74 protein-coding genes, 2 tRNA genes and 1 other RNA gene are annotated in these 87861 nt (G+C 61.7%); 49 read left to right on the top strand and 28 right to left on the bottom strand.

Features of this window, described 5'->3' with window-relative positions:
- The first annotated feature begins 524 nt into the window (after window positions 1-524).
- Genes ACNFCH_RS18775 through ACNFCH_RS18760 form a run of 4 tightly spaced genes read left to right on the top strand, consistent with a single transcriptional unit; the run spans window position 525 to window position 8010 of the window.
- Window positions 525-2501 carry a type I restriction-modification system subunit M gene (locus ACNFCH_RS18775; protein WP_416743287.1) on the top strand — a complete coding sequence of 659 codons (1977 nt, stop codon included), beginning with the start codon at window positions 525-527 and terminating at the stop codon, window positions 2499-2501.
- A complete protein-coding gene (locus ACNFCH_RS18770) occupies window positions 2498-3874 on the top strand; it encodes a restriction endonuclease subunit S (protein ID WP_416743286.1) in 1377 nt (458 codons plus the stop codon). Before ACNFCH_RS18775 ends, ACNFCH_RS18770 begins: the two co-directional genes overlap by 4 nt.
- Window positions 3875-7075: a type I restriction endonuclease subunit R gene (locus ACNFCH_RS18765; protein ID WP_416743285.1), complete on the top strand. Its 3201-nt coding sequence runs from the start codon at window positions 3875-3877 to the stop codon at window positions 7073-7075.
- A 23-nt stretch (window positions 7076-7098) separates the two neighbouring features.
- Window positions 7099-8010 carry a restriction endonuclease gene (locus ACNFCH_RS18760; RefSeq protein ID WP_416743284.1) on the top strand — a complete coding sequence of 304 codons (912 nt, stop codon included), beginning with the start codon at window positions 7099-7101 and terminating at the stop codon, window positions 8008-8010.
- 169 nt (window positions 8011-8179) lie between these two features.
- Here ACNFCH_RS18760 and ACNFCH_RS18755 read toward each other — a convergent pair whose 3' ends face one another.
- From ACNFCH_RS18755 to ACNFCH_RS18725, 7 genes are all read right to left on the bottom strand, one after another.
- Window positions 8180-9568: a YfjI family protein gene (locus tag ACNFCH_RS18755; protein WP_416743283.1), complete on the bottom strand. Its 1389-nt coding sequence runs from the start codon at window positions 9566-9568 to the stop codon at window positions 8180-8182.
- Between the two features lie 103 nt (window positions 9569-9671).
- Window positions 9672-9917, bottom strand: a complete 246-nt coding sequence (locus ACNFCH_RS18750) for a helix-turn-helix transcriptional regulator (protein ID WP_416743282.1) — start codon at window positions 9915-9917, stop codon at window positions 9672-9674.
- Window positions 9918-10161: 244 nt separating this feature from the next.
- Window positions 10162-10553: a transfer-messenger RNA gene (gene ssrA / locus ACNFCH_RS18745) on the bottom strand.
- A gap of 89 nt (window positions 10554-10642) precedes the next feature.
- Window positions 10643-10936: a hypothetical protein gene (locus tag ACNFCH_RS18740; protein WP_043210142.1), complete on the bottom strand. Its 294-nt coding sequence runs from the start codon at window positions 10934-10936 to the stop codon at window positions 10643-10645.
- A gap of 211 nt (window positions 10937-11147) precedes the next feature.
- Window positions 11148-13958: an FAD-binding and (Fe-S)-binding domain-containing protein gene (locus ACNFCH_RS18735; protein ID WP_416743281.1), complete on the bottom strand. Its 2811-nt coding sequence runs from the start codon at window positions 13956-13958 to the stop codon at window positions 11148-11150.
- A 74-nt stretch (window positions 13959-14032) separates the two neighbouring features.
- Window positions 14033-15178, bottom strand: coding sequence for an FMN-dependent L-lactate dehydrogenase LldD (gene lldD, locus ACNFCH_RS18730; protein ID WP_196164584.1), 1146 nt, complete (start codon window positions 15176-15178; stop codon window positions 14033-14035).
- 62 nt (window positions 15179-15240) lie between these two features.
- A complete protein-coding gene (locus ACNFCH_RS18725; protein ID WP_416743280.1) occupies window positions 15241-16911 on the bottom strand; it encodes a lactate permease LctP family transporter in 1671 nt (556 codons plus the stop codon).
- A 254-nt stretch (window positions 16912-17165) separates the two neighbouring features.
- Here ACNFCH_RS18725 and ACNFCH_RS18720 point away from each other — a divergent pair, with 254 nt between their 5' ends.
- Window positions 17166-17933: an FCD domain-containing protein gene (locus ACNFCH_RS18720; protein ID WP_337159796.1), complete on the top strand. Its 768-nt coding sequence runs from the start codon at window positions 17166-17168 to the stop codon at window positions 17931-17933.
- A 131-nt stretch (window positions 17934-18064) separates the two neighbouring features.
- Here ACNFCH_RS18720 and smpB read toward each other — a convergent pair whose 3' ends face one another.
- Entirely contained in the window at window positions 18065-18547 is a 483-nt protein-coding gene (gene smpB / locus ACNFCH_RS18715; protein ID WP_070092229.1) for an SsrA-binding protein SmpB, read from the bottom strand.
- A 163-nt stretch (window positions 18548-18710) separates the two neighbouring features.
- Here smpB and ACNFCH_RS18710 point away from each other — a divergent pair, with 163 nt between their 5' ends.
- Together ACNFCH_RS18710 and ACNFCH_RS18705 are read left to right on the top strand one after the other, a co-directional pair.
- Entirely contained in the window at window positions 18711-19145 is a 435-nt protein-coding gene (locus ACNFCH_RS18710; RefSeq protein WP_070092230.1) for a type II toxin-antitoxin system RatA family toxin, read from the top strand.
- A complete protein-coding gene (locus ACNFCH_RS18705) occupies window positions 19138-19446 on the top strand; it encodes an RnfH family protein (protein WP_416743279.1) in 309 nt (102 codons plus the stop codon). The genes ACNFCH_RS18710 and ACNFCH_RS18705 overlap by 8 nt, the downstream gene beginning before the upstream one ends.
- A gap of 93 nt (window positions 19447-19539) precedes the next feature.
- Here the strand turns inward: ACNFCH_RS18705 and ACNFCH_RS18700 are convergent, their stop codons facing one another.
- Window positions 19540-20070 carry an outer membrane protein assembly factor BamE gene (locus tag ACNFCH_RS18700; protein WP_070092232.1) on the bottom strand — a complete coding sequence of 177 codons (531 nt, stop codon included), beginning with the start codon at window positions 20068-20070 and terminating at the stop codon, window positions 19540-19542.
- A 97-nt stretch (window positions 20071-20167) separates the two neighbouring features.
- Between ACNFCH_RS18700 and fur the strand changes: the two genes are divergently transcribed.
- Window positions 20168-20572: a ferric iron uptake transcriptional regulator gene (fur, locus tag ACNFCH_RS18695; protein WP_043210124.1), complete on the top strand. Its 405-nt coding sequence runs from the start codon at window positions 20168-20170 to the stop codon at window positions 20570-20572.
- A gap of 173 nt (window positions 20573-20745) precedes the next feature.
- Here the strand turns inward: fur and recN are convergent, their stop codons facing one another.
- Window positions 20746-22419, bottom strand: coding sequence for a DNA repair protein RecN (gene recN, locus ACNFCH_RS18690; RefSeq protein ID WP_416743278.1), 1674 nt, complete (start codon window positions 22417-22419; stop codon window positions 20746-20748).
- A gap of 194 nt (window positions 22420-22613) precedes the next feature.
- Here recN and grpE point away from each other — a divergent pair, with 194 nt between their 5' ends.
- The 8 genes from grpE to ACNFCH_RS18650 all read left to right on the top strand — a co-directional run bounded on the left by grpE (window position 22614) and on the right by ACNFCH_RS18650 (window position 33041).
- On the top strand, window positions 22614-23168 hold the full coding sequence (grpE, locus tag ACNFCH_RS18685; protein WP_070092234.1) for a nucleotide exchange factor GrpE: 555 nt from the start codon (window positions 22614-22616) through the stop codon (window positions 23166-23168).
- A gap of 101 nt (window positions 23169-23269) precedes the next feature.
- Complete coding sequence (gene dnaK, locus ACNFCH_RS18680; RefSeq protein WP_070092235.1) at window positions 23270-25195, top strand: molecular chaperone DnaK; 1926 nt, start codon at window positions 23270-23272, stop codon at window positions 25193-25195.
- 207 nt (window positions 25196-25402) lie between these two features.
- A complete protein-coding gene (gene dnaJ / locus ACNFCH_RS18675; protein WP_337159787.1) occupies window positions 25403-26527 on the top strand; it encodes a molecular chaperone DnaJ in 1125 nt (374 codons plus the stop codon).
- A 13-nt stretch (window positions 26528-26540) separates the two neighbouring features.
- Window positions 26541-27347 (top strand): 4-hydroxy-tetrahydrodipicolinate reductase, encoded by an 807-nt coding sequence (dapB, locus tag ACNFCH_RS18670; protein WP_416743277.1) that lies wholly within the window; start codon window positions 26541-26543, stop codon window positions 27345-27347.
- Window positions 27348-27670: 323 nt separating this feature from the next.
- On the top strand, window positions 27671-28807 hold the full coding sequence (gene carA, locus ACNFCH_RS18665; RefSeq protein ID WP_025340706.1) for a glutamine-hydrolyzing carbamoyl-phosphate synthase small subunit: 1137 nt from the start codon (window positions 27671-27673) through the stop codon (window positions 28805-28807).
- A 106-nt stretch (window positions 28808-28913) separates the two neighbouring features.
- Window positions 28914-32135, top strand: a complete 3222-nt coding sequence (gene carB / locus ACNFCH_RS18660; RefSeq protein ID WP_337159781.1) for a carbamoyl-phosphate synthase large subunit — start codon at window positions 28914-28916, stop codon at window positions 32133-32135.
- Entirely contained in the window at window positions 32132-32614 is a 483-nt protein-coding gene (greA, locus tag ACNFCH_RS18655) for a transcription elongation factor GreA (protein WP_196164577.1), read from the top strand. The genes carB and greA overlap by 4 nt, the downstream gene beginning before the upstream one ends.
- Window positions 32592-33041, top strand: coding sequence for an MFS transporter (locus tag ACNFCH_RS18650; RefSeq protein ID WP_337159778.1), 450 nt, complete (start codon window positions 32592-32594; stop codon window positions 33039-33041). Before greA ends, ACNFCH_RS18650 begins: the two co-directional genes overlap by 23 nt.
- A 12-nt stretch (window positions 33042-33053) precedes the next feature.
- Here ACNFCH_RS18650 and yhbY read toward each other — a convergent pair whose 3' ends face one another.
- On the bottom strand, window positions 33054-33362 hold the full coding sequence (gene yhbY / locus ACNFCH_RS18645; protein WP_023378620.1) for a ribosome assembly RNA-binding protein YhbY: 309 nt from the start codon (window positions 33360-33362) through the stop codon (window positions 33054-33056).
- A gap of 102 nt (window positions 33363-33464) precedes the next feature.
- Here yhbY and rlmE point away from each other — a divergent pair, with 102 nt between their 5' ends.
- The 16 genes from rlmE to ACNFCH_RS18565 all read left to right on the top strand — a co-directional run bounded on the left by rlmE (window position 33465) and on the right by ACNFCH_RS18565 (window position 49430).
- On the top strand, window positions 33465-34091 hold the full coding sequence (rlmE, locus tag ACNFCH_RS18640; protein ID WP_070092239.1) for a 23S rRNA (uridine(2552)-2'-O)-methyltransferase RlmE: 627 nt from the start codon (window positions 33465-33467) through the stop codon (window positions 34089-34091).
- Window positions 34092-34294: 203 nt separating this feature from the next.
- Window positions 34295-36202, top strand: a complete 1908-nt coding sequence (gene ftsH / locus ACNFCH_RS18635; protein ID WP_070092240.1) for an ATP-dependent zinc metalloprotease FtsH — start codon at window positions 34295-34297, stop codon at window positions 36200-36202.
- Window positions 36203-36210: 8 nt separating this feature from the next.
- Window positions 36211-37062 carry a dihydropteroate synthase gene (folP, locus tag ACNFCH_RS18630; protein ID WP_416743276.1) on the top strand — a complete coding sequence of 284 codons (852 nt, stop codon included), beginning with the start codon at window positions 36211-36213 and terminating at the stop codon, window positions 37060-37062.
- A gap of 16 nt (window positions 37063-37078) precedes the next feature.
- The gene (glmM, locus tag ACNFCH_RS18625) at window positions 37079-38419 is read left to right on the top strand and encodes a phosphoglucosamine mutase (RefSeq protein WP_416743275.1); all 1341 of its coding nucleotides are present in this window, start codon (window positions 37079-37081) and stop codon (window positions 38417-38419) included.
- Between the two features lie 66 nt (window positions 38420-38485).
- Window positions 38486-39241 (top strand): triose-phosphate isomerase, encoded by a 756-nt coding sequence (tpiA, locus tag ACNFCH_RS18620; protein ID WP_337159771.1) that lies wholly within the window; start codon window positions 38486-38488, stop codon window positions 39239-39241.
- A 4-nt stretch (window positions 39242-39245) separates the two neighbouring features.
- Complete coding sequence (gene secG, locus ACNFCH_RS18615; protein WP_070576486.1) at window positions 39246-39638, top strand: preprotein translocase subunit SecG; 393 nt, start codon at window positions 39246-39248, stop codon at window positions 39636-39638.
- Window positions 39639-39659: 21 nt separating this feature from the next.
- Window positions 39660-39745 (top strand) — tRNA-Leu (locus ACNFCH_RS18610).
- 98 nt (window positions 39746-39843) lie between these two features.
- A tRNA-Met gene (locus tag ACNFCH_RS18605) sits at window positions 39844-39920 on the top strand.
- 129 nt (window positions 39921-40049) lie between these two features.
- Complete coding sequence (gene rimP / locus ACNFCH_RS18600) at window positions 40050-40508, top strand: ribosome maturation factor RimP (protein WP_043210161.1); 459 nt, start codon at window positions 40050-40052, stop codon at window positions 40506-40508.
- 59 nt (window positions 40509-40567) lie between these two features.
- Window positions 40568-42049, top strand: coding sequence for a transcription termination factor NusA (gene nusA / locus ACNFCH_RS18595; RefSeq protein WP_337159766.1), 1482 nt, complete (start codon window positions 40568-40570; stop codon window positions 42047-42049).
- A 27-nt stretch (window positions 42050-42076) separates the two neighbouring features.
- Window positions 42077-44611 carry a translation initiation factor IF-2 gene (gene infB / locus ACNFCH_RS18590; RefSeq protein ID WP_337159764.1) on the top strand — a complete coding sequence of 845 codons (2535 nt, stop codon included), beginning with the start codon at window positions 42077-42079 and terminating at the stop codon, window positions 44609-44611.
- A 115-nt stretch (window positions 44612-44726) separates the two neighbouring features.
- Window positions 44727-45125 (top strand): 30S ribosome-binding factor RbfA, encoded by a 399-nt coding sequence (gene rbfA / locus ACNFCH_RS18585; protein ID WP_196164572.1) that lies wholly within the window; start codon window positions 44727-44729, stop codon window positions 45123-45125.
- Window positions 45126-45128: 3 nt separating this feature from the next.
- Window positions 45129-46046, top strand: coding sequence for a tRNA pseudouridine(55) synthase TruB (gene truB, locus ACNFCH_RS18580; protein WP_416743274.1), 918 nt, complete (start codon window positions 45129-45131; stop codon window positions 46044-46046).
- 149 nt (window positions 46047-46195) lie between these two features.
- Window positions 46196-46465, top strand: a complete 270-nt coding sequence (gene rpsO / locus ACNFCH_RS18575; protein ID WP_011532144.1) for a 30S ribosomal protein S15 — start codon at window positions 46196-46198, stop codon at window positions 46463-46465.
- A gap of 250 nt (window positions 46466-46715) precedes the next feature.
- Window positions 46716-48821 carry a polyribonucleotide nucleotidyltransferase gene (gene pnp / locus ACNFCH_RS18570; RefSeq protein ID WP_416743273.1) on the top strand — a complete coding sequence of 702 codons (2106 nt, stop codon included), beginning with the start codon at window positions 46716-46718 and terminating at the stop codon, window positions 48819-48821.
- Between the two features lie 255 nt (window positions 48822-49076).
- A complete protein-coding gene (locus ACNFCH_RS18565) occupies window positions 49077-49430 on the top strand; it encodes a BON domain-containing protein (protein ID WP_043210081.1) in 354 nt (117 codons plus the stop codon).
- Window positions 49431-49558: 128 nt separating this feature from the next.
- Here ACNFCH_RS18565 and ACNFCH_RS18560 read toward each other — a convergent pair whose 3' ends face one another.
- Window positions 49559-49873 (bottom strand): putative quinol monooxygenase, encoded by a 315-nt coding sequence (locus ACNFCH_RS18560; RefSeq protein WP_416743272.1) that lies wholly within the window; start codon window positions 49871-49873, stop codon window positions 49559-49561.
- 60 nt (window positions 49874-49933) lie between these two features.
- Between ACNFCH_RS18560 and ACNFCH_RS18555 the strand changes: the two genes are divergently transcribed.
- Window positions 49934-50347, top strand: a complete 414-nt coding sequence (locus tag ACNFCH_RS18555; RefSeq protein WP_043210077.1) for a VOC family protein — start codon at window positions 49934-49936, stop codon at window positions 50345-50347.
- Between the two features lie 118 nt (window positions 50348-50465).
- On the opposite strand, the gene ACNFCH_RS18550 is transcribed toward ACNFCH_RS18555, so the two are convergent.
- From ACNFCH_RS18550 to dksA, 13 genes are all read right to left on the bottom strand, one after another.
- A complete protein-coding gene (locus tag ACNFCH_RS18550; RefSeq protein ID WP_416743271.1) occupies window positions 50466-53402 on the bottom strand; it encodes a DUF748 domain-containing protein in 2937 nt (978 codons plus the stop codon).
- 78 nt (window positions 53403-53480) lie between these two features.
- On the bottom strand, window positions 53481-54350 hold the full coding sequence (locus ACNFCH_RS18545) for an oxygenase MpaB family protein (protein ID WP_416743270.1): 870 nt from the start codon (window positions 54348-54350) through the stop codon (window positions 53481-53483).
- A gap of 31 nt (window positions 54351-54381) precedes the next feature.
- Entirely contained in the window at window positions 54382-56316 is a 1935-nt protein-coding gene (gene acs, locus ACNFCH_RS18540) for an acetate--CoA ligase (protein ID WP_416743269.1), read from the bottom strand.
- 180 nt (window positions 56317-56496) lie between these two features.
- The gene (gene pgi, locus ACNFCH_RS18535; protein WP_196165622.1) at window positions 56497-58161 is read right to left on the bottom strand and encodes a glucose-6-phosphate isomerase; all 1665 of its coding nucleotides are present in this window, start codon (window positions 58159-58161) and stop codon (window positions 56497-56499) included.
- A 189-nt stretch (window positions 58162-58350) separates the two neighbouring features.
- Entirely contained in the window at window positions 58351-59214 is an 864-nt protein-coding gene (gene panC, locus ACNFCH_RS18530; RefSeq protein ID WP_337159749.1) for a pantoate--beta-alanine ligase, read from the bottom strand.
- Window positions 59211-60011 (bottom strand): 3-methyl-2-oxobutanoate hydroxymethyltransferase, encoded by an 801-nt coding sequence (gene panB / locus ACNFCH_RS18525; protein ID WP_099593954.1) that lies wholly within the window; start codon window positions 60009-60011, stop codon window positions 59211-59213. Before panB ends, panC begins: the two co-directional genes overlap by 4 nt.
- Window positions 60012-60261: 250 nt before the next feature.
- On the bottom strand, window positions 60262-60741 hold the full coding sequence (gene folK, locus ACNFCH_RS18520) for a 2-amino-4-hydroxy-6-hydroxymethyldihydropteridine diphosphokinase (RefSeq protein WP_337159745.1): 480 nt from the start codon (window positions 60739-60741) through the stop codon (window positions 60262-60264).
- 2 nt (window positions 60742-60743) lie between these two features.
- On the bottom strand, window positions 60744-62132 hold the full coding sequence (locus ACNFCH_RS18515) for a polynucleotide adenylyltransferase PcnB (protein ID WP_337159743.1): 1389 nt from the start codon (window positions 62130-62132) through the stop codon (window positions 60744-60746).
- Between the two features lie 850 nt (window positions 62133-62982).
- A complete protein-coding gene (locus ACNFCH_RS18510; RefSeq protein ID WP_337159741.1) occupies window positions 62983-64437 on the bottom strand; it encodes a sigma-54 dependent transcriptional regulator in 1455 nt (484 codons plus the stop codon).
- Between the two features lie 4 nt (window positions 64438-64441).
- Window positions 64442-67417 (bottom strand): sensor histidine kinase, encoded by a 2976-nt coding sequence (locus ACNFCH_RS18505; protein ID WP_170831763.1) that lies wholly within the window; start codon window positions 67415-67417, stop codon window positions 64442-64444.
- Window positions 67401-67577, bottom strand: a complete 177-nt coding sequence (locus ACNFCH_RS18500; protein WP_003250005.1) for a hypothetical protein — start codon at window positions 67575-67577, stop codon at window positions 67401-67403. Before ACNFCH_RS18500 ends, ACNFCH_RS18505 begins: the two co-directional genes overlap by 17 nt.
- Before the next feature lie 283 nt (window positions 67578-67860).
- Window positions 67861-68748, bottom strand: a complete 888-nt coding sequence (gene gluQRS, locus ACNFCH_RS18495; RefSeq protein ID WP_337159738.1) for a tRNA glutamyl-Q(34) synthetase GluQRS — start codon at window positions 68746-68748, stop codon at window positions 67861-67863.
- Between the two features lie 63 nt (window positions 68749-68811).
- Window positions 68812-69258 carry an RNA polymerase-binding protein DksA gene (gene dksA, locus ACNFCH_RS18490; protein ID WP_070092263.1) on the bottom strand — a complete coding sequence of 149 codons (447 nt, stop codon included), beginning with the start codon at window positions 69256-69258 and terminating at the stop codon, window positions 68812-68814.
- Between the two features lie 211 nt (window positions 69259-69469).
- Between dksA and ACNFCH_RS18485 the strand changes: the two genes are divergently transcribed.
- On the top strand, window positions 69470-70642 hold the full coding sequence (locus ACNFCH_RS18485; RefSeq protein WP_337159735.1) for a pyridoxal phosphate-dependent aminotransferase: 1173 nt from the start codon (window positions 69470-69472) through the stop codon (window positions 70640-70642).
- A complete protein-coding gene (sfsA, locus tag ACNFCH_RS18480; RefSeq protein WP_367851753.1) occupies window positions 70642-71355 on the top strand; it encodes a DNA/RNA nuclease SfsA in 714 nt (237 codons plus the stop codon). The genes ACNFCH_RS18485 and sfsA overlap by 1 nt, the downstream gene beginning before the upstream one ends.
- Here the strand turns inward: sfsA and ACNFCH_RS18475 are convergent.
- Window positions 71345-71662 (bottom strand): Rieske (2Fe-2S) protein, encoded by a 318-nt coding sequence (locus tag ACNFCH_RS18475; RefSeq protein WP_337159731.1) that lies wholly within the window; start codon window positions 71660-71662, stop codon window positions 71345-71347. The two genes, sfsA and ACNFCH_RS18475, sit on opposite strands and share 11 nt — an antisense overlap.
- A 152-nt stretch (window positions 71663-71814) precedes the next feature.
- Between ACNFCH_RS18475 and ACNFCH_RS18470 the strand changes: the two genes are divergently transcribed.
- Genes ACNFCH_RS18470 through ACNFCH_RS18455 form a run of 4 tightly spaced genes read left to right on the top strand, consistent with a single transcriptional unit; the run spans window position 71815 to window position 75391 of the window.
- Complete coding sequence (locus ACNFCH_RS18470; RefSeq protein ID WP_337159728.1) at window positions 71815-72690, top strand: heme/hemin ABC transporter substrate-binding protein; 876 nt, start codon at window positions 71815-71817, stop codon at window positions 72688-72690.
- A 50-nt stretch (window positions 72691-72740) separates the two neighbouring features.
- Window positions 72741-73724 (top strand): FecCD family ABC transporter permease, encoded by a 984-nt coding sequence (locus ACNFCH_RS18465; protein WP_416743288.1) that lies wholly within the window; start codon window positions 72741-72743, stop codon window positions 73722-73724.
- Entirely contained in the window at window positions 73724-74491 is a 768-nt protein-coding gene (locus tag ACNFCH_RS18460; RefSeq protein WP_416743268.1) for a heme ABC transporter ATP-binding protein, read from the top strand. Before ACNFCH_RS18465 ends, ACNFCH_RS18460 begins: the two co-directional genes overlap by 1 nt.
- Before the next feature lie 12 nt (window positions 74492-74503).
- Complete coding sequence (locus tag ACNFCH_RS18455; RefSeq protein WP_337159724.1) at window positions 74504-75391, top strand: ChaN family lipoprotein; 888 nt, start codon at window positions 74504-74506, stop codon at window positions 75389-75391.
- Window positions 75392-75574: 183 nt separating this feature from the next.
- On the opposite strand, the gene ACNFCH_RS18450 is transcribed toward ACNFCH_RS18455, so the two are convergent.
- Both ACNFCH_RS18450 and ACNFCH_RS18445 read right to left on the bottom strand, forming a co-directional pair.
- Complete coding sequence (locus tag ACNFCH_RS18450; RefSeq protein ID WP_070092271.1) at window positions 75575-75853, bottom strand: TfoX/Sxy family protein; 279 nt, start codon at window positions 75851-75853, stop codon at window positions 75575-75577.
- 331 nt (window positions 75854-76184) lie between these two features.
- The gene (locus tag ACNFCH_RS18445) at window positions 76185-77747 is read right to left on the bottom strand and encodes an AAA family ATPase (protein ID WP_337159721.1); all 1563 of its coding nucleotides are present in this window, start codon (window positions 77745-77747) and stop codon (window positions 76185-76187) included.
- A gap of 154 nt (window positions 77748-77901) precedes the next feature.
- On the opposite strand from ACNFCH_RS18445, the gene mrcB reads away from it, so the two are divergent.
- From mrcB to msrQ, 10 genes are all read left to right on the top strand, one after another.
- Complete coding sequence (gene mrcB, locus ACNFCH_RS18440; RefSeq protein ID WP_196165609.1) at window positions 77902-80223, top strand: penicillin-binding protein 1B; 2322 nt, start codon at window positions 77902-77904, stop codon at window positions 80221-80223.
- Window positions 80224-80248: 25 nt separating this feature from the next.
- Window positions 80249-81025 (top strand): tetratricopeptide repeat protein, encoded by a 777-nt coding sequence (locus ACNFCH_RS18435; protein WP_337159717.1) that lies wholly within the window; start codon window positions 80249-80251, stop codon window positions 81023-81025.
- The gene (locus ACNFCH_RS18430) at window positions 81022-81354 is read left to right on the top strand and encodes a YqcC family protein (protein ID WP_337159716.1); all 333 of its coding nucleotides are present in this window, start codon (window positions 81022-81024) and stop codon (window positions 81352-81354) included. The genes ACNFCH_RS18435 and ACNFCH_RS18430 overlap by 4 nt, the downstream gene beginning before the upstream one ends.
- Before the next feature lie 46 nt (window positions 81355-81400).
- Complete coding sequence (locus tag ACNFCH_RS18425) at window positions 81401-81568, top strand: hypothetical protein (RefSeq protein WP_416743267.1); 168 nt, start codon at window positions 81401-81403, stop codon at window positions 81566-81568.
- 194 nt (window positions 81569-81762) lie between these two features.
- A complete protein-coding gene (locus tag ACNFCH_RS18420; protein ID WP_070092287.1) occupies window positions 81763-83487 on the top strand; it encodes an acetolactate synthase 3 large subunit in 1725 nt (574 codons plus the stop codon).
- 1 nt (window position 83488) lies between these two features.
- Complete coding sequence (ilvN, locus tag ACNFCH_RS18415) at window positions 83489-83980, top strand: acetolactate synthase small subunit (protein WP_003250040.1); 492 nt, start codon at window positions 83489-83491, stop codon at window positions 83978-83980.
- Window positions 83981-84038: 58 nt separating this feature from the next.
- The gene (gene ilvC, locus ACNFCH_RS18410) at window positions 84039-85055 is read left to right on the top strand and encodes a ketol-acid reductoisomerase (RefSeq protein WP_043215774.1); all 1017 of its coding nucleotides are present in this window, start codon (window positions 84039-84041) and stop codon (window positions 85053-85055) included.
- Window positions 85056-85208: 153 nt separating this feature from the next.
- Window positions 85209-86060, top strand: a complete 852-nt coding sequence (pssA, locus tag ACNFCH_RS18405) for a CDP-diacylglycerol--serine O-phosphatidyltransferase (RefSeq protein ID WP_337159711.1) — start codon at window positions 85209-85211, stop codon at window positions 86058-86060.
- Between the two features lie 77 nt (window positions 86061-86137).
- Window positions 86138-87151: a protein-methionine-sulfoxide reductase catalytic subunit MsrP gene (gene msrP / locus ACNFCH_RS18400; RefSeq protein ID WP_337159709.1), complete on the top strand. Its 1014-nt coding sequence runs from the start codon at window positions 86138-86140 to the stop codon at window positions 87149-87151.
- Complete coding sequence (msrQ, locus tag ACNFCH_RS18395; RefSeq protein ID WP_337159707.1) at window positions 87151-87759, top strand: protein-methionine-sulfoxide reductase heme-binding subunit MsrQ; 609 nt, start codon at window positions 87151-87153, stop codon at window positions 87757-87759. The genes msrP and msrQ overlap by 1 nt, the downstream gene beginning before the upstream one ends.
- The last annotated feature ends 102 nt before the right edge of the window (window positions 87760-87861 follow it).

Raw genomic sequence — 87861 nt, 5'->3', positions numbered from 1 at the left:
CTGCAGGCCGCATGAATACTGGGTTTCAGCGTTTTCACGGGCTTTTTTCAGGTGGTTGGCGTTGTGAAGGGGTGTCGTTAAGAGGTGTCGTGAAGGGGTGTTGTGGCTGCAAGCCGCATGAATACTGGGCTTCAGCGTTTTCACGGGCTTTTTTCAGGTGGTTGGCGTTGCGAAGGGGTGACGTCCAGTATGACGCCACGCCTGAGGGAGTGACCTATTTGCGGGTTGACTCAGTGGTAGCGGCAAAATCAGCGTCAGATGACGATCTGGCATCAAGGGCGTAAGTGCAAGGCTCCGGCTGCGACGAGAAACAGTCGGCAGATGACGGTGCGTTTTTCTTAGTGCAGAGGCAGAGCGGTCAATGGGCAACGGATGACGACGAAGCGATTCCAGCGCGACATGGAACGGCCGGCAGATCCAATTCCCACAGTCTATACGCTGCACAAGTCGCTTATGGCTCGGTACAGCCAGCCCCTCAACAGGTTAAGCTTGCGGTTTTTGCCTGTACGCCAAGGAACAGTAGCGTGAACACGGAAAACCATTCCCAGACGGCCGCCTTTCTCTGGTCGATTGCCGACCTGCTGCGCGGTGACTTCAAGCAGTCGCAGTACGGCCGCATCATCCTGCCATTCACCCTGCTGCGGCGCATGGAGTGCGTGCTGGAACCGACCAAGGAAGCGGTGATCAGTGAGTCCTGTGCGCAGGAAGGCCGGCCTGATCTGGTACGCGAGCGTCTGTTGCTGCGCGCGGCCGGGCAGCAGTTCTTCAATGCCTCCAAGCTGACCCTCGGCACCCTGTCCGACACCCAGACCGCCGCCGACCTGATGAGCTATGTGCAGTCCTTCAGCAAGGACGCCCGCGAGATCTTCGAGCACTTCCACTTCGAGGACTTCGTGCAGCAGCTCGCCGCCGCCAACCTGCTGTATCAGGTGGTGCAGCGCTTTGCCGCCACCGACCTGAGCCCCGAGCGCATCAGCAACTTCGGCATGGGCATCATCTTCGAAGAGCTGATCCGCAAGTTCGCGGAAAGCTCCAACGAAACCGCCGGGGAGCACTTCACCCCGCGCGATATCGTGCACCTGACCACCTCGCTGGTGATCACCGGGCAGGACGACAAGCTCAAGCCCAACAGCATCGTCACCATCTACGATCCTACTGCCGGCACCGGCGGCTTCCTCTCCGAGGGCGACGAGTACATCCAGTCCATCAGCCAGCAGGTCACCGTGTCGCTGCACGGCCAGGAGCTCAACCCCGAGTCCTACGCCATCTGCAAGGCGGATATGCTGATCAAGGGCCAGGACGTCACCAGCATCAAGCTGGGCAACACCCTGTCCGACGACCAACAGGCCGACAGCCGCTTCGACTTCATGCTCAGCAACCCGCCGTTCGGCGTGGAGTGGAAGAAGGTGCAGAAGCAGATCACCGACGAGCACAGCGAGAAGGGCTTCAACGGTCGCTTCGGCCCTGGCCTGCCGCGTGTGTCAGATGGCTCGCTGCTGTTCCTCCTACATCTGGTCAGCAAGATGCGTGACCCGCGTGAGGGCGGCTCGCGTATCGGCATCATCCTCAACGGCTCGCCGCTGTTTACCGGCGGCGCCGGCTCGGGCGAGTCGGAGATTCGCCGCTACCTGCTGCAGAACGATCTGGTCGAGGCCATCATCGCCCTGCCCACCGATATGTTCTACAACACCGGCATCGCCACCTATGTGTGGGTGCTGAGCAACCACAAGGCCGCTGTGCGCCAGGGCAAGGTGCAGCTGATCGACGGCAGCCAGCACTACGCCAAGATGCGCAAATCACTGGGCAGCAAGCGCCAGTACCTCACCGAGGAGCAGATCGACGAGCTGGTGCGCCTGTATGGCCGCTTCGAGCAAACCGCGCAGAGCAAGATCTTCCCTATCGAAGCATTCGGCTACCGGCGCATCACCGTCGAACGCCCACTGCGCCTGAACTTCCAGACCAGCCCAGAGCGCATCGAGAAGGTGCTGGAAGAAAAAGCCATCGAAAAGCTGGAAGTCCCGGCCCGTCAGCGCCTGATCGAAGCCCTGCAAGCCATGGACGCCAGTGTGCTGCATCGCAACCGCGAGCAGTTCAGCAAGCTGCTGAAGAAGGCGCTCAACGCCCACGATGTATCCCCCAGCTCGCCCGAGCTGAAGGCCATCCTCAACGCCCTGAGCGAGCGCGACCCCGAGGCGGATATCTGCACTACCAGGGGGCAGCCGGAGCCGGATACCGGCCTGCGCGACAACGAAAACGTGCCGCTGGGCGAGTCGGTGTACGACTACTTCGAGCGTGAAGTGAAGCCTCACGTGCCGGATGCCTGGATCGACATCAGCAAGACCGACGAGCAGGACGGCGAAGTCGGCATCGTTGGCTTCGAGATTCCGTTCAACCGTCACTTCTACGTGTTCCAGCCGCCGCGTCCGCTGGCCGATATCGACCGCGACCTGAGGGCCTGCACCGATCGCATCAAGCAGATGATTGAGGGGCTGTCGGCATGACGTTTCCAGCCTATCCGGCATACAAGGATTCAGGGGTTGAATGGTTAGGTGATGTCCCTGAGAGTTGGGCTGTTACATTGCTGAAGCGTGGCTATGAGGTTGTATTAGGAAAGATGCTGCAGCCCGAAGCTAAGCGTGATGACGACGAGTTTCTACCATACCTCCGAGCTGCAAACATTCAGGTGTCGGGTGTTGACACTGCCGACGTGAAAAAGATGTGGTTTAGCGTGGATGAGAAGAAGTCACTTTTATTGCGTCGGGGGGATTTATTAGTCAGTGAAGGTGGAGATGTTGGTAGGTCTGCGATATGGGATTTTGATGAGGAGTTTTACTTCCAAAACTCAATCAATCGAATCAGATCAATTGCTGGCAATGACACGCGATTTCTCTATTTCTGGATGATCACCATCAAGAATAATGGGTATGTCGATGTGCTTTGCAATAAATCGACTATTGCGCACTTCACGGCTGAAAAGGTTGCGGCTGTTCCCTTACCCATCCCATCTAAGCATGAACAGACCCAAATCGCCCGCTTCCTCGACCACGAAACCGCCCGCATCGACGCGCTGATCGAAGAGCAGCAGCGCCTGATCGAACTGCTCAAGGAAAAGCGCCAGGCCGTGATCTCCCACGCTGTCACCAAAGGCCTCGACCCGACAGTGCCGATGAAGGACTCCGGCGTTGAGTGGCTGGGCGAAGTGCCGGCGCATTGGGGGACAAATGCGCTGAACAAACTCACAGTAAAAATTACCAATGGTTATGTTGGCCCGACGCGAGATATTTTGGTTGAGAGTGGTGTTCCTTACGTTCAAGCCACTCACATAAAAAGGGGTGTTGTTAACTTTGATGATGCTTATTTCGTGACTCCTGAGTGGAGTATGAGAATGAGCAAATCCATCTTGCAGGAAGGCGATGTTCTGATTGTCCAGACTGGTGCCGGCACAGGGGATGTTGGTATCGTGTCTTCAAGAGAAGTCGGCTACAACTGCCATGCGCTGATAATTTTGCAGGCTGAAAAAAGTATTCTTTCTGGGGTATTTCTTGGTCAGGTACTGCAGTCGCATTTTGGGCAGTCAGTGCTGTATTCGATCAGAACTGGTGGCATGCATCCGCACTTGAACTGTGGTGAGGTCAAATTTGTAAAAATTCCTGTTCCGCCATTAACAGAGCAGGAAGAAATATCGAATTTTGTTAAAGCGTTTTCTGAGAAAGCGGAAAACCTAATTATCGAGGCCGGCGCAACAATGGATCTCCTTCAAGAACGCCGCTCCGCCCTAATCTCCGCCGCCGTCACCGGCAAAATCGATGTACGCTGCTGGCAGCCACCGGCCAGCACCCAAGCCCCCGAATTAGCACTAGCAGAGGCCGTATAAATGGCGGACAGCAAGGAAGCCCAGTTCCAGCAGGACATCATCACCGCCATGACCGCCCAGGGCTGGCTCACCGGCCCGGCCAGCGGCTATGACCGGCGCACCGCGCTCTATACCGAGGATTTTCTCGGTTACTTCAAGGAGGCCTGGCCCGAGCGTTGGGACAAGTTCGCCAAGGCCAACCCGAACAACCCGGACGCCGTGCTGGTGCAGAAGCTGGTGCGTGAGCTGGAGCAGGACGGCACCCTGGATGTGCTACGCCATGGCTTCAAGCTGCCGGGGGTGAAGATCGAGGTATGCAGCTTCAAGCCCGACCACGGCATGAACCCGGACACCCTCAGGCGCTACCAGTGCAACCGCCTGCGCGTGGTGCCGGAAGTGTCCTACTCGCCTCACTATCGAGAAAGTGAGTACAACCCTCGTCTGGATCTGGTGCTGTTCGTCAACGGCCTCCCAGTCGCCACGCTGGAGCTGAAAAGCGAGTTCAAGCAGAGCGTCGAGAACGCCAAGCGCCAGTACCGCCACGACCGCCCGGTGAAAGACCCGCTGACGCGCAAACCCGAGCCGTTGCTGACCTTTAAACGCGGCGCGCTGGTGCACTTTGCCGTGAGCCAGGATGAGGTGGCGATGACCACCAAGCTGGCCGGCAAGGAGACCTTCTTTCTGCCGTTCAACCTCGGCAGTCTCGACGGCGGCGCTGGCAACCCGCCAGCGCCGGATGACAGCCAATACGCCACCGGCTACCTGTGGCAGCGCCTGTTCCAGCCCGATGCCTGGCTGAAGGTGCTGGGCCGCTTCCTGCACCTGCAGAAGAGCGTGAAGGAAGATGCCGAGGGCAAGCGCGTCACCGAAGAAACCCTGATCTTCCCGCGCTACCACCAGTGGGAAGTGGTCAATACACTGATCGAGACCACCCGTGGCGAAGGGCCGGGCAAGCGTTACCTGATCCAGCACAGCGCAGGCTCGGGTAAGTCCAACTCGATTGCCTGGACGGCGCATCAACTGGCCTCGCTCTACGATGCCGAGGGCCAGCGCCTGTTCAATTCGGTGATCGTGATTACCGACCGCACCGTGCTGGACAAGCAACTGCAGGACACGATCTACCAGTTCGAGCACGCCCAGGGCGTGGTCAAGTGCATCACCCGCGATATCGGCAACCAGAGCAAGTCCGAGCAACTGGCCGAGGCCTTGGCCGAGCAGACGCGCATCATCATCGTCACCATCCAGACCTTCCCGGCGCTGTTCGATGCCCTGGACAAGTACCCCAAGCTGGCCAGCGGCCGCTATGCGGTGATCGCCGACGAGGCGCATTCCTCGCAGACCGGCTCATCGGCCAGCAAGCTCAAGCAGATTCTCGGCAGCGATGCTGTTTTTGGAAAAGAAGGGGACGCTGAAGAAATCAGCGCCGAAGAGTTGCTGGACGCCGCCGTGGCGGCTCGCGCGCCCAACGAGCGCATCAGCTACTACGCCTTCACCGCCACCCCCAAGGCCAAGACCCTGGAGCTGTTCGGTCGCCCGGCCGACCCGGCACTGCCGGCAAGCGCCGACAACAAGCCCGAGGCGTTCCACCTGTACTCCATGCGCCAGGCCATCGAGGAAGGCTTCATCCTCGATGTGCTGCAGAACTACACCACCTACAGCACCGCCTGGAAGATCGCCCATCCGGACGGCAACGACGAGGAAGTGGACTCGAAGAAAGCGCGCATAAAGCTGGCGCGCTGGGTGCGCCTTCATCCGTACAACATCAGCCAGAAAGTGGAGGTGATCGTCGAGCACTTCCGCGCCAATATCCGCCACCTGCTGGGTGGCCAGGCCAAGGCCATGGTGGTCACCAGCAGCCGGCAGGAGGCGGTGCGTTACCAGTTGGCGGTGCAGGCCTATGTGAAGCAGATGGGCTACAGCGATGTGCATCCGCTGGTGGCCTTCTCCGGCAGCGTATTGCCCGACGGGGTGATTTCCGAGGAGGTGACGGAAAGCAGCAGCCTGCTCAACCCCGGCCTGAATGGGCGCGACCTGGCGGAAGCCTTCGACACCCAGGACTTCAACGTGATGATCGCGGCCAACAAGTACCAAACCGGCTTCGATCAGCCCAAGCTGTGCGCCATGTACGTGGATAAGAAGCTGCAGGGCGTGGACTGCGTGCAAACCCTGTCGCGCCTGAACCGCACCTTTGGCGACAGCAAGCCGACCTTCATCCTCGACTTCTTCAACGACGCCCAGGACATTCTCGACGCCTTCCTGCCGTACTACACCAACGCTGAGCTGACCGACGTGACCGACCCGCAGCTCATCTATGACCTGCAGAAGAAACTGGACGCCGAGGGCATTTACCATTGGGAGGAAGTAACGGCGTTCGCGCTGGCCTTCTTCGATCCCAAGTCGGCTGCTAGCAAGCTCAGCTACTACTGCGCGCCGGCCAAGGAGCGCTTTGCCAAGCGCTACAAGCTGGCCCAGGAGTCACGCCAGCACGCGCTGGACTTCAAGCGTAGCGCCGAGCAGAACGGCGACAGCGCAGGCGTGAAGAAGGCCGAAGCAGCAGTGAAGGAAGCCGGCGAGCAGGTCGATCAGCTCGACCTGTTCAAGAAGAACTTGCAGAGCTTTGTGCGTCTGTATGAGTTCCTCGCGCAGATCATCCCCTACGAAGACCGCGAACTGGAGCAGCTATGCGTGTTCGCCAAGCACCTGCATCCGCTGCTGCGCGTGGATCGCCTGGATCAGGAAGATGTGGACGTGGGCGAACTGCAACTGACCCACTACCGCCTGACCAAGCGCGCCGAGCATCAGCTGCGCCTGAGCGAGGAGCAAGGCGACTATGGCCTCGAACCGGCCACCGGACTGGGCAGCGGCAAACCCCATGACCCGGAGAAGAAGCGGCTTTCGGAAATCATCGAGGCGCTGAACGATATCTTCGGTGCCGAGGTGAGCGATGAAGACCAGCTGCAATTCCTCACCGGCATCGCCAATCGCATCAGTCGTCAGGAGGATGTAATGGCGCAGGTGAACAGCCACTCGGTAGAGCAGGTGATGCACGGCCTGTTTCCCAAGCGCGTGCTGGACACCGTGCTGGACGCCATGACCGACCACGAGAAGCTGTCGCTGGAAGTGCTGGATAACGAGACCAAGAGCCGAGCGTTTGCGCTGGTGATTTTGAAGATGCTGAAGTCGGCTGCCGGCTTCGATGAGAGCGGCCTGCGCGGTATCTGACTGCCTCGAACAGGGAAAAAGAGATGGCAATTCCGGATTTCCAAAGCGTGATGCGCCCGGTACTGGCGACTGTGCAGGATGGCGTGCCACTGGCACTGAACGAGCTGCGCGAGCGCGTTGCCGATCAGTTCCAACTGACCGAGGACGAGCGCAAAGAACGATTACCTTCGGGTAATCAAACGGTGATCAACAACCGTGTGGGCTGGGCGCGCACCTACCTGAATAAGGCTGGCCTGCTGTGCATTCCGGCCAAGGGCATGGTGCAGATCACCGCACGCGGTCGGGACGCGCTGATCAGCGGTCCGCAACGCATCACCGTGAGCTGGTTGAAGCAGTTCCCCGAATTTGCCGATTTCCACACCGCCAAGCCACCGGCTGCCGATACGCCTGCAATGGTAGCGCTCGATGCCGCCGAAACGACGCCGGATGAGCAACTTGCAGAGGCACATCAGGCACTGCTGCAATCGCTTGCCGATGAGCTGCTGGCTATGGTGCGAGCAGCTACGCCAAGTTTCTTCGAACAACTGGTGGTCGATCTGATGATTGCCATGGGCTATGGCGGTTCACGTAAGGAGGCCGGCAAGGCGACCCAGGCCACCAACGACGACGGTATCGACGGCATCATCAAGGAGGACAAGCTCGGCCTCGACGTGATCTACCTGCAGGCCAAGCGCTGGAGCAACACAGTACACCGCCCGGAGATCGACAAGTTCATCGGTGCCTTGACCCGCCAGCGGGCGCGCAAAGGCGTGTTTATCACCACCTCGGACTTCTCCGTCGGCGCTCGCGAAGCGGCGCTGGGGCTGGATATCAAAGTGGTGCTGATCGACGGCGTTGAGCTAGCGCGCCTGATGGTGGAGAACAACTTGGGGGTGAGCATCAAGCAGGTGTACGAGGTGAAGCAGCTCGATAGTGATTACTTCGCCGAGGTGTGAGGCGCAATGCTGGTCGCCGGTCTAGCGAAATTCGCCCGAATATCACTGTTGGCTTAGTAGATCTTATCCCCTACCAGGGGGCGGGCTGCCTACAAAACCTACAGAACAGGGTTTCGTAGGTTTTGTAGGTCGTTTTTTCGACTATCTGAGTAAGTCGATTGGAGCGAGGCTATGTTTTTCTCCAGACATAGCGCGTCGAAGGGCGGCCTCCTTTTTCTCCAGCCACCTCGTAGCCAATGATGAGGTCGTGCTCAACCAGAACTGTCAGCGCATTATTCACGGCATCTTGCGAGCCCAATCCCGTCCAGTCCTTCTGGCGCACCTCTCGTGCCGTAAATGGCTCGGGTAATTTCTGCTGACGCTCCAGGATGAGCCTGGCACCGAGTAATGGGGCGTTGATCGCTGTGCCGTACAGTCGCTGGGCATGGCTCATGAGGTAGGCCGCCCAGTTGATGGCGCGGGTAGTGGGCTCTGCGCCCACGGCCCTTTGTCCACCTTCGACCAGTTCGAACAGTAGGGCCAATCCCGCAATTGTTTGCGGCATTTTCAGATAATGGGATTGCAATGCCGGGTGGAGTTCGTCGCTCCGGCTTTGTTGCATGTGACGTGTATACCAGGCGTTAAATATTTCCTGAGCTTCTGGGCTGAACCTGAGTGCAGAACGAGACTGATCGGGTATTTGGTCGAGCTGCTCGACAACCCAACCCACGCGCTCAGTGGCGGCTTTGTTCGGCCAGCGGTCCACCAGACGCCATTCGCGGACATCGTCGGGATAAACGGCGAGTTGCAGGCGCTGAATCAGGCCGTCATCCAATTCACCGCTGATCGCGGCGCGCACCAGCGATGCGATTCGTGACGGTTGAATGCCGCCGATCAAGGATAAACAGCATGACTCGATGAAAATGGTGCCGCGCCCAATGCGGTCGTAGGTGAATGAGCCGTTGCCATCGAAACATTCCAGGTAGAACGCTCGCGCAACAGAACCGTCCTCGCTCTGTATCGTCGCCAGCCAGCCTCCCAGCTCGTCACGCACAAGCAGTAGGCCGTTGGGGTTTTCGTTGAGCAGCTCGCCGAGTTTCTCGACAGTGGAGTCGTTGACGATGTACCGGCGCAGGACTGGAGCTTGCATGTCGCTAGAAAGTCTGTTCAGTTCCGCCAAAGCAGCGTTCTTGTCGCCGCTACTGAGAAGTTTTTTTGCCTTGACCTTGGCTGCGTTGCGCTCCATTTCGAGCAGCTCGCTGCTTGCCTTGTGTTCGGCTTCCGCCTGACCGTGCTGTTTTCGTTCCCTGGACTCCAGGGCATGCAATGGACGTAGTGCGTGTTTGAGTGCAGGCGATTTCATGGCGGATGGACGACCGATGACGACGCCCCACTGGTTGGGAACGACCATCCAGTCATCGTGTTGTTTTGGGTGGATAGTGAATTTGCGCCCGACTACGGCGCTGACAGCCACTACAAGCGCGACGCCAACAAAATCAGGCGGGCACTGGGTGCGCTCAGCGACATCCCGCACGTACTCCTGAAGAGCGGCAGGCAGTAGTTCGTCACGCCAGGGCATGACCCTGGCCAACCCGATCGGGAGCGGTTTTGGCACAATTCCTGGGTTCAGGTATGAGGCAAATGCCGGCTCGGGCATCTCTGCCAAGAATGACGGTATTTGCTCATGTGAGGTCATTGGGCTTCTCGCTCGGGACTCCATCACGTTCGCTGATCTTGATCTCCAGCCAGGCCTCTACCTCAGCGACGACGAAGTAAACGCCAGCCTGTTTGTTCGAGCCAAATTTGATGGGGCGAGGGAAGCTGGGATCGGTTTCGCGCAGCTTTTCGAGGCCGGAGCGGCTCTTGTCAAAGCAGTGCTGTAGCGAGGCGTGACTGATCAGGTACTTCTTGGGGGCATGTGTCGGCATGTGTGGGTCTCTGTGTATAAGCCGACACAGATTTAATACCCCTGGCAGCCCCCTGTGGCGCGATTTCAAACCAAAAAATCGTCGGAAAACGGAACGATGGTTGATGCGGCGGGGGCATAGCTGCAGATGTGGAATAGGCTAGAAAGGCTGTCATAAAGCTGGCATTACCGAGCCAAAACAACCCATTTAGGCACAAAAAAGGCACTTGCGAAATTCGCTAAGTGCCTGATTTGTAAGGATTGTTTGGTGGAGCCGGGGGGATTTGAACCCCCGTCCGCCAGTCCTCCGCTGTCGGTACTACATGCTTAGCCGTGTCTATTGAGTTAATCCGCAGCCGCCCGACGGGCAGGGTGCTTTGGACGAGTTGTGTAAGTTTTAGCCACTTCGTCCACAACGTACTACGCGGCGATCCTGTTCTGTATGACAATCACTTCGGGTTTACAGGCATCCCCTGGTGATTGCTGGAGCCGAAGCTACCAGGAGAGCGGGCTCAGCTGCTTACGCAGCGAGAGCGTAGCCCTCGTAGTTTTCGTCATTGGCAACTATAGAAAGTTGCAACAGTGGATTTACGAGTTCTGTTACCAACTCGGCATGCACCTAGAGTTTCGATACCGGCGTCGAATCCTAATCGGCCCCACACTCAGCTCTAGCTGACGTGCCTTTCGACACGTGAGCGCAGTATACGCCTTTGCGTGCCATGCGTCGACAGCTGCGCCGATTGTGCGTCAGGAGCCGCTGCCGCTGCTGGAGCCACTGCCTTTCTCGGTTTTTTCCATACGCTCGAGCACCTGGCTGGTGATGGCGATGCATTCCTTGGTGTCGCCGGAGGCCTGAGCAGCCTTGGCCTTGTCGACGCGCTCGGTGATGGCTTTGTCCAAGCCTTCGGAGGTCGTGCCGAGGGTGGCCATGTTGTCGTCGATTTTTTGCAGGTTGATGGCGCAGAGGTCTTCGTCGGCGAACACCGGCGAGGCCAGCAGGGTTGCGGCCGCGAACAGGGCGGAAAGCGCAGTACCTTTCATGGGGTGTCTCCTCGTGACGGCCGCTGGTAGGTGGGCCTGTAACGGTGGACTGCGCGGGCTTTGCGAGGGTTCCATTGGGTGGCGCTACTGTCTTGAAGCGTGGTGTCTGCTTCGCGGGTAAACCCGCTCCACAGGGGGAGGCGGGTAAACCCGCTCCACAGGGGGAGGCGGGTTCATCCGAAAAAGAGGCCACTAGGTGGCCTCGGCGACATCAGAGGCTGCGTGGGCGTGTGACGCGGTCCACTAGGTAGACCAGCCCGTGATAGTCAATGCCGCTGTGGCTGGACAGCCCGATTTCGCAGGTGCGGCTGGTGGAGATTCCTTCGCTGCAGTACTGCACGGCGTCCTTGAGGCTGCGCAGCGAGTGGGCATTGAGCTCCGGCGTGGTGAAACCTTTGTCGCCGGCGAAACCGCAGCAATGGATGCCCTCGGGGATCACCACCTGCTTGCTGCAGCGTCGCGCCAGGTCGATCAGCGCCTGGCTCTCGCCCAGGTGCTGGGTGCTGCAGGTCACATGCACGGCCACCGGTTCGTCCTGAGGGGTGAACTCCAGGCGCTCGACCAGGTGAGTGCGGATGAAGCGCACCGGGTCATACAGATCCAGGCGGGTGTCGACCAAGTCCTGGACCAGGCGCAGGGTGCAGGGGCTGGTGTCGCAATAGATCGGGTCGAGGCCGCCACGGCTGGCGTGCAATAGCGCGTTGATCAACTCCTGGCGCTTGTGCTCGGCCTGTTCGGCATAGCCTTTCGAGGCGAACGGCTGGCCGCAGCACAGGCTGTCGGCGTTCTCGGGGAACACCACCTGGTAGCCGGCTTTTTCCAGCAGGGCGCGCGTCTTGTCCAGCAGCGAGCTTTGTTCCCGATCCCCAACTGCCGGGCCCATCACCCGCGAGACGCAAGCGGCCAGGTACACCACCCGTGGCCGTGCGTCGTTGCTCGCCGGAGCGATGTCGATGGCACGCACTGGCTGGGGCATGGCGGGGGTCCACTGGGGCAGGCGACCCTGGCTGGCCTTGCGCAGGGAGGCGCTCAGACGGCCCAGACGCGGGGCACCCAGCAGCTTGCGGGCACTGTTGGCGGCGGCCAGGGTGAGGCGGGTGCCGCGCAGGGCGGTGGCGAAATGCTCGGCGAGCCAGTCGGCCGCCTTGCCGTGATTGGCGGCCTGGCCGCGCAGCTTCTTCACCAGCTCGCCGGTGTTGATGCCCACCGGACAGCGCTGGGCACACAGACCCGTGGCGGCGCAGGTGTCGATGCCCTGGTACTGGTAGGTTTTCAACAATGCGCGCGTATCGATACCGGCGCGGGTCTTGGCCTGGATATCACGCCACATGACGATGCGCTGGCGTGGGCTCAGGGTCAGTCCCTTGGACGGGCACACGGGTTCGCAGAAGCCGCACTCGATGCACTTGTCCACGATCTCGTCGGCTGCCGGCAGAGGCTTTAGGTGCTTGAGGTGGATGTCCGGATCCTCACTGAGCACCACGTCAGGGTTGAGGATGCCGCTGGGGTCGAGCAGGCGTTTGAGTGTCCACATCAGCTGGTAGGCGTCCTGACCCCACTCCAGTTCGACGAAGGGCGCCATGTTGCGTCCGGTGCCGTGCTCGGCCTTGAGCGAACCCCCGAATTCCACGGCTACCAGCTGTGCCACGTCATCCATGAAGGCCTGGTAGCGCGCCACTTCCTCGGGGCTGTTGAAGCCCTGGGTGAAGACGAAGTGCAGGTTGCCCTCCAAGGCATGGCCAAAGATGATCGCCTCGTCGTAGCGGTGCTTGTCGAACAGCTGGATCAGGCGATTGACGCCCTCGGCCAGTTGTTCGATGGGGAAGGTCACGTCCTCGATGATCACCGTGGTGCCGGTCTGGCGCACCGCGCCAACGGCGGGGAAGGTGTCCTTGCGGATCTTCCACAGCTGGTTGTACACCGCCGGGTCTTCGCTGAAGTCCACGCGTTGCTCCAGGGGGAACTCGGCGATGGAGGCCATGACCTGGCCAAGCTGTTCATGCAGCAGGCTCTGGCTGGCGGCGCGGGACTCGATCAGCAAGGCGCAGGCGTTGGCCGACAGCCCCTTCACCCAGACAGGCATGCCGGGCATGTCCTGGACCGAGCGCAGGCTGCGTCGGTCGAGCAGTTCCACGGCTGACACGGGCTGCGGCTTGAGCACGGTCACGGCGCGGCAGCAGCTTTCCACCGTGGGGAAGACCAGCAGCGCGCTGGCCTTGTGTGGATGTTCGGGCACGGTGTCGTAGGTGACCGCGCTGATGAAACCCAGGGTGCCTTCGGAGCCGACCAGCAGGTGTTGGAGGATATCCAGCGGCTGGTCGTAGTCCACCAGGGCATTGAGCGACAGCCCGGTGGTGTTCTTCAGTCGGTACTTGTGCCGGATGCGCTCAGCCAGCGCGGTGTTGGCGCGGGTCTCACGTCCCAGACGGGCGAGCTCGTCCAGCAAAGAAGCATGGCTTTGGCGGAAAGCGGCGACACTGGCAGGGTCTTCGCTGTCCAGGCAGGTGCCGTCGGCCAGCACCAGGCGCATCCCGGCCAGGGTGTGATAGGTGTTCTGGGCGGTGCCGCAGCACATGCCGCTGGCATTGTTGGCGACGATGCCGCCGATCTTGCAGGCGTTGATCGAGGCTGGATCCGGGCCGATCTTGCGTCCGTAGGGGGCGAGCCAGGCATTGGCCTGGGCGCCGATGACGCCGGGTTGCAGGCGGATCTGCTCGCCCTGGCCACGAATCTGGCGACCGTTCCAGTTATCGCCCAGAACGATCAGCACCGAATCGCTGATGGCCTGGCCGGACAGACTGGTGCCCGCGGCGCGGAAGGTGACCGGGACGCGGTCGCGCTGGGCCAAGTGCAGCAGGCCAACCACTTCATCCTCGGACTCGACACGCACCACCAACTTGGGGATGAGCCGATAGAAGCTGGCATCGGTGCCGAACGCCAGGGTCGAGGTCGGGTCGTCGAAGCGGCGCTCGGCGGGAATCAGGCGCTCGGCATCTCGGAGGAACGCGGCGGGCAAGCTCATGCAATCTCCTCGCGGGGCCGTAGCGTCTGTCGCGCTACGTGCCCCGGGCAATCAGGCAGTGTGTCGTGCAGGCGTCAGGCGCCCAGTTCGCGCACCAGCGAATCGCGGGTGATTTCGCTGATGGATTTGGCACCGGTCAGCACCATGGCCACGCGCATTTCCTTCTCGAACAGATCGAGCAGGTTCTTCACGCCGGCTTCGCCATGGGTGGCAAGGGCATAGAGGAAGGCGCGGCCGATCAGCACGGTGTCGGCGCCCAGCGCGACCATGCGTACCACGTCCAGGCCGTTGCGGATGCCCGAGTCGGCGAGAATCTTGATCTGTCCTTTGACCGCATCGGCGATTGCCGGCAGGGCGCGGGCGCTGGACAGCACGCCGTCGAGCTGGCGGCCGCCGTGGTTGGAGACGACGATGCCATCGGCACCGAACTTCACTGCATCCTTGGCATCTTCGGGGTCGAGGATGCCCTTGATGATCATCGGGCCATCCCAGAACTCGCGGATCCACTCCAGATCCTTCCAGGAAATGGACGGGTCGAAGTTGGCACCCAGCCAGCCGATGTAGTCGGCCAGGCCTGTGGGGTTGCCACGGTATTTGGAAATGTTGCCAAGATCGTGTGGACGACCCAGCAGGCCGACATCCAGCGCCCACTGCGGGTGGGTCATGGCCTGCCAGACGCGCCGCAGTGGTGCGTTCGGGCCGCTCATGCCAGAGTGGGCGTCACGGTAGCGGGCACCGGGCACCGGCATGTCGACGGTGAACACCAGTGTCTTGACCCCGGCGGCCTTCGCGCGCTCCAGGGCGTTGCGCATGAAGCCGCGGTCCTTGAGGACATAGAGCTGGAACCACATGGGCCGGTCGATCGCCGGGGCGACTTCCTCGATGGGGCACACCGATACGGTCGACATGGTGAAGGGAATGCCCTTGGCCGCCGCCGCCCGCGCGGCCTGGACCTCGCCGCGGCGCGCGTACATGCCGGTCAGACCGACCGGTGCCAGGGCCACGGGCATGCTCAGGGTTTCGTCGAACAGCCGGGTTTCCAGGCTCAGTTCGGACATGTTCTTCAACACGCGCTGACGCAGGGCGATGCTGGCCAGGTCCTCGACGTTGTGGCGCAAGGTGTATTCGGCGTAGGCGCCGCCGTCGGCATAGTGGAAGAGGAACGGTGGCAGCTTGCGTTGGGCCGCGGCGCGATAGTCGGTGGAGGCGGAAATGATCATGGATTCTCGCAGCGTGGGTGGGATCGTTGCCGGGCGCGCCAAGGCGCCCGGCACCTTTCACTTTAGTGATGAACCAGCATGCCGGTGAGCCAGTAGGCCTGGACCAGGGTGATCAGGCCTACGATGGTGGCGAAGAACAGGCTGTGCTTGACGGTGAAGCGGAACAGGTCGGACTCCTTGCCCACCAGCCCGGTGGCGGCGCAGGCCACGGCGATGGACTGTGGCGAGATCATCTTGCCGGTCACGCCGCCGCTGGTGTTGGCGGCGACCAGCAGGGTGTCGTTGACCCCGATCTGGTGTGCGGTGGTGGCCTGCAACGAGCTGAACAGGGCGTTGGACGAGGTGTCGGAACCGGTCAGGAACACGCCCAGCCAGCCCAGGAATGGCGAGAAGAACGGGAATGCCGCGCCGGTGCCGGCCAGCACCAGGGCCATGGTCGAAGACATGCCTGAGTAATTGGTGACGAAGGCGAAGGCCAGGACCATACCGATCGACAGGATCGGCCAGCGAAGCTCCCAGAACGTCTCTTTGAAAGTGGTCAGACCAGTTTTGGGGTTGATCTTGAGGATCCACATCGAGATCAGTGCCGAGAGGAAGATCGCTGTGCCAGTGGCGGAGATCGGGTCGAGCTTGAATACCGCCGGCATGGCGGTAGGCGCGCTGACGATCGGCGCGGTCTTGATCACCAACTGGTCGAGGTGCGGGATGGCGAAGTTGAATACGAAGTTGTACATCGCGCCGCCCGGGGCAAAGGCTGCCTTGAACGGTTTGAGGGTCCAGATGGTGACCAGCACGGTCAGGATCAGAAACGGCGACCAGGCCTTGAAGATTTCGCCGAAGCTGTACGGCGAAGGCTGGCTGCCACCACTGTTGACCACGGCGGCGCCGACGCTGCCTTTGGCTTCGGCGAACGAGCGCTTGGGCTGCCAGACCTTCAGGAACAGGGTCAGGGCGATCAGGCTGGCCAGGGCCGAGGTGATGTCTGGCAGCTCAGGGCCGATGAAGTTCGAGGTGAAGTACTGGGTGACGGCGAAGCTCAGGCCGGCGACCAGAGCGGCTGGCCAGGTTTCCTTCACACCGCGCAGGCCATCCATCATGAACACCAGCCAGAACGGCACGAACAGCGACAGCAGCGGCAGCTGGCGACCGGTCATCGCGCCAATGTGGAAGGCGTCGATCCCCGTGACTTGCCCGGCGACGATGATCGGGATGCCCAGGGCGCCGAACGCCACGGGCGCGGTGTTGGCGATCAGGCACAGGCCGGCGGCGTACAGTGGATTGAAGCCCAGGCCCACCAGCAGTGCGGCCGTGATGGCCACCGGGGCTCCGAAGCCGGCCGCGCCTTCGAGGAAGGCGCCGAAGCAGAAGCCGATCAGCAGGACTTGCAGGCGCTGGTCGTCGGTGATCGACAGCACGGAGCTTCGGATTACTTCGAACTGGCCGCTCTTGACCGTGAGTTTGTACAGGAACACCGCGGCGACGATGATCCAGGCAATCGGCCATAGGCCGTAGAGGAAGCCATAGCCTGCAGCGGCCAGCGCCATGTCGACAGGCATCTGGAAGGCGAAGATCGCGACCAGGATCGACAGGGCAAGCGTGATGCTGCCAGCGACATGGCCTTTGAGGCGGAACACCGCCAAGGCCAGGAAGAAGAACACGATGGGGATGACCGCCGCCAGTGCGGACAGGCCAAGACTACCAAGCGGGCTATAGAGTTGTTGCCAGGTTTGCATATGGGGTGGCCCCTAATTGTTGTTGGTCAGGCACTGGCATTGGATAATTGGTAATACCAATTTACAATGGCTGGTCGCTAGGTTAAAAGCGCCATTGAGGCTGTGTCAATTTGTCCCGGGGAAAACTTTGGTCGGATGCCGATGAATGGCTGACTGATAGGTACGGGAAATCGTCAACTGGTGGGTGTCGATACGCCATGGATCGGCGAGAATAGACGCCCCCCAGAATGCGCGGGGATTGTGGAGAGCATGTGATGGTTTTTGATCAGGTCCGCCAACGGCGCCTGTCCGACGATATCGTCGATCGACTGGAAGGGATGATTCTCGAAGGCACGCTGACTTCAGGGCAGCGCCTGCCGGCCGAGCGGGTGCTGGCCGAGCAGTTCGGTGTGTCCCGTCCTTCGTTGCGCGAGGCGATCCAGAAGCTGGTGGCCAAAGGGTTGTTGGTCAGCCGCCAGGGCGGTGGCAACTACGTGGCCGAGGCGCTGGGGTCGACGTTCAGCGACCCACTGCTGCAATTGCTCGAGCGCAATCCCGAGGCCCAGCGCGACCTGCTGGAGTTTCGTCACACGCTGGAGGCCTCCTGCGCCTACTATGCGGCCCAGCGCGCCACCGAGCCCGACCGTGAGCGGCTCAAGGCGGCCTTCGACGTGCTGCAGGACTGCTACACCCGTGTCGACGAAGTCAGTCGGGCGGAGGAGGGCGCGGCCGATGCGCGCTTCCATCTGGCGATTGCCGAGGCCAGTCACAATGCGGTGCTGCTCCATACCATCCGCGGCTTGTTCGACCTCCTCAAGCGCAACGTGGTGACCAATATCGGCGGCATGTACCAGCAGCGCAGCGAGACCCGCGACATGCTGATCAGCCAGCATCGCGAGCTGTATCAGGCGATCATCGAGGGCAGAGCGGAAGATGCACGGGAGGTGTCGAGCCGGCACATCCTGTATGTGCAGGAAGTGCTCGAGGAGGCGCAGGAAGAGGCGCAGCGAGTGGCGCGGGCGGAGCGACGCAGCGGGCGTTGAGACGTGTTGCTTTGTGTTGGGCTCTTCGCGGATAAACCCGCACCCACAGGTGTGTCGCAGCATTCAGAATGCGCGCTGTTCCAGTGGGAGCGAGTTTACCCGCGAAGTGGCCTGCACAAGGCAGCGAGGGCTTACTCTCCCTTGCCCTTGTTGCGCATCGTGCGCTGGATCTCGCGGTTGGAGTCGCGCTCGCGCAGGGTGTCGCGCTTGTCGTACTCCTTCTTGCCCTTGCCCAGCGCGATTTCGCACTTGATCAGGTGCTTGCTCCAGTACAGCGAGAGGGCCACACAGGTGTAGCCCTTCTGTGCCACGGCAGCTTCCACGCGCTCGAGCTCACGCTTGTTCAGCAGCAGCTTGCGTGTGCGAGTGGGGTCGGCGATGACGTGGGTGCTGGCGGTGGTCAGCGGGGTGATGTGGCTGCCGAACAGCCAGGCTTCGCCATCCTTGAGCAGCACGTAGCTGTCGGTCAGGTGCGCTTTGCCGGCCCGCAGGCTCTTTACTTCCCAACCGGACAGGACCAGTCCGGCCTCGAACTTGTGTTCGATGAAGTAATCGTGTCGCGCTTTTTTGTTTTGCGCGATGGTCCCGGTCGGATGTTTCTTTTGCTTAGCCATAGGGGCCGCATTATAGGCAGTCGCTGCGTCGGCGGCTACGGGGTTTAGGTGTGCTTGAGCCTGTAGGATGAATCCCGGACAATGCAGAGCCTGTTCCCTTGAGCGGAACTGTTTTCGACGTGCTGAGAAAGCGCTGCCGCCCTGCCTTGGAAGTGACGCCTGGATGACTACCCATATTCAACGCTCTGCCCTGCTGCCGTACCCTGCCCAGGCGCTCTACGATCTGGTGAACGATGTGGCCAGCTACCCGAAGTTCCTGCCGTGGTGCTCGGCCTCGACCGTGATCGAAGCCAGCGACACGCACATGCGGGCGAAGCTGGAAGTGGCCAAGGGCGGCATGAGCCAGCAGTTCGTCACGCGTAATGTGCTGGTGCCTGGGCAGTCGATCGAGATGAACCTGGAGGAAGGGCCGTTCACCCAGTTGCACGGTCTCTGGGTGTTCAAAGCGCTGGGCGAAAAAGCCTGCAAGATCAGCCTCGACCTGTCCTTCGACTACGCCGGCCCGCTGGTGCGTGCCACCCTTGGCCCCTTGTTCAACCAGGCGGCCAATACCTTGGTCGATGCGTTCTGTCAGCGGGCCAAGCAACTCAATGGCTGAGGCAGACCTGAACATCGAAGTCGTGTATGCCACTGCCGAGCGTCAGTGGCTGCTGACATGCGTGGTGCCCGCAGGTACGACCGTGCGCCAAGCGTTGCTCCGCTCTCGGCTCGCCGAGCACGTGCCGGGCTTGGATGTTGAGGCTTGCCCAGTGGGGATCTTCGGCAAGGTGGTGAGTGATCCGCTTGCGCATCAGGTCGAGGAGGGGGACCGCCTGGAGGTCTACCGGCCGTTGGTGGCGGATCCGAAGGAAGTGCGCAAGCAACGTGCGGCCAAGGCGAGAGCTGCGCGGCAGGGGTAAGTCTGATGCCTGTAGGGTACGCGTGTGGTCGTTAAATCGGACAGGCAATAAAAAGCCCGGGCATGGCCCGGGCTTTTTTGTGTCTCGCCGCGATTACTGCGGGGAGGTTTCCAGCGGTGCTGGCGTCGGGACTGGCGTGGTCTCGATGGTGTCGATTTCTTTCTGGATAGACTCTTCCAGCGAGCCTGGCTTGGCCGGTTTTTCTTCCGGTTGGCTTGGCTGGTTCGGTTGAGTGGCTGGGCTGACGGTGGTGTCGCCACTGCCGCCAAGGATTTCCTGGTCGCGGCTCACGCCTGGCATGAAGTCGCCGGACAGGCTGACCAACTGATCGCTCTCGTTGAAGAAGATGCTCATGCGCTCTTGCTGACGCTGGCCGCCGCCAGGTTGCAGGCTGTAGAGGTAATCCCAGCGATTGGTGTTGAACGTGTCCTGAATCAGTGGGTTGCCCATGATAAACCTTACTTGGCGACGGGTCATTCCGGGGCGCAATTGGTCTATCATGTCCTGCGTAACGACATTGCCCTGCTGGATGTCGATTTTGTAAACCCCGGGAAACGAGCAACCGGCGAGTGCGAGCAGTCCCACGAGGGTGAGGCTGGTTAGCAAGAGCTTGGTGTTTTGCATCGGTGGGCGACTTCCACTATCTTGGCTGGACAACGTAAACCCCGATCATACCCGTATTAAGAGAAGCTGCGAAGCAGCATCGGCGAGAAAGCTGACCATGGTTGAAAATAGCGAATTGCGCAAAGCCGGTCTCAAGGTGACCCTGCCTCGAGTCAAGATTCTACAGATGCTCGACTCCACCGAGCAGCGCCACATGAGTGCCGAAGATGTCTACAAGGCGCTGATGGAAGCCGGTGAAGATGTCGGTCTGGCAACCGTGTATCGCGTACTGACCCAGTTCGAAGCGGCGGGTCTGGTTGTTCGCCACAACTTCGACGGCGGTCATGCGGTCTTCGAACTGGCTGACGGCGGCCACCACGACCATATGGTCAACGTGGACTCTGGTGAAGTCATTGAGTTCGTGGATACCGAGATCGAAAAGCGCCAGAAAGAGATCGTTGCCCAACACGGCTACGAACTGGTTGACCACAATCTGGTCCTCTATGTGCGCAAGAAAAAGTAACGATTTTATCGTTATCAAAACAAAGGCGACCTTCGGGTCGCCTTTTGTTTTTCTGCCCATCGAGGCCAGGTGTCGACGCGATATGCGGGTAGGCCCGCTCCTGCGAAAGCGGTGGTGCAGGGCAAGATAGTTGCTGCTACAGGGCTGGGTTGGGCTTCGATCTCGAGAGGTGCTCAGGCTTTCCCAGTGACTACCATCTTGCGCGCATGGGCCAGCGATTCCTTGGTGAGGTCGATACCGCCCAGCATGCGCGCAACCTCCTCGACCCGTTCGCGCTTGCCCAGGTTGGCCACGGCGGTATGGGTGGTATCGCTGTTGCGCAGCTTGTGCACGAACAGGTGATGGTGCCCCTGGGCTGCCACTTGGGGTAGGTGGGTCACGGTCAGTACCTGGCCGCGTTCGCCCAGTCGACGCAATAGCTGGCCGACGATTTCGGCGGTAGGGCCACCGATGCCGACGTCCACTTCATCGAACACCAGTGTGGGAATGCGCGAGGTCTGGGCGGTGATGACCTGGATCGCCAGGCTTATCCGGGACAGCTCGCCCCCTGACGCGACTTTTGCCAGGCCCTTGAGCGGCTGACCCGGGTTGGCGCTGACCAGTAGCTCGACCATCTCCAGGCCATGGGGCGACAGCTCGTTGCCTTCATGGGGGGTGAGCTCGATGCGGAAGCGTCCGCCAGGCATCCCTAGGCGCTGGATCTCCTGCTCGACAGCTGTGGCAAGCTGCCGGGCCGCCTGCTGGCGCAGAACGCTGAGCTCAAGGGCTTTAGCCTGGTAATGCTGGGCATAGGCTGCCAGTTCCTCGCCCAGGCGTTCTATCGATTCGTCGCTGGCGTTGAGCCCTTCCAGCTCGTCCATCAGGTGCTGTTGCAGATGTGGCAATTCGGTCGGGTGCACGCGGTGCTTGCGGGCCAGGGTATAGATGGTATCGAGGCGTTCCTCCAGGGCTTGCAGGCGCATGGGGTCGGCATCGAAGTGATCGAGGAAGCGGTTGAGCTCGCCCACGGCTTCCTCGACCTGGATCTGTGCGCTGGCGATCAGGTTGGCCGCCTCGCCCAAGGCCTTGGGCGCATTGCTTACGGCGGTCAGGCGATTGAGGCTGGTGGTCAGTGCGCTGAGCACATTGCCCGAATCGCTTTCGCTGCAATGGTCGATGACCTGGCGACAGATGCCGAAGAGGGCCTCGGCGTTGGTCAGGCTTTTGTGTTCCTGCTCCAACTGCTCCAGTTCGTTCTCGCCAAGGCCAAGGTTGTCCAGCTCTTCGAGTTGATAGCTGAGCAGTTGGTGACGGGCGCGTTGCTCGTCGCCGGAGTTGGACAGGCGCTCCAACTCCTGGCGGGTCTGACGCCAGCGCTGGGCAGCCAGGTGTACTTGGCGGGCCAGGTCGATGGCGCCCGCGTACTCGTCCACAAGGCGGCGATGGGTGTCGGTCTTGAGCAGGGACTGGTGTTCGTGCTGGCTGTGGATATCGATCAGCAGCTCGCCCAGTGCCTTGAGGTCGCCCAGAGGAGAGGGTGTGCCATTGATATAGCCGCGGCTTCGCCCTTCGGCGGTGATGACCCTGCGTAGGATGCACGGGCCGGTGGTGTCCAGGTCGCGCTCGGCGAGCCAGGTACGGGCCTCGGGGATCTCGTCCAGATCGAAGGTGGCGAGGATGTCCGCCTTGTCCGCGCCGGGGCGTACCACGCCGCTGTCGGCGCGATCGCCCAGGGCCAGGCCGAGGGCGTCTAGCATGATCGATTTACCGGCGCCGGTCTCGCCAGTGATCACGCTCATGCCGCGAGCAAGTTCGAGGTCGAGGTGTTCGACGATGGCGTAGTTGTGAATGGACAGGTGCACCAGCATGAGGGCGGCTCCCGAGGGGTCATGTCTGGTTATTTATACAGTGCTTTTTGCCAAGCTGACAATGCCCGCCTGGCGATCAGTATTGGCAGGGGAAAACCGAGTTGGCCCTTGAAGCTGGTTTTTCCGGCCCCATATAGCCGGCAAGACAAGACGAGCCTGTGCTCGCACATCAGAAATTGCGGAGGAGAAACCTAATGGCTGACGAACAGCTGGATGAGAAGAACCTTAACGCCGAAGAGGCTGGTGCAGAGGATCTCGGTGCTCGCGTCCAAGTGCTCGAGGAGCAGCTGGCTGCCGCCAAGGATCAGTCCCTGCGTGCTGCCGCCGATCTGCAGAACATCCGCCGTCGCGCCGAACAGGATGTCGAGAAGGCCCACAAGTTCGCCCTGGAGAAGTTCGCTGGCGACCTGCTGCCGGTGATCGACAGCCTTGAGCGTGGTCTGGAGCTGTCCAGTGCTGACGACGAGACCATCAAGCCGATGCGCGAAGGCATCGAGCTGACCCTGAAGATGTTCCACGACACCCTCAAGCGCTACAACCTCGAGCCAGTCGACCCGCACGGCGAGCCGTTCAACGCCGAGCACCACCAGGCCATGGCCATGCAAGAGAGTGCCGAGGTCGAGCCGAACAGCGTGCTCAAGGTGTTCCAGAAGGGCTACCTGCTCAATGGCCGTCTGCTGCGCCCCGCGATGGTGGTGGTGAGCAAGGCGCCAGCGGCCCCTCAGCCGTCGATTGATGAAAAGGCTTGAAATCCTTCCGGGCATCCCCATCTAGGTGTCAAGCATTCAAGTATTACCGCAGTTGGCCAATGTAGCCGCTGCAACCAAATTCAAGTTTCGGGAGAGTAAACATGGGCAAAATCATCGGTATCGACCTGGGGACCACCAACTCGTGCGTCTCCATCCTGGAAAACGGTAACGTCAAGGTCATCGAGAACGCCGAAGGCGCGCGTACCACCCCTTCGATCGTGGCCTACGCCAACGATGGCGAGATTCTGGTCGGCCAGTCGGCCAAGCGCCAGGCCGTCACCAACCCGCACAACACGCTGTTCGCGGTGAAGCGCCTGATCGGCCGCCGCTTCGAAGAAGACGTCGTGCAGAAAGACATCAAGCTGGTTCCATACAAGATCGTCAAGGCCAACAATGGTGACGCCTGGGTCGAAGCCAGCGGCAAGGAAATGGCGCCGCCGCAGATCAGCGCCGAAGTCCTGAAGAAAATGAAGAAGACCGCCGAAGACTACCTCGGCGAGCCAGTGACCGAAGCGGTCATCACCGTGCCGGCCTACTTCAACGACAGCCAGCGCCAGGCTACCAAGGATGCCGGTCGCATCGCCGGTCTGGACGTCAAGCGCATCATCAACGAGCCGACCGCCGCTGCACTGGCCTACGGCATGGACAAGGCCAAGGGCGACCACACTGTCATCGTCTATGACCTCGGTGGTGGTACCTTCGACGTTTCGGTCATCGAAATCGCCGAAGTCGACGGTGAGCACCAGTTCGAAGTACTGGCCACCAACGGCGACACCTTCCTGGGTGGCGAAGACTTCGACATGCGCCTGATCGACTACCTCGTCGACGAGTTCAAGAAAGAGTCCGGCATGGACCTGAAGAACGATCCTCTGGCCCTGCAGCGTCTGAAGGAAGCCGCTGAAAAGGCCAAGATCGAGCTGTCTTCCGCTCAGTCGACCGACGTCAACCTGCCGTACATCACTGCAGATGCTACCGGTCCTAAGCACTTGAACGTGAAGATCTCCCGCGCCAAGCTGGAGTCGCTGGTCGAAGACCTGGTCAACCGTACCATCGAGCCTTGCCGCATCGCCTTGAAGGACGCCGGCATCGACGCCAGCAAGATCGACGACGTGATCCTGGTCGGCGGTCAGACCCGTATGCCGCTGGTGCAGAAGGCCGTTGCCGACTTCTTCGGCAAGGAAGCTCGCAAGGACGTCAACCCGGATGAAGCGGTCGCCATGGGTGCTGCCATCCAGGGCGCGGTCCTGGCCGGTGACGTCAAGGACGTTCTGCTGCTGGACGTCAGCCCGCTGACCCTGGGTATCGAAACCATGGGTGGCGTGATGACTGCGCTGATCGAGAAGAACACCACCATCCCGACCAAGAAGTCGCAGGTGTTCTCGACCGCCGATGACAACCAGAACGCCGTGACCATTCACGTGCTGCAAGGTGAGCGTAAGCAGGCTGCGCAGAACAAGTCGCTGGGTAAATTCGACCTGGCCGACATTCCGCCGGCCCCGCGTGGTGTTCCGCAGATCGAAGTGACCTTCGACATCGACGCCAACGGCATCCTGCACGTCAGCGCGAAGGACAAGGCCACCGGCAAGTCCCAGTCGATCGTGATCAAGGCCAACTCGGGTCTGTCCGACGAGGAAATCGAGCGCATGGTGCGTGACGCCGAGGCCAACGCCGAGGAAGACCGCAAGTTCGAAGAGCTGGCCGCTGCCCGTAACCAGGGTGATGCGCTGGTTCACTCGACCCGCAAGATGGTCACCGACGCTGGCGACAAGGCCACCGCTGAAGAGAAGGCGGCGATCGAAGCGGCGGTGGTTGCCCTGGAAGCTGCCCTGAAGGGCGACGACAAGGCTGCCATCGACGCCAAGGTCGAGGAGCTGTCCAAAGTCTCCGCGCCGGTTGCCCAGAAGATGTATGCCGAGCAGCAGGCTGAACAGCCTCAGGGCGGCGCGCAGCAGGCCGAGCCGGAAGCCAAGCACGATGACGTGGTTGACGCCGAGTTCGAAGAAGTAAAAGACAACAACAAGCAGTAATCCCTGCATGTTGTCGGCCAGTTCACCGTCGATTGTCGGTGAGCTGGTAGGATGTCGCCGCGCGGGGGCTTGCTCCCGCGTTGGCGTGTCTGGAATACGAGAATTTTTACAGCATCTGTCAGGGCGCATTCGTGTGGTGGCAGGTGCTGACGGCGTGGCGCGACATGCGCATGAGCGCGCCGAATGCCCCCAAGAGTGCAATGACCTATGGCAAAGCGTGATTTTTATGAGGTCCTGGGTGTCGAGCGCGGCGCCAGCGAAGGCGATCTCAAGAAGGCCTATCGCCGCCTGGCGATGAAGTATCACCCGGACCGCAACCCGGGCGACAAGGAGTCGGAAGACAAATTCAAGGAGGCCAACGAGGCTTACGAGATTCTGTCCGATGCCAGCAAGCGCGCAGCCTACGACCAGTACGGCCATGCCGGCGTCGATCCGAGCATGGGTGGTGGCGGTGCCGGCTTTGGCGGTGCCAACTTCTCGGACATCTTCGGCGATGTCTTCAGTGACTTCTTTGGCGGCGGTCGCGGTGGTTCCCGTGGCGGCGCGCAGCGCGGCAGCGACCTGCGTTATACCTTGGAGCTGAATCTCGAGGAGGCCGTGCGCGGCACCACGGTCAGCATCCGTGTTCCGACCCTGGTCAATTGCAAGCCTTGCGATGGTTCGGGTGCGAAGAAGGGCTCGACCCCGTCGGCCTGTCCGACTTGCGGCGGCATCGGCCAGGTGCGCATGCAGCAGGGCTTCTTCTCGGTGCAGCAAACCTGCCCGCGCTGCCATGGTCAGGGCAAGATCATCACCGATCCTTGCACCTCCTGCCATGGCGAAGGCCGTGTCGAGGAGTACAAGACGCTGTCGGTCAAGGTGCCGGCAGGTGTCGATACCGGCGATCGCATTCGCCTGTCCGGCGAGGGCGAGGCGGGCACCCATGGTGGTCCGACCGGTGATCTCTATGTGGTCATCAGCGTGCGCGAGCACGCCATCTTCCAGCGTGACGGCAAGCATCTGTACTGCGAGGTGCCGATCAGCTACACCGACGCAGCCCTGGGTGGCGAGCTGGAAGTGCCGACCCTCGATGGTCGGGTCAAGCTCAAGATCCCGGAAGGGACCCAGACCGGCAAGCAGTTCCGTCTGCGTGGCAAGGGCGTGGCCCCTGTGCGCGGTGGTGGGGCTGGCGACCTGCTGTGCCGTGTGGCGGTGGAGACTCCGGTCAACCTCAGTCGCCGCCAGCGCGAGCTGCTCGAGGAGCTGCGTGACTCGCTGGAGGGCGATAGCTCTCATTCGCCCAAGGCCAGTGGCTGGTTCGAGGGTGTGAAGCGCTTCTTCGGCGATCTCTGACAAGGAACAGGCTATGCGACGTATTGCGGTAATGGGCGCGGCTGGGCGGATGGGCAAGACCCTCGTCGAGGCTGTGCAGCAACAGGCGCCCCAGGCAGGCCTGACGGCGGCCATCGATCGTCCGGACAGCTCTTTGGTCGGCGCCGATGCCGGCGAGTTGGCGGCGCTGGGTCGAATTGGTGTGGAAATCTCCAGCGATCTGTCCAAGGTCGCTGACGAGTTCGATGTGTTGATCGACTTCACCCACCCCTCGGTGACCCTGAAGAACCTCGCATTCTGCCGCAAGGCAGGCAAAGCGATGGTGATCGGTACTACCGGCTTCACGCCAGAGGAAAAAGAACAGTTGGCCGAGGCAGGCAAGGAGATTCCGATTGTCTTCGCTGCCAACTTCAGTGTCGGCGTCAACCTTTGCCTGAAGCTGCTGGATACCGCGGCGCGGGTGCTGGGCGACGAGGTGGATATCGAGATCATCGAGGCGCACCACCGTCACAAAGTCGACGCGCCATCGGGCACTGCCTTGCGCATGGGTGAGGTGGTTGCCCAGGCGCTGGGTCGTGACCTGGGCGAAGTGGCGGTCTATGGGCGCGAGGGTCAGACCGGCGCTCGTGACCGTCAGGCCATCGGCTTCGCCACGGTTCGCGCCGGGGACGTGGTGGGAGACCATACCGTGCTGTTCGCAGCAGAAGGCGAGCGCGTGGAGATTACTCACAAGGCCTCCAGCCGCATGACCTTCGCCAAGGGGGCGGTGCGTGCCGCGCTCTGGCTTGAAGGGCGCGAGCCGGGCCTGTACGACATGCAGGATGTGCTCGAATTGCGTTAAGGCAGTTGGAGTGGTGCTGGCTCTTCGCGGGTAAGCCTGCTTCCTCACGGCAATAGCGTCGCTCTCAGGTGCGAAGCGGTTCTTGAGGGGGTGCCTGCGAAGAAGCCATCGCCGATGCCGGTCTGTCGCATTCCTGTGTTTCAGAGACACATACGCGGTAGACCTAAAACGTAATTTTCTGTAAGCTACAGCTTTAGTGTGTCCACTAAAAGCGCGCAGCGAATTGAATTCAGCACATGAAAGCGGGGTGACGTGTCCATACGTCACTCCGCTTTTTTGCAACCTGCGATCGCCCTTTCATGCTTGATTTACGGGAGGTCTTCTTGACAAAGCCAGCCATACTCGCCCTTGCCGACGGCAGTATTTTCCGCGGTGAAGCTATCGGTGCCGACGGTCAGACCGTTGGTGAGGTGGTATTCAACACCGCTATGACCGGCTACCAGGAAATCCTTACAGACCCTTCCTACGCGCAGCAAATCGTAACCCTGACCTACCCGCACATCGGCAATACCGGTACCACACCGGAAGACGCCGAGTCGAACCGTGTCTGGTCCGCAGGCCTGGTCATTCGTGACCTGCCGCTGCTGGCCAGCAACTGGCGCAACACCCAGTCGCTGCCTGAGTACCTCAAGGCCAATAACGTCGTCGCCATTGCCGGCATCGACACTCGCCGCCTGACCCGTATCCTGCGTGAAAAGGGCGCCCAGAACGGCTGCATCCTCGCCGGTGACAATATCAGCGAAGAAGCCGCCATCGCCGCCGCCCGCGCCTTCCCGGGCCTGAAGGGCATGGACCTGGCCAAGGTCGTCTCCACCAAGGAGCGCTACGAGTGGCGCTCCAGCGTGTGGGAGCTGAAGACCGACAGCCACCCGACCATTGAAGCTGCCGACCTGCCGTACCATGTGGTTGCCTTCGACTACGGCGTCAAGCTGAACATCCTGCGCATGCTGGTCGCCCGCGGCTGCCGCGTGACTGTGGTGCCTGCCCAGACCCCAGCCAGCGAAGTCCTGGCGCTGAATCCGGACGGCGTGTTCCTGTCCAACGGCCCTGGTGATCCGGAGCCTTGCGACTACGCGATCCAGGCGATCAAGGACATCCTCGAGACCGAGATCCCGGTATTCGGCATCTGCCTCGGCCACCAGTTGCTGGCCCTGGCCTCCGGCGCCAAGACCGTCAAGATGGGCCACGGTCACCACGGTGCCAACCACCCGGTCCAGGACCTGGACACCGGCGTGGTCATGATCACCAGCCAGAACCACGGTTTCGCCGTCGACGAAGCCACCCTGCCGGGCAATGTCCGCGCCATCCATAAGTCGCTGTTCGACGGTACCCTGCAGGGCATCGAGCGCACCGACAAGAGCGCGTTCAGCTTCCAGGGCCACCCTGAAGCGAGCCCTGGCCCGACCGACGTCGCGCCACTGTTCGATCGTTTCATCGATGCCATGGCCAAGCGCCGCTGAGCATCCTGCATCAAGGCCCCGGGGCGGCGAGTGCCGCGCCCGGAAGCGCCTGACCCAGATTGTTCAAGACGGCTTGCCGACTGACCCGCGGATTTGAGTGACAACCATGCCAAAACGTACAGACATCAAAAGCATCCTGATTCTCGGCGCTGGCCCGATCGTGATCGGCCAGGCCTGCGAATTCGACTACTCCGGCGCCCAGGCCTGTAAAGCCCTGCGCGAGGAAGGTTTCCGCGTCATCCTGGTGAACTCCAACCCGGCCACCATCATGACCGACCCGGCCATGGCCGACGCCACCTACATCGAGCCGATCAAGTGGCAGTCGGTGGCCAAGATCATCGAGAAAGAGCGTCCAGACGCACTGCTGCCGACCATGGGCGGCCAGACCGCGCTGAACTGCGCCCTGGACCTGGAGCGTCACGGCGTTCTGGAAAAATTCGGCGTCGAGATGATCGGTGCCAACGCCGACACCATCGACAAGGCCGAAGACCGTTCGCGTTTCGACAAGGCGATGAAGGCCATTGGCCTTGAGTGCCCGCGCTCCGGTATCGCCCACAGCATGGAAGAAGCCAATGCGGTGCTCGAGCGCCTGGGCTTCCCATGCATCATCCGTCCGTCCTTCACCATGGGCGGCACCGGTGGCGGTATCGCCTACAACCGTGAAGAGTTCGAAGAAATCTGCGCCCGTGGTCTGGACCTGTCGCCGACCAAGGAACTGCTGATCGACGAATCGCTGATCGGCTGGAAGGAATACGAGATGGAGGTTGTCCGCGACAAGAAGGACAACTGCATCATCGTCTGCTCCATCGAGAACTTCGACCCGATGGGCGTGCACACCGGTGACTCCATCACCGTTGCGCCGGCGCAGACCCTGACCGACAAGGAATACCAGATCATGCGCAACGCCTCCCTGGCGGTGCTGCGCGAGATCGGCGTTGAAACCGGCGGCTCCAACGTCCAGTTCGGTATCTGCCCGAACACCGGCCGTATGGTCGTGATCGAGATGAACCCGCGTGTATCGCGCTCCTCGGCACTGGCCTCCAAGGCCACCGGCTTCCCGATCGCCAAGATCGCCGCCAAGCTGGCCGTTGGTTACACCCTCGACGAACTGCAGAACGACATCACTGGCGGTCGTACCCCGGCGTCCTTCGAGCCGTCGATCGACTACGTCGTCACCAAGCTGCCGCGCTTCGCCTTCGAGAAGTTCCCGAAAGCCGACGCCCGCCTGACCACCCAGATGAAGTCCGTGGGTGAAGTCATGGCTATCGGCCGTACCTTCCAGGAGTCCCTGCAGAAAGCCCTGCGCGGCCTGGAAGTCGGTGCCTGCGGTCTCGACCCGAAAATCGACCTGGCCAACCCGGAAGCCAACAGTATCCTCAAGCGCGAGCTGACGGTGCCGGGCGCCGAGCGTATCTGGTACGTCGCCGATGCCATGCGTGCTGGCATGACTTGCGAGCAGATCTTCGACCTGACCGGCATCGACATGTGGTTCCTGGTGCAGATGGAAGACCTGATCAAGGAAGAAGAGAAGGTCAAGACCCTGGCCCTGTCGTCGATCGACAAGGACTACATGCTGCGCCTCAAGCGCAAGGGCTTCTCGGACCAGCGTCTGGCCAAGCTGCTCGGCATCACTGACAAGAACCTGCGCCGTCACCGCCACAAGCTGGAGGTGTTCCCGGTGTACAAGCGCGTCGACACCTGCGCCGCTGAGTTCGCCACCGACACCGCCTACCTGTACTCGACCTACGAGGAAGAGTGCGAGGCCAACCCGTCGACCCGCGACAAGATCATGATCCTGGGTGGCGGCCCGAACCGTATCGGCCAAGGTATCGAGTTCGATTACTGCTGCGTACACGCCGCCCTCGCGCTGCGTGAAGACGGTTACGAGACCATCATGGTCAACTGCAACCCGGAAACCGTCTCCACCGATTACGACACCTCCGACCGTCTGTACTTCGAGCCGCTGACCCTGGAAGATGTGCTGGAAGTCTGCCGTGTCGAGAAGCCGAAAGGCGTCATCGTTCACTATGGCGGCCAGACCCCGCTGAAACTGGCTCGTGCCCTGGAAGAAGCTGGCGTACCGATCATCGGTACCAGCCCGGACGCCATCGACCGCGCCGAAGACCGCGAGCGTTTCCAGCAGATGGTTCAGCGTCTGAGCCTGCTGCAGCCGCCAAACGCCACCGTGCGCAGCGAAGAAGAAGCCATCAGCGCCGCTGGTGGCATTGGCTACCCGCTGGTGGTACGTCCTTCCTACGTACTGGGCGGTCGCGCCATGGAGATCGTCTACGAGCTGGACGAGCTCAAGCGCTATCTGCGTGAAGCGGTGCAGGTCTCGAACGACAGCCCGGTCCTGCTCGACCACTTCCTCAACTGCGCCATCGAGATGGACGTGGATGCGGTCTGCGACGGTACCGACGTGGTGATTGGTGCGATCATGCAGCACATCGAACAGGCCGGTGTTCACTCCGGTGACTCGGCGTGCTCGCTGCCGCCTTACTCGCTGAGCAAGGAAGTACAGGACGAGGTCCGTGTACAGGTCAAGAAAATGGCCCTGGAACTGGGCGTTGTCGGCCTGATGAACGTACAGCTGGCCCTGCAAGGCGACAAGATCTATGTGATCGAAGTCAACCCGCGCGCCTCGCGTACCGTGCCGTTCGTCTCCAAGTGCATCGGCACCTCGCTGGCGATGATCGCGGCCCGTGTCATGGCCGGTAAGACCCTGAAAGAACTGGGCTTCACCCAGGAAATCATCCCGAACTTCTACAGCGTCAAGGAAGCCGTCTTCCCGTTCGCCAAGTTCCCAGGTGTTGACCCGATCCTCGGCCCTGAGATGAAATCCACCGGTGAAGTCATGGGTGTCGGCGACAGCTTCGGCGAAGCCTTCGCCAAGGCCCAGATGGGCGCCAGCGAAGTGCTGCCAAGCGGAGGCACCGCCTTCATCAGTGTGCGTGACGACGACAAGCCGCAGGTTGCGGGTGTCGCGCGCGACTTGATCGCCCTGGGCTTCGAAGTGGTCGCCACCGCTGGTACCGCCAAGGTCATCGAGGCGGCGGGCCTGAAGGTGCGCCGTGTGAACAAAGTGACCGAAGGTCGTCCGCACGTGGTCGACATGATCAAGAACGACGAAGTGTCGCTGATCATCAACACCACCGAAGGTCGTCAGTCGATCGCCGATTCCTACTCGATTCGTCGCAATGCGCTGCAGCACAAAATCTACTGCACGACCACCATTGCGGCTGGTGAAGCCATCTGTGAAGCGCTGAAGTTCGGTCCCGAGAAGACCGTTCGCCGCTTGCAGGATCTGCACGCAGGACTCAAAGCATGAGCATGACCAAGTACCCAATGACCGTCCAGGGCGCTCGCGCCCTGGAAGAGGAGCTGACCTTCCTGAGCAAGACCGAGCGCCCGCGCCTGAGCCAGGCGATCGGTGAAGCGCGGGAGCTGGGCGACCTCAAGGAAAACGCCGAATACCATGCTGCTCGCGAAGAGCAGGGCATGGTCGAGGCGCGTATCCGCGATATCGAAGGACGTCTGCAGAACTCGGTGGTTATCGATGTGACCACCATTGCCCACACTGGCAAGGTGATCTTCGGTACCACCGTGGACCTGGAGAACACCGAGACCGGCGATCAGGTTTCCTACCAGATCGTGGGTGAGGATGAGGCGGACATCAAGAAGGGCAAGCTCTCGGCGAGCGCACCGATTGCCCGTGCCATCATCGGCAAGGAAGAGGGCGATACGGTCGTCGTCAACACGCCAAGCGGCACGGTCGAGTACGAGATTGTCGAAGTCAAGCACATCTGACCGGCGCCTGCGGGCGCCGTCCCTTGAGGGGATCCTCTGGCAACTGGCCCAGGTTTTCTGGGTCGGGGGCCTGTGGGTGTTCCATGTGGGGTTGGTGCCGGCACTCAAGGTGACCGGCCTTGCGCCGTTGTTGGTGCAGGATGTGGCGGCGCAGATCGACCGTTGGTTGATCGGCGTCGCGTTGCTTGGTCTGATGACCCAGCTGGCGGTATTGGCGAGGGTGGACGGCCTGGCGGCCTGGTGGCGACAGTTCCGTGGCCAGATGCTGTTGCTCGGCTTCGGTGCCTGTATCGGTTACTACACGCTGCGCTACGGGATTTCCGTGGGTGAGCGTTGGCAGATGTTCTGCTTCCTGGTGCTGGGCTTCTCCGGCATCGTGCTGGTGGCTCAGCCGGTCCCGGTCAGGGCGCGTCCACCGCGCCACTGACCGGAGCCACCGTCACTTGTAACGGTGGATATTGGACAGCTGCTTGTTCGGCTGCGGATTCTTGCGATAGATCAGCGCTTTCTTGCCGATGGTCTGTACCAGTTCGGCGCGGCCGGCCTTGCACAGTTCGGCGATGGCAGCGGCGCGTTCTTCGCGGTCTTCCGAGCGGATTTCGACCTTGATCAATTCATGATCGGTCAGTGCGCGCTCCAGTTCGGCGATGACACCTTCGTTCAAACCATTGCCCGCGACGATCAGGACCGGCTTCAGGTCGTGACCAATCGATTTGTATTGTTTCTTCTGCTCGTTATTGAGCGGCATAATCTGACCCTTTTCGTCTGATTCTGTAAAATTGGCGGCCATTTTACCCGAGGGCCCGTGGCTCCGCCCAGTCAATCACGACGCTAATCATCGAGGTGCCCCGTGGCGCAACGTTCCAAGAGCAGCCATAACTGGCTGAGAGAGCATTTCAACGATCCTTTCGTCAAGCAGGCGCAGAAGGATGGCTATCGCTCGCGTGCGAGCTACAAGCTGCTGGAGATCCAGGAAAAGGACAAGCTGATCCGCCCTGGCATGAGTGTGATCGACCTCGGCGCTGCGCCGGGCGGCTGGTCGCAGGTGACCAGTCGTCTGATTGGTGGCCAAGGGCGCCTGATCGCCTCGGACATCCTGGAAATGGACTCGATCCCCGACGTTACCTTCATTCAGGGCGACTTTACCCAGGATGAGGTGCTCCAGCGGATCCTCGAGGCGGTCGGTGATTCGCACGTGGACCTTGTGATTTCAGACATGGCCCCCAATATGAGTGGTACGCCTGCTGTGGACATGCCGCGCGCCATGTTCCTGTGCGAACTGGCCCTGGACCTGGCGAGCCGCGTATTGCGTCCAGGCGGGGATTTTCTGATCAAGATCTTCCAGGGAGAAGGTTTCGACCAGTATCTCAAGGACGTGCGTGGCAAGTTCGACAAGGTGCAGATGCGCAAGCCGTCGTCTTCCCGCGACCGGTCCCGTGAGCAGTATCTGTTGGGCCGAGGCTTCAAGGGGGCGTGAGGGGCGTTTTGCGGATCAGCCGATAGTTATTTCCAATCGGCGGATCCGTCAGGATCGTCCGAACTTCGTGTAGTCTAGCTTTCACAAAGGGTTACAGACGGCGCCTGCGGATGCGTAGGTAATGTAGTAAGTTAGGGCGGTGAATATCATGCGAGGCACGGCTGCGTCGTGCGCCGGCCTCAGAGGGTAGCTAATTGAACGACATGGCAAAGAATCTGATCCTGTGGTTGATCATCGCGGCTGTCCTTGTGACGGTGATGAACAACTTCTCCAGCCCTAACGAGCCGCAGACCCTCAACTATTCCGACTTCATTCAGCAGGTCAAGGACGGTAAGGTCGAGCGTGTGACCGTCGATGGCTATGTCATCACCGGCAAGCGTACCGATGGCGACAACTTCAAGACTGTTCGTCCGGCCATCACCGACAACGGCCTGATCGGCGATCTGGTCGACAACCATGTCGTGGTCGAAGGCAAGCAGCCAGAGCAGCAGAGCATCTGGACCCAGTTGCTGGTAGCCAGCTTCCCGATACTGGTGATCATTGCTGTATTCATGTTCTTCATGCGCCAGATGCAAGGCGGGGCGGGCGGCAAGGGCGGCCCGATGAGCTTTGGCAAGAGCAAGGCGCGCCTGTTGTCCGAAGACCAGGTCAAGACCACCCTGGCCGACGTCGCAGGTTGCGATGAGGCCAAGGAAGAAGTCGGCGAGCTGGTTGAGTTCCTGCGCGACCCTGGCAAGTTCCAGCGCCTCGGTGGTCGCATTCCGCGCGGCGTGCTGATGGTCGGCCCGCCCGGTACCGGTAAGACCCTGCTCGCCAAGGCCATTGCGGGCGAGGCCAAGGTGCCGTTCTTTACCATTTCCGGTTCTGACTTCGTCGAGATGTTCGTCGGTGTCGGTGCCAGCCGTGTCCGCGATATGTTCGAGCAGGCGAAAAAGCACGCGCCGTGCATCATCTTCATCGACGAGATCGATGCCGTTGGTCGCCACCGTGGCGCCGGCATGGGCGGCGGTCACGACGAACGTGAACAGACCCTCAACCAGTTGCTGGTAGAGATGGACGGCTTCGAAATGAACGATGGCATCATTGTCATCGCCGCCACCAACCGTCCTGACGTGCTCGACCCGGCACTGCTGCGTCCTGGTCGCTTCGACCGTCAGGTGGTGGTCGGTTTGCCGGACATCCGCGGTCGTGAACAGATCCTCAAGGTGCACATGCGCAAGGTGCCGGTTGGCGAGAACGTCAACGCTGCTGTCATTGCTCGCGGTACGCCCGGCTTCTCCGGTGCCGACCTGGCCAACCTGGTCAACGAGGCCTCGTTGTTCGCTGCGCGCGCCAGCAAGCGCCTGGTCGAGATGAAGGAGTTCGAACTGGCCAAGGACAAGATCATGATGGGCGCCGAGCGCAAGACCATGGTCATGTCCGAGAAAGAAAAACAGAACACCGCCTACCACGAAGCGGGGCACGCCATTGTCGGTCGTGTCGTTCCCGAGCATGATCCGGTCTACAAGGTCTCGATCATTCCGCGCGGCCGCGCCCTGGGTGTGACCATGTTCCTGCCAGAGGAAGACCGCTACAGCCTTTCCAAGCGCGCGTTGGTCAGTCAGATCTGCTCGCTTTATGGCGGCCGTATTGCCGAAGAGATGACCCTGGGCTTCGATGGCGTCACCACTGGTGCCTCCAACGACATCATGCGTGCCAGCCAGATCGCCCGGAACATGGTCACCAAGTGGGGCCTGTCCGAGAAGCTCGGCCCGCTGATGTACGCCGAAGAGGAGGGCGAGGTGTTCCTCGGTCGCAGTGCGGCGAGCCAGCATGCCAGTGTCTCGGGTGAAACCGCCAAGCTGATCGACTCCGAAGTGCGCAGCATCATCGATCACTGCTATGCCACGGCCAAGCAGATTCTCACCGACAACCGCGACAAGCTCGACGCGATGGCTGAAGCCTTGATGAAGTACGAGACCATTGATGCCGACCAGATCGACGACATCATGGCAGGCCGTACGCCACGTGAACCGCGTGATTGGGACAATGATGCCGGCACTTCCGGTAACCAGGCCTCCCAAGGTGATCGTCCGGAGTCGCCGATCGGCGGTCCAGCGGCTCAACACTAAGGGCATCTATGAGCTCACAGCAGTACCCAGCCCGGTTGCCTTGCGGCAACCGGGTTCTTGATTTGTCCCGTACCCATGTCATGGGTATCCTTAATATCACCCCTGATTCCTTCTCTGACGGCGGGCGCTTCAATCAGCGCGACGAGGCTTTGCGCCATGCCGAGGCGATGGTGTCAGCCGGTGCGACCCTGATCGACATCGGCGGTGAGTCCACCCGTCCCGGTGCCAGGGCTGTCTCCCCGACCGAGGAACTGGAGCGTGTAGCGCCTATGGTCGAGGCGATCAACAGCCGGCTCGACGTCATCATCTCGGTCGATACCTCCACTCCAGCGGTCATGCGCGAATCCGCTCGCCTGGGCGCGGGGCTGATCAACGACGTGCGAGCCCTGGAGCGCGATGGAGCCCTGGATGCTGCTGCTGATACTGGGCTGCCAGTGTGCCTGATGCACATGCGTGGCGAGCCGGGCAACATGCAGGACAATCCGCATTACGACGATGTGTCCGCTGAGGTGACGCGCTATCTTGAGCAGCGAATGGCAGCCTGCGCCGCTGCTGGGATCGACGCCAACCGCATCATCCTCGATCCGGGTTTTGGCTTCGCCAAGACGCTTGATCACAATCTCAGTCTCTTCAAACACATGGAAGTGCTCTATCGCCTGGGGCGGCCGTTGCTGGTTGGCGTCTCACGCAAGAGCATGATCGGCCTCACGCTCGATCGCCCTGTGGGTGAGCGGCTTTACGGCAGCTTGGCGCTGGCGGCATTGGCCATGACCAAAGGTGCCAGCATCCTGCGAGTGCACGATGTGGCCGAGACCGTCGACGTGGTGCGAATGATCACCGCGGTGCAGAACGCCGAATAAGAACATTGGAGTCCCTATGAGCAGAAAATACTTTGGTACCGACGGTATCCGTGGTCGCGTCGGCGAATACCCCATTACCCCCGACTTCATGCTGAAGCTGGGCTGGGCGGCGGGCATGGCGTTCCGCAAGCAAGGCAATTGCCGCGTGCTGGTGGGCAAGGACACCCGAATTTCGGGCTACATGTTCGAATCCGCCCTGGAAGCCGGTCTCTCTGCTGCCGGTGCCGACGTGATGCTGCTGGGGCCCATGCCGACTCCGGCGATCGCCTATCTGACCCGTACCTTCCATGCCGAGGCGGGTATCGTCATCAGTGCATCGCACAATCCGCACGATGACAACGGCATCAAGTTCTTCTCCGGTCAGGGCACCAAGTTGCCTGACGAGGTCGAGTTGATGATCGAAGAGCTGCTCGATCAGCCGATGACCGTGGTCGAGTCCAGTAAGCTGGGGAAGGTGTCGCGTATCAATGATGCGGCCGGCCGTTACATTGAGTTCTGCAAGAGCAGCGTGCCGACCAGCACCAGCTTCGAGGGACTCAAGTTGGTGATCGATTGCGCCCATGGTGCGACCTACAAGGTGGCGCCAAGCGTGTTCCGTGAGCTCGGTGCCGACGTTACCGTACTGCACGCCCAGCCTGACGGGCTGAACATCAACGAAGGGTGCGGCTCGACCCACATCGAGTCGCTGCAGGCGGCCGTGCTGGTGGGGCACGCTGACCTTGGGATCGCCTTCGACGGCGATGGTGACCGCGTGCTGATGGTCGACCATACCGGTGCCATCGTCGACGGTGACGAACTGCTGTTCATCATCGCACGAGATCTGAAAGACCGAGGCAAGTTGCAGGGTGGGGTAGTGGGTACCCTGATGAGCAACCTGGGGCTGGAGTTGGCGCTCAAGGACCTGGATATTCCGTTTGCCCGGGCCAAGGTGGGTGACCGCTATGTGATGGCTGAGCTGCTTGAGCGCGATTGGCAGCTCGGTGGCGAAAACTCCGGTCACGTCGTGTGCTGCAACCATACCACTACCGGTGATGCGATCATTGCCGCGCTGCAAGTGCTGATGGCGCTCAAGCGTCGGGGCGAGACACTGGCCCAGGCTCGCCAGGGGTTGCGCAAGTGCCCGCAGGTATTGATCAACGTGCGCTTTGGTGCGAGCAAGGTCGATCCTCTGGAAAACCCGGCCGTGCAGGAGGCCAGCGCCAAGGTCACTGAAGCCATGGCCGGACGTGGGCGCGTGCTGCTGCGCAAGTCTGGTACTGAGCCGTTGGTGCGGGTGATGGTCGAAGGCGACGATGAAAACCAAGTCCGCGGCCATGCCGAAGCCTTGGCCAAGTTGGTCGCTGAAGTTTGTGCCTGAAATAGGCTTGCCAGCGCAGATCGGGTTGGGTAAGATCTGCGCCCACTTTGACCGACGAGGTAAAGCATGCGTCGCCCCATGGTAGCTGGTAACTGGAAGATGCACGGTACCCGCGCCAGCGTCGCTGAGCTGACCGAAGGCTTGAGCAATCTGGCCTTGCCGGGCGGAGTGGAAGTCGCGGTGTTCCCCCCATCCCTTTTCATCACTCAGGTGGTTGAAGGTTTGCAGGGCAAGGGAATCATCGTCGGCGCACAGAATTCTGCTGTACAGCCCGAACAGGGCGCGCTGACCGGCGAAATCGCACCGAGTCAGCTGGCTGAAGCAGGCTGTGAGCTTGTGCTGGTCGGGCACTCGGAGCGTCGTCAGATCATTGGCGAGAGCGATGAAGTGCTCAACCGCAAGTTCGCAGCAGCCCAGGCAAGTGGTTTGACGCCAGTGCTCTGTGTGGGGGAGACCCTCGAAGAGCGCGAGGCAGGCAAGACGCTGGAGGTGGTCGGGCGTCAACTGAGCAGTATCATCGATGAGTTCGGTGTTGCGGCTTTTGCCAATGCAGTAATCGCCTATGAGCCTGTTTGGGCCATCGGTACAGGTTTGACGGCCACGCCTCAGCAAGCTCAGGATGTGCATGCAGCCATTCGAGCCCAGCTGGCGGCGCAGGACGCCGAAGTTGCCGCAAACGTGCAGCTTCTCTATGGCGGCAGCGTGAAGGCGGCCAATGCGGCCGAACTGTTCGGCATGCCGGATATCGATGGGGGGCTCATTGGTGGAGCGTCCCTGAACGCAGACGAATTCGGTGCAATTTGTCGCGCCGCAGGAAACTGAACAAATGCTGGAAACAGTCGTAGTTGTTTTTCATCTGTTGGCTGCACTGGCTGTGGTAGTGCTGGTTCTGTTGCAACAGGGTAAAGGTGCGGAAGCAGGTGCATCTTTCGGCGCAGGTGCTTCAAATACTGTGTTCGGAAGCCAAGGTTCCGCTACCTTTTTGAGTAAAGTTACTGCTATACTTGCTGCCACTTTCTTTTTGACTGCTCTTGGGTTAGGATACTTCGCTAAAGAGAAAGCTCATCAGCTGACTCAAGCAGGTCTGCCAGATCCAGCAGTACTGGAAGTCAAAGAGCAGAAGCCGGCAGTAAATGATGATGTACCGGTGCTCCAAGAGAAGAAGAGCGAAACCACCAACGCTGGTGATGTACCTCCTCCAACTGAAGAGCAGAAGTAACGGGTTTCAAGAAGTAGTATTGCCGAGGTGGTGGAATTGGTAGACACGCAACCTTGAGGTGGTTGTGCCCATAGGGTGTAGGGGTTCGAGTCCCCTTCTCGGTACCAATTGAAGCATGAGAGCCCGCTTTAGCGGGCTTTCTTGCAGGTGGAGGTTAGATTGACCCTGTAATGGGTTCGGTCTTATACTTTCGCCCCAGCTTTGTCGCGGGGTGGAGCAGCTTGGTAGCTCGTCGGGCTCATAACCCGAAGGTCGTTGGTTCAAATCCAGCCCCCGCAACCAGCTTCAGCGGAGCCCCTTTTCAGGGGCTTTTTGCTAGCTGAACAGTTCTTGCGTCGTTGTTCAACGGCGCTTTCAGGGATGGGCGCTTCGCCCATTTTTTATTTGCACAGCATGCACGAGGGGGTTCAGGTGTCGAGCAAGCTAGAACAGTTGCAGGCCTTGTTGGCCCCGGTGGTCGAGGGTCTGGGCTATCAATGCTGGGGGATCGAGTACGTTTCCCAGGGTAAGCATTCGGTACTGCGCATCTATATCGACAAGGAAGGCGGAATCCTGGTGGACGATTGCGAAGCTGTCAGTCGTCAGGCCAGTGCCATCCTGGATGTGGAAGATCCGATCACCAACGAATATACCCTCGAGGTGTCCTCTCCTGGCATGGACCGCCCGCTGTTCACTCTGGAACAGTTTGCCTCGCATGCCGGCGAACAAGTGAAGATCAAGCTGCGTACGCCCTTCGAAGGTCGTCGTAACTTCCAGGGCCTTCTCCGCGGTGTGGAGGACCAGGATGTGGTGGTCCAGGTGGACAACCACGAGTTCCTGTTGCCGATCGACTCGATCGACAAGGCCAATATTATTCCCAGTTTTGACTGAGACGTGCCGGGCCCGGCGGACTATCCGGGCCCAATGGCTTGCGCAAGGCGAGGCGTACGATGAGCAAAGAAGTACTGCTGGTTGTTGAATCGGTATCCAACGAAAAGGGTGTACCACCCGGCGTCATTTTCGAAGCGCTGGAAGTGGCCCTGGCCACTGCAACCAAAAAACGTTTTGAGGACGAAGTCGACCTGCGTGTGGAAATCAACCGCCACACCGGTAGCTACGAGACCTTCCGTCGCTGGACCGTGGTTGACGAAGCCGATCTGGATGATCCGGCGATCGAGACCTGGTTGAGCAAGATCCACGAGACCCACCCTGATGCCAAGGTTGGTGACGTGATCGAAGAGAAGATCGAGTCGATCGAGTTCGGCCGCATCGCCGCCCAGACTGCCAAGCAAGTGATCGTGCAGAAGGTCCGCGAAGCCGAGCGCGCCCAGGTTGTCGACGCCTACCGCGAGCGTGTTGGCGAGATCATCTCCGGCACCGTCAAGAAAGTGACCCGCGACAACGTCATCGTTGACCTGGGCAACAACGCCGAGGCCCTGCTGGCCCGCGAGGACATCATCCCACGCGAGACCTTCCGTGTCGGTGTCCGCCTGCGTGCACTGCTCAAGGAAATCCGCACCGAGAACCGTGGTCCTCAGCTGATCCTGTCGCGCACCGCGCCGCAGATGCTGATCGAGCTGTTCCGCATCGAAGTGCCAGAGATCGCTGAAGGTCTCATCGAAGTCATGGCCGCCTCCCGCGATCCGGGGTCGCGTGCCAAGATCGCCGTCCGCTCCAAGGACAAGCGTATCGACCCGCAAGGTGCCTGCATCGGCATGCGTGGTTCGCGCGTCCAGGCCGTATCCGGCGAGCTGGGTGGTGAGCGCGTGGATATCGTCCTGTGGGACGAGAACCCGGCGCAGTTCGTCATCAACGCCATGTCGCCGGCCGAAGTCGCGGCGATCATCGTTGATGAAGATGCCCATGCAATGGACATCGCAGTCGCCGAGGACAACCTGGCCCAAGCCATTGGCCGTGGTGGTCAGAACGTTCGCCTGGCCAGTCAGTTGACCGGCTGGACCCTGAACGTGATGACCGAGAAGGACATCCAGGCCAAGCAACAAGCAGAAACCGGCGACATCCTGCGCAACTTCATCGAGGAACTGGAAGTCGACGAGGAGCTGGCCCAAGTGCTGGTCGACGAAGGCTTCACCAGCCTCGAAGAGATTGCCTACGTACCGTTGGAAGAAATGCTCAACATCGATGGCTTTGACGAGGACATCGTCAACGAGCTGCGTGCTCGTGCCAAGGACCGTTTGTTGACCAAGGCCATCGCTACCGAAGAAAAACTGGCAGACGCCCATCCGGCCGAAGACCTGCTCTCCCTCGAGGGCATGGACAAGGATCTGGCGGCGGAACTGGCGGTGCGCGGCGTGGTTAACCGCGAAGACCTGGCCGAGCAGTCGATTGACGATCTGCTCGACATCGACGGCATCGACGAAGAGCGTGCCGGCAAGTTGATCATGGCCGCCCGAGCCCATTGGTTCGAGTAATTAGGCGCGGCCTGAGGAGAGAAGTGCATGACGCAAGTCACGGTGAAAGAACTGGCCCAAGAGGTCGAGGCACCGGTAGAGCGCCTGCTGCAGCAGATGCGTGAGGCAGGTCTGCCGCACACCGACGCCGGTCAGGTAGTGACCGATAACGAGAAGCAGGTTTTGCTGACTCATCTGAAGAGCAGCCACAAGAGCAAGGCGGAAGAGCCGCGCAAGATCACCTTGCAGCGCAAGACCACCAGCACCCTGCGTGTCGCCGGTAGCAAAAGCATCAGCGTAGAAGTACGCAAGAAGAAAGTATTCGTGCAGCGCAGCCCGGAGGAAATCCAGGCTGAGCAGAAGCGCGAGCTGGAAGAGCGCCGTGCAGCCGAAAACGCCGCACGCGAGAAGGCTGACGCCGAAGCTCGCCAGCGCGCTGAAGAGCAGGCGCGTCGTCAAGCAGCTGAAACAGTTGCCCAGGCGCCTGTCGAGAAAGCCGCACCAGCAGCAGTCGCCGCCCCGGCTCCGGTTGTTGCCGACGCTCCTGCGTCCGAAGATGCCGCCGCGCGTGCCGCTGAGCGCAAGAAGGACGAGACCCGCCGCAACGAAAGCCGCGTCCGTGACGAAGACCGTCGTGGTGGCGAGCGCCGTGGCGAAGCCCCGCGCGTTTCCATCAAGGTCAAGGTCAAGGAAAAGGAAAAAGCGCCGACCCCTCGCGCTGCCCCGCGTACCACCGACGAAGAGAGCGATGGTTTCCGTCGCGGTCGCGGTGGCAAGGGCAAGCCGAAGAAGCGCAATCAGCATGGTTTCCAGAACCCGACCGGTCCTGTCATCCGTGACGTGACCATCGGCGAGACCATCACCGTTTCCGAACTGGCCAACCAGATGTCCGTAAAAGGCGCTGAAGTCGTCAAGTTCATGTTCAAGCTGGGTACCCCGGTCACCATCAACCAGGTGCTCGACCAGGAAACCGCTCAGCTGGTAGCCGAAGAACTGGGCCACAAAGTGACCCTGATCAGCGACACCGCCCTGGAAGACTCCCTGGCCGAATCGCTGAAGTTCGAAGGCGAGACCGAGCCGCGTGCACCAGTAGTGACCGTCATGGGTCACGTCGACCACGGTAAGACCTCGCTGCTCGACTACATCCGTCGTGCCAAGGTTGCCGCAGGCGAGGCTGGTGGTATTACCCAGCACATCGGTGCCTACCACGTCGAAACCGATCGCGGCATGGTCACCTTCCTCGACACCCCTGGCCACGCCGCGTTCACCGCGATGCGTGCCCGTGGTGCCAAGGCCACCGACATCGTCATCCTGGTGGTGGCAGCGGACGACGGCGTGATGCCGCAGACCCGTGAAGCCGTACAGCACGCCAAGGCTGCTGGTGTTCCGCTGGTGGTCGCGGTGAACAAGATCGACAAGCCTGGTGCCGACATCGATCGCATCCGTAACGAGCTGGCCGTCGAAGGCGTGACCTCCGAGGACTGGGGTGGCGACACTCCGTTCGTCAAGGTTTCCGCGAAGATGGGTACCGGTGTCGACGAACTGCTCGAGGCCGTACTGCTGCAGGCCGAGATCCTCGAACTGACCGCCACGCCGACCGCACCTGGTCGTGGTGTCGTGGTCGAGTCGCGTCTGGACAAGGGCCGTGGTCCGGTGGCTACCATCCTGGTTCAGGACGGTACCCTGCGTCAGGGCGACATGGTCCTGTGCGGCTCCAACTATGGCCGCGTGCGTGCCATGCTCGACGAGAACGGCAAGCCTGTGAAGGAAGCCGGCCCGTCGATCCCGGTCGAAATTCTCGGCCTGGACGGCACCCCGGAAGCTGGTGACGAGCTGTCCGTGGTCGCCGACGAGAAGAAGGCCCGCGAAGTCGCCCTGTTCCGCCAAGGCAAGTACCGCGAGGTCAAGCTGGCCCGTGCTCACGCCGGCAAGCTGGAAAACATCTTCGAGACCATGGGTCAGGAAGAGAAGAAGACGCTCAACATCGTTCTCAAGACCGACGTGCGCGGTTCCCTGGAAGCGCTGCAGGGCTCGCTGTCGGGCCTGGGCAACGACGAAGTTCAGGTACGCGTGATCGGTGGCGGTGTCGGTGGTATTACCGAGAGCGATGCCAACCTGGCGCTGGCGTCCAATGCGGTGCTGTTCGGCTTCAACGTGCGTGCCGATGCCGGTGCGCGCAAGATCGTCGAGCAGGAAGGTCTGGATATGCGTTACTACAACGTGATCTACGACATCATCGAAGACGTCAAGAAGGCCCTGACCGGCATGCTCGGCAGCGATGTTCGCGAGAACATCCTGGGTGTCGCCGAAGTGCGTGACGTGTTCCGCTCGCCGAAGTTCGGCGCCATCGCTGGCTGTATGGTCATCGAGGGTACCGTTTACCGCAACCGTCCGATCCGCGTACTGCGCGAGGACGTTGTGATTTTCGAAGGCGAACTGGAATCGCTGCGTCGCTTCAAGGACGATGCTGCCGAAGTTCGTTCGGGCATGGAGTGCGGTATTGGCGTCAAGAGCTACAACGACGTCAAGGTCGGCGACAAGATCGAAGTCTTCGAGAAAGTCCAGGTGGCACGTACCCTGTAAGGGCCGTGCCGGGCGCAAGCCTCGCCCCAGGGCGGTTGGCGGCGCCTCTGAAGGTAACGCCCGGTCAGGCCTCAGCCTGTCCGGGCGTTTGCCGCTTTAGTTACAGGTAGCAAGAATGGCAAAAGAATATAGCCGTACCCAACGCATCGGCGATCAGATGCAGCGCGAGCTGGCCGAGCTGATCCGTCGTGAAGTCAAGGATCCGCGTGTCGGCCTGGTGACCATCACCGCCGTGGATGTCAGCCGTGACCTGGGCCATGCCAAGGTCTTCATCACCGTCATGGGCCCGGATGGCGTCGATGCCGTGCCGCAGACCCTCAAGGCCCTCAACAGTGCGGCGAGCTTCCTGCGCCTGCATCTGGGGCGTGTCATGCAACTGCGCAGCGTGCCGCAGCTGCATTTCCACTTCGATGAGAGCGTCAGCCGCGGTGCTCACCTGTCTGCGTTGATCGAGCGTGCAGTGGCCGAAGACCGCTTGCACAAGGATGCCGACAAGCCGGACGCCGAGGAGTAATCGGTGGCCCAGGTCAAACGAATTCGCCGCAACGTCAGCGGCATCATCCTGCTGGACAAACCGTTGGGGTTCACCTCCAACGCCGCGTTACAGAAGGTCCGCTGGCTGCTCAATGCCGAGAAGGCTGGCCACACCGGTAGCCTCGACCCGCTGGCCACCGGCGTGCTGCCGCTGTGCTTCGGCGAAGCGACCAAGTTCTCGCAGTACCTGCTCGACTCCGACAAGGGCTACGAAACGGTCATGCAACTGGGGCAGACTACCAGTACGGCCGATGCCGAAGGCGAAGTCCTGCAGACGCGCGATGTGACCGTTGGTCGCGCCGATATCGAGGCCGTTTTGCCACGTTTTCGCGGTGAAATCAGCCAGGTACCGCCGATGTACTCGGCCCTCAAGCGTGACGGCCAGCCGCTGTACAAACTGGCACGTGCAGGAGAGGTAGTGGAGCGCGAGGCGCGTTCTGTTACTATTAGCCGCTTGGAGTTGCTCGAGTGCGAAGGCACCCGGGTTCGCCTGTCGGTCGGTTGCAGTAAAGGCACCTATATCCGCACGTTGGTGGAGGATATTGGCGAGGCGTTGGGCTGTGGTGCCTATGTCGCCGAACTGCGCCGGACCCTGGCCGGCCCCTTCGAGCTGGCACAGACCGTGACCCTCGAGGAACTCGAGCAAGCCCACGCCGAAGGCGGCAACGAAGCGCTCGATCGCTTCCTGATGCCGTCCGACAGTGGGTTGCAGGACTGGCCGCTGGTGCGTCTTTCCGAGCACAGTGCGTTCTACTGGCTGCATGGCCAGGCGGTTCGCGCGCCGGATGCGCCGCAGTTCGGCATGGTCCGGGTGCAGGATCACAATGAACGCTTCATCGGTATCGGTGAAGTGAGCGAAGACGGGCGTATTGCGCCGCGTCGACTGATTCGGTCGGAATGATCGAAACCGCACGCCCAGGCTCAGGCCCAAGCGTACGGAACCGAGGGTGGCTGTTAATAGGCACGGTCACACCTCTTCTCATTAATACAGGGATTCATCCCTGGCCTATTGGAGACCGTCCGCGGGATCCGTTTATCAGGAGAAGCCAAATGGCCCTCAGCGTTGAAGAAAAAGCTCAGATCGTTGCCGAATACCAGCAAGCCGCCGGCGATACCGGTAGCCCGGAAGTGCAGGTTGCTCTGCTGACCGCCAACATCAACAAGCTGCAAGGCCACTTCAAGGCCAACGAGAAAGACCACCACTCCCGTCGTGGTCTGATCCGTATGGTTAACCAGCGCCGTAAGCTGCTGGACTACCTGAAGGGCAAAGACACCACTCGTTACAGCGCCCTGATCGGTCGCCTGGGCCTGCGTCGCTAATAGCGTCCTGGCCAGTGGTGTGCATGGCGTGTCGCAGGTTTCGGGAATGCTGCCTGGCAGCATTCGCGTCAGACACGCCACGCGTATCTCCGAGGTTGGCAGCCTGGCTGTGCTGAGCGGTTTTACCGCGCAGCGGCCAGGCTCCCAGCCTCGTGTTGTATCTGGACGGTCAATGGGGCCGATTCCCCGTTCTGCCCAAGAATTCGCAAGAACAAGTTCCCCCCAGAGCCACTGAAAAAGGTAGGAAACCGTGAACCCGGTAATCAAGAAATTCCAGTTCGGTCAGTCGACCGTAACCCTCGAGACGGGCCGCATCGCCCGCCAGGCGACCGGCGCCGTGCTGGTCACCGTCGACAACGACGTCACCGTGCTGGTGACCGTGGTCGGTGCCAAGCAGGCCGATCCAGGCAAGGGCTTCTTCCCCCTGTCCGTCCATTACCAGGAAAAGACCTACGCCGCTGGCAAGATCCCTGGTGGCTTCTTCAAGCGTGAAGGCCGTCCTTCCGAGAAAGAAACCCTCACTTCGCGCCTGATCGACCGTCCGATCCGCCCGCTGTTCCCTGAAGGGTTCATGAACGAAGTGCAGGTTGTCTGCACCGTGGTTTCCACCAGCAAGAAGACCGATCCGGACATCGCTGCGATGATCGGTACCTCGGCTGCCCTGGCCATCTCCGGCATCCCGTTCGAAGGCCCGATCGGCGCCGCCCGCGTCGCCTTCCACGAAAGCACCGGGTACCTGCTGAACCCGACCTACGAGCAACTGGAAGCCTCCAGCCTCGACATGGTCGTGGCCGGTACCGAGTCCGCTGTACTGATGGTTGAATCGGAAGCCAAAGAGCTGACCGAAGACCAGATGCTGGGCGCCGTGCTGTTCGCCCACGACGAGTTCCAGACCGTTATTCAGGCCGTCAAGGAACTGGCCGCCGAAGCCGGCAAGCCGACCTGGGACTGGCAGCCAGCTCCAGCCAACACCGAGCTGCTGAACCTGGTGCGCGCCGAGTTCGGCGAGGCCATCTCCCAGGCCTACACCATCACCCTGAAGGCCGACCGCTACAACCGTCTGGGCGAACTGCGCGACCAGGCCATTGCCCGTCTGTCCAACGAAGAAACCGGCCCTACCGCCGGCCAGATCAAGGACATCTTCGGTGAGCTGGAGTACCGCACCGTCCGCGAGAACATCGTCAACGGCAAGCCGCGTATCGACGGCCGTGACACCCGCACCGTGCGCCCGCTGAACATCGAAGTCGGTGTACTGCCGAAGACCCATGGTTCGGCACTGTTCACCCGCGGTGAAACCCAGGCCCTGGTCGTCGCGACCCTGGGTACTGCCCGTGACGCCCAGCTGCTGGACACCCTGGAAGGCGAGAAGAAAGATGCCTTCATGCTGCACTACAACTTCCCACCGTTCTCGGTTGGCGAGTGCGGCCGCATGGGCGGCGCTGGCCGTCGTGAAATCGGCCACGGCCGTCTGGCCCGTCGTGGCGTTCAAGCCATGCTGCCGAGCGACAGCGAGTTCCCGTACACCATCCGCGTCGTATCGGAAATCACCGAGTCCAACGGCTCCAGCTCCATGGCGTCGGTCTGCGGTGCCTCCCTGGCACTGATGGACGCAGGCGTACCAATGAAGGCACCGGTCGCCGGTATCGCCATGGGTCTGGTCAAGGAAGGCGACAAGTTCGCGGTCCTGACCGACATCCTGGGTGACGAAGACCACCTGGGCGACATGGACTTCAAGGTTGCCGGTACCGCCAAGGGTGTTACCGCACTGCAGATGGACATCAAGATCAACGGCATCACCGAAGAGATCATGGAAATCGCCCTGGGCCAGGCCCTGGAAGCGCGCCTGAACATCCTCGGTCAGATGAACCAGATCATCGCTCAGTCGCGCAGCGAGCTGTCGGCCAACGCACCGACCATGCTGGCGATGAAGATCGACACCGACAAGATCCGTGACGTCATCGGCAAAGGCGGCGCCACCATTCGCGCCATCTGCGAAGAGACCAAGGCTTCGATCGACATCGAAGACGACGGCTCGATCAAGATCTTCGGCGAAACCAAGGAAGCAGCCGAAGCGGCCAAGCAGCGCATCCTGGGCATCACCGCAGAGGCCGAGATCGGCAAGATCTACGTGGGCAAGGTCGAGCGTATTGTCGACTTCGGCGCCTTCGTCAACATCCTGCCGGGCAAAGACGGTCTGGTGCACATCTCCATGCTCAGCGATGCGCGTGTAGAGAAGGTCACCGACGTTCTGAAGGAAGGCCAGGAAGTCGAAGTACTGGTACTGGACGTGGACAACCGCGGCCGTATCAAGCTGTCGATCAAGGACGTTGCGGCTGCCAAGGCATCCGGCGTCTAAGCCTCTCCAGGCGAAAAGGAAGGACCCTTCGGGGTCCTTTTTTTCGCCTCGTGTTTCCTTGGGCCACTTGCATCTTGCATGCAGGATTTTGCCAGGCCTTGCAAATTGCACGATGGCAATGCGAGTTCGTTTTTCTAATTTATTGATTTTTAAGGGAATTTTTATCGATAAAAGCTGGCACAGCACATGCAACGTTAGTCTCACCTGCTGCCAGGAAACACGGCGCAGACCTTTCGAACAACAGGAGTGACTCACATGAAGAAATTCGCCATTGCTGCCGCTACTGCCACCGCCCTGACCCTGACCATGGCTAATGCGGCATTTGCCCAGCAGCCCGCACAGTCGTCCCCAATGACGCTGGCGGCCGGTGAAGTGACCAAGGCCAAGGAAGAGACCAAAGACACTTGGATCACCACCAAAGTGAAGGCCGACCTGATGACAGAGAAAGGCATCCCTGGCAGCGATATCAAGGTCGAGACCAATAAAGGTGTGGTCTCCCTGTCCTCTGACGTGGCCATCACCGCCTCGCAGAAAGAACAGGCGATCGCCATCGCCAAAGCGATCAAGGGTGTGCAGGCTGTGTCGGCTGACGGCCTGAAAACCGAATAAGGATTTGTCCCATCGGCCAAAAGGATTTGGCCACTCTTTCATCGAGGGCCGCTGTGCACCTCTATCGTTGGATTCGAAGCCAGCGACAGGGTCACACAGCGGCCCTCGACCATTGTTCGGCTATTGGCCTATTCGCCCCCCAAGCGCACCGGGTTGAAGGCGATCACATCGCTCTCAAAGCACTCCTGCTCGATGATCAACGGCTCCACCAGCGGACGGCTGTCGCGGAAATGCGCGGTTTGGGTGTGGGCGTCGTACGCGGCATCGTCGCGATAGATCTCATAGAGGTAGATCACGTCCGGGTCGATGCGATCCTGGGACACGTCGAACACCAGACAGCCTGGCTCATTGGCCACCGAGGCGGCCGCATTGACCTTGATGGCGCTCAGGAATTGGTCGGCGCTGCCGGGCTTTACACGGGTCTTGATGAAGAGGCTGTACACAAGGCGGTCCTTTTGTTTTAAATTTGCCAGCAAATTGTATACATAAAAGGAGCCGCGTCCATGTCCGATCTTCCCGCCCGTCCTGGCCGCCTGAATGGCCTGCGTCACCTCGCTCTGCTGGTACCTAACCTTGAGGAGTGCGAGCGTTTCTACGTCGATCTGCTCGGCATGGAAGTGCTGCACCGTGCCCACGAAGACCTGGTGTACCTGACCTGCGGTAACGACAACCTGTCCCTGGGGCGTGGCGCAGGTGCTGCCAACGGTCTACAGACCCTGGATCACTATGGCTTCATCGTTGACAGCGTGGAGGAGTTGGACGCCTGGTACCTGTACTTCAAGGCCCACGGTGTGACCCTGCTGGACCGGCCGTTCGATCATGGCGATGGCGCGCGCAGCTTCCATGTCCTCGACCCGGCCGGAAACAAGGTGCAGCCGCTTTATCACCCGGCGGTTTCCGGGCAGCGGCTGGTCTGAGAATGGGATTTGCAGGGAAGTCCGCTCCTACAGGGCCAGCACAGCCTCTGTAGGAGCGGGTTTACCCGCGAAGATGACACTGCCGGGCTCGGTCCGTGCTCGTGCCTGTAGACGCGGCTTACTCGGCATCCAGATGCAATGGTGTGATGACCTGCCCATCGCTTTCAGCCTGCCCCAGGTTGGTATCGATGAAATACACCCGGTCGTCTTCCAACTGGCCTTTGTCCACCAGATAGTCCTTGATGCTGCCGGCTCGGTCCTGGCCCAGTTGGCGCAACAGCGCGGTACTTTCAGACCAGCTTTTGATCACCGCATCGTGCAGCTTGGCAGTACGTTCATCGCGGCTGAGCTGCTGCCATTCGGCCGGCGGCTGCTGCTTGAGACGAGCGCGGTAGATGCCTTCGAGCATCGCCGGTTTGTCGCTGTCGTCGACCACCAGCATCGACGCGTTGGCCGGCACCTTGTCGCCGCGGCGCTGGAGAATCTTGTACCAGGTCGCCTGGTATTCGCGCTCCAGGCGTTGCTTGGCGATCAGCGGACCATCGCTGCTCTGTGCACTGGTGCCTTCTATCTCCAGACGCAGCTCCGGACGCTCCTTGAGCGCGCTGGCCAGTTTGTCCAGCGCTGACTGAGCGTCGACGCTGAGGTCACTGGAGCCTGGCGCGAACGCCACGTTACCGAGGTCCTCAGCGCCACCGCCGGCAATCAGGCCGCCGATGAACTTGAACGGCGCCTGGGCCGCGCGCAATACCAGATTGCGCAAGGTCTGCCAGATGATCGGCATGACGCTGAACTGTGGGTTGTTCAAGTCGCCGGTCACCGGCAGTTCGATGGAGATCTTGCCTTCGGTGTCCTTGAGCAATGCCACCGCCAGACGGATTGGCAGGTCCACGGCGTCGGGGCTGTCGACCTTCTCACCCAATTGCAGCTGCTCGACCACCACCTTGTTCTCGGCCTTGAGCTGGCCGTTGGTGATCAGGTAATGCAGGTCGAGGTTCAGCCGGCCCTTGCGAATGCGGAAACCCGCGAACTTGCCGGAGTAGGGCGTCAGGGTGGTCAGCTCTACACGCTTGAAGCTGGTGGCGATGTCCAGGCTGGCCAGCGGATTGAACGGGTTGAGCGCACCTTTGATGGTCACCGGTGCGTAACGGTCCACCTTGCCTTTCACATCGACCTTGGCCGGTGCCGGCTTGCGGTTGTCGATAGTGCCGATCTGGCCGTTCAACTGCTGGATGGCCGTGGCGAAGTTGGGGGTCAGGGTGAGGTCGGCAAAGTTGGCCGAGCCATCGTTGATGTCGATCCCGCCGATGCGGATGCCCAGCGGCTTTGCATTGCTGGCAGTGGCCGGCTTGGCCTGACCGGTCGCGGGCGCGCTGGCCGGTTGCGGGATCAGCAGGTCGTCGACGTTGGTGGTGCGGTCTTCATTGATGATGAAGCGCGCATAGGGCTGCAACAGGGTCACCTTGTCGATCGACAGGGCGTCGCCATGGACATAAGACAGGCCACTCAGGTCCAGTTGCTGCCATTTGACGAAGTCCCGATCCTTGATGGTATCCAGGGTGTGCAGCTGGCTCACCTGGGCCTTGCCGCCGACGGTGAAGGCCAGCGGTGCGGTACTCTTGAGGTCGACCTTAAGATCACTGGAAAGCATGCCGCTTCGCAGTTCCAGGCGGATGAACGGGCTGATGTAGGCCTGGGCCACGCGCAGGTCGATGTCGCGGGTGCTGACATCGAGCTTGGCGGTGACCGGCGCCAGGTTGACCTGGCCTGCGGCCTGCAGCTTGCCTTGCTTGCCGACACCGGTGTCGAGCTTGAGGGTGAAAGGCGACTGGTTGAGGCTGTCGAAGTTCTGCAGGTCCACATTGAGCGGGCCCACATCCAGCGCCACGGGCTCTTTCTGGCTGCGGTCGGCCAGGTGCACTTGGTAGTTGCGCAGTTGCACGTCCTTGAGCAGCACCTGCCAGGGCTTGCTTGGCTCCTTGGCGGCCTTTTCCTCAGCGGTCGGCTCGGCGGCGGCAGGTTCGGCTTTTTCCTTCTCGGTAGCTTTGGCTGGCTGGCTGGCGAACAGTTTTTGCCAGTCGAGCTGGCCGTCACGTTCCAGCGCGGCCCAGGTCTCGAGCTTTTCGCTGCGGATCTTGCCGACGGTGACCTGTTGCTTGGCCAGGTCGATGGAGGTTTCGCTCACCTCCAGGCTGGCCAGGCGGGCCAGTGGACGTCCGTCCGGTGCTTTGATGGCAAAGGGCGCGACGCGCACCGAGGTGTTGTCCAGCAACAGCTCGGTTTCCTTGGACAGGTTGAGCTTGTAGTGAGTGTCCAGGCTGACGACCCCGTCTTCCAGCACCAGGGGGACAGCATCGCGCACATAAGGCCAGAAGGCTTTCATCTTGCCTTCAGTGACCTTGAGGGTACCTTCGGAGGCGATGGGGGCCAGGCTCAGGGTGCCGCTCCAGTCGATGCGCCCGCCATTGGGGCCAATGGCGACCAACGCCATGTCGGCATTGTCGTCGGGCAGGGTGCTGAGGTTCTTCAGCTCCAGATTCATGGAGTCGTAGAGGAACTCGATGGGCTCGCTGGGTCGCAGGTCTTGGAAGTGCAAATAGCCTTCGCTGAGCTTGATGCTGCCGATGCGTAACGGGAAGGGGTCGCCTGCGGGCTCCTCGGGCTTGGGTTCGCTGGGCGGTAGTTTGAACAGCTGGGTCAGGTTGAGGCTGCCGTCCTTGGCGAACAGGACTTCGTTGCGGGGCTTGTCCAGCTCCACCGTTTCCAAGTGCAGGGCCTTGGTCCACAGGCTGTCGAGCGAGAGGTTGGCGTAGAGCCGCTCGAAGCCCACCTGTTCTTTGCCCGGTTCGCCGATCTGCAGCCCCCAGAGCGTGAGCTCGAGGCTGAACGGGTTGAACTCGATGCGCTGCAGATGCGCCGGCACCGTCGCGTAGTGCGCCAGTTGCTGGTTGGCGATGCGCAGACCGACACCGGGAATAATGAGAAAGCCAAGCAGGCTGTACAGGGCCACGAGGGCCAGCATGGCGCCGAAGGCGCGCGTCAATCCTTTGGGCATGTAAGACGTCATCTGTCTGAAGCGAGGTGCCTTGGAGTATGGCACGTTAAAACGGTTCCGACGAAATGACCAAAAACCTTACTCGATACCCATGCGCCGCCTTGCCCGATGTGCCGATCCATTACGCATGGCCCAGCGCAGCACCGGGGCGATGCGATTGATGCCCAAGCGGATCATGCGCTGCTGAAGTGGGCTCTGGTGCAGGTCGAGCATGTCGCGAGCCCAGTCCGGCAGCAGGTCGATGCCGGCGTTGAGCATCAGTTTGCCGACGGGTTGCGCCATGCGGCTGGGGGCGGGAGCATCGAGCAGGATGTCCACCACCTCATGGCTGCGCGCGTCGCACAGCAGCTGCGGGCGCATGCGCTGCAGATACGCCTCGACCGCCTGACAGGAGCGCGGCACATCCCGCGCGCCCAGGCGTTCGGCGATCAGGGCGATCTCGTCGTAGTAGGCGTCCTGGGCCTCGCGGCTGAGGTGGGGGTTGCGGTAGCGCAGATGGGCGGCGAGAAAACTGCTGACCTCGGCGACATGGACCCAGGTCAACAGGTCCGGGTCGCTGGCAGCGTAGGGGCGTCCGTCGGGGGCGGTACCGACCACCTTGAGGTGTATGGTGCGGACCTTTTCGATCAGCCATTCGGCATCGCGGGTCGAACCGAAGGTGGTGCCGGAGATGAATTGGCTGGTGCGACGCAGCCGGCCGAGGAGGTCCTGGCGGAAGTTGGAGTGATCCCAAACCCCGGCCAGCGCCAAAGGGTGCAGCAGTTGCAGCATCAGGGCGCTGATGCCGCCGACCAACATGCTGGGGAAGTCGCCGTGCACCTGCCAACTGATGCTTTGGGGGCCGAACAGGCCTGGATCACCCTTGGGGGATTCCAGGTCGAGCTGGCCGAGGGCCAGCCCGGTAAGGCTCATGACCTGGGTTTCGATGCGGCGGCGTAAAGCTTCCATGGCGGTCCCGCAGGCCGCCATGGGCGGCCGTCTATTGATTGAGGCGATTGTCGATCAAGCCCTGGACCACGCTCGGGTCGGCCAGAGTCGAGGTATCGCCCAGGTTGTCCAGCTCGTTGCAGGCGATCTTGCGCAGTATACGCCGCATGATCTTGCCCGAGCGGGTCTTGGGCAGTGCGGGCGCCCACTGGATCAGTTCGGGTTTGGCGAAGCTGCCGATTTCTTTGCTGACCAGGGCCAACAGCTCGCGCTTGAGCGCGTCGTCCGGGGTGACGCCGTTCATGGGCGTGATGAAGGCGTAGATGCCCTGACCCTTGAGGTCGTGCGGATAACCAACCACGGCGGCCTCGGCGATGCTGTCGTGAAGCACTAGGGCACTTTCGACCTCGGCGGTACCGATGCGGTGGCCGGAGACGTTGATTACATCGTCGACGCGGCCGGTGATCCAGTAATCGCCATCGGCATCGCGGCGGGCGCCATCACCGGTGAAGTAGTAGCCCGGCATGGGCTTGAAGTAGGTGTCGACCATGCGCTGATGGTCGCCATACACACTGCGGATTTGCCCGGGCCAACTGGCCTTGATCACCAACAGACCAGCGCCTGGGCCTTCGATGACCTGGCCTTTCTCGTCCAGCAGCACCGGTTGCACGCCGAACAACGGCTGCGTCGCGCAGCCGGGCTTGAGGTGGGTGTTGCTCGGCAGCGGACTGAGCATGATGCCGCCGGTCTCGGTCTGCCACCAGGTATCGACGATGGGGCAGCGCTTCTGGCCGACCGCCTCGAAGTACCATTCCCAGGCCTCCGGATTGATCGGCTCGCCCACGCTGCCGAGCAAGCGCAGGCTTTGTCGAGAGGTGCTCTGCAGGGGCGCCGAACCTTCGCGCATCAGCGCGCGCAGGGCAGTGGGGGCGGTGTAGAAGATGTTCACCTGATGCTTGTCGACCACCTGCCAGAAGCGCGAGCTGTCCGGGTAGTTGGGCACGCCTTCGAACATCAGCGAGATCGCGCCGTTGGCCAGCGGGCCATAGAGGATATAGCTGTGGCCGGTGACCCAGCCGACATCGGCGGTGCACCAGAACACCTCGCCGTCACGGTAGTCGAACACCACTTTGAAGGTGAGGGTGGCCTGCAGCAGGTAACCGGCGGTGGTGTGCAGCACACCCTTGGGTTTGCCGGTGCTACCGGAGGTGTAGAGGATGAACAGCGGGTCTTCGGCCTCCATGGGCTCGGGCGGGCATTCGTCGCCGGCCTTTTCCGTTGCCTCGTGATACCAAAGGTCACGGCCTTCGCTCCAGGCGATATCGGCCCCGGTGCGGCGTACCACCAGCACGCTGCTGACCGCCGGGCAACTGGCCAGGGCCTTGTCGACGTTCTGCTTGAGCGGGATGCGCTTGGCGCCGCGAACACCTTCGTCGGCGGTGATCACGGTGCGGCAGTCCGCGTCGAGGATGCGATCGCGCAGGGCATCTGGTGAGAAACCACCGAACACCACTGAGTGAATGGCGCCGATGCGGGTGCAGGCGAGCATGGCGTAGGCCGCCTCAGGGATCATCGGCATGTAGATGCAGACCCGATCGCCTTTCTTCACCCCACGGGCTTTCAAGGCATTTGCCAAACGACAGACCTGGCGGTGCAGCTCGCGGTAGGTGATGGCTTTGGAATCCTTGGGATCGTCACCTTCCCACAGCAAGGCGGTCTGTTGCCCACGGCTGGCCAGGTGACGGTCGATGCAGTTGTAGCTGACGTTCAGCTGGCCACCATCGAACCAGCGAGCCTTGCCGGTGGTCAGGTCGCATTGCTGCACGGTCATCCAGGGCTTGATCCAGTCCAGGCGCTTGGCCTGTTCGGCCCAGAAGGTGTCGGGGGCTTCGACGGACTGGCGATAGAGGCGTTGGTAGTCGTCGGGGGAGAGGGCGGCGGACTGACTGACGGCCAGGGCCTGGGGGTAGTTGCGGATATCGAACATGGCGAGTGGTCCTGCTCTTGTGAGGGGCGAGGGACTGCAGCGGCTATTCGATGGACAGTGTAGAAGGTAGGGGTGTTCCCTGAAGGGGCTATGCCGGTGTTCGCGGCCAAAGCCCACAGGGCCATGCTCATCACCTCGTGATGTGCATGGCCCTGAGAGCGAACGTATACCGGCGTGGTATCAACCGCGGTGACGGCCGCGGAAGTAGTTGATCAGGCCCTGAGTGGAACCATCTTCAGCGTTGTCTTCCAGGCTGCCGACCAGGCGTTGATACACGCCCTTGCCCAACTCTTTGCCCAGTTCCACACCCCACTGGTCGAAGGCGTTGATGCCCCAGATGACGCTCTGCACGAACACCTTGTGCTCGTACATGGCCACCAGCGCACCGAGGCGACGAGGGCTGATGCGTTCGACCACCAAGGTGTTGCTCGGGCGGTTGCCTGGTATCACCTTGTGGGGTGCCAGCTTCTCGATGTCCGCTTCGTTCAGGCCCTTGGCGCGCAGTTCGGCCTCCGCTTCTTCGCGGGTCTTGCCGAGCATCAGCGCCTGGCTCTGGGACAGGCAGTTGGCGTACAGCCACTGGTGGTGGTCGGCCACTGGGTTGAAGCTCACCACCGGAACGATGAAGTCTGCCGGGATCAGCTGGGTGCCCTGGTGCAGCAGCTGGTGGTAGGCGTGCTGGCCGTTGCAGCCGACGCCGCCCCAGATCACTGGGCCGGTATCGGTCTTCACCGGGGTGCCGTCCTGCAGCACGCTCTTGCCGTTGGATTCCATGTCCAACTGTTGCAGGTGCTTGGTGATGTTGCGCAGGTAATGGTCGTACGGCAGGATCGCGTGGCTCTGGGCCCCCCAGAAGTTGCCGTACCACACGCCCAGCAGGGCCAGCAGCACGGGCATGTTCTTCTCGAACGGGGTGTTCTGGAAGTGCTGGTCCATGGTGTAGGCACCGGACAGCAGCTCCTTGAAGTTGGCGGTGCCGATGGCCAGGGCGATCGGCAGGCCGATGGCCGACCACAGCGAGTAGCGCCCGCCTACCCAGTCCCACATCGGGAAGATGTTCTCTTCGCGCATACCGAAGGCCACGGCGGCGGCCTTGTTGCTCGACACGGCGATGAAGTGGCGGTACAGCTCGGCCTCGGAGCCGCCTTGGGCCAGGTACCAGGTACGCGCGGCGGTGGCGTTCTTCAGGGTTTCGAGGGTGTTGAACGATTTGGACGAGACGATGAACAGCGTGGTCTCGGCGCGCAGGTTGGCCGACAGCTCGTGGAATTCGCTGCCGTCGATGTTCGCCAGGTAGTGGCAACGCACGCCGCGCTGGGCGTAGGGCAGCAAGGCCTCGGAGACCAGCTCCGGGCCCAGGAAGGAGCCGCCGATACCGATGTTCACCACGTCAGTGATGGGTTTTTCGCTGTAGCCGCGCCACAGGCCGTCATGGATGCGGCCGACCAGTTCGGTGATCTGGTTGAGGACCTTGTGCACCTCGGGCATCACGTTGACGCCGTTGACACTGAGCTTGTCGCCCACCGGGCGGCGCAGGGCCGTATGCAGGACCGGACGGCCTTCGGAGGCGTTGATGATCTCGCCGCTGAACATCGATTGGATGGCGTCCGCTAGCCCGACCTGGTTGGCCAGGTCTACCAGCAGGTCGCGGGTCTGCTCGGTGATCAGGTTCTTCGAGTAGTCGAGGAACAGGCCACAGCTGCTGAGGGAAAACTGATCGAAGCGCTTGGGATCGGCTGCGAAGGCTTCGCGCATGCTGAAACCCTGCATGGCGTCGCGGTGTTGCTGGAGCGCCTGCCAGGCGGGCAGCGCCGTCACATCGTGGGGAGTACGGTAATACGCCATTGCGGATGCTTTCCTTGGTGCGTGATGGGCCTTGGACAACAGACATTTGCTGGCAGTTGCAGGCTGGCCATCATTATAGGCATTGGCTGCCAGGAAGGAATGGGGGGCTTTGCACCCCCTCATAAGCTCCCGCCGCTTGAGTGTGGGATCTGGCGAAGCCTGCGATGGGCTGCGAAGCAGCCCGAGGTATCACGCGGTCTTTTCGTCCAGGTGCAGGTACAGGTTGTCGATCAAGCGGGTAGTGCCCATGTAGGCCGCCGCCAGGATGACCAGGTCGCGGTCATCGATCATCGCCGGGCGCAATGTCACGGCGTGGCGCACTTCCAGGTAGTCCGGGCGGAACCCGGCGGCTACCAGTTGCGCCTGACCCTCGGTAATCAGCGCGGGATAGTCGCGCTGGCCCTTGGTGATGGCCTCGGCCATGGTCTTCAGCGTGCGGTACAACGCAGGTGCTGCGGCGCGTTGCTCCGGGCTCAGGTAGCCATTGCGCGACGACAGCGCCAGGCCGTCCTCGGCGCGCACGGTGGGCTCGCCGATGATCTGGATCGGCATGTTCAGGTCGCGCACCATGGCGCGGATCACCGCCAACTGCTGGAAGTCCTTCTCGCCGAACACTGCAAGGTCGGGCTGGACCATGTTGAACAGCTTGCTGACCACCGTGGCCACGCCTTCGAAGTGGCCGGGGCGGCTGGCGCCGCACAGCCCTTCGGACAATTGCGGCACGCTGACGCGGGTTTGCACCGCCATGCCGTCGGGGTACATCTCCTCGACGCCGGGCGCGAACAGCAGGTGACACCCGGCTTCGAGCAAACGCTCTTGGTCGGCGGCCAGGGTTCGGGGATATTTGTCCAGGTCTTCGCCAGCACCGAACTGCAGCGGGTTGACGAAGATGCTGGCGACCACGAAATCGGCACGTTGGGCGGCTTTGGTCACCAACGCGGCATGGCCGCTGTGCAGGTTGCCCATGGTCGGCACGAAGCCGATGCGCTTGCCTTCGCCACGTGCGCGTGCCACGGCGGCGCGCAGTTCTCGGACGGTCTTGACTGTATTCATGCGCTGAACCCGTGTTCGCTACCTGGGAAGCTGACTGCCTTGACCGCCGCCACATAGGCAGCCAGGGCGCTGTGGATATCCGGCTGACCTTCCATGAAGTTCTTCACGAACTTGGGCACACGCCCGCTCAGGGACAGGCCGAGCATGTCGTGCAGGACGAGCACCTGGCCATCGGTGGCGCTGCCCGCGCCGATGCCGATCACCGGGATGCTGACCGCCTGGGTGATCTCGGCAGCCAGGTCGCTGGGCACGCACTCGAGCAGCAGCATGGCCGCACCGGCTTGTTCCAGCGCGATGGCATCGGCACGCATCTGCCGGGCCTGGGCTTCCTGGCGCCCCTGGACCTTGTAACCGCCCAGCACATTGACAGTCTGCGGGGTCAGGCCCATGTGCGCGCACACCGGTACGCCACGTTCGGCCAGCAGGCGGATGGTCTCGGCCAGCCAGGCGGCGCCCTCGAGCTTGATCATGTGGGCGCCGGCCTGCATCAGGGTGGCGCAGTTGGCGAAGGCCTGCTCGGGTGTGGCATGGGCCATGAACGGCAGGTCGGCGAGGATCAGTGCGCCCTCGTTGCCGCGTTTGACGCAGGCAGTGTGGTAGGCCATTTCGGCGGTCGTGACCGGCAGGGTACTGTCATGGCCCTGCAGGACCATGCCCAGGGAGTCACCCACCAACAGTATTTCCACGCCGGCTGCGCAGGCGGCCTTGGCGAAGGTCGCGTCGTAGCACGTCAGCATGGCGATTTTCTCACCCTTGGCCTTGAGGCCGTGCAGGGTGGTCAGGGTTACTTCAGGCATGTAGGAAATCCTCGTTCAGGCGCTGTGAAAAACGACTGCGTACAACGCGTGTAATCATCTTCCGGAGCGGCACATCATCGTGTGTGATGTTCGGGCACAGGTCCGTCCGAGCCTAAATAGGTAAAAAGGCGGCACTTTGGTGCCACGGGACGCCTATAGTCGTGAGCGAGGGGGGGGAAGTCAATCACCCTGTTACCGCATTGTTACGATCAGGGTGTTACTGGCGTTACCGTTATCCGAAACGCCCGGATTACAGGCGTTCCAGACCCACGAAGGGGCAGGCGTCGAGCAGTTGCGCCAGGCTGCGACCGTCGGCAAGGTGGAAATCTGCAGGTACCAGCTCGGCGAGGGGATAGAGCACGAAAGGGCGCGCCTGCATGTGATAGTGCGGGACTTTCAGGCGCGGCACGTCGATGACCTGGTCGCCGAACAGCAGCACATCCAGATCGAGCGTACGCGGCCCCCAGCGCTCCTTGCGTTCCCGGCCTTGGTTATGCTCGATGGCCTGCAGGGCGTCGAGCAGCGCCAGCGGCGCGAGGCCGGTATCCACGGCGGCCACCGCATTGGTATAGCGCGGTTGGCCGGGGAGCAGGGAGTCGCTGGTATAGAACGCCGAGGTCGCCGCCAGGCGAGTATCTTCTACATTGTCCAGCGCCTGCAGGGCGCTTCGCAGCTGTTCGGCGGGCTCAGCCAGGTTGCTGCCCAGGCCGATGTAGGCGCGGGTCGTCATGTTCAATCCCAGTTCTCGTCGCCGCTACGTTTGCGCTTGCTGCCACTGCGCTTGCGTTTGCGTGGTGCGGCCCCAGCGCTGTCGTCGCGGTTGCCCAGTTCACGGATCATGTCGCGACGCTCGCTGTCGTTGGCGTCCTGGTAGTCGGTCCACCACTGGCCCAGGTCGTCGGTTTCCTCGCCAGCACTTTCGCGCAGCAGCAGGAAATCGTAGCCGGCGCGGAAGCGTGGGTTGTCGAGCAACATGTCGGCGCGTTTGCCGCTGCGGCGTGGCAGACGCTCCTGCATGTCCCAGATCTCGCGAATCGGCAGGGTGAAGCGCTTAGGAATCGCGATGCGTGCGCATTGTTCGGCGATCAGGTCGTGCGCGGCGTTGTTCATGGCCGGAATCGGCGGCACACCTTGGCTTTGCAGGTACAGGGCGCGACCCGGCAGCGCAGGCCAGAGCAGGGCGGCGAACAGGAAGGCCGGGGTGACCGGCTTGCCCTGTTTGACCCGCAGGTCGGTGTTGGCCAGCGCCTGGCTGATCAGGGTATGGGTGTAGGTCGGGCGCTCTTCCAGCGCATGCGCGCTGGCCGGGAACAGCGGGTCGAACAGGTGCAGGTCAACCAGCATCTCGAAGGTGATTGCGCCTTGACCGGAGAGGAACAGCTTGAGGCTTTCCTCGAACAGACGCGCCGGCGGGATTTCCCGCAGCAGCGGTGCCAGTTCACGGATTGGCTGTACGGTGTGCTTTTCGATGCCGAAGTCGAGCTTGGCGGCAAAGCGCACGGCACGCAGCATGCGCACAGGGTCTTCCTGGTAGCGCTGGACCGGGTCTCCGATCAGGCGCAGCAGACGGTTGCGGATATCGTGCACGCCATTGGCATAGTCGAGGATGCGCTCGCTGACCGGGTCGTAGTACAGCGCATTGATGGTGAAGTCACGACGCTGGGCGTCATCTTCCAAAGTGCCGTAAACGTTGTCGCGCAGGATGCGTCCGCTGGAGTTGTGCGACGAGCGGTGGCTGTCGCCTTGGTCTTCTTCGGAGTGATGAGCGCGGAAGGTGGCGACTTCGATGATCTCACGGCCGAAATGCACGTGGACCAGCTTGAAGCGCCGACCAATGATGCGGGCGTTACGAAATTCCGCGCGGACTTGCTCGGGAGTGGCACTGGTGGCGACGTCGAAATCCTTGGGATTGATGCCCAGGAGCAGGTCGCGGACGCAGCCGCCGACCAGATAGGCCTGGTAGCCGGCGCTTTGCAGGCGCTCGACGATACTCACCGCGTGGCGGCTGAACTGGCTGCGTTGCAGCGAGTGCTGGCTCTTGTTGATCACTTCAGGCGTGGTGCGCCTGTGGTGCTGACCACGGATAGGAGGACGGAACGACTGGAACAGCTTCTTCAGCATGGGATGCACTGTTTGAAGGAATGTTCGGCCAAGAATAGGAGAATGGCCGCATGATGGGCGGGGATTCTAGCATTTACTCGGGGAATGGTGTAGGCGGTGCGTGGAGGTGACGCTGGAGGGGGAGAAACGACATGGGGAGCCGAAGCTCCCCAGGAAAGTCGTTGCGTGCTCTTATTGTTTTTCTGCCGGGCTTCTTGTTTTTGTTGATGCCCTGCCCACAAATCTCAAAGCTTGTGGACGACCCCCAAACCGGGGGTAAAGAGCAAACGGATTGCTTTGGTCGCTGATGTTATGCTGATCATTCGATCCAACCAGTTCAGGCGCTGCTTTTTAGTGCAGTTTTTGTTGTTCTCTGCCTGGCTGTGGGGCAAGCCCCAAACACAACTCCTCTCCAAAAGAATCAGTTAGCTGCGCCTCCGCCGTCTTGTTTTTATTGTGCGTGAGCCGTTTCGTCTTGTTCTTATTCTGGATTGCAGTGCTTGTTATTGTTCTTGTACCAGACATATAGCAGGTGCCGTGCCAACTTTTAGAAAACCAGCAAAATCAATGCTTTGCGGGTTCTGCGCTCTCGGCGTCGGGCGAAAAATGTCGAAATTTCGTTACCGTACGCCTCGGTTGATGTTACGGCTGGGCGGGTGGGGTAACAGATTCCTGGGGCAACTGCGCTGTTACCGGGGAACACCGGCAACGCCGGTGCTCTCAGCCACACCGCTGTAGCTGTAGGAGCAGGTTTACCCGCGAATAGGCCGGTACAAGCACAAGACAGTCGCTCGCGCAGGGGCGGCGTGGTGTGCGGAAGAAGGGGGAGGGGCAGGAGAAGATACGCCTGCCCTGAACGTGCGAGGGCGGATCAGTTGTCGCTGGTGGCGTTGCTCTTGCGCCGTGGAATGCCCAGTCGCTGGCGTCGCTCCCACAGGCATTTGCGGCTGACGCCCAGCTTGCGGGCCAGCTCGGTCTCGGTCATGTGATCCTGATGCTCGAGGACGAAATGCTGGAAGTAATCTTCCAGTGACAAGTCCTCGGTCGGCTCATGGCTGGCATTGTTGGTGCCGGCACTGGCCACGACCGAGGTGGTGTCGAATGACTCTTCGTCCTCCAGGCCGCTCAGCTCGATGTCGATGCCCAGCAGGTCAGCGGAGATTTCCGCGCTCTCGCTGAGAATCACCGCGCGCTCCACAGCGTTCTCCAATTCGCGCACGTTGCCCGGCCAGCTGTAGTGACGGATCGCTTGCTCGGCCTCGGCGGAGAAATGCAGGTCGTCACGGCCGATGCGGGCACTCTGGCGGGCCAGGAAGGCATCAGCGATTTCGTTGACGTCACTGCCGCGCTCGCGCAGGGCCGGAAGCTTCAGGGCAATCACGTGCAGGCGGTAATAAAGGTCTTCACGGAACTGCCCGGCCTTGGCCAGGTTCTTCAGGTCGCGGTGAGTCGCGGCGATCAGACGGACATCGACTTTCTGCGACTGCACCGAGCCGACCCGGCGAATCTCGCCTTCCTGCAGCACACGCAGCAGGCGGGCCTGGGCTTCTAGCGGCAGCTCACCGATTTCGTCGAGGAACAGCGTACCGCCGTCGGCCGCTTCGACAAGACCGGCACGGCCGGCGCTGGCGCCGGTGAACGCACCTTTTTCGTGGCCGAACAGTTCGGACTCGATCAGGGTTTCCGGGATGGCTGCGCAGTTTACCGAGATCATCGGTGCCTTGGCGCGACGCGACAAGTTGTGCAGGGCGCGGGCGACCAGCTCCTTGCCGGTACCGGACTCGCCCTGGATCAGGACATTGGAATCGGTAGGCGCGACCTTGCGGATCTTGCCGAACATGTCCTGCATCGGCGGGCACGAACCGATGATGCCGATTTCGCCGTTGGCGGGCGCCGGGCTGGCTTTGTCGGCAGCGACGGTCTTGCCATTGGCGCGCGGCTCGGCGGCGCTGGCGACGGCAGGTGCCGGGGCATTTTGCCGATCACGCAGAATACGCGCCACGGCCTGGAGCATTTCGTCGTGATCGAAGGGCTTGGCGATGTAGTCCACCGCGCCCATTTTCATTGAGTCGACCGCCGAGCGCAGGCTGGCGTAGCTGGTCATGATCAGCACCGGCGTACCCTGGCCGAGCTTGATCAGCTCGGTGCCTGGGGCGCCGGGCAGGCGCAGGTCGCTGACGATCAGGTCGAAGGTGGCAATGCTGAAGCGTTCCTGGGCTTCCTGCACCGAGCCGGCTTCGCTGACCTGGTACTGGTTCCGCTCGAGCAGTCGACGCAAGGCCGAGCGGATGATGGTTTCGTCTTCGACGATCAGAATGTGCGGCATTGATTCAATTCTCTCGACGGTCTCGAATTTCAGGGGACGTCGCTACGACATGCCTTGGCAGGGTCACGCGGATCCGGGTACCACGTTGGCGTTCGATATCGGCCGGGCTGTCGATGGTGATTTGCCCATAATGCTCTTCCACGATGGAATAGACCAGAGCAAGCCCCAGTCCAGTGCCTTCGCCAGGGTCCTTGGTGGTGAAGAAGGGCTCGAACAGCCGGTCCATGATGTTTTTCGGGATGCCGCTGCCTTCGTCTTCGACGATCAGGTCGACAGTGTGCTCACACACGGCACTGCGCACACGCACGGCGCTGCCGGGCGGCGAGGCATCACGGGCATTGGAAAGCAGGTTGATCAGCACCTGGGCCAGGCGCTGCGGGTCCCCTTCGGCCCAGTGATCCGGGTCGCAGAGGTTGAAGAACTGTACTTCGAAATTGCGCCGGTTCAACGCCAGCAGACCAATGGCATCCTGCGCGACTTCGGCCAGGCACACTGGCTCTTCGCTGTTCTGGTGGCTGCCGCCGGCATGGGCGAAGCTCATCAGCGACTGGACGATGCGCGAAACGCGTTTGGTCTGTTCGATGATCTGGCTGGACAGCTCGATGATCTCGCCATCGCCTTCGCGCTCCTCGCGCAGGTTTTGCGCAAGGCAGGCGATACCGGTGATGGGGTTGCCGATCTCGTGGGCGACCCCCGCAGCCAGACGACCGATGCTCGCCAGGCGCTCGGAGTGCACCAGCTTGTCTTCCAGAGCCTGGGTATCGGTCAGGTCCTCGACCAGCAGCACCAGGCCGCTGTTGCCCGGCGCCAGGGGCTCGGCGATGGCCGCCTTGTGCAGATTGAGCCAGCGGGTCTGCCCGTCCAGGGCCAGGCGCTGCTTGTGCAGGTGTTCGTCGGGAATATTGATGAAGTTCTGCAACAGCCCACGCCAGGGCTCGCTGACAGTGACCAGGCGCGAGCCGACCACGTGCATGGCCGCCACGCCTGTCAGCTCTTCCATGGCCTTGTTCCACATCAGGATCTCCTGGTCCTTGGCCAGGGAGCAGACACCCATGGGCAACTCCTGCAGTGTCTGGCGGTGGTAGCGGCGCAGGGCATCGAGTTCGGCGGCAAGGCCGGTCAGGCGCGAGTGGTAGTCTTCCAGGCGACTTTCGATGAAGTGGATGTCTTCGGTGACGTAGTTCTCGTTACCGGACTTGTATGGCAGGAAGGTCTCGACCATGTCCTGGGCCACGCTCGGCCCCATCAGGCCCGACAGGTTGGCCTCGATGCGATCGCGCAGGCGACGCAGGGCATAGGGACGGCGCTCGTCGAAGGGCAGGTACAGATCACGCAGGGCCTGCTCGACTTCCTTCTGCGCAGCCTTGGCGCCCAGGGGCTTGGCCAGCTGGGTGGCGAACTCCTGAGGTGAGGCGGCATGCAGTTCGCGCCGTTGCGGACGACGCACGTTGTCCACGGCGCAGGCCTCGGCGGCGCTGACTTCTTCGCTGCTGGCGTTGGTGAAGAGCGAGATCAAGGTGAACAGCAGTACGTTGGCTGCCAGCGAGCCGATGGCCGCCATGTGCCAACTGGTGTCGTCCAACACGTAGATCATGTCCAGCAGCGGGATGTAGAACCCCTGCAGATTACCCAGCAGAGGCAGCAGCATGGTCACCATCCACACCGCGATGCCCGCCATCAGGCCGGCGATGAAGCCGCGGCGGTTGGCTGTCGGCCAGTACAGCACCGAGAGCACGCCCGGCAGGAACTGCAAGGTGGCGACGAAGGCGACGATGCCCAGGTTGGCCAGGCTCTGGTGGTTGTTCTGGGTCAGGTAGAAGACGAAGCCGGCTGCGATGATAGCGACGATCAGGGCGCGGCGGGTCCACTTCAGCCAGCGGTAGATGTTGCCCTCGGCCGGTGGCTGGTAGAGCGGCAGCACCAGATGGTTGAGGGCCATCCCCGACAGGGCGAGGGTGGTGACGATGATCAACCCGCTGGCGGCCGAGAGCCCGCCGACATAGGCGAGCAGGGCCAGAGCGGGATTGTCGGCGGCGATGCCCAGGCCTAGGGTGAAGTACTCCGGGTTGGTGCTCGCGCCCAGGCGCAGCCCGGCCCACAGCACCAGCGGCACGGCCAGGCTCATCAGCAGCAGGAACAGCGGCAGGCCCCAGCTGGCGCTGACCAGCGAGCGCGGGTTGAGGTTTTCGGTGAAGGCCATGTGGTACATGTGCGGCATGACGATGGCCGAGGCGAAGAACACCAGCAGCAGGGTTCGCCACGGCCCCTCCTGCAGCGGGGTGTGCAGTGCGGCCAGCGCGGTCTGGTTCTGCAGCAGCCAGACCTCCAGCTGGTGTGGGCCGCCGAACACGCCATACAGCGCATACAGGCCGATACCGCCCAGGGCCAGTAGCTTGATCACCGACTCGAAGGCGATGGCGAACACCAGACCTTCGTGTTTTTCACGCGTGGCGATGTGGCGCGAGCCGAAGAAGATCGTGAACAGGATGATCAGCACGCAGAATGCGAAAGCCACCCGCGCCTTCACCGGCTCGCCGGTGAGGATGCTGATCGAGTCGGCCACTGCCTGGATCTGCAAGGCCAGCAAGGGCAGTACGCCGATCAGCATGAAGATGGTGGTCAGCGCCCCTGCCCAGGTGCTTCGAAAGCGAAACGCCAGCAGGTCGGCCAGCGATGAGAGCTGATAGGTGCGCGTGATCTTCAGGATCGGATAGAGCAGCACGGGGGCCAGCAGGAAGGCGCCGGACACCCCCAGGTAACAGGCCAGGAACCCATAGCCGTACTGATAGGCCAGGCCCACTGAGCCGTAGAAGGCCCAGGCGCTGGCATAGACGCCCAGGGACAGGGTGTAGGTCAGCGGGTGGCGGATGATAGAGCGTGGGATCAGCCCGCGCTCGCTGATCCAGGCCACGCCGAACAGCACCAGCAGGTAGGCGGCGCTGATCAGGATCATCTGGGTCAGGCTAAAGCTCATCGGCATCTCGTTGGCTCTGCAAAATGAAGGTGACGACGATGAGGATCAGCCAGAGCAGGTAGGGGCGGTACCAGGCACCGGTTGGCTCGATCCACCAGTCCATGATGGCCGGGGAAAACAGGTAGATCCCCACGACCAGAAGCAGGACCAAACGATAGATGTACATGCTGGCCTCGATGGTTGGGCGCTGCGGGCTTGGACTTATTATTGGCGCAAATGGCTGGGACGATGCTAGCGGGATTCAACCTCGCTCGGCAACAATTTGAATTTATTGGGTTTTTCAAGCGTTGCGCACGCCGCTTTGCAGCAGCGGCCTTGCGCTGTGATCGGGTGTGTAGCGGCCGTGAATGCGGTACATGGGGTGTATCAGGCAAACCGAGGGCTGATCTTACGGCCGCTTTGCGCCCGATCGCGGCACAAGGGTGCTCCTACATGTGCCCACGCATGCCTCAGTGCAGGTCTGCTTCGGGCACCGTCAGCTGGTGTGCGATCGCGTCGGGACGCCACCGTTGTCGTGCGATCGCCAGCACCTCGGCGGGGCTGGCGCTTTCCATGGCAGGCTCGGTGGCCTGGCCCAGCGCCCGCAGGGCCCGCAACAACAGGGGCGTGGCCTGATCGGAGGACAGTGGCGGCGAGCGATAGGACTTGCCCAGCTTGTGGCCGTCCGGCTGAGTGATCAGTGGAATGTGCAGGTAGCGCGGTTGGGAGAAGCCCAGCAGCTCCTGCAGGTAGAGCTGGCGCGGCGTGTTGTCCAGCAGATCGGCACCCCGCACGATATCGGTGACGCCCTGCCAGGCATCGTCCAGCACCACCGCCAGTTGGTAGGCGTAGAGGCCGTCCCGGCGCTGGATGACGAAATCACCCACGTCACGCCCCAAGTGTTGCTCGAAGGTGCCCTGTACACGGTCGGTAAAGCGATAGATCAACTCCGGCACCCGCAGGCGGATCGCCGCGCCTTCTCGGGCGTGTCCTGCGTTTCGGCACAGGCCCGGATACACTCCGCCGTAGCTTTCCAATTGCTTGCGCGAGCAGGTACAGGCATAGGCCAGGCCCATGCGAAACAGGCGTTCGACCACCTCGGCGTAGGCCTCGTGGCGTTGGCTTTGGTACACCACCTCGCCATCCCATTCCAGGCCGTAGCGCTCCAGGGTCTGCAGGATGGCATCCCGGGCACCGGGCATTTCTCGTGGCGGGTCGGTGTCTTCCATGCGCAACAGCCAGCGGCCGCCGACCGCGCGGGCATCGAGCCAAGAGGCCAGCGCCGCGACGAGCGATCCGAAGTGCAGGAAGCCGCTGGGGGTGGGGGCGAAACGCCCAATGTAGCTGGAGTCGTTCATGGGTGTGCAGGCTATATAAATGAAACGGGGCGCCTCGAGCGCCCCGTTCAGGTGGGAATCAGATCAGGCCTTGCCGACCTGCTTTTCCTTTTTCTCCGCCAGCTCCTTGCAGTCGAAGCACAGGTCGGCGGTTGGGCGCGCCTCCAGGCGACGCAGGCCGATCTCGACGCCGCAGGCTTCGCACCAGCCGTACTCTTCGTCCTGGATCGATTGCAGGGTCTTGTCGATCTTCTTGATCAGCTTGCGTTCACGATCCCGGTTGCGCAGTTCCAGGGCGAATTCTTCTTCCTGGCTGGCACGGTCGGCAGGGTCTGGGAAGTTGGCTGCTTCATCCTTCATGTGGTCTACGGTCCGATCCACACTGGTCATCAGCTCTTGCTTCCAGGCACTGAGGAGTTTGGTGAAATGCTTGCGCATGGGTTCACCCATGTACTCTTCGCCCGGCGTTTCCTTATAGGGTTCGACACCGTACATGGACTGACCGGCTTTTTGCTTTTCTACGGTGGACATGAATAGACCGCCTCTCACTCATCTGATCCAATGCGCAGGCTGCTCCATCTCCGGCACCCGCCGGCCCTGCGACTGCGAGCCGCCGAACTTACCAGATAGATCGGGGGTGCGCTACCCCGCCCGATCCTAGGAGTTGACAGCGGCGCGAGCCGCACGTTCGATGCCGCGCAGGGGTAGAATCACCAGTTTAGACCCAATTGAGAGAAGGCCCATGGCTCAGCCCCACAGTGCGCGTAGTCGCGCTATCGAACCCTTCCACGTCATGGCATTGCTGGCACGCGCCAACGAGTTGCAGGCGGCTGGCCATGACGTCATCCACCTGGAGATCGGCGAGCCGGACTTCACCACCGCCGAGCCCATCGTGGCGGCAGGCCAGGCGGCGCTGGCCGCTGGCCACACGCGCTATACCGCGGCACGTGGCCTGCCGGCTCTACGCGAGGCAATCGCAGGTTTCTACGACCAGCGCTATGGGGTCAGTGTCGACCCTGAGCGGATCCTCATCACGCCCGGCGGCTCCGGTGCCTTGCTGCTGGCCAGCAGCCTGTTGGTCGATCCAGGCAAGCACTGGCTGCTGGCCGACCCCGGCTACCCGTGCAACCGCCATTTCCTGCGACTGGTCGAAGGCGGGGCGCAACTGGTGCCGGTAGGGCCGGAGGTCAACTACCAATTGACGGCCGACCTGGTCGAACGCTACTGGGACAAGGACACTGTCGGTGCCTTGGTGGCCTCGCCCGCCAACCCTACGGGCACGGTGCTCGACCGTGACGAGCTGGCCAGTCTGTCCAAGGCCACCCGTGAGCGCCACGGGCATCTGGTGGTGGACGAGATCTATCACGGTCTCACCTACGGCATGGATGCACCTAGCGTGCTGGAAGTGGACGACCAGGCATTCGTCCTGAATAGTTTTTCCAAGTATTTCGGCATGACCGGCTGGCGGCTCGGTTGGCTGGTTGCGCCGCCCAGCGCGGTGAAGGACCTGGAGAAGCTGGCGCAGAATCTCTACATCAGCGCGCCGAGCATGGCCCAGCATGCCGCGCTGGCCTGCTTCGAACCCCAGACCCTGGCCATCCTCGAAGAACGTCGCGCCGAGTTCGCCCGCCGCCGGGACTTCCTGCTACCGGCCCTGCGTGAGCTGGGCTTTGGCATTGCCGTGGAGCCGCAGGGCGCCTTCTATCTGTATGCCGACATCAGTGCCTTTGGCGGTGATGCCTTCGCCTTCTGCCAGCACTTCCTGGAAACCGAGCACCTGGCCTTCACGCCGGGCCTGGATTTTGGCCGTCACCAGGCTGGCCATCATGTGCGCTTCGCCTACACCCAGAGCCTGCCGCGTCTGGAAGAAGCCGTGCAGCGCATCGCCCGTGGCCTGAAGAGCTGGCAAGGCTGATGTTGTTCTTTCCTGCACTCGAACAGGCGCGCTTGTTGCGCCGGTACAAACGGTTCCTGGCTGACATCGAGTTGGCCAACGGCGAGCAACTGACCATCCATTGTCCCAACACCGGCTCCATGCTCAATTGCATGCGCGAAGGCGGGCAGGTCTGGTTCAGTCGCTCCAACGACCCCAAGCGCAAGCTGCCGGGTACTTGGGAGATCAGCGAAACGCCCCAGGGGCGCCTGGCCTGCGTCAACACCGGGCGTGCCAATGCCCTGGTAGAGGAAGCGCTGCGGGCCGGACGCATCACTGAGCTCGCCGGGTTCACGGCGCTCAAGCGCGAAGTGGCCTATGGCGAGGAGGGCAGCCGGGTGGACTTTCGCCTGGAGTTCGCCGAAGGGCCGGCCTATGTGGAGGTCAAGAGCGTGACCCTGGGCTACCCGGACACGCCGGTCGCAGCCTTCCCCGACGCGGTGACCCAGCGCGGCGCCAAGCACCTGCGCGAGCTGGCTGCATTGGCGCGCCAGGGGATTCGTGCCGTGCAGCTGTATTGCGTCAACCTGACCGGTGTCGAGGCGGTGCGCCCGGCCGAGGAGATTGACGCGGCCTATGCCCAGGCCCTGCGCACAGCAGTGGCCGATGGCGTTGAGGTGCTGGCTTACGGCACGCGCCTGGACGCCGAACAGATCGTCATCGACCGGCCATTGCCGGTGCTGCTCACGCCTTGAGCCAGATGCCCTGGCTGTCTTCCAGGCAGTCCAGGGCCTGCAACTGCTCGCCCTCGCAGGGGCCGGCCACGCATTCGCCGCTTTCGATCAAGAACAACGCCCCGTGATGGGCGCAGTGGATGAGGCTGGCACTCTCGTCGAGAAAGGCATCCGCCTCCCAGTTCAATGCGATGCCTCGATGGGGGCAGCGGTTGCGATAAAGGTAGACCTGACCCTGGCGGCGTACGCCGAACACCTGCTCGCCAGCTACGCTGAATGCGCGGCTGTGGCCTTCGGCGAGGTCGATGGATGCGCAAAGAAAATGCATTGCAGCGGACAGCTCGTGTGACAAAGGGATGGCTTGACGCCTCAATGCGAACAATTATCAAATTGCCCTCAGTCGCTGCGCCAGGCTGTCTATGGTGCGCAGTTCCGTCGCTCGCTACAAGGCGCGCGGCCTGCCTTCTGCAAAGGAAAACGATGATGCGTCGTCCCGCTGCCCTGATCGTCCTGTGCGCAGGTCTTGTGCTTGCCACCCAGGCATTGGCCGCCGAACTCCCGCAGCGCTGGGTCAGTGCCGGCGGTGCCCTGAGCGAATGGATCAGCGCCCTGGGCGGCGAGCAGCGGCTGGTGGGGGTAGATACCACCAGCCAGCATCCTGAGTCGCTCAAGTCGCTGCCCAGTATTGGCTACCAACGGCAATTGTCCGCCGAAGGGATTCTCAGCCTGCGCCCGGATGTCCTGGTCGGCACCGAGGAGATGGGGCCGCCGCCAGTGCTGGCGCAGGTGCGCAAGGCCGGGGTGCGGGTGGAGCTGTTCTCCAGCAAGGCCGAGTTGGGCGCCGTGGACGATAACCTCCTACGCCTGGGCCGCCTGCTGGGTACCGAACAGAAAGCCGCCGCACTGACCGCCGATTACCACCAGCAACTCGATGCGCTGCAGGGCAGGGTCAAACAGGCCCAGGCGAGCCAGAAGGCGCCAGGGGTGTTGCTGCTGGTCGGGCACGCAGGTGCCAAGCCCTTGATCGCAGGCCAAGGTACGTCAGGAGACTGGCTGTTGCGCCAGGCCGGTGCGCGTAACCTGGCCGACCATTCGGGTTACAAGAACTTCTCCGTGGAAGCGCTGGCGGCGCTGGATCCGGATGTGCTGGTGTTCTCCGACCGCACTCTCGATGGCGAGCAGGCGTTGCAGGCCTTGCTCAAGGAGAACCCGGCGTTGGCCGCATCCCGGGCGGTGCGTGAGCAGCGAGTGATAGCGCTGGACCCTACCTTGCTGGTCGGTGGTCTTGGCCCGCGCTTGCCGGCCACCTTGAACACGCTGGCCTTGGCCTTCTACCCGGCGGCCAAGGCTCAATGAGACGTCGTGTTCAACCCCGTACGCTGTTTGCCTGTCTGACCTTGCTGTGCCTGCTGGCGATCTGGTTGTCGCTGGCGCTTGGGCCGGTGAGTCTCCCGCTGTTCGACACCTTGCGTGCTGGCCTGCGGCTGCTGGGTGTGCCGGTTCGTGCCGAGGGGCTGGAGCAGGCGCAGATGATTCTTGGCCAGATCCGCTTGCCGCGAACCTTGTTGGGGTTGGCGGTCGGCGCGGTGCTGGCGTTGTCCGGCGTGACGATGCAGGGGCTGTTTCGCAATCCCCTGGCAGATCCAGGGCTGGTCGGTGTGGCCAGTGGGGCGGCGCTGGGCGCGGCGGTGGCGATTGTCGGCGGTAGCTGGCTGGGCGGAATTCCGGAGTGGTTCTCGCCTTACCTGTTGTCCGGCAGTGCCTTCGTGGGCGGCCTCGGTGTGACCGCTCTGGTCTATCGCCTGGGCCGGCGCGACGGGCAGACCAGCGTCGCCACCATGCTGCTCGCGGGCATCGCCCTGACCGCGTTGGCCGGTTCGGCTGTCGGCTTGTTCACTTACCTGGCCGATGACGCCACGCTGCGTACCTTGACCTTCTGGAACCTGGGCAGCCTCAACGGCGCCAGCTACGAGCGCCTGTGGCCTTTGCTGCTGGTGACGGGCGCAGTGGCCTTGTGGTTGCCCCGCCGCGCACAGGCGCTCAATGCCCTGTTGCTGGGCGAGTCGGAGGCCCGGCATCTGGGCATCGAAGTGGAGGCGCTCAAGCGCGAACTGGTGTTCTGTACCGCCCTGGGCGTGGGCGCTGCGGTGGCCGCTGCGGGGCTGATCGGTTTTATCGGGTTGGTGGTGCCACACCTGGTGCGGTTGCTGGCAGGCCCGGATCATCGGGTGCTGCTGCCAGCCTCGTTACTCGCCGGGGGAGCCTTGCTCCTGTTCGCCGATCTGGTGGCACGGCTGGCGCTGGCACCGGCGGAACTGCCGATCGGTATCGTCACGGCGTTCATCGGTGCGCCGTTCTTCTTGTTCTTGCTGGTACGGGGACGCAGCTGATGTTGGAAGCCCAAGGGGTGCGCCTGCGGCGCGGAACCCAGGAAGTGCTGCAGGGGATCGATCTGCAAGTGCGCCCAGGGCAGGTCCTGGGTGTGTTGGGCCCCAATGGCGCGGGCAAGAGCAGCCTGTTGAGCGTGCTGTGCGGCGAACTGGCCCCCAGCCAGGGACGAGTCCGTTTGCTTGGGCGCGCGCTGGCGGACTGGCCCGGCCAGGTGCGCGCGCGTCACTTGGCGGTACTGCCGCAGGTCTCCACCCTCGGGTTTGCATTTGGTGTCGAGGAAGTGGTTGGTCTTGGTCGATTGCCTCATGCCAGCGGTCAGCAACGCGACCGGGAGATCGTTCAGGCGGCGTTGGGCGCGGCCGACGCCCTGCACTTGGTCGATCGCAGCTATCTGGCGCTGTCCGGCGGTGAGCGCCAGCGGGTGCACCTGGCCCGGGTGCTGGCGCAGTTGTGGCCGGGGGAGGAGGGCGTGACGCTGCTGTTGGACGAGCCTACCTCGATGCTCGACCCCTTGCACCAGCACACCACCTTGCAAGCGGTGCGGCGTTTTGCCGACCAAGGCGCGGCGGTGATGGTGATTCTGCACGACCTCAATCTCGCCGCGCGCTACTGTGACCAGATCCTTTTGCTGGAGCAGGGACGCTGTCATGCGCTGGGCGCCCCGCACCAGGTCCTGACGCCTGACGCGCTCAAGGCGGTATTTGGAATCGATGTGCTGGTGCAGCCGCACCCGGAGCTTGGTCATCCGCTGATCATCACCCGCTAGGAGGCTTTGCCCATGCGCCATCCCGTGTTGTCTGGCCTTTCGATCCTGCTGGCTTTGGTGCTGTCTGGCTGTCAGGCCAGCCTGCCCGACTTGCCGGCGTGGCAGGCCAGCGAAGGGCGCGACAGCGCGCAACTGGGGCAAATTCGCGACTTGGCCAGTGGTGAGCGGCTCACGCCAGAGCAGCTTGTTGCGCACCTGGCACCGGCGCCGCGGGTGCTGGTGGGAGAGAAGCACGACAATCCGGATCATCACGCTTTGCAGCTTTGGTTGTTGCAAGCCTTGGAGGCCCGTCGCTCCCAGGGCAGCGTGTTGCTGGAGATGCTGCAGCCTTCGCAGCAACCCCTGATCGATGCCGTGCAAGGACAGGCGGCAATACCCGAGGATTTGCCCAAAGCCCTGGCCTGGCAGGACGGCTGGGACTGGCAATGGTATGGGCCGATCGTGCGGGAGACTTTGCACCGGAGGATTGCGTTGCTGGCGGCCAATCTATCGCCGGAGGAGTTGCGTCAGGCTTATCGTGATGCCCCGTTGTTGCAGGGGCCGCGCTCGAACGCACCTACGGTCAAGGCCGCGCTGCTCGACCAAGTGCGCGCCGGGCACTGTGGATTGCTGCCGGAAAACCAGCTTCCGGCCATGCTTGCCGTACAGCAGCAACGCGACCGACGCATCGCCGAGCGCGTGCTGGCTGCGCCACAACCGGCCCTGTTGCTGACTGGCAGCTACCATGCGCGCAAGGACTTGGGTGTGCCACTGCACCTGGATGATCTGGGCGCAAAGGGTGAATCCAAAGTGTTGTTGCTGGTGGAGGTGGGCGAAAAAGTCGAGCCGGACATGGCCGACTACGTCTGGTACACGGCCGCCTTGCCTGAGCAGGACTACTGCGCCCAACTGCGTCGTTGATCGGACCTGGGCTTCGCAGGCAAAAAAAGACCCGGCAAATTGCCGGGTCAATAACCGTGATTAGCCTGATGAGGAGATAATCTGAGCGTCCGAACCAGGGACCTTTCAGCTTATCCAACCAGTCTCGCGACCAGTTGTGATAATCATAACGATTCTCATTTGATCGTCAATCCCTCCTCCCACTTATTTTGATTTTTTTTGCGCAGGGCTTTTGGCGTCCAGCTGTTCATCGAGCGCTTGTTTGCGTTCGACCGGCAAATCGTTCCAGTGCATGTCCAGCAGTGCCGCCTCAATGGAGTACAGCAACACCTTCGATGCCCGAAACCCCCGCGACTTCACAGCCTGATAGGCGCCTACCGCGCCCAGGCGGCGCAAGTCCGATGCACTGTGGATGCCGACGGCATGGAGCCATTGCGCGGAGGTCTTGCCAAGATTTCTCAGATGCTGCAATTCATCGTTCATCGGGCCTCCTTGCGATGGCTGAACGAGGTCTTTGGGATAAATCGCGAGCAGGTCTGAGAGGAGTGTAGCGGGGGTTGGGAAATACGCGGCCTTTTGCCATCGGAGCCCGACGGGCGAGGTAAGACCAGACGGCGCGCGCGCTGTCGGAGCGGCCTTGTGCCGCGATCGGTCGCGTAGCAGGCCGTAAACCTGCCGCCCTGGTGTATCAGGCTCGCCGAGTTTGTCGGGCTTGCGGCTGCTGTGCAGCCAATCGCGGCACCAGGCCGCTCCTACAGGTGCAGTGCAACGTCTGTGGGAGCGGCGGTTCGGTTGGCCGGCGGGCAGGGCTTGTTTAGATCCCTGGCAGACGCTGGCGGATCTGTTCGATCAGGTCGTCCATGCTGGCGCTTTCCTGGGTGTCCACGCGCTTGCAGTGGGGGAGTTCTTCGGCGTTCAGCGGTTCGCGGCTGGCCTGCTGGGCCTTGACCACTTCCAGGGTGGCATCGGAGGGGTCGTTGTCCTCGGCCTGACGCTGGGCCAGCCAGCTGGCGATGACGGCATCGGGCGCCTGGCAATCGAGGATCAGGAACGGAACGCCTGTTTCGTTGGCGACCTGTGCCGCGGCCTGGCGCTGGGCCAGCGTGAGGTAGGTGGCGTCGAGCACCACCGGGAAGCCAGCCCGCAGGATGACCGCTGCCAGTTCATGCAGGCGCTGGTAGGTGGCGCGGCTGGCGTCCTGGTCATAGATGCCGGCCTGCAGTTGGCCTGCGCTTTGCTGCTGTTGCTCACCGAACAGGCGCTTGCGCTCCACGTCCGAACGCACGCGGATCGCCCCCAGGGCTTCGACCAGGCGCATGGCTACGTGGCTCTTGCCAACAGCCGAGACACCGTGGGTGATAGCCAGCAGGCGCGACGGAATGGCGCTGTAGCTTTCGGCCAGGTTGGCGTAGTTGCGGTAGGTGCGCAGGGTGGTGGCGCGCTGCACGCCGTCAGCATCGGCCGGCATGCTGAACAGCGCGACCTTGGCACGCACCAGGGCGCGGTAGGCCTTATAGAAGTTGAGCAGTTCCAGGCCTTCGTAGTCGCCGGTCAGTTCCAGGTACTGGCTGATGAAGCGACGGGCCAGCCACTTCAGGCCGCGGTCCTCGAGGTCCATGGCCAGGAAGGCGGTGTCGGCATAGACGTCGGTCAGGCGGAACGGCTCGTTGAACTCAATGCAATCGAAGATCACCACCTTGCCGTCGATCAGCGTGGCGTTGCCCAGATGGATGTCGCCGTGGCATTCACGGATGAAACCTTTGGCTTTGCGCGCCTCGAGCAGGCCATGCAGGCGCTCGAAGCTGCTGCGGGCCCAGGCCTGGAGGTTGTCCAGCTGTTGCAGGTCGGCTTTGTCGCTGAGGAACGGACGGATCTGCTCGAAGTTCTGCTCGACCGGCGCCATGACGCTGTCAGGCGTGCCCAGCGGGTGGTCGACCGGCACCTTGGGCGCCTGCAGGTGGAATTCGGCGATCTGGCGGGCCATCTGGTCGATGTGGCTGGCATTGAGCTCGCCGTTGGCCTGCAAGGTGCTGAGCATCTGGCCCTGCGGGAACTGGCGCATCTTCAAGGCGTATTCGATCGGTGCGCCGTCGCCGCCCAGTTGCGGGGCATCGGCGGTGCCGGTGATCGGCAGCACTTCAAGGTACAGGCCGTCGGTCAGGCGCTGGTTCAGGCGCAGCTCTTCGTTGCAGAAGTGACGGCGTTGGTCCAGCTCAGTGAAGTCCAGGAAGCCGAAGTTCATCGGTTTCTTGATCTTGTAGGCGTATTCGCCGGTCAGCAAAACCCAGGAAATATGCGTTTCGATGAGCTGGAACCCGTCCACCGGGTGGGCATAGAGGGCGGGGTTCTGCAGCGCGCTGATCAGGGCTTGGCTCACGGGCAATCCTTCTGGGGGCAGGGAATTCGAAAGCGCCATTATGGTCAATGGTGCCGTCCCTGCAAACCGCTGGAAATCCTGGCGGATGAACGCGAGCTTTCCGTTTCGTCCCGCAGGCCACTAGCCTTTATCAAAGTGCGTATAATCCGCCGCCATGACTCGTACCCGAAACTCCCGTACCCCCAAGAAACGCCCGACCGGCCGCTCCCGCGCCTGGCTGGGCTGGGCGCTCAAGCTCAGCCTGGTCGGCCTGGTGGTGCTCGCCGGCTTCGCGGTTTACCTCGATGCTGTCGTCCAGGAGAAGTTCTCCGGCAAGCGTTGGACCATTCCGGCCAAGGTATACGCCCGCCCGCTGGAGCTGTTCGTCGGCCAGAAGTTGAGCCGCAACGACTTCCTCACCGAGCTCGATGCCCTCGGCTATCGCCGTGAGGCGGCCGCCAACGGTCCGGGCGCGGCGTCGGTCAACGGCAACACCGTCGATCTCAATACCCGCGGCTTCCAGTTCTACGAGGGCATGGAGCCGGCGCAGTTCGTGCGCGTGCGTTTCTCCGGCGACTACGTGGCGGGGCTGTCCGGTGCCAACGGCGGCAAGCTGGACGTGGTGCGTCTCGAGCCGCTGATGATTGGCGGCATCTATCCCAAGAATCTCGAAGACCGGATCCTGATCAAGATCGACCAGGTCCCGCCTTATCTGCTGGAAACCTTGGTCGCGGTGGAAGACCGTGACTTCTACAGCCACCACGGTGTGTCGCCCAAGTCCATCGCCCGTGCAATGTGGGTCAACACCTCCTCAGGTGCCATGCGCCAGGGCGGCAGTACCCTGACCCAGCAGTTGGTGAAGAACTTCTTCCTGACCAACGAGCGCAGCCTCAGCCGTAAGCTGAACGAGGCCATGATGGCGATGCTGCTGGAGCTGCACTACGACAAGCGCGAGATCCTCGAGGCGTACCTCAACGAGGTATTCGTCGGCCAGGATGGTCAGCGTGCGGTGCACGGCTTCGGCCTGGCCAGCCAGTTCTTCTTCAGCCAACCGCTGCAGGAGCTCAAGCTGCACCAGATCGCCCTGCTGGTGGGCATGGTCAAGGGGCCGTCCTATTACAACCCACGTCGTTATCCCGAACGTGCACTCACCCGACGCAACCTGGTGCTCGACCTGCTCGCGGAGCAGGGCGTGGTCAGCCAGGACGTGGCCGAAGCGGCGAAGAAGATGCCGTTGGGCGTGACCAAGCGTGGCAGCCTGGCCGATAGCTCCTTCCCAGCCTTCCTCGACCTGGTCAAGCGTCAGCTGCGCCAGGACTACCGCGACGAAGACTTGACCGAAGAGGGCCTGCGCATCTTCACCAGTTTCGACCCGATCCTGCAGATGAAGGCCGAAACGGCCATGAGCGAGACCTTCAAGCGTCTGGCCGGTCGCAAGGGCGCTGACGAAGTCGAATCCGCCATGGTGGTGACCAACCCGGAAACCGGTGAAGTCCAAGCGTTGATCGGCAGCCGGCAGGCCGGCTTCGCCGGGTTCAACCGCGCCATCGATGCCGTGCGGCCGATCGGCTCGCTGGTCAAGCCAGCGGTGTACCTGACCGCCCTGGAGCAACCGAGCAAGTACACGTTGACCAGCTGGGTGCAGGACGAGCCGTTCTCGGTCAAAGGCGCCGATGGCCAGGTCTGGCGCCCGCAAAACTACGATCGCCGCCCCCACGGCACCATCTACCTGTACCAAGGGCTGGCCAACTCCTACAACCTGTCCACCGCCAAGATTGGCTTGGAAGTGGGCGTGCCCAACGTGATCAAGACCATCGGCAGGCTGGGTGTGAAGGTCGATTGGCCAGCATTCCCGTCCATGCTACTGGGCGCGGGCGGCATGTCGCCGATGCAGGTCGCGACCATGTACCAGACCATCGCCAATGGTGGCTTCAACACGCCGATGCGCGGTATCCGCAGCGTGCTCACCGCCGAAGGCGAGCCACTCAAGCGCTACCCGTTCCAGATCCAGCAGACATTCGACCCAGGTGCCATCTATCTGGTGCAAAACGGCATGCAGCGCGTGATGCGTGAAGGTACCGGGCGTTCGGTCTACAACGTGCTGCCTCGTTCGCTGACCCTGGCGGGCAAGACCGGCACCAGTAACGATTCGCGCGACAGCTGGTTCTCTGGCTTCAGTCAGGACTTGCTGGCAGTGGTCTGGCTGGGCCGTGACGACAACGGCAAGACGCCGTTCACCGGTGCCACAGGCGCCTTGCAAGTGTGGACCAGCTTCATGAAGAAAGCCGACCCGCTGCCGCTGGACATGCCGCAACCGGACAACGTCGTCCAGGCCTGGATCGACCCGTACAGCGGCCAGGGGTCGGACGGTAGCTGTCCGGGGGCGGTGCAGATGCCGTATATTCGCGGAAGTGAACCGCCTGCCGGCGCCGCCTGTGGTGGCCCGCAAGACCCAGTGGAATCCGTCATGGACTGGGTCAAGGGATGGATGAATTGAGCGCTAGCTTTGAAGAGGGTGTGAAGTGAACAAGTGGCTGTTTCCTGCCTTGACGGCAATTGCCGTGCTCCAGGGGTGCTCCAGCGTTCCGCGCGGCAATATCCCCGTGGTGGACTCGAGCACCCGGGTTTCGAACAGTGAGCGCGTTGCGAGCAATCGTAACGTTGCCCGCCAGGCCAGCGGAGGCACCAGTCAGGCGCAGTCGCTGCCTGAGGATTCCGGTGTGACCGTGGTGATTCCGCAGGGCGCCGGCGCAGCGCCGATCCAGGCCTTCCCGGCCGGTGCGGGCGCAGCACCGATCAGCACAGGACCCATCACCCCCGGCCCTGTCAGCAGCGGCCCGATCGCCACCAACCCCAACCCGATTGCCGACGAGCCGTTCGACATCGCCTCGATGAACAGCGCACCCAGCACGCCGAGTGCACCGACCGGCATTCCGCGCAGCAACGCCAGCGGTGGGTTGTCTGCCGATGAACAGCTCGATGGGCCGGTGCTGGCGCTGCTGACTACCGCTCAGCAGCAACAAGGCAGCGGCGACTTCAACGGTGCTGCCTCGAGCCTGGAGCGTGCCCAGCGCATCGCCCCGCGCGAGCCGCAGGTGTTGTTCCGTCTGGCCCAGGTGCGCCTGGCCCAAGGCGACTCGGCCCAGGCCGAGCAACTGGCGCGTCGTGCCTTGACCTACGCCAACGGTCGTCCCGACCTGCAGGCCGAGCTGTGGAACACCATCGCCCAAGCCCGCGAGAAGCAGGGCGACAGCCAGGGTGCGGCATTGGCACGGCAGAAGGCACGGACCACCTCGTGATGGAACAGCGCATCCTCGATATTGCCGATCATCTGTTGTTGATCGAGCGCGAGTTGCAGGTCCAGGGCTGGTGGAGCGAACAGGCGCCCAGCGCCGAAGCGCTCGCCAGTGTGGTGCCGTTCGCGGTGGACGTGATGGCCTTCGAGCAGTGGCTGCAATGGATATTCCTGCCCCGCATGAAGCTCATCATCGAGCACGGGCACCCACTGCCCAGCGCGTCCGGCATCTTGGTCATGGCCGAAACGGTGTTTGTCGATCGCCCAGAGCAGAGCCGCGAGCTAAGACGTCTGCTGGCAGCGTTTGACCAATTGATCAGTCCTTCCGCCTGATTTCTTCTTTTTTTCCTATAAGGGCCGCAGATTGTGGCCCTTTTTTATGGATTTCTTCGTTTTCCTGCTGCTGACCACCTTTTTCGTGGTGGCAGGAATTCATCCTGGGGAAAAATTGGCAATAATTTTTCTTGACTTGCGCGCGGCGAATCAGAAGAATCCAGATTCCGCTGTAGAGGGACTGCCAGAAGCAGACCCGCTAAGCAGATCATGAGGCGCACACCCGCGCCGACTTGTTACACCCCGCAACGCGTTACCTCGCGCTGGGTGGGAATCCCCCGCAACACTCTGGGGCGCTCCCAATACTTGCTCAGTCAGTGCTGACGTTCGCTCATGCTCTGCTTGGCAGTAAACCTATTAAGACCCGTCCAATGAGGACGGTATTCTGGCGTTTTAGAGGTGAACAACGTGGAGCTTTTATCTGGCGCTGAGATGGTCGTCCGCTTCTTGCGTGACGAAGGCGTTAAGCACATCTATGGGTACCCTGGCGGTGCTCTCCTTCATGTTTATGACGCCCTGTTCAAGGAACCGGAGATCAATCACATCCTGGTTCGTCACGAGCAGGCTGCCACCCATATGGCGGACGGTTACGCCCGTGCCACCGGCAAGGCCGGCGTGGTGCTGGTGACTTCCGGCCCAGGCGCGACCAATGCCATCACCGGCATTGCCACTGCCTATATGGACTCGATTCCGATGGTCATCCTGTCCGGCCAGGTGCCTAGCACCATGGTAGGTACCGATGCCTTCCAGGAAACCGACATGATTGGTATTTCCCGGCCGATCGTGAAGCACAGCTTCATGGTCAAACATGCCACGGAAATCCCTGAAGTCCTGAAAAAAGCCTTCTACCTGGCGCAGTCCGGCCGTCCAGGCCCGGTCGTGGTCGACATTCCAAAAGATATGACCAACCCGGCCGAGAAGTTCGAATACGTCTACCCGAAGAAGGTCAAGCTGCGCTCCTACAGCCCGGCCGTTCGCGGGCATTCCGGCCAGATCCGCAAGGCGGCCGAGATGCTCTTGGCAGCCAAGCGTCCGGTGGTCTACTCCGGCGGCGGCGTGATTCTTGGCGGCGGCTCCGAAGCCCTCACCGAGATCGCCAAGTCGTTGAACCTGCCGGTCACCAACACCCTGATGGGGTTGGGTGGCTTCCCGGGCACCGATCGTCAATTCATCGGCATGCTGGGCATGCACGGCAGCTACACCGCCAACATGGCGATGCACAATGCCGACGTGATCTTCGCTGTCGGTGCACGTTTCGACGACCGCGTGGTCAATGGCCCGGCCAAGTTCTGCCCGAACGCCAAGATCATTCACATCGACATCGACCCGGCGTCGATCTCCAAGATGATCAAGGCCGACGTGCCGATCGTGGGGCCTGTGGAAAGCGTGCTCAACGAAATGCTGGCCATCCTCAAGGAAATCGGCGAGCAGCCTGACAAGGCGGCACTCGATGCCTGGTGGAAGCAGATCGACGAGTGGCGCGGCGACGGTGACCTGTTCCCTTACGACAAGGGCGACGGCAGCGTCATCAAGCCGCAGACCGTGATCGAAACCCTGTGCGAAGTGACCAAGGGCGATGCCTTCATCACTTCCGATGTCGGCCAGCACCAGATGTTCGCGGCGCAGTACTACCGCTTCAACAAGCCAAATCGTTGGGTCAACTCCGGTGGTCTGGGCACCATGGGCTTCGGCTTCCCGGCGGCGATGGGCATCAAGCTCAACTTCCCTGACCAGGACGTGGCCTGCGTGACTGGTGAAGGCAGTATCCAGATGAACATCCAGGAACTGTCCACCTGCATGCAGTACGACCTGCCGGTGAAGATCGTCAACCTGAACAACGGCGTGTTGGGCATGGTTCGTCAATGGCAGGACATGGCCTACAGCGGCCGTCACTCGCACTCCTACGTGGAGTCGCTGCCTGACTTCGTCAAGCTGGTCGAGGCCTATGGCCATGTGGGTATCCGCATCACCAGCCTGAAGGACCTCAAGCCGAAACTGGAAGAGGCTTTCGCGATGAAGGACCGCCTGGTGTTCATCGACATCGCGGTCGACAGGACCGAGCACGTCTACCCGATGCAGATCAAGGACGGCTCGATGCGTGACATGTGGCTGAGCAAGACGGAGCGTACCTGATATGCGGCACATCATTTCCCTGCTGTTGGAAAACGAACCCGGTGCCTTGTCTCGCGTGGTCGGTCTGTTCTCCCAGCGCAACTACAACATCGAAAGCCTGACCGTGGCGCCGACCGAGGATCCGACGCTGTCGCGCCTGACCCTGACGACCGTTGGTCATGACGAAGTGATCGAGCAGATCACCAAGAACCTGAACAAACTGGTCGAAGTGGTCAAACTCGTCGATCTGTCGGAAAGTGCTCATATCGAGCGCGAGCTGATGCTGGTCAAGGTCAAGGCCACCGGCGCCCAGCGCGCCGAGATCAAGCGCACCACGGATATCTTCCGTGGCCAGATCGTCGATGTCACCGCCAGCGTGTACACCGTGCAACTGAGCGGCACCAGCGATAAGCTGGACAGCTTCATCCAGGCCATCGGCACCGCGTCGATCCTGGAAACCGTGCGCAGCGGCGTTACCGGCATTGCCCGTGGCGACAAAGTGCTCAGTATCTGAATACGCATACAAGAATCAGTGATGGCTCCGTGGAGCCGAGATATAACAGGGGTATTTCATGAAAGTTTATTACGACAAAGACTGCGACCTTTCCATCATCCAGGGCAAGAAAGTCGCCATCATCGGTTACGGCTCCCAGGGTCACGCCCAGGCGTGCAACCTGAAGGACTCCGGTGTGGACGTTACTGTCGGTCTGCGTAAAGGTTCGGCTACCGTTGCCAAGGCAGAAGCCCACGGCCTGAAAGTTGCTGACGTTGCCACCGCCGTCGCTGCTGCCGACCTGGTCATGATCCTGACCCCGGACGAGTTCCAGGGCGCCCTGTACAAGAACGAAATCGAGCCGAACATCAAGAAGGGCGCTACCCTGGCCTTCTCCCACGGCTTCTCGATCCACTACAACCAGGTCGTTCCACGTGCCGACCTCGACGTGATCATGATCGCGCCGAAGGCCCCGGGCCACACCGTTCGCTCCGAGTTCGTCAAGGGCGGCGGCATCCCTGACCTGATCGCTGTCTACCAGGACGCTTCCGGCAACGCCAAGAACGTTGCTCTGTCGTACGCTTCGGGCGTCGGCGGCGGCCGTACCGGCATCATCGAAACCACCTTCAAGGACGAAACCGAAACCGACCTGTTCGGTGAGCAGGCCGTTCTGTGCGGTGGTACCGTCGAACTGGTCAAAGCCGGTTTCGAAACCCTGGTCGAAGCTGGCTACGCGCCGGAAATGGCCTACTTCGAGTGCCTGCACGAGCTGAAGCTGATCGTTGACCTCATGTACGAAGGCGGTATCGCCAACATGAACTACTCGATCTCCAACAACGCCGAGTATGGTGAGTACGTCACCGGCCCAGAAGTCATCAACGAAGAATCCCGCAAGGCCATGCGCAACGCTCTGAAGCGCATCCAGGACGGCGAGTACGCGAAGATGTTCATCTCCGAAGGCGCCACCAACTACCCATCGATGACCGCCAAGCGTCGTAACAACGCCGCTCACGGCATCGAAGTCATCGGCGAGCAACTGCGCTCCATGATGCCTTGGATCGCAGCCAACAAGATCGTCGACAAGACCAAGAACTAAGTCTTGCGTCGGTAACATGAAAAACGCGGCTTCGGCCGCGTTTTTTCGTTTACGCGGCCTGCTTCTGGTATAAAGCGACCAGTGGCTTGCCGTCAGAACCTGTTTCGCAGGCCCGTGTCGAACATTTTCCACCCCAGTTGCAAGGTACTTTTCATGAGCGAACGTCCCGAAGAGCCGAACAAGCCCTCCGACGCCGAAAGCCTGCTACCTGTCGATGAGCATATTGAAGAAGGGCATGACGCCGAAGGGCGCAAGGTCCGTCATCGTGGCATCTATCTGCTGCCCAATCTGTTCACGACCGCCAACCTGTTTGCCGGTTTCTATTCCATTGTCAGCTCTATCAGCGCCCACGGTTACCTCAGTGCGGGCGACCCGCGTGAAGCGAGCAAGTACTTCGCCTTCGCCGCGATCGCCATCTTTGTGGCCATGGTTCTCGATAGTCTCGATGGTCGCGTTGCACGCATGACCAATACCCAGAGCGCCTTCGGTGCCGAGTATGACTCGCTGTCGGACATGGTCGCCTTTGGCGTTGCGCCTGCCTTGCTGGCGTTCGTCTGGGCGCTGGGCGACATGGGCAAGGTCGGCTGGATGGTCGCCTTCATCTACGTTGCTGGCGCGGCATTGCGTCTGGCGCGCTTCAACACTCAAGTCGGCACTGCTGACAAACGCTACTTCATCGGCCTAGCCAGCCCAGCTGCTGCGGGTGTGGTCGCCGGTACCGTGTGGGCTTTCAGCGACTATGGCATCCTGGGTTCCAAGCTGTCGTTCCTGGTCGCCTTGCTGGTGGCGGCTGCCGGCATGCTGATGGTCAGCAACATCAAGTACAACAGCTTCAAGGAACTGGACCTCAAAGGGCGTGTGCCTTTCGTGGCCATCCTGGCCGTGGTGCTGGTGTTCGCGGTGGTGTTCAGCGACCCGCCCCGAATCCTGCTGCTGATCTTCCTCGGCTATGCGATTTCCGGTCCGGTGCAGTACCTGCTGCGCGGTCGTCGTCGTAAAAGCTGACGATGATTTAATGCTGGAATAACCCTCCGGCTCCATAGTCTTACAGGTACATCCGTTGCCTGTGCTATGGAGCCGTCATGCTTATCAAGTCTCCCAGGTCGTCCGACTGCAAAGCGTCGGAGATCACTCCCGAAAGCCTCTATCTTTCCAGGCGTGCAGTACTTGGTGCTTCCCTGGCGGGGCTGGCCCTTGGCGCATTGCCGCGGACTAGCTTGGCTGGCGAAGCGTCGCGCTATGCCGATGTCACGCCCGGTGCCGCACCTGCTTGGTTCACTGACAAGCTCGCGGCTACGCGCTGGCAGGCCGTGACGGTCAAGGACGAGGCAATCACGCCGTTTAAAGACGCCACCCACTACAACAACTTCTATGAGTTCGGCCCCGACAAGGGGGATCCGGCGGCCAATGCCGGCGCGCTGAAGACCGAGCCCTGGAGTCTGGTGGTCGACGGTGAAGTGGCCAAACCCGGTCGCTACGCCCTTGAAGACTTCGTGAAGCCCTACCAGCTCGAAGAGCGCATCTACCGGTTGCGATGCGTCGAGGCTTGGTCGATGGTCATTCCCTGGTTGGGCTTTCCGTTGGCGCAGGTGCTCAAGCAGGTCGAGCCAACCTCCAAGGCGCGCTACGTGCGCTTCGAGACGCTGCAGGATCCGCAGAGCATGCCAGGGCAGCGCTCTGGCTTTGCCTTGATCGACTGGCCCTATGTGGAAGGGCTGCGCCTGGATGAGGCGATGAACCCATTGGCGATCCTGGCGGTGGGCATGTACGGCCGGGAGCTTGCCAATCAGAACGGCGCGCCGCTGCGCCTGGTGGTGCCGTGGAAGTATGGATTCAAGAGCATCAAGTCCATCGTACGCATGAGCCTGGTGGCGGAGCAGCCGAGTACCACGTGGGAAAGTCTGGCGCCCACGGAATATGGCTTCTATGCCAACGTCAACCCGACGGTCGATCACCCCCGCTGGAGTCAGGCCAGGGAGAGACGTTTGCCCAGTGGGCTGTTCAGTCCCAATGTGCGCGACACCCTGATGTTCAATGGTTACGCCGATGAAGTGGCGTCGCTTTATACAGGGCTCGATCTGCGGAAGAACTACTGATGCGTTATCCCTGGTTTCGCCTGGTCATTTTCCTGGTGGGGTGTGCATTTCCCGGGTGGTGGCTATATGAAGCAGCGATGAGCCTGCTGGGGCCAGACCCTGGCAAGATCCTGGTGGACCGGCTGGGCCTAGGGGCATTGACCTTTCTGCTGGTGACATTGGGCATGACCCCGTTGCAGCGGCTGACAGGGTGGTCGGGCTGGATCGTCGTGCGGCGTCAGTTGGGGTTGTGGTGCTTTGCCTACATCGTGTTGCACATGACGTCCTACATGGTGTTCATCTTGGGGCTGGATTGGGGGCAGTTGGGCGTCGAGTTGCGCAAGCGCCCCTACATCATCGTGGGGGCGCTGGGTTTTCTGGGGCTGCTGGCCCTAGCGGTGACGTCTAATCGCTACAGCCAGCGACGGCTGGGTGCTCGATGGAAGAAGTTGCACCGATTGGTCTATGTGATTCTCGGCCTGGGGTTGTTGCATTTCCTCTGGATCGTTCGCTCGGACCTTGAAGAGTGGGTGATATACGCTGCCGTCGGGGCGGTGCTGCTGATCGTGCGAATACCGCCTGTGTGGCGCCGTATCCCCCGTTTAGTGGGGCGGGGCAGGGCGATATGAAAGTTTTTTGAAAATAAGTGTTGACGGGGTTTCGAATCCCCTTATAATGCGCCCCACTTCCGACGCAGTCGAAACGCAAAACTCCTTGAGAATCAAATAGTT

The organism is Pseudomonas sp. NY15354, assembly GCF_048068075.1.
Taxonomy (GTDB): Bacteria; Pseudomonadota; Gammaproteobacteria; order Pseudomonadales; family Pseudomonadaceae; genus Aquipseudomonas; species Aquipseudomonas guariconensis_C.
The sequence above is the reverse complement of the archived record's forward strand: the minus strand, read 5'-3'. Positions and strand labels throughout refer to the sequence as shown.

Excerpts from the sequence above, each read along its gene's own strand:
- ACNFCH_RS18725 (WP_416743280.1), bottom strand. The coding sequence starts at position 16,911 with ATGCAAACCTGGCAACAACTCTATAGCCCGCTTGGTAGTCTTGGCCTG.
- acs (WP_416743269.1), bottom strand. The coding sequence starts at position 56,316 with ATGTTCGATATCCGCAACTACCCCCAGGCCCTGGCCGTCAGTCAGTCC.
- ACNFCH_RS18565 (WP_043210081.1), top strand. The coding sequence starts at position 49,077 with ATGAAGAAATTCGCCATTGCTGCCGCTACTGCCACCGCCCTGACCCTG.
- msrQ (WP_337159707.1), top strand. The coding sequence starts at position 87,151 with ATGCGTTATCCCTGGTTTCGCCTGGTCATTTTCCTGGTGGGGTGTGCA.
- dapB (WP_416743277.1), top strand. The coding sequence starts at position 26,541 with ATGCGACGTATTGCGGTAATGGGCGCGGCTGGGCGGATGGGCAAGACC.
- ACNFCH_RS18515 (WP_337159743.1), bottom strand. The coding sequence starts at position 62,132 with ATGCTGAAGAAGCTGTTCCAGTCGTTCCGTCCTCCTATCCGTGGTCAG.
- dnaK (WP_070092235.1), top strand. The coding sequence starts at position 23,270 with ATGGGCAAAATCATCGGTATCGACCTGGGGACCACCAACTCGTGCGTC.
- fur (WP_043210124.1), top strand. The coding sequence starts at position 20,168 with ATGGTTGAAAATAGCGAATTGCGCAAAGCCGGTCTCAAGGTGACCCTG.
- ACNFCH_RS18460 (WP_416743268.1), top strand. The coding sequence starts at position 73,724 with ATGTTGGAAGCCCAAGGGGTGCGCCTGCGGCGCGGAACCCAGGAAGTG.
- lldD (WP_196164584.1), bottom strand. The coding sequence starts at position 15,178 with ATGATCATTTCCGCCTCCACCGACTATCGCGCCGCGGCCCAACGCAAG.
- pgi (WP_196165622.1), bottom strand. The coding sequence starts at position 58,161 with ATGGCGTATTACCGTACTCCCCACGATGTGACGGCGCTGCCCGCCTGG.
- ACNFCH_RS18720 (WP_337159796.1), top strand. The coding sequence starts at position 17,166 with ATGGTTTTTGATCAGGTCCGCCAACGGCGCCTGTCCGACGATATCGTC.
- ftsH (WP_070092240.1), top strand. The coding sequence starts at position 34,295 with ATGGCAAAGAATCTGATCCTGTGGTTGATCATCGCGGCTGTCCTTGTG.
- ACNFCH_RS18545 (WP_416743270.1), bottom strand. The coding sequence starts at position 54,350 with ATGGAAGCTTTACGCCGCCGCATCGAAACCCAGGTCATGAGCCTTACC.
- ACNFCH_RS18710 (WP_070092230.1), top strand. The coding sequence starts at position 18,711 with ATGACTACCCATATTCAACGCTCTGCCCTGCTGCCGTACCCTGCCCAG.
- dnaJ (WP_337159787.1), top strand. The coding sequence starts at position 25,403 with ATGGCAAAGCGTGATTTTTATGAGGTCCTGGGTGTCGAGCGCGGCGCC.
- ilvN (WP_003250040.1), top strand. The coding sequence starts at position 83,489 with ATGCGGCACATCATTTCCCTGCTGTTGGAAAACGAACCCGGTGCCTTG.
- carB (WP_337159781.1), top strand. The coding sequence starts at position 28,914 with ATGCCAAAACGTACAGACATCAAAAGCATCCTGATTCTCGGCGCTGGC.
- glmM (WP_416743275.1), top strand. The coding sequence starts at position 37,079 with ATGAGCAGAAAATACTTTGGTACCGACGGTATCCGTGGTCGCGTCGGC.
- tpiA (WP_337159771.1), top strand. The coding sequence starts at position 38,486 with ATGCGTCGCCCCATGGTAGCTGGTAACTGGAAGATGCACGGTACCCGC.
- ACNFCH_RS18500 (WP_003250005.1), bottom strand. The coding sequence starts at position 67,577 with ATGTACATCTATCGTTTGGTCCTGCTTCTGGTCGTGGGGATCTACCTG.
- grpE (WP_070092234.1), top strand. The coding sequence starts at position 22,614 with ATGGCTGACGAACAGCTGGATGAGAAGAACCTTAACGCCGAAGAGGCT.
- panB (WP_099593954.1), bottom strand. The coding sequence starts at position 60,011 with ATGCCTGAAGTAACCCTGACCACCCTGCACGGCCTCAAGGCCAAGGGT.
- ACNFCH_RS18505 (WP_170831763.1), bottom strand. The coding sequence starts at position 67,417 with ATGCCGATGAGCTTTAGCCTGACCCAGATGATCCTGATCAGCGCCGCC.
- greA (WP_196164577.1), top strand. The coding sequence starts at position 32,132 with ATGAGCATGACCAAGTACCCAATGACCGTCCAGGGCGCTCGCGCCCTG.
- smpB (WP_070092229.1), bottom strand. The coding sequence starts at position 18,547 with ATGGCTAAGCAAAAGAAACATCCGACCGGGACCATCGCGCAAAACAAA.
- ACNFCH_RS18705 (WP_416743279.1), top strand. The coding sequence starts at position 19,138 with ATGGCTGAGGCAGACCTGAACATCGAAGTCGTGTATGCCACTGCCGAG.
- ACNFCH_RS18450 (WP_070092271.1), bottom strand. The coding sequence starts at position 75,853 with ATGAACGATGAATTGCAGCATCTGAGAAATCTTGGCAAGACCTCCGCG.
- ACNFCH_RS18760 (WP_416743284.1), top strand. The coding sequence starts at position 7,099 with ATGGCAATTCCGGATTTCCAAAGCGTGATGCGCCCGGTACTGGCGACT.
- ilvC (WP_043215774.1), top strand. The coding sequence starts at position 84,039 with ATGAAAGTTTATTACGACAAAGACTGCGACCTTTCCATCATCCAGGGC.
- rpsO (WP_011532144.1), top strand. The coding sequence starts at position 46,196 with ATGGCCCTCAGCGTTGAAGAAAAAGCTCAGATCGTTGCCGAATACCAG.
- ACNFCH_RS18455 (WP_337159724.1), top strand. The coding sequence starts at position 74,504 with ATGCGCCATCCCGTGTTGTCTGGCCTTTCGATCCTGCTGGCTTTGGTG.
- ACNFCH_RS18510 (WP_337159741.1), bottom strand. The coding sequence starts at position 64,437 with ATGCCGCACATTCTGATCGTCGAAGACGAAACCATCATCCGCTCGGCC.
- ACNFCH_RS18740 (WP_043210142.1), bottom strand. The coding sequence starts at position 10,936 with ATGAAAGGTACTGCGCTTTCCGCCCTGTTCGCGGCCGCAACCCTGCTG.
- mrcB (WP_196165609.1), top strand. The coding sequence starts at position 77,902 with ATGACTCGTACCCGAAACTCCCGTACCCCCAAGAAACGCCCGACCGGC.
- yhbY (WP_023378620.1), bottom strand. The coding sequence starts at position 33,362 with ATGCCGCTCAATAACGAGCAGAAGAAACAATACAAATCGATTGGTCAC.
- ACNFCH_RS18550 (WP_416743271.1), bottom strand. The coding sequence starts at position 53,402 with ATGCCCAAAGGATTGACGCGCGCCTTCGGCGCCATGCTGGCCCTCGTG.
- folK (WP_337159745.1), bottom strand. The coding sequence starts at position 60,741 with ATGACGACCCGCGCCTACATCGGCCTGGGCAGCAACCTGGCTGAGCCC.
- panC (WP_337159749.1), bottom strand. The coding sequence starts at position 59,214 with ATGAATACAGTCAAGACCGTCCGAGAACTGCGCGCCGCCGTGGCACGC.
- ACNFCH_RS18750 (WP_416743282.1), bottom strand. The coding sequence starts at position 9,917 with ATGCCGACACATGCCCCCAAGAAGTACCTGATCAGTCACGCCTCGCTA.
- ACNFCH_RS18475 (WP_337159731.1), bottom strand. The coding sequence starts at position 71,662 with ATGCATTTTCTTTGCGCATCCATCGACCTCGCCGAAGGCCACAGCCGC.
- ACNFCH_RS18765 (WP_416743285.1), top strand. The coding sequence starts at position 3,875 with ATGGCGGACAGCAAGGAAGCCCAGTTCCAGCAGGACATCATCACCGCC.
- pssA (WP_337159711.1), top strand. The coding sequence starts at position 85,209 with ATGAGCGAACGTCCCGAAGAGCCGAACAAGCCCTCCGACGCCGAAAGC.
- ACNFCH_RS18485 (WP_337159735.1), top strand. The coding sequence starts at position 69,470 with ATGGCTCAGCCCCACAGTGCGCGTAGTCGCGCTATCGAACCCTTCCAC.
- ACNFCH_RS18555 (WP_043210077.1), top strand. The coding sequence starts at position 49,934 with ATGTCCGATCTTCCCGCCCGTCCTGGCCGCCTGAATGGCCTGCGTCAC.
- secG (WP_070576486.1), top strand. The coding sequence starts at position 39,246 with ATGCTGGAAACAGTCGTAGTTGTTTTTCATCTGTTGGCTGCACTGGCT.
- folP (WP_416743276.1), top strand. The coding sequence starts at position 36,211 with ATGAGCTCACAGCAGTACCCAGCCCGGTTGCCTTGCGGCAACCGGGTT.
- ACNFCH_RS18470 (WP_337159728.1), top strand. The coding sequence starts at position 71,815 with ATGATGCGTCGTCCCGCTGCCCTGATCGTCCTGTGCGCAGGTCTTGTG.
- ACNFCH_RS18755 (WP_416743283.1), bottom strand. The coding sequence starts at position 9,568 with ATGCCCTGGCGTGACGAACTACTGCCTGCCGCTCTTCAGGAGTACGTG.
- nusA (WP_337159766.1), top strand. The coding sequence starts at position 40,568 with ATGAGCAAAGAAGTACTGCTGGTTGTTGAATCGGTATCCAACGAAAAG.
- ACNFCH_RS18700 (WP_070092232.1), bottom strand. The coding sequence starts at position 20,070 with ATGCAAAACACCAAGCTCTTGCTAACCAGCCTCACCCTCGTGGGACTG.
- ACNFCH_RS18770 (WP_416743286.1), top strand. The coding sequence starts at position 2,498 with ATGACGTTTCCAGCCTATCCGGCATACAAGGATTCAGGGGTTGAATGG.
- rbfA (WP_196164572.1), top strand. The coding sequence starts at position 44,727 with ATGGCAAAAGAATATAGCCGTACCCAACGCATCGGCGATCAGATGCAG.
- gluQRS (WP_337159738.1), bottom strand. The coding sequence starts at position 68,748 with ATGAACGACTCCAGCTACATTGGGCGTTTCGCCCCCACCCCCAGCGGC.
- dksA (WP_070092263.1), bottom strand. The coding sequence starts at position 69,258 with ATGTCCACCGTAGAAAAGCAAAAAGCCGGTCAGTCCATGTACGGTGTC.
- infB (WP_337159764.1), top strand. The coding sequence starts at position 42,077 with ATGACGCAAGTCACGGTGAAAGAACTGGCCCAAGAGGTCGAGGCACCG.
- ACNFCH_RS18425 (WP_416743267.1), top strand. The coding sequence starts at position 81,401 with ATGGATTTCTTCGTTTTCCTGCTGCTGACCACCTTTTTCGTGGTGGCA.
- ACNFCH_RS18735 (WP_416743281.1), bottom strand. The coding sequence starts at position 13,958 with ATGAGCTTGCCCGCCGCGTTCCTCCGAGATGCCGAGCGCCTGATTCCC.
- msrP (WP_337159709.1), top strand. The coding sequence starts at position 86,138 with ATGCTTATCAAGTCTCCCAGGTCGTCCGACTGCAAAGCGTCGGAGATC.
- recN (WP_416743278.1), bottom strand. The coding sequence starts at position 22,419 with ATGCTGGTGCACCTGTCCATTCACAACTACGCCATCGTCGAACACCTC.
- sfsA (WP_367851753.1), top strand. The coding sequence starts at position 70,642 with ATGTTGTTCTTTCCTGCACTCGAACAGGCGCGCTTGTTGCGCCGGTAC.